This is a genomic window from Streptomyces sp. NBC_00846 (assembly GCF_045207325.1).
In the GTDB taxonomy this organism is placed as follows: Bacteria; Actinomycetota; Actinomycetes; order Streptomycetales; family Streptomycetaceae; genus Streptomyces.
Window position 1 is genome coordinate 6,204,889 of record NZ_CP108846.1, and the last position, 112,826, is coordinate 6,317,714.

The window sequence follows — 112,826 nt, forward strand, 5'->3', positions numbered from 1 at the left end:
TCGGCACCGACCAGGGGTGCGACCTCGAGTTCTGGACGGAACGGGACGGCCGGTACGAGTCCCCTCGCCCCAATCGCGTGGTCGATCTGGTCCCCGCGGACACGCCGCGACCGGCCGCTCCGCAGGCCCTGTTCGCCCTCGTGCCCGGCGCGTACACCACCGGCGTCACGCGTACCCTGCCGGAGTTCACCCAGCCGCTGCCGGACGACCACCTCTTCCCCATCGACGTCGTCTACACCTGGGTCGACGACTCCGACCCGGTGTGGGCGGCGGAACGGGACGCCGCCCGCGCGGGGCGCGCCGGCGCCCCCGCCCCGAGTCTGCACGCCCAGGCCGCCAACGACGCCCGCTTCACCAGCCGCGACGAGCTGCGCTACTCGCTGCGCTCCCTGCACCAGTACGCACCCTGGGTGCGCAACGTCTACCTGGTCACCGCAGGGCAGGTGCCCGCGTGGCTCGACAGCGACGTGCCGGGCCTGCAGGTCGTCGACCACCGCGAGATCTTCTCCGACCCCACCGCTCTGCCGACCTTCAACTCGCACGCCATCGAGAGTCAGCTGCACCGCATAGAGGGGCTGTCCGAACACTTCCTGTACCTCAACGACGACGTGTTCTTCGGCCGTCCACTCACCCCCGGATACTTCTTCCACGCCAACGGGCTGAGCAAGTTCTTCCAGTCCAAGGCGCTCGTGCCGACCGGCTCCCCGGACGACGACGACCTGCCGGTGAACGCCGCGGGCAAGAACAGCAGGGCTCTGATCGAGCGGTCCTTCGGTACCCGGATCGCGCAGAAGATGAAACACACCCCGCACGCGCTGCGCCGCAGCGTCCTCGCCGACATCGAGCTGGTGTACGGCGAGGAGCACCGCCGCACCCAGCACTCACGCTTCCGCTCGCCCCAGGACGTCCCGATCGCTTCGTCCCTGCACCACTACTACGGCTTCCACACCAGCCGCGCGACCGTCGGCAACCTGCGCTACGTCTATGTGGACCTCGCCGCCGACCAGGCCCGGCGCCGCCTGAACTCGCTGCTCGCTCGCCGCGACTTCGACACGTTCTGCCTCAACGACACGGTCGTGCACCCCGACCCCGAGGCACAGGACCGTATGGTCCGGTCGTTCCTCGAGAGCTACTTTCCCGTCCCCAGCCGATACGAGCTGCCCGACGGGACCACCGGCCCCACCCGGCTCACCGACCGCCAGACCGTGCGTCCGAGTCTGGACACGGTTCCCACCCACCAGGACCTCGCCGACGGAGTCGCCCGATGAAGCGCCCACGACCCCTGCGCGCACTGCGCCGCCGGATGCGCCGCCAGACCACTCGCGTCCGGTCGGTCCTGCTGCGCCGGTTCTTCCTGCCCCGGCGCAGGAGTCGGGCGGCCGTACTCCGCTATGCCGCCGTGCTCGACGGGCAGACCGTCAACCTGCACGCCCGGATGCCGCACTGGGTCCGGCCGGACGAGGGCGCCCGGATCGAACTGAGGCGCCGGGGCCGTCGGCTCGCCACAGCCGCCAAGGTCTACACCGACCACGACGGAGGCGTCGCGATGGATGCCGCGATCCTGCTCGGGCAGGACGTGAGCGGCCTGCCCCTGACCCCCGGCCGCTGGAAGATCCGGCTGCGCCTGTCACAGGGGCTGCGCCGCCGCACGCTTCCGCTGCTCCTCGTCGACCTTCCCGTGCCGTACGGCGGCCCGACGCGGCCCATGGAGGCGTCCGCGGCGACCGGGGCCCGTTACCGGCTGGGCCGCAGTGTCACCGGGAGCGCCCGGGTGACGTTCAGCCCCTCCCAGCCCTCGGCGGAGGTCGTGCGGGTCCACGTGACCCACAGCCAGGTCGAGGTCGCTTTCCGCGTGGCCGGAGGTGAACCCGAAGGCTCTTGGGCCGAGTTCGTCGCCTCCGGGCGCCGTCTGAAGGTCGACGTCGACCGGCTCGGCGGAGGGCTGTGGCAGGTGTCCGTACCGCTGCACCTCATGGCGCCGCGCCGCGACCACGCCGAGCAGTGGGACCTGGTCCTGTGCTCGGACAACCTGCGCGACATGCGCCTGGGGCGACGTCTGCACGACGTTCGCAACCCCGGGCGGGTCTTCGCCTTCCGGCAGGCCGCGGTGACGCCCGTCGGCGGGTACCCCATGCTCGTACTGCCCCGCTACACACCCGCGGGTAACTTCCGCATCCAGTGCAGCCCGATGACGGAAGCCGCGTAACCGCACCCAATGAAGATCACCTTCCTCCTGCTCACCGCGGACGCCGTCGGGGGCACCGAACGAGCAGTGTTCAACCAGGCCGCCGAACTCGTGGGCAACCACGACGTCCGCGTGCTGAGCATCCTCAAGACCCAGCCGCAGTTGTTCTTCCCGATCGACGAGCGCATCCGTGTCGACTATCTGATCGACCGGACCGGGCCCGCTCCGGTCCCGATCCGCCCCACCGGCCTGGCCGCCGAGGCATGGGCGCAGGTGGCCGACCGGCCGAGCACCCTGGTGGACCCCGCCTGGGAAGCGGCGTTCAGCAGGCTGACCGACCTGGAACTGGAGTACGCACTCCAGCACACCGACACCGATCTGCTGATCACCACCACACCGGCGCTCATGGCGCTCGCGGTGCAGCTGGCGCCCCCGCACGTGATGACGCTCCATCAGGAGCACCGTGTCTCCGAACTGCGGGGCCCCAGCGCCGAACCGCTGCTGCGCTACGCCTCCCGCCTGGACGCGCTCGCCGTGCTCAGCAACCGCACGCGCAACTGGTTCGCCGAGACCCTGGGCCACAGCGCGCCGCGCATCGATGTCGTCCCCAACGCCCTGCCGCGCGGGTTCCGGCCACGCTCCACCCTGGAGACCCGGACCGTCGTCATCGCGGGCCGTCTGGTCGGCGAGAAGCAGATCGACCACGCCATCACCATCTGGGACACCGTGGCCCGCCACCATCCCACCTGGACGCTGCGGATCTTCGGCGACGGCCCGCTCGCCGGTGCCCTGCGGCGACAGATCGACGTGCTCGGCCTGCAGGACAGCGTCCAGCTCAACGGCAACTCCCCCCACCTGGCCGAGGAGTGGGCCAAGGCCAGCATCGCTCTCATGACTTCCCGCAACGAGGCCTTCCCGCTGGTACTGACCGAGGCCCAGGCCGCCGGTGTCCCCGTGGTCTCCTACGACTGCCCCAACGGCCCGCGCGAAGTCGTCCTGGACGGGCGGACCGGCATCCTCGTGCCTGCGGGCGACACCGATGCCGCCGCCCAGGCGCTCATCCGGCTCATCGAGGACGCCCCTCTGCGCCATGGCATGGGACACGCGGCCGCCGATTCGGTCGCCCGGCTCGCTCCCCCCGTGGTGACCGCGATGTGGGAGAACATCTTCGCCGAGTTGGAAGCCGAGCGGGCATCCGGGGAACGTGAGGCCCGCAAGGCGGAGCGGCAGGCCCTGCACTCCTTGATGAGCGGCCAGGAAGGGATCCTCCGTCCGGCCGCCCCGGCCCCCGCCACCACCATCGACACCAAGGAGCAGCGGGCCCTGGAGGAACGGCTGCTCCGTTCCGACCGAGGCCTCGTGCGCGACGGCGGACAGCTGTGCCGCCGGATGGGGAGCGAATCCCCCTGGGATGTGGTCCAGCACAATCTGGCCTTGGTCGCCACGGCCCTGGAACAAGCGAAGATCCCGTACTTCGTCACTCGGGACACCAACGTCCGGCACGCGGTCGCCGTCCACGCCTCCAACCGGGAACTCGTGCTCAAGGCGCTCACCGCCGCGCACGGCGGCAGCGCGGTCTACGTGGCGCTGCTCAACGAACGCCAGAGCCCGACCGCCACAGTCCTCGCAGCCTTCGCCGAGCAGTACGCCCAGACCCTCTGCTCGGCCGTGCGTGTCTACCAGAACGCCGTCACACCCGCCCGCACCCTCCGTCTCGCCGGGGTCTACGGCTGCACCGTCAACTTCTGGGAGGAGGACCCGGAGGACCCGTACATGATGGTCTCCCCGGTCCGCACCGTGGTGGGCGACAGGGTGCACACACAGACCATGAGCCTGACCGAGACCGTGCTCGGCGGGCGCACCTATCCCACCATCGAGCCGTACGCCCATGCCGTCCACGGGGACGTCGACTTCCCCGTCGACGCCGTGTACACATGGGTCAATGGAGGCGACGTCTCCTGGCTGGAGCGGAAGAACGCGGTGATGCGCGCCCTCGGCATGCAGACCGAGGACTCCGCGAGCAGCGCCGCCCGCTTCCGCAACCGGGACGAACTGCGCTACTCGCTGCGCTCCATCGACATGTACGCTCCGTGGATCCGCACCATCTACCTGGTCACCGACCAGCAGGTGCCGGAATGGCTCGACCTGGACCATCCGCGGGTCCGCGTGGTCGACCACAAGGAGATGTTCGCTGACCCCTCGGTGCTGCCGACGTACAACTCGCATGCCATCGAAAGCCAGTTGCACCGCATAGACGGGCTGTCCGAGCACTTCCTCTACTTCAACGACGACGTGTTCATCGGCCGTGTCCTCCAGCCGGGCATGTTCTTCCACAGCAACGGCGTCGCCAAGCACTTCATGTCTCCGACGACTGTGCCCATGGGGCCGACCATGACCGGCGACGAGTTCAACATGAGCGCGGCCAAGAACAACCGCGGCCTGATAGCAGGCACCTTCGGTCAGGTTCTCGCCCACTCGTTCCTGCACGCGCCGCACCCGCTGCGCCGCAGCGTCCTCGCGGACATCGAGCGCTCCTACCCGGACGCCGTCGCGGCGACCGCAGCCAGCCGCTTCCGCAGTCACTCAGACCTTGCGATCGCGTCGTCGCTGCACCACTACTTCGGCTTCCACACACAGCGTTCGGCACCGGGCAGCATCAACTGCGGCTTCGTCAACGTGGGTCTGAGCGAGCACAAGCAGCGGCTCTCCCGCCTCCAGCTCAACCGTCCGCACGATGTCTTCTGCCTGAACGACTACCACGACGGTGATGTCACCGAGGACGAACAGGATGCCGTCCTGGCGGCATTCCTGCCGTCGTACTTCCCGGTGGCCAGCCAGTTCGAGGCAGGTTCACCGCGCAATCAGCGCTTCCACGCCGGGCATCTGCCGGGGTGGCCGCTGTGAGCGTGTCCCGCACCGCCTGCCGTTCGTCAGCCGCGCCCGATCGGAGCGTCCACCGACCATGACCCAGCCCGCCGAGGCGAACTCCACCTCGTTGTTCCAGGTGTTCGCCCACGCCGACGACGATCTCTACTTCGCCAATCCCGATCTGTACCGGCTGCTGGCCGCAGGCCACCGTGTCACCAGCGTCTACCTCACGGCCGGCGAGGCCGACGGGCGCAACGTGGACACCCGTGACCCGCTGCGCGAACAGGCCCCGGTCGACTTCGCCGGCTACATGGAGGCACGCCAGAACGGACTGCGCTCCGCCTACGCCACCATGGTCCTCGGCAAGAGGGAAGCCCCCTGGGTCCGGGAGCCGGTCGAACTCCTGCCGGGCGTGGCCGCGGAGCGGTGCTACCTGTCGGAGGCGCCGCACGTGCAGCTCTTCTTCCTGGGCCTGCGGATGGCGGACGCCGCACACGGCTTCCCCGCAGACCAGCCGCCGGTCCGGCTGACGAGCCTGTGGGACGGGCGTGCCGCCCGTCAGCCCACCCTCGTCGCCGCCGAGTCCGAGCTGCGCCGGCCGCAGGCCCTCGGCCGCGAGGACGTCGTCGCCGCCCTCGCGCAACTGCTCTCCTACACGCAGCCCACGCTGTTGTGGACCATGGACCCGGACCCGCTGCACGAGTCGTACGACGAGGCACGCGGCATCACCTCCAGCGACCACGCCGACCACACCGCCACAGCCCAGTTCGCCCGCGAGGCGCTCCGCCGTCACCTGCGGGCCGGAGGCCGTCCGCCGCTGACCGAGCACTTCACGGGCTACGGCAACAAGAACTGGCCGAACAATCTGAGCGAGCGCTCCCACGCGCTGAAGAAGTCCCTGGTCGATGTGTACGCGGGGGCCGACGGCCACGCTTGTGCGCACCGCTACTGCGGTGACCTCCAACTCGGTGACGGAGCCGACATCCGCCGTTACGGTTGGAGCACCCGAAGCCGCTACCCGCAGGGCACACAGTGGCTGCACCGGCAGACCGACGGCCGGCTCGCCGCCTACGCGGTCCTTGGCGACCAGGCCGCGGTGTGGACGGAGACCGAAGCCGGTGCCGGACGCTTCGAGGGGCCGCTCCTGCTGCCCGGCGGCGACCTCCTGCCGTGCCTCGCTGTCGCCCCCGACCGCACCGGCGGCGTCCACCTGGTGGGACTGCGCCGCGTCCCGGGCGCCGAGGGCCGGGTCGATGTCGAAGTGGTGCGCATGTGGCGCCAGGCGCACACCGGCTCCGTGCTGCCCTGGGAGTCCCTCGGCAACCCCGACGAGGCCACCCGCGACTGGCGGCGCTGCCGCGAGGTCGGTGTGCCCGCGGCAGTGGTGGACCCGGCCGGCCACCTCCACGTCTTCGCACGGAACTTCTCGGTGGGTGTCAGCCTGCGACGCGAGACGCCGGAGGGGCTCACCGGCTGGGAGGCGCTCGGCGGGCGCTGGATGCAGGACGCCCTGACCACTGTGCTGCGCTCCACGGGCCGTATCGACATGTACGCCACGAACCGCACCGGCGGGGTGCGGTGGCGGCAGGAGGCCGTATACGGACCGTTCAAGCTGGAGGACCAGCTGGTGACCGGCGTGCCGGAGAGCTGGCGGCCCGCCTCCGGCCTCACTCCCGTGCAGGTCGGCCGCAACCGCATGGCGTTGTTCTACAGGGAGGAGGACTCCGGAGCGGTGATGCGCCACCAGCAGCGCCCCAACGGTACGTGGGAGCAACGGGTGGAGCGGCTCAGCGACGACGGTGGCACCGGGGCGGTCGCCGCGGTCCGGCTGCTCGCCCCGGACCATGATCTTCTGGTTGTCGCCCGCAGGGACGAGCGGAGCAGGCCCGCGGTGACCACGCTGTCCGCGGACGACCACATCTCGGCGCGGCCCGACTGGGAGCGCCACGAGATCCAGATGGCCGGGGCACCGGCGATCGCCGCCGACGCACACGGCCGTGCGGTCGTCGCGGTGCTCGGTACGGACGGCCGGCTGCACTGGGCCCGGCAGGAAGAATCCCGGCCGGGCGTCGCCTTCGGCCCCTGGCAGGCGTGCTGACCCCCGACCTGGGCCACGTGACAACGGAGACGAGAAGAAGACATGCGAAGGATCTGCGTCATCGGCAACTCGGTTGCCGCCTCCCGCACCGCGGAGGAGGCGCCACTCGCGGGCTGGGGTCAGTACCTCAAGGAGTTCCTGGGACCCGACTGCGACGTACGCAACTACGCGCGCGACGCCATGACGCTGCGGGACTACTACACCGAGCGGTTCGCGGCGCTGCTCACGCTCGTCGGTCACGGTGACCTCGTGCTCATCGCCTTCGGCCATGTCGAGCAGCGTGTCAACCAGCTCAACCGGTACCACGGCCCGCGGGAGTACAAGGAGTATCTGCGGCTGTACGTCGAGGCGCTCCGGGCCGAGGGCGCCGTGCCGGTCCTCGTGACCCCGGCGGCCCGCTGTGTCTTCGACATCTCGGGGCGTCCGGTGGACACCCACGACGGATACCCGAGGCTGACTCTGGAGGCCGCTGCGGAACTCGGCTGTCCGGTCATCGACATGACCGCTTCCACCACCCAGCTCCTCGCCGAACTGAGTCCCACGCGGGCCCGGGGCCTCTTCCGGTGGCTGGACCCGGGAGAGCACCCGGCGCATCCGCAAGGCATCGTCGACGCCTCCCATTTCAACGACGCCGGGGCCCGGGAAGCGGCGCGGCTGGTGGCGAGCGGTCTGGCCGGCATGCCGGGACTGCCGCCCGGGTTGGTGGACATCCAGCGGCTGGTGCCGGGACAGATGCCGCCGGTGCAGACCGAGTTCACCGTGCAGCAGCCGCAGCTCGCACTGACTGCGCAGCCCGAGGTGGCCGTCGCCCCGGCCATCACGTCGCCGGCCTACGCCGAACTGGTCGGTGCCGGACGCAAGCTGACGGGAACAGCTCCCGAGGGCGCCGAATACGTGATCTTCTTCGAGGAGGGCGATTACCTCGGTGGGACCCGCACCGCCGAGGACGGGACATGGCAGTGGCGGCGCGCCGTGCAGTGGCCCGCCGGCCGGCACAAGGTGACCGCGATCGCCCTCGCGGGCAACGCGGTGTCCACGGCGGCGGAGACCACGTTCGAGGTTCTCGACCGGCTGGAGGCGCCCGAGACGATCGGGCCGCGCAGGGGGGCGTGGAGCGGACCCCGCCCCCGTTTCTCGGGCAAGGCCGGGCGCGGCGTCCAGAAGGTCATGGTGCTGGAGCAGGGCCGGCTGATAGCCGAGGCCCCGGTGCGGGACGACGGAAGCTGGCGGGTCACGCACCCCCACGACTGGCGACCGGGCACCTACACGGTGGAGTTCGTCGCGGTGTTCAGCGCCATCCACTCACCTCCGACGCGTCTGGAGGTGAAGGTGCACGGCGTTCCCGAGGACAGCTGGCTGCACACATCGATGTCCGCGCGCCTGCCCTGCGGCCCGGGCTGCGAGCACTATCCGGCCCTGCCCGCCTGGTGACGCGGTGCGGGGGCCGTCACGCGTACACGGTCCTCGGCCGTGTCGACTCGGGCCCCCGTACCTGGCACCCGCTTCCTCCACCCTGCGCCGTAGTTCACGGTCGGCGGTGACCACGGGCGTCCGAGCCGGCGCTCGGCGGCGCCCCGTCCGTGCCGTGTGGGCGACCAGCCGCACGGCACGCCCGAAAGGGGCGTGGGGCGGCTGCGCGACCGGACACAGCCGGTCGGCAGCCGCCCCACGCCCTTCGGACATCTAGGACGGAGCGAATCCGTTACGCCGGAACGCTCGCCACGCCCTGCGCGAGGAACTTCCTTCCGTTCACCCGCTCCGAGACGCCCTCACGGTCCAGGTACGGCGTGATGCCGCCCAGGTGGAAGGGCCAGCCCGCGCCGGTGATCAGGCAGAGGTCGATGTCCTGGGCCTCGGCGACGACGCCCTCGTCCAGCATCAGACCGATCTCCTGCGCCACCGCGTCCAGGACCCGGTCGCGGACCTGCTCCTCGGACAGGACGGCATCGCCCTGCTCGAGGAGCGCGGCGACCTCCGGGTCGAGCTCCGGCCTGCCGGAGTCGTAGACGTAGAAGCCGCGCTTGCCGGCCTTGACGACCGCGGCCAGGTTCTCGGAGACGGTGAACCGGTCCGGGAAGGCGCGGTTCAGGGTCTCCGACACATGCAGACCGATCGCCGGGCCGACCAGCTCCAGCAGCACCAGCGGGGACATCGGCAGCCCGAGCGGCTCGATGGCCTTCTCGGCGGTCTCGACCGGGGTGCCCTCGTCGATGACGTTCTGGATCTCGCCCATGAAGCGGGTGAGGATGCGGTTGACGACGAACGCCGGGGCGTCCTTCACCAGCACCGCGGTCTTCTTCAGCTTCTTCGCCACACCGAACGCGGTGGCCAGCGAGGCGTCGTCGGTCCGCTCGCCACGGACGATCTCCAGCAGCGGGAGGACCGCGACCGGGTTGAAGAAGTGGAAGCCGACGACCCGCTCGGGGTGCTGCAGCTTCGACGCCATCTCGGTGACTGAGAGGGACGAGGTGTTGGTGGCGAGGATCGCGTGCGCCGGGGCGACCGCCTCGACCTCCGCGAACACCTGCTGCTTGACGCCGATCTCCTCGAAGACCGCCTCGATGATGAAGTCGGCGTCGAAGAAGCCCTCCGCCTTGTCCAGCACACCGGAGACCAGGGCCTTGAGGCGGTTGGCCTTGTCCTGGTTGATGCGGCCCTTGCCGAGCAGCTTCTCGATCTCGGCGTGGACATAGCCCACACCCTTGTCGACGCGCTCCTGGTCGATGTCGGTCAGCACGACCGGCACCTCCAGACGGCGCAGGAACAGCAGCGCCAGCTGCGAGGCCATCAGCCCGGCACCGACGACGCCGACCTTGGTGACCGGGCGGGCCAGAGCCTTGTCCGGAGCGCCGGCCGGGCGCTTGGCGCGCTTCTGGACCAGGTTGAAGGCGTAGATCCCGGAACGCAGCTCGCCGCCCATGATCAGGTCCGCGAGGGCCTGGTCCTCGGCGTCGAAGCCGGCGCCCAGGTCGCCGTTCTTCGCCGCGGCGATGATGTCCAGCGCGCGGTACGCGGCCGGGGCCGCACCGTGCACCTTGGAGTCGGCGATGGCCCTGCCACGGGCGACGGCCTGGTCCCAGGCGTCACCGCGGTCGACGTCCGGGCGCTCCACCGTGATCGTGCCGTTCAGCACGGAAGCGGTCCAGATCAGCGACTGCTCCAGGAAGTCGGCGCCTTCGAAGAGGGCGTCGGCGATCCCGAGCTCGAAGACCTGCTTGCCCTTGAGCTGGCGGTTCTGGTTCAGCGAGTTCTCGATGATCACGGAGACCGCGCGGTCGGCGCCGATCAGGTTCGGCAGCAGGGCGCAGCCGCCCCACCCCGGAACCAGACCGAGGAAGACCTCGGGCAGCGAGAACGCGGGCAGCGCCTTGGAGACGGTGCGGTACGAGCAGTGCAGACCGACCTCGACACCGCCGCCCATCGCCGCGCCGTTGTAGTACGCGAACGTCGGGACGGCGAGGCCGGACAGACGCCGGAAGACGTCGTGACCGCCCTTGCCGATGGCCAGCGCGTCCTTGTGTTCCTTCAGCAGCTCGACGCCCTTGAGGTCGGCGCCGACCGCGAAGATGAACGGCTTGCCGGTGATGCCGACACCGACGATCGCGCCCTCGGCGGCCTCCTTCTCGACCTGGTCGATCGCGGCGTCCAGGTTCGCCAGCGACTGCGGTCCGAAGGTGGTCGGCTTGGTGTGGTCCAGGCCGTTGTCCAGCGTGATGAGGGCGAAGCGCCCCGCAGCCGCAGGAAGGTCGAGGTGGCGTACGTGCGCCCGGGTGACGACCTCGCCGGGGAACAGCTCGGCCGCACCCTTCAAAAGTTCAGTCGTGGAGCTCATGCCTGACCCTCGCTTCGCTCGGCCCAGCATTCGCTCAGGCTGCACCTCTTGTCTGTTCGCTCGCTGCGCTCGCTCACTTGTCGTCTCCGTCTGCCGTGTCGAAGTGCGGGTTCTCCCAGACGACCGTCGCGCCCATGCCGAAGCCGACGCACATGGTGGTCAGGCCGTAGCGGACCTCCGGCTGCTCCTCGAACTGGCGGGCCAGCTGCGTCATCAGACGCACACCGGAGGAGGCGAGCGGGTGGCCGTAGGCGATCGCGCCGCCGTACTGGTTGACGCGGGCGTCGTCGTCGGCGATGCCGTAGTGCTCGAGGAAGGCGAGCACCTGCACGGCGAACGCCTCGTTGATCTCGAACAGGCCGATGTCGTCGATGGTCAGCCCGGCCTTGGCGAGGGCCTTCTCGGTCGCCGGGATCGGGCCGTAGCCCATCACCTCGGGCTCGACACCCGCGAAGGCGTACGACACGAGGCGCATCTTGACCGGCAGGCCCAGCTCGCGGGCGACGTCCTCGGCGGCGAGCAGCGAGGCGGTGGCGCCGTCGTTGAGCCCTGCGGCGTTACCGGCGGTGACCCGGCCGTGCGGGCGGAACGGGGTCTTCAGACCCGCGAGGGACTCCAGGGTGGTGCCCGGACGCATCGGCTCGTCGGCGGTGACCAGGCCCCAACCGGTCTCACCGCCCTCGGAGTTGGTGCGACGCACCGAGATCGGTACCAGGTCCTGCTGGATCCTGCCGTCGGCGTACGCCTTGGCGGCCTTCTCCTGCGAGCGGACCGCGTACGCGTCGGCTCGGTCCTTGGTGATCTGCGGGTAACGGTCGTGCAGGTTCTCCGCGGTCATGCCCATGAACAGGGCGGACTCGTCGACCAGCTTCTCCGACACGAAGCGCGGGTTCGGGTCCACGCCTTCGCCCATCGGGTGGCGGCCCATGTGCTCGACACCGCCGGCGACGACGACGTCGTACGCGCCGAAGGCGATGGAGCCGGCCGTCGACGTGACGGCGGTCAGGGCGCCCGCACACATGCGGTCGATGGAGTAACCGGGCACGGACTGCGGCAGCCCGGCCAGAATTCCGGCGGTACGGCCCAGCGTCAGACCCTGGTCGCCGATCTGCGTGGTCGCGGCGATGGCGACCTCGTCGATCTTGGCGGGGTCGAGGTCCGGGTTGCGGCGCAGCAGCTCCCGGATGGCCTTCACGACGAGATCGTCGGCGCGGGTCTCGTGGTAGATGCCCTTGGGGCCCGCTTTGCCGAACGGGGTGCGGACGCCGTCGACGAAGACGACGTCCCGGATGGTACGAGGCACGGTGGCTCTCCTCCAGGGTGCGGGATGGCACTGCTGCGGGGCACGCCCACAGGCGCGCCGCTCCCCTCATGCTACTTGTGGGTAACCAGACTGCCCACCCCTTGCGCCGGGAGCGGCGAAGGTCACACGCGGACGGGCCCGGCCGCGAGGACTGTTTCGTCCTCAAACGCCGGATCGCCGGACGGGGCGGAGAAAACTGCCTGTCCGGCGATCGAGGACGCGGTGCGACCCGGGGCTCGCACAACCTGGCGTGAATACGACCCTCGGCCGAGCTCCGCCGAGAACCCTCTCAGGCCGCGGACTTCAGCGAACGGACCAGGAGCGGGGCCACCTGTTCGATCTGCCAGCGCCGTGCCCCGTACCCGACGAGCGCGGACTCGATCGCGTCCGGGGTCGGATTCTTGGGCGGCTCCCAGCAGATCCGGCGCACGGTGTCCGGCGTGATCAGGTTCTCCTGCGGCATGTGCAGCCGCTCGGCGAGCTCCGAGACCGCGGCGCGGGCGGCTACGAGCCGGGCCGCCGCCGCCGGGTCCTTGTCCGCCCAGGCGCGGGGCGGCGGCGGACCGGCGAGGGTCTGGCCGGGCTGCGGCAGCTCCGAGTCGGGCAGCGCCTTGGCCCGGTCGATGGCCGCCTGCCACTGCTCCAGCTGCCGTCGCCCCATGCGGTGGCCGAAGCCGGGCAGGGCGGTCAACGCGTGCGCGTTCGGCGGGAGGGCGAGCGCGGCCTCGACGATCGCGGCATCGCCCAGCACCTTGCCGGGTGAGATGTCCCGGCGTTGGGCCACCTGGTCACGGACGGCCCACAGCTCACGTACCACCGCCATCTGACGGCGGCGGCGGACCTTGTGCATGCCGGAGGTGCGGCGCCACGGGTCCTTGCGCGGGGGAGCGGGCGGCGCGGAGGCGATCGCGTCGAACTCCTCCCGTGCCCACTCCAGCTTGCCCTGCCGGTCGAGCTCGTCCTCCAGGGCGTTGCGCAGATCGATCAGCAGCTCGACGTCGAGCGCCGCGTAGCGCAGCCAGGGGTCGGGCAGCGGGCGGGTGGACCAGTCGACGGCGGAGTGGCCCTTCTCCAGCGAGTATCCGAGCACGCTCTCGACCATGGCGCCGAGGCCGACCCGCGGGAAGCCGGCCAGCCGTCCGGCCAGCTCCGTGTCGAAGAGCCCGGTGGGAGTCATCCCTATTTCGCGCAGACAGGGCAGGTCCTGAGTGGCGGCGTGCAGGATCCACTCGCTGCCGTGCAGCGCGTCCCCGAGTCCCGACAGGTCGGGGCAGCCGACCGGGTCGATCAGCGCGCTGCCCGCGCCGTCGCGGCGCAGCTGCACGAGGTAGGCGCGCTGGCCGTAGCGGTAGCCGGAGGCGCGCTCGGCGTCCACGGCGACCGGGCCGGAGCCCGAGGCGAAGGCGGCGACCACCCGGGCGAGGGCGTCGTCGGATGCCACCACCGGGGGAATTCCCTCGCGAGGTTCGAGCAAGGGGGTCGGCGCCGGGGCGACGTCGTCCGGGGGAGCGCCCCCGGTGGTTCGCAGTGAAGTGTCTGCTGCGGTCTCTTGGGCGTCGGTCACGTGTCAAGGGTATCTGTGTATGTACGGCGCCCGTCGACGGAACGTTCCGTCGACGGGCGCCGATGAATGTAAACCAGCCGGTCCGTATCGCTGCGAGGACCTGCCGGGGTACGGGGTCAGTGAATGATGCCCGTGCGCAGGGCGACGGCGACCATTCCTGCGCGGTCGCCGGTGCCGAGCTTGCGGGCGATTCGGGCGAGATGGCTCTTGACGGTCAGGGCGGACAGGCCCATCGAGACGCCGATGGCCTTGTTGGACTGGCCTTCGGCGACCAGCCGGAGGACCTCGACCTCGCGGCCGGACAGTTCGCGGTAGCCGCCCGGGTGGCTCGGGGTGCCGGGGGGCCGGCGGTGCATACGGGCGGCATTGGCGCCGATGGGGGCGACGCCGGGACGGGTGGGGTGGCCGATATTGGTTCGGGTGCCGGTGACGACGTAACCCTTCACGCCGCCCGCGAGGGCGTTGCGTACGGCGCCGATGTCATCGGCGGCGGAAAGGGCGAGGCCGTTCGGCCAGCCGGCGGCTCGGGTCTCGGACAACAGGGTCAGCCCGGAACCGTCGGGCAGGTGGACGTCGGCTACGCAGATGTCGCGTGGATTGCCGACGCGGGGACGGGCCTCCGCGATGGACGACGCCTCGATGACGTCACGTACTCCGAGTGCCCACAGATGGCGGGTGACGGTGGAACGGACGCGCGGGTCGGCCACGACGACCATGGCCGTCGGCTTGTTCGGGCGGTAGGCGACCAGGCTTGCGGGCTGCTCTAGGAGAACGGACACCAGGCCTCCTGGGAAGTGGCGGGACGGGCCGGCTCGGGGATGAAGCCGGGGCGAACCGTGCTTGAAGGGTCATTGACCTCTTCGGCAGCAGACCCGTCCTCCTTTAGAGGAAGATCACGATTTAGTGAGTAACAATTCGGGCAAATCAGACATGCGATCGATTGTACGAAAAAAATGCCGGTAATACTGCGACATTTGTGACGCAGTGTTACCGGCAGGGGGAGGGCTTCGTCGGGGAAGAGGGGGCGAAGGGTGTCAGGGGGCCTGGGGGCCGCGCCGCTGAGGGAGCGTCACCACCGCCGCGTCGGCGGGGTCCGACGGCGGCAGGCCGGCGATCTGGCACAGCAGATCGCCCCACGCCGTCAGGTGCGCCGCCGTGTCCGGTACCCCGCCACGGCCCTCGCGCGGCGTCCATGACGCCCGGATCTCGATCTGCGTCGCCGGGCGGCGCGTGGCCAGCGCACCGAAGTAGTGCGAGCCCGCCCGGGTCACCGTGCCGCCCGCCTCGCCGTACGACAGACCGCGCGCCTCCAGCGCACCGGTCAGCCACGACCAGCACACCTCCGGCAACAGCGGATCGGAAGCCATCTCCGGCTCCAGCTCGGCCCGCACCAGCGTCACCAGGCGGAAGGTCCCCTGCCAGGCCTCGTGCCCGGCCGGATCATGGAGCAGCACCAGACGGCCGTCGGCGAGATCCTCCTCGCCCTGGACGACCGCCGCTTCCAGCGCGTACGCGTACGGAGCGAGCCGCTTGGGCGGCCGTGTCGACTCCACCTCCAGCTCGGGGCGCAGCCGCGCCGCGTGCAACGCGTCCACCGCCGACCGGAACGCGGGCGGGACGGAATCACCCTCCGCGCTGTCCTTGCTGTCAGCGCCATCGGATTGATCGGAGAACTGTCCCTGAGCCGGAGCCATGCGGGGAAGAGTAGGCGGAACCGGAGCCTCGTGCAGGGAGGGACACCCGGGGCGGCCCCGGCTGCTTGCGGCTTCGTGCGAAGATTCTGTGTGTGAGTGCCAACGACCGCCCCACGGGCCAGCAGACAAAGACCTTCGCCACCCATGAGTCGGCGTTCCTGAAGGCATGCCGCCGCGAGCCCGTGCCGCACACGCCGGTCTGGTTCATGCGCCAGGCAGGGCGTTCGCTGCCCGAGTACCTGAAGGTCCGCGAAGGCATCCCGATGCTCGACTCCTGCATGATGCCGGAGCTGGTCGCCGAGATCACGATGCAGCCCGTACGGCGCCACAAGGTGGACGCCGCGATCTACTTCAGCGACATCGTCGTCCCGCTCAAGGCCATCGGGATCGATCTCGACATCAAGCCCGGCGTCGGCCCCGTCATCGCCGACCCGATCCGCACCCGCGCCGATCTGGCCCGGCTGCGCGACCTCACGCCCGAGGACGTCCACTACGTCACCGAGGCCATCGGCCTGCTCACCGCCGAACTGGGCGCCACCCCCCTCATCGGGTTCGCGGGCGCGCCCTTCACCCTCGCGAGCTACCTCGTGGAGGGCGGCCCGTCCCGCAACCACGAGCACACCAAGGCCCTGATGTACGGCGACCCGCAGCTCTGGGCCGACCTGCTCGACCGGCTCGCCGAGATCACCGGTGCCTTCCTCAAGGTCCAGATCGAGGCCGGCGCCTCGGCCGTCCAGCTCTTCGACTCCTGGGTGGGCGCGCTGGCCCCCGCCGACTATCGGCGTTCGGTGCTGCCCGCCTCGGCGAAGGTCTTCGAGGCCGTCGCCCCGTACGGGGTCCCGCGCATCCACTTCGGTGTCGGCACGGGCGAACTCCTCGGCCCGATGGGCGAGGCGGGCGCGGACATCGTCGGCGTCGACTGGCGGGTTCCGCTGGACGAGGCCGCGCGGCGGGTCGGCCCCGGCAAGGCACTCCAGGGCAACCTCGACCCCGCGGTGCTGTTCGCGCCGACGACGGTGGTCGAGGAGAAGGCCCAGGAGGTGCTGGACGCGGCCGCCGGCCTGGAGGGGCACATCTTCAACCTGGGCCACGGCGTGATGCCGTCGATGGACCCGGACGCCCTGACGCGGCTCGTGGAGTACGTGCACGAGCGGACCGAGCACTGAGCCGAGGGGACCGGGCACCGCGCACTCAGGCGGTGCCCGCCCGCCGCAGTGCCGTCACCGTCTTGCGGGCCGCCACCAGGACCGGGTCCCACACCGGTGAGAACGGCGGCGCGTAGCCGAGGTCCAGGGCGGTCATCTGGTCCGCGGTCATCCCGGCCGTGAGCGCCACGGCCGCGATGTCCACGCGCTTGGCCGCCCCCTCCCGGCCCACGATCTGCACGCCGAGCAGCCGCCCCGTGCGGTACTCCGCGAGCATCTTCACCGTCATGGGATGCGCCCCCGGGTAGTAGCCCGCCCGGCCCGTCGACTCGATCGTCGCCGTGACGAACCGCAGGCCCACCGCGCGGGCGTCCTTCTCGCGCAGCCCGGTGCGGGCGATCTCCAGATCGCACACCTTGCTCACCGCCGTGCCGACCACCCCCGGGAACGTCCCGTAGCCGCCCGCCACGTTGGACCCGATGACCTGGCCGTGCTTGTTGGCATGGGTACCCAGCGCGATGTGACGGGTGCGGCCCGCCACCAGGTCGAGGACCTCGACGCAGTCGCCGCCCGCCCAGATGGTGTCGTGCCCGACGACCCGCATCGACAGATCGGTGAGCAGCCCGCCGTGCGGGCCCAGCGGAAGGCCGACGGCCCGCGCCAGTGTCGTCTCGGGTTCCACACCGATGCCGAGCACCACCACGTCCGCCGGGTAGGAGGTGTCGCCCGTGGTGACCGCGCGGACCCGGCCGTCCGGGCCGGTGCGGATCGCGGTGACCTCGGCCCGGTTGACCGTGGTGATGCCCAGGCCGTCCATCGCGTTGTGGACCAGCCGCCCCATGTCGGGGTCGAGGGTCGCCATCGGCTGCTCGCCGCGGTTGAGCACGGTCACCTCGAAACCGTGCTTGAGCATCGCCTCCGCCATCTCGACGCCGATGTAGCCCGCCCCGACGACGACCGCCCGCCGGTGTCCCGGCGCCACCCGGTCCAGCGAATCCAGCAGGGCCTGCCCGTCGTCCAGCGTCTGCACCCCGTGCACCCCTGGCGCGTCCATGCCGGGCAGCGCCGGTCGTACCGGCCGGGCCCCCGTGGCGATCACCAGCTTGTCGAAGCCCGTCCAGTACATCTCACCGGTCTCCCGGTCCAGGGCCCGCACCCGCTGCCCGGCGACATCGACCTCGGTGACCTCGGTGCGCATCCGCAGCTCGATGTCGCGGGCCCGGTGCTCCTTCGGCGTACGGGCGATGAGATCGTCCCGCTCCGCGACGTCGCCGCCGACCCAGTACGGGATGCCGCAGGCGGAGTACGAGGTGAAATGGCCCCGCTCGAAGGCGACGATGCTCAGCTCGTCGGGGCCCTTGAGCCTGCGGGCCTGGGACGCGGCGGACATGCCTGCCGCGTCACCACCGATGACCACCAGTCGCTCCGCCGTCATGCCTGGTCCCTTCGACACCGAGTCCGAAGGGACCACGCTACGACGCCGGAGGCGTGGACGAGGAGCTCGACGGCTCGGGCGACGGCGACGCCTGCGGCGTACGGCGTCCGCGCAGCCGGCCCCGCAGCAGCCGCCCCAGCAGCAGAAGCACGGCGACCGCGGCCAGGAACGGGGCCGCCGCGCCCACCGCCATCGCGAGCCACCGCAGCACCGTGACGAACGCGTGCCAGCCGCCGCCCAGCGCGTCCAGGAATCCGGGGCCGTCGTCACCGTCCTGCTTCGCCGTCGCCTCCGGCTCGAAGAGGTCGAGGGTGATCGTGGCCAGCGTGGTGCGGTCCTTCAGCGACGCCTGCTGGGCGAGCAGTGACTCCAACGACGCCTGACGGCTGCTCAGTTCGCCTTCCAGCGTGACCACGTCGGCGAGTTTCTCGGCCTGGTCCATCAGCTTGCGCACCCGCGCCACACTCGCCCGCTGGGTGGCGATCCGGCTCTCCACGTCGACCACTTGGCCGGTGACGTCCTTCGCGGACGACGTGCGCGACTGCAGCTTCCCGGCGCCCGCGAGCTTCCGCAGCACCGCGTCGTACTCGGCTTGCGGAACGCGCAACACGATATGTGACATTTCATGCGTGTCGTCGACCCGCTCGGTCTCCTCGCCGGCCACCAGGCCACCCGCGCTCTCCGCGGCCGAGCGGGCGGCCGAGGCGGCCCTCGGCACGCTCTTCACCTCCACGGAGAGCGTGGCGGTACGGATGACATGGGTGCCCGCGGGCAGGGTGCCGGACTTCTTCGGGTCTGCCGTCGAGCCGCCCGCCTCCTGCGGCCCCTGCGCCGCCTTGGCGGCCCCGGAGTCCACGGCGCTCCGCTCGTCCGCCGAGACCGCCTTGTCGCTCTTCGTGCTCGAGTCGCTCGCGCCGCCGGAGGCGCCGCAGCCGCTCAGCGCGAGGAGGCCGGCCACGACTCCGGCGGCCAGGACCGTGCGCGAACGACGGACGGATGAACGGCCGAGATGCCGGTTGGTCTGCATAACTGCTCTCCCGAGGCGGGTGGTTGATGGTGCAGGTTCGACGTACGGGGCAGGGGAACGGGTTGCCCGATACCGGTTTCGAAGCGGTCACGTTCGGGACTCGGATGAGGTTTGAGAGAGTGGGGGCATGCAGCGTTCACTCAACCGCGCAGACACAGGCCCGGGTCACGTCGTCGTCATCGGCGGTGGCATCGCCGGTCTCGCCGCCGCCCACCGGCTCCTCGAGGCCGGGCTGCGGGTGACCCTCCTGGAGGCCACCGAGCGGCTCGGCGGCAAGCTCATGACCGGTGAGATCGCCGGCACCCGGGTCGATCTCGGCGCCGAGTCGATGCTCGCCCGGCGCCCCGAAGCGGTCGCCCTGGCACGCGCCGTCGGACTCGGCGACCGCCTCCAGCCACCCGCCACCGCCACCGCGTCGGTCTGGACGCGCGACGCCCTGCGCCCCATGCCCAAGGGCCATGTGATGGGCGTGCCGGGCGACCCGGCGGCGCTCAGCGGAGTGCTCTCCCCGGAGGGACTCGCCCGCATCGCGCAGGAGCGCGACCTCACCCCGACCGCCGTCGGCGACGATGTCGCGGTCGGCGCGTACGTCGCCGACCGGCTGGGCCGCGAGGTCGTCGACCGGCTCGTGGAACCGCTGCTCGGCGGCGTGTACGCGGGCGACGCCTACCGGATCTCGATGCGCGCCGCCGTACCGCAGCTCTTCGAGGTGGTGCGCGAGGGCGGCTCGCTGCTCGACGGTGTCCGGCGCATCCAGGAGCAAGCCGCGGCCCGGCAGCAGACCGGACCGGTCTTCCAGGGCATCGACGGCGGCATCGGCACCCTCCCGTACGCGGTCGCCGACGCCGTGCGCGCGGCGGGCGGGGAGATCCTGACCGCCACCCCCGTGCTGGGCCTGACCCGTACCACCGACGGCTGGGACGTCCGCACCGACGCCCGGGTGATCACCGCCGACGGCATCGTGCTGGCCGCCCCCGCCTGGTCCGCCGCCACCCTGCTCGCCGCCGAGTCCCCGGCCGCCTCCGCCGAGCTCTCCGGTGTCGAGTACGCGTCGATGGCCCTCGTCACCATGGCGTTCCGCCGCTCCGACGTGGCCGCGACCAGGGCACTCCAGGGGCGCTCCGGCTTCCTCGTACCGCCGGTGGACGGCCGCACCATCAAGGCCTCCACCTTCTCCACCCACAAGTGGAACTGGGTCGCCGACTCCGCCCCCGACCTGTTCTTCCTGCGCACCTCCGTCGGCCGGTACGGCGAGGAGGACCACCTGCACCGCGAGGACACCGAGCTGGTCGACGTATCGCTGCGCGACCTCGCGACGGCGACCGGACTCGCGGCCAGGCCCGTGGACACCGAAGTCACCCGGTGGATCGGCGGACTGCCCCAGTACCCCGTGGGACACATTGCCCGGGTCGCCCGGATCCGCGACGAGGTCGCCAAGCTGCCCGGCCTGCGGGTCTGCGGAGCGGTCTACGACGGCGTCGGAATCCCGGCGTGCGTCGCGAGCGCCCACCGGGCCGCGGACGAGATCGCCCGCGACCTCACGGGCGCGTCCGGGGAAGAGATCATCGCCACGTCGACCCTGGTTCAGGGCACACGGAGCGAGGCGGGACAATAGCCGTATGAGTGCGCCTGAGACTGTGAAATCAAGCAAGGGCCCCAACGCGGGTAAGAAGGCCAAGGACCTCAATGAGGTCATGCGCTACACGCTGTGGTCCGTCTTCAAGCTGCGCGATGTCCTGCCCGTGGACCGTGCCGGTTACGCCGACGAGGTCCAGGAGCTGTTCGACCAGCTCGCGGCGAAGGACATCACCGTTCGCGGCACCTACGACCTGTCCGGCCTGCGTGCCGACGCCGACATCATGATCTGGTGGCACGCCGAGACCGCGGACGAGCTGCAGGAGGCGTACAACCTCTTCCGGCGTACCAAGCTGGGCCTGGCACTGGAGCCCGTCTGGTCGAACATGGCGCTGCACCGCCCCGCCGAGTTCAACAAGTCGCACATCCCGGCGTTCCTGGCCGACGAGACGCCGCGCAACTACATCAGCGTCTACCCCTTCGTGCGCTCCTACGACTGGTACCTGCTGCCGGACGAGGACCGCCGCCGCATGCTCGCGGACCACGGCAAGATGGCCCGCGGCTACCCCGACGTCCGGGCCAACACCGTCGCCTCCTTCTCGCTCGGCGACTACGAGTGGATCCTCGCCTTCGAGGCCGACGAGCTCCACCGCATCGTCGACCTGATGCGCCACCTGCGGGCCTCCGAGGCGCGGATGCACGTCCGCGAGGAGGTCCCGTTCTACACGGGGCGCAGGAAGTCGCTCGCGGACCTGGTGGCCGGGCTCGCGTAGCGAGCGGGCTCCGACCACCCCAACCCGGAAGATCAGACGGCGGGCACCCGGCGCTATCTCGCGCTGCCCGTCGTTCCAGCGACACCGGGTTCGGCTCCCGGTGCGGCGTGCCCTGCGCGCGCCGCACCGGTGTTTTTTTCGGTACGCATTCCCCCAGGACAAGCGGACGGGGAGTGCTACCGGCCCGCGCCTCCCGGCCTGCCCCTGAGCGCGGCCCGCAGCGCCGGGTCGGTCACGGCGCGCACCCCCCGTACGGCGATCGCCGCCAGGATGTCGTGGTCCGCGTCCGCCGTCGGGACCTCGCGCGCGGCGAGCAGCCGCTGTCCGGCCGGTGAGGCCCAGGCACCGCTGTACGGATGGACCTCCATCCGGGCTATGGCCAGACAGCCCAGGGTCAGCGCGAGCGGCAGCCCGAACCAGACCAGCAGGGACGGCACCGCGCCGGGGCCGCTTTCCTGACCGGGTATCAGCAGCGTCGCGGCACCCGTCCCGGCCACCAGCAGGGCCGCGCCGCGCACTGTGCGGACCGCGGCGGCCACCCCGTCCCCGCCGCCGGGGACGGCGAGGCCCGCGGTGACGAGCCGGTCGGCGAGGGCGCGCACCGGATCGGCGGCGGCCGCGGCCGCCCGTACCGGCGGAATCGGGGACTGGCCCTGCGGACCGATCGCATGTATCACCGTGCGCTCCATCTCGTCCCGGCCCTCCGGGTCCACGACCGTCGCCCACCCGGTGTGCGCGAGCAGCAGGCGCCGCCGCAGATGCATGGTGACCAGCGCCAGATCGACCACCCGGTGCGGGCCGCCGGACAGGAAAGCGGTCTCGTACAGGGTCAGTTCATGACCGTCCGGCATCCTTTGTACGGCATCCGAGGACGCCTCGGACAGTAGCCCCGCACGGGCCGTGACGAGACAGAGCCGGACGCACGAGACGGCCGCCGCACCCCATGCGACCAGCAGCAACAGAACCCAGAGCATGACGGATTCCTATGCGGGGCGGGCCGGGTGACGCCATGGCCTGTTCACCATGTGGACGGTTCGGCGGCCCGGGCCGAGGCGCGGGACGCCGCCGTCGCTCAGGAACTGCTGCTGCCGCAACTGGACCCGCCCCCGCAACTGGAGCCGCTGCTGCTGGAGCAACTGGAGCCGCTCGACCCACCGCAGCCGGACCCCGAGCCGCAACTGGAGCCCGAGCCGCAGCTCGCCCCCGAGCTGCATCCGCCGCCGCCCCCTCCGCCACTGCTGCCGCCGTCATGGGAACTTCCCCAACTGCCGCTGCCGGGGCCCGTACCGGCGCACCACAACGCCGGTGCGAGGAGCAGGGCGGCGGAGTCCGGGGAAGAGCCGGAGAACCGGCTCGATGTGCGCCCGGCCGGACGCATCCGGGCCGCCGCGATCAACTGCGCCCGCAGTGCGGGATCGGGCAGGGCCCGCAGTCCGTGCGTCGCCACCAGATGGGCAGGCCGCGGGTCGTACGCGTTCGCGGTGCGGCATGCCTCGGCCGCCTTCCGCCCCGCCCTGGTGACGCGCCCCCGGGCCACACCACCGCAGATGAAGCCGGTCAGGAAGCCGATCACCAGGGCCGGGAGGACCTGGAGAGCGAACGGTACCGAGGAGAACAGGTCGGCCGAGTCGTCGGCCATGACCTGAATCACCGTCACCACGGCGGAGACCGGAACGGCCAGCAGGCAGCCCAGGCCCTGAATGATGCTCCAACGCCGCCACACACGGCTCGTGGCCGGTGAGCCCAGCAGGCCACGGGCCGCGAGCCCGTCGCCGATCTCCTGCACCGCGGGATGCCGCATCACCGCCTCACGCAAGCTGTGCAGCGCGCCGCTGGGGGCCATGGCGTGTTCCTGGAGCACCGCGCGTTCCACCGGGTCACGGGCGTCCGCGTGCTGAATGGCGACGATGCCGGGACCGCCGATGGCGAGCCGCCCATCCGTCTGCATCGCGGTGAGCGCGGTGTCCACCACCCTGCCCGGACCGCCGTTCAGGAAGGCGGCCTCGAAGAGGTCGTGGACGGAGCCCGCAGTGCCGCGGCGGGAGCGCACGAGCCCCACGACCAGGAGGACCGAGGAGACCACGACGCCGAGATCCACCAGCATCGCGAGGGTGTTCATGCCGTGCATCGTCCGGTCACCTTCCGATCAGGGCCACGCGGGCCGCTCGTACCAGCCGGGTGGAGCGGCGCGGCGGCCGGGTTGCCGCCCGGTCCTGCCACCAGTGGGTCAGCCGGCGCCGCGCCGCGTCGTCGGCGGGTTGGCCGGCGATCAGCAACCCCTCGGCGAAGTCCAGCGCGTCGCGCCGGTATCCGGCGGACATGGGGTGGTTCCTGGCGTACGCGAGGAAGGCGTCCCGGTAGCCGGCGCCGAGGATCTCCGGCAGTTCCGGCGCCACCTTGGCGACGACCCCGGCCCGTTTGGCCGCCAGGGCACGGCTCTGGATCCCGAGCCGACGGTGGTCGAAGCCGTGCGGAGTGGGGGCGCCCGCGACGAGGGCGGAGAGCAGCGCCGTCTGGGCGACGGCGACCCGGTCGCGCACGGAGCCTGGCGAGGAGGGGCTCGGCACCGGCCGGGGGTGCGGGGCGGGCTTCGCGCCGGGCACGGACGAGCCGGCGCCCGGGACGGGCCGGGCGGCCGGCGCCCGCGCGCCCGCGCCCAGGGCGGCCGCCCGGTCCAGCGTGGCGCGGATCGTGGTCAGTTCGCCCGCCAGTTCCCCGGCCGGCGGGAAGTCGTCGTCCCGTTCCAGGAGGATGCCGGGAGGGTCGACCCGGGAGCGGAGTTCGGCGAGGACGTCGAGCACGGGCTCGGTGACCGGGTGGGCATGGGTGTCGTGCCAGACACCGTCCTTCTCGACGCCGCCCGCCACATGCACGTAGGCGATGGCCTCGACCGGCAGCTCGTCGAGCGCGGTGGCCGGGTCCTCGCCCCGGTTGACGTGATTGGTGTGCAGATTGGCGACATCGATCAGCAGCCGGACCCCCGTGCGTGCGACGAGCTCCGCGAGGAACTGGCCCTCGGTCAGCTCCTCGTCGGGCCAGGAGATCAGCGCCGCGATGTTCTCCAGCGCCAGCGGCACCGGCAGTGCGTCCTGTGCGATCCGTACGTTCTCGCACAGCACGTCCAGCGCGTCCCACGTGCGGGGTACGGGCAGCAGATGACCCGCCTCCAGCCCCGGCGAAGCGGTACGCGGCCCCCCGGCCCGTACGAACGCGATGTGCTCGGTGACCAGCGGGGCGGCGAGCAGCTCGGCGCGGGCCGCGAGATCCGCGAGCCGACCCGCGTCGGGGCGCTCGGCCCCACCGAGACCGAGCGCGACGCCGTGCGGGACGACGGTGACACCGCGCTCCCTGAGCCGCACCAGCGAATCGGGCAGATGGCCGGCACAGAGGTTCTCCGCGACCACCTCCACCCAGTCGATCCCCGGCAGCGCCTCGACGGCGTCCGCGATCTCCGGCCGCCAGCCGATACCGATCCCCAGCTTCATTCCGCCCCCTGCTCCGCTCCGGTCCGTGCTGTGCAGGGCTCATGGCCCCGGCGAGTGGTGGTCAACCCGAAGACGGAGATGTTCAGAGGTTGATCTGAGGTTCCCGGTACGGGGAATCCGGAGCGCCGCCGTCGGCCGCCCGGCCCCCGCTCATCGCTCAGCCGCGCAGCGCGGGATGGTCGGCGACCACCGTGCAGGACCCCGGCGCGATCTCGGTGAACCCGGCGTCACGCACCACCGGAAGCCCGCTCACCGTGAGTTCCTGCCAGCGGCCCGCCTCCGGAGCGGTGACGGAAAGCGGGAAGCCCGCCTCGCGCCACGCCTTGCGCTCCGTGTCCGAGAGGTCCCACCAGGCGAGCTGCGCACCGTGCCCGGCCTGCGCCATCGCCTTGCCCGCCGACATGTCCAGTTCCGGGTTCAGCCACAGCACCGGGCCGGCGAGATCGGGCGCGGCCGGCGGCTCGGGGTCGTCCAGATCCGTCCCCGAGACCTGGAGCTTCGCCAGCTCCTTCGGCCAGCCGTCCAGCGGCACCGGCGGGAAGACCCGCACCTCGGCGCTCTCGCCCGTGACCGTGATGCCGGGCAGCGCGCACGCCTTGCGCCACTCCGCGCCACGCGCCCGGCGCACCACCTTGCGGATCCGGGCGTCCTGCCAGTCCCGCATCGCCCGGGCCCACTCGCCCTCGCCGGCCGAGCGCTCGTCGGAGAGCATCACGAGCACCGCACGGGCGGCGGTCCGCAGCGCGTCGGTACGGGCCGGGGGAGCAGCCTTCTCGATGTGCACGACCAGCGGCAGCACGTACTGCGGCGCCTCGTCGCGGCTCGTGCGCCCGGACCTGAACGGGCCGTCCGTCGCGGGGGCGCTGGACGTCGCCGGATGTCCGGACGGGGATACGGGGGTGTCGTTTTCGCTCACCCGTCCCAGTCTGCCAGCCGCCCCGGAAACCCTTCTTGGCGGAATGAATCGCTCCGGGTGAGGATGCACCGCATGAAGAGCGGTTGTGATACCCGTCACGCCCCATCAGCCGGTGTGCGTCGACACGGACGCGGTGGTCGGATGGAGCGCCGAACTGAACACGTCGCTGCACCGCTCGCAGAGCTTCGGCTCGATGATTCGCGGCGGGTCCGGAGAAGCCGTCCAACTGCGGCTGGACGGGGAAGGATTCGTGATCGTACGGCCCAGCGAGCTCAAGCCCGAGAAGGCGTCGGCCAACTGATCCTGCGCGGGTGGGCCGCCGGCACGGCCTCGGCGGACCCTGGGTGCTGCGCGGGGTCGACCTAGGAGGGTGTGCGGGTGCCCATGAGATCGGAGACCTTCACGAAGCGGTACCCGCGGCCGCGCAGCTCCGGTACCACCTTGCGTACCGCCTCGTCCGTGACGGGCGCCGCGCTGCGGGTGCAGTGCATGACGACCACCGAGCCCGGCTTCACCCCGTCCAGCACCTGCCGCGCCACCGCGTCCGCATCCGTGGCGAACGCGTCGCCGCTGACCACGTCCCACTGCACCGCCGTCACCCGCTCGGGCGCCAGCGCGCGCAGCGTCGCACCGTCGTAGCAGCCACCGGGGAAGCGGAAGTACGGCACCACGTGGCGCACACCGGCCTTCCGGAACGCGGCGAAGGCACGCTCCACCTCGGCGCGCATCCCGCCCTTCGCCACGGTCGGCAGCCCGTAGCAGGGGGTAGTGAAGGCGTAGTGGCTGTACGAGTGGTTGGCGATCTCGAAGAGCGGGTCGGCGCCCATGGACCGGGCCTGCGCCGGGTACTCCTCGGCCCACCGTCCCGTCATGAACACCGTCGCGGGAACCTTCAACCGGCGTAGCAGCGTGATCAGTTCGGGATTGTCGAAATGCTCCCCCGCCGCCGCGCGCGGCCCCTCGGCGGCCGTCATGTCGGCGTCGAAGGTGAGGGCGACGACCTTGTCGGTGCTGTTCTTCGGACCCCGCTCGAACACGGGCGTCCGCCCGCCCTGCCCGGGGGGCATGACGGGCGGCTCCGACGAGGCGGGAGCCGCCTTCACGGGCGGGGTGGGCGAGGCCGGTGCAGGTGAGTGCTCGGTCGCGTGGGCTCCGGCGTCCGGCCTGCCGTGCGCTGTCGCAGCGTTGTGCATGCCACAACCGGTCAGAACAGTGCCCAGTACGACACTCAGTGCCGCAGTTACCGTAAATCTTCGTACAGAGATGGTCACTTGCGGAATGTAGTCGATCGCCCAGGTGGTGGGGGGTGGTGGCGCTCCGGCCGGAGGTGGATAAACATACCGGTACCCCCGACCGGCTCGCCGCCCCCCGGCGCAACGACTCCGTCCGTGCGTCAGTGCCTCAGTGCCACGGACCCGTCACCGCGAAAGTCGTCCCCGGCGTATAGCAGTTGACGAACATCGTCCTGCCGTCCGGGGCGAACGTGACCCCGGCGAACTCGCCCCACGAGGGCTCCTCGGGCGTCCCGATGTTCTGCCGGCCCCGCGCCATCGCGTAGACCTCGCCGCCCCGGGTCAGGCCGAACACATGCTGCGCGCCGTCGCCGTCCTCGCACACCATCAGCCCCCCGTCGGAGGCCAGGCAGATGTTGTCGGGGGACTCGCCGGGCAGTTGGACGTCCGTACCGGGGCCGAAGACGATCACCAGCGTGAGGCGGCGCCGCTTCGGCTCGTACCGCCATACCTGGCCGTAGTGATCGGCCGCCGAACCCTGCGAGCTGTGCGCGAAGCTGGAGACGAAGTAGACCGACGACCCGCCCCAGTAGCAGCCCTCCAGCTTCTGCGCGTGGGTGATGCCCTTCGGGCCGAAGTCCTGGAACCTGATCGGGGTCCCGGCGGCCAGTGGATCCGGTACGGGGACCCACTCGACGCCCTCGAAGCTCGCGCCGGTCTCCTGGACCACGGAGAGGTCGGGGACGCCCGGCACCCGCATGGCCTCCAGATGACCGCCGGCCCGCAGCGAGCCCGTACCGCCGAGCGGCTTGTTCGGCAGGAAGCGGTAGAAGAGTCCGAACGGCTTGTCGAAGGCGTCCTCCGTCTCGTAGACGATCCCGTTCTTCGGGTCGATCGCGATCGCCTCGTGCTGGAAGCGGCCCATCGCGGTGAGCGGCACGGCCCCGGTGCGGTGCGGATCGGCGCCGTCCACTTCGAAGATGAAGCCGTGGTCCTTGGTGTAGCCGTTGGTGCCGGCCTTGTCCTCGGTCTCCTCGCAGGTCAGCCAGGTGTTCCAAGGAGTGCGGCCTCCTGCGCAGTTCACCGCCGTACCGGCGATGGCGACGCGTTCGCCGAGGACGTTGTTGCGGCCGTCCAGCTCAAGAGCCGTACAGCCGCCCTTGCCCATGGGGTCGTAGGTGAGGCCCTCGACGACCGGCACCGGAATCCTGGCGGTGACACGGTTCTCGTGGTTGCGGACGAGCCGGACGTGGCCGTGCCGGCCCGCGAAGGCGGCCATGCCGTCATGGTTGCCGGGGACCTGGCCCTCGCCGGAGCGGAGCGGATCGCCCTCCCGGGACAGGACCCGGTAGCGGAAGCCCTTCGGGAGGTCGAGCAGACCGTCGGGGTCGGGCACGAGCGGGCCGTAGCCGCTGTGTCCCCGGGCGTCGGCGGTACCCGCGAAGAGTTCGGAGAACGCCCCGGCGAAGGCGATCGAGGCAACGGCCGCGCCGCTGCCGGCCAGAACCTGTCGTCGTGTTGCGTGTTGTCGTGACAGTGCTGATGACATGAGGCAACTCCCTGCTGGCGGACAGGAGAAGTGACCCGCATGTGTCTACCACGCGCATTGTCGCGCGGAAACCATGCGAGTCACTGAACCTCATGCGTACCACGGGCCCGCAGGGGACCGGGAGGTACCGGTGAGGGCCCTGTGAGAGCCCCGTCGGAGTCAGGCCAGGGACGCGGTGAGCGTGATCGTCGTGCCCGTGAGCGCCTGGCTGACCGGGCAGTTCGCCTTGGCGTCCTCGGCGGCCTTGAGGAAGCCCGCCTCGTCGAGGCCCGGCACCTCGCCCTGGACGGTGAGGTGAATACCGGTGATGCCGGTGCCGGGCTGGAAGGTCACGTCGGCCTGGGTGTTCAGTCGGGTCGGCGGGGTACCGGCGGTGGCCAGGCCGTTGGACAGCGCCATCGAGAAGCAACTGGAGTGGGCCGCCGCGATGAGCTCCTCGGGACTGGTCTTGCCGTTCGCCTTCTCCGAGCGGGACGGCCAGGAGACGTCGTAGTCGCCGATGCCGGAGGAGTCGAAGGTGACGACGCCCTTGCCCTCGATCAGATTGCCTTCCCAGACCGTGTGCGCCTGACGCGTGGTAGCCATGCTGGATCCCTTCAAACGGTGTGCGCGGTTGATACGGGAGAAACGAGGCGCCGCGGGGCACCTCGGGTGGTACGCCCCCGAGGGGGTGGTACGTCCCCGAACCTACTGCGCCACCAGACCCTTCGCGTCGCGCGCCAGCGCCGTCAGCCGGGAGATTGCCCGGAAGTACTTCTTCCGGTACCCGCCGTTCAGCATCTCGTCGCTGAACAGCCTGTCGAACGGCACCCCGGAGGCGAGCACCGGTACCTCCCGGTCGTACAGCCGGTCGGCGAGGACGACGAGCCGCAGCGCGGTCGACTGGTCCGGCACCGGCTGCACGTCGGTGAGGCAGACCGCCCGCAGACCGTCCGTCAGCGCGCCGTAGCGGCTCGGATGGACGCGGGCGAGGTGGTCGAGGAGCGAGGGGAAGTCGTCCAGGCTCGCGCCCCCGGCGGCGTACGCGGCCTTGGTGACCTGCTCGTCCGAGTACGGCGCGGGGGCCTCGGGCAGCCCGCGGTGTCGGTAGTCCTCGCCGTCGATCCGCAGCGGACGGAAGTGCGCGGACAGCCCCTGGATCTCCCGCAGGAAGTCGGCGGCGGCGAACCGGCCCTCGCCCAGCTTGCCGGGCAGCGTGTTCGAGGTGGCGGCGAGCGCGACGCCCGCCTCGACCAGCCTGCTGAGCAGCGACGACACCAGGACCGTGTCGCCCGGGTCGTCCAGCTCGAACTCGTCGATGCACAGGAGCCGGTGCCCGCTCAGCGTCCGCACGGTCTGCTGGAAGCCCAGCGCGCCGACCAGGTTCGTCAGCTCGACGAAGGTGCCGAACGCCTTCAGCGAGGACGCGGCGGGCGTGGCGTGCCAGAGAGAGGCCAGCAGGTGCGTCTTGCCGACGCCGTAGCCGCCGTCGAGGTAGACCCCGAGGGGGCCCGCGGGCGCCGCCGGCTTCCTGCTGAACCACTTGCGCTTGCCCGAGCCGCTGGCGTGCGCCCCGCCGAGCCCGGCCGCGAATCCGCTCAGGACCTCGACCGCCTCGGTCTGGCTGGGCTGGTGGGGGTCCGGGACGTACGTACCGAAGCGCACGGAGTCGAAGCGCGGCGGCGGCACCATCTCGGCGACCAGCCGGTCGGCGGGGACGTGCGGCTCAAGGGCGCACAGGGACAGGGGGGCCGTTTCGGCTATGGGGCTCTGCCCAGGCACGGCGATGGTGGACGACACAACCATCAATCCTAAGCGCCGTGCCAGACTGCAGAACATGCGACGCCTGTTCCCTGTGACCGACCTGACACCGGCTGACGACGAGGGGGAGTGGAGCCTGGACGATCTGGCCGAGGCCTACGCGTACCCCGAGCAGGCCGGCCCGTGGCTGCGCGCCAACATGGTGTCGACGCTCGACGGCGCCGCCCAGCACGACGGCCGCTCGCAGCCGATCTCCTGCGCGAGCGACATGAGGATCTTCGGCACCCTGCGCGGGCTGGCCGACGCGGTGGTGGTGGGGGCAGAGACGGTACGGCTGGAGGGCTACCGTCCCGCCAGGGCGCGCGAGGCCTTCGCCGCCCGCCGGGCCGCGGCCGGGCAGGGGCCCGCGCCGGCGATCGCCGTGGTGAGCGGCAGCCTGGACCTGGACTTCTCGTTGCCGCTCTTCGTCTCGCCGCTCGTCCCGACCCTCGTGCTGACCGGCGCCGGTGCACCCCCCGACCGGATCGTGGCGGCGCGGCAGGCGGGCGCCGAGGTGGTGATCGCGGGGGAGGGCTCCCGGGTGGACCCCGCCAGGGCCGTACGGGAGCTGGCGGAGCGCGGGTTCAAGCGGCTGCTGACCGAGGGCGGGCCCAGAATGCTGGGCCAGTTCGTGGCGGCCGGGGTGCTGGACGAGCTCTGTCTGACCGTCTCGCCGATGCTGACCGCCGGCGACGCGCAGCGGATCGCCGGGGGGCCCTCGGTGGCCGTGCCGGAACGGTTCGGCCTGGCGTCGCTGCTGGAAGAGGCCGGGTTCCTCTTCACCCGATACCGTCGAATCTGACAATCGGCGGAATCTACCGTTCCGGTTAGCTTCCGGTGGGCACAATTACTCTCGCAGACCCCGTGCGAGCACGGGGAAGGATGGTTTCAGCAGAGGCCGGTGACGGCCACTGAAGCAGAAGGGCGCCCGTGGTGTTCACCAGCGTTTTGATGATCGAGAAGGCCCTCACTTCCGAGGACGTCGAGTTCGTCACCACCCTGCACGGGGAGGAGCGGACCTCCTTCGTCGTGCTCATGCAGCCGCGCGGTGACCAGGCCGATGTGCTGTTGCGGGCCATCGACGACCTGGCGATGGGCGAACTGAAGGAAGCCGCCCGCGAGACCGAGGAGCCGGAGGGCAAGGACGCCCGGCAATCCGCCGAACTGGCGCTCGAAGTGTCACTCGAAGCGCTGCGGCAGGCAGGCTCCGAAGCCGTCGGGCAGGTGATTGAGGAGCACCCGCTGGACAAGCTGAAGACCGTGATCGACGAGGCGGAGGCGGACGAGGTCATCGTGCTGACCGCGCCGCACTACGTGGAGGAGTTCTTCCACCGGGACTGGGCGTCCAGGGCCCGGCACAAGGTCGGCGTCCCGGTGCTCAAGCTCTTCGCGCACAGCGAATAGGCTGTGCGGGAATCGTTTCAACTTTTGGGGAGACACACGCATGGCACCCGGTATTCCTGCCGCCATGGAACGGCCGCACTTCATCGGCATCGGCGGCGCCGGAATGTCGGGCATCGCGAAGATCCTCACCCAGCGCGGCGCGAAGGTCGCGGGCAGTGACGCCAAGGAGTCGGGTACGGCCGAGGCACTGCGGGCGCTGGGGGCGACCGTCCACATCGGACACGCCGCCGCCCATCTGGCGGACGACGCCTCGTGCGTGGTCGTCTCCAGCGCCATCCGCCCCGACAACCCGGAGCTGGCGCGCGCCGCCGAGCTGGCGATCCCCGTCGTCCACCGCTCCGACGCGCTGGCCTCCCTGATGGAGGGCGCGCGCGCGATCGCGGTGGCCGGTACGCACGGCAAGACGACCACCACGTCGATGCTGGCCGTCGCCCTGTCCGAACTGAACCTCGCCCCCTCGTACGCCATCGGCGGCGACCTCGCGGGCCCCGGCACCAACGCCGCGCACGGCGAGGGCGCGATCTTCGTCGCCGAGGCGGACGAGAGCGACCGCAGCTTCCAGAAGTACGACCCCGAGGTCGCGATCGTCCTCAACGTCGAGCTGGACCACCACGCGAACTACGCCTCGATGGACGAGATCTACGAATCCTTCGAGACGTTCGCCGGCAAGATCGTCCCCGGTGGCACCCTGGTGATCGCCGCCGACCAGCCCGGCGCCGTCGAGCTGACCGAGCGGGTGCGTGCGCTCTCGTCGGTGAAGGTGGTCACCTACGGCGAGTCCGAGACCGCCGACGTACGCGTCCACAAGGTCACCCCGCGCGGCCTGACCAGCGAGGTCACGGTCATCCTGAACGGGAAGTACCTCACCTTCACCGTCTCCGTGCCCGGCCGCCACTACGCCCACAACGCGGTCGCCGCCCTCGCCGCCGGTGTCGCCCTCGGCATCCCGGCCCACAACCTCGCCTCGGCCCTCGGCAAGTACACCGGGGTCAAGCGCCGCCTCCAGCTCAAGGGCGAGGCGGCGGGCGTGCAGGTCATCGACTCGTACGCGCACCATCCCACCGAGATGACCGCGGACCTCGAAGCGATGCGCGGCGCCGCGTCCGACGCCCGCCTCCTGGTCGTCTTCCAGCCCCATCTCTTCTCCCGCACCCAGGAGCTCGGCACCGAGATGGGCCAGGCCCTCGCGCTGGCCGACGCCTCCGTGGTCCTGGACATCTACCCGGCCCGCGAGGACCCGATCCCCGGCATCACCAGCGACCTGATCATCGGCGCCGCCAGGACCGCGGGCGCCGACGTCACCGCCGTCCACGACAAGGCGGCGGTCCCCCGGACCATCGCGGGAATGGCGAAGCCCGGCGACCTCGTTCTCACCATGGGCGCGGGCGACGTCACGGACCTCGGCCCGCAGATCCTGGACCACCTGTCGAGCTGAGGGAGCGACGTGTCGTACGACATCGAGAAGCCGGACGAGCAGTGGCGGGCGGAGCTGACCCCCGCCGAGTACGCGGTCCTGCGCCAGGCCGGCACGGAACCCGCCTTCGTCGGCGAATACACCGACACCAAGACCACGGGCGTCTACTCCTGCCGCGCCTGCGGTGCGGAGCTGTTCCGCTCCGACACCAAATTCGAGTCGCACTGCGGCTGGCCGTCCTTCTACGACCCGAAGGACACGGACGCGGTCGAACTGATCCAGGACCGCAGCCACGGTATGGTCCGCACCGAGGTCCGCTGCGCCCGCTGCGGATCGCACCTCGGTCATGTGTTCGAGGGCGAGGGCTACCCGACCCCGACGGACCAGCGGTACTGCATCAACTCGATCTCGCTGCGGCTGACGCCCGACGACGGCTGACGCCCGACGACGGCTGACGGCTACGGCCTGATGGCCAGGACGTGACGGTGAGGACCTGAGCGAGGGCTGACGCCGGGCGTCAGCCCTCGTCCTCGCCCTCGGGGTTCTCCGGCCGCAGCAGCGGGTGGGCGACACCCGGGAAGACCCTGGCCCGCACGACCGGCTGCGCGGACCCGCCCTGGATGACCGTCTCGGCGACACCCCACCGCCGGCCGGGCAGCACGACCGTCAGGATGTACGAGGAAGCGCAGCCCGTGCAGTCGTAGCGGTCCGCCCAGGTCCCCACGTCCGTGACACTGCCGGGGTAGCGCGCCACATGCCGGTGCAGCGCGTGGCAGCGCTCGCATCGCTCGCCCGGCTCGCACGTACCACCGCAGGGGCACGGCACGTCGAGCGATTCGGCGGGACGCCAGCGCTGGGTGAGGACGGCCTCACGCGTGGCGCCCATGTCCTTCATCGCCTTCAGATTGCGGGCAGCGACGTTGTACGACTCGCCGGTCGCGGCCATCCGGTCCCGGATGACGTCCTTGCGTCCGCGGTTCGTCGTCATGGCTTCCTCATCTGTTCCTCTGGCGGTTCACGCAGCCCGTCAGAAGGCCCACGAGATTGTGCCTTCTACGGTACCCGTCGCTCCGAGGGAGCCGTGACGTATGGCCGGCCGGGTCCGGAAGCTCAGGACGGGGACGGTTCGGGAGCGAGCGTCTGCAGGCCGATCCGCGAGATCCGCACCGTCCCCGGAGGGAATGGCCTCGGCGATCCGCGCAGCGGTGCCGGCTGCCGCAGGGTTGGAGAGCGGCGCCGGCCCCGCCGCCACCATCACGGCCGGCGCGACGGCTCGCTCCGGCCCGCACCGACTTGATGCGGGGCCGAAGCGCCGCCGCCACTTCACCCAGTAAGCCGTGCGGGACACGATCCCGATCAGCGAGCGCGACGATCCGCCGGTGCGCCGCACCCTCACCGCCGACACCCGAACCCGCCCCGAGAATTCTTTCCAGTCACGCCACTATGAACTGATGCGCCCTCTCGCTACCCTCCGCGCATGATTTCCACGGTTGTCTGGGGTACTGGCAACGTCGGCCGCGCGGCGATCCGTGCCGTCGATGCCCATCCGGCGCTGACGCTCACTGCCGTGCTCGTCCACAACCCCGACAAGGTCGGCCGCGACGCGGGCGACCTCGGAGGGCTCGACCGCGGTCTGGGGGTTGCCGCGACCGACGACATCGACAGTGTGCTGGCCGCCGGTCCCCAGGCGGTGGTGTACGCGGCGTCCGGCGACATCCGCCCCGACGAGGCCCTCACCGACATCATCAGGGCGATCCGGGGCGGAGCCGTAGTCGTCACCCCTGCGGTGTACGCGCTCTACGACCAACTGGGCGCCCCGCCGGAGTTGCGGGATCCGGTGCTGGCCGCCATCGCTGAGGGCGGCGGCTCGCTGTTCGTCTCCGGTGTCGACCCCGGCTGGGGCAACGACGTGCTGCCGCTGCTGATCAGCGGACTCGGCACCACTGTGGACGTGATCCGCTGTCAGGAGATCTTCGACTACTCCACCTACGACCAGGAGGAATCCGTCCGGTACTTGGTCGGCATGGGACAGCCGATGGACTATGAGCCGCCGATGCTTGCGCCGACGGTCCCCACGATGGTCTGGGGCGGCCAAGTGCGGCTGATGGCCAAGGCCCTCGGCGTCGAACTCGACGACATCCGTGAGACGTTGGACCGGCGCCCTCTTGAGACCATGGTGAGTACCAGGACGATGGGCGAGTTCGAGGCGGGCACCCAGGGCGCTGTCCGGTTCGAGGTGCAGGGCATCGTTGAGGGCGAACCCCGCATCGTCATCGAGCACATCACGCGCATCCATCCGGCCTGCGCACCGGACTGGCCGACGCCGCCCGACGGCGACGGCGCACACCGGGTGGTCATCGAGGGCCGCCCGCGCATAGAGGTCACGGTCGAGGCCACCGACGAGGGCGAGAACCGGTCCGCGGGCGGGAACGCCACCGCGGTCGGCAGGCTCGTGAGCGCCATCGACTGGCTTGTGGGCGCGGAACCCGGACTTTACGACGCGCTCGACGTCCCACTGCGCCCCGCGGTTGGCAGGCTCGGAAGGAGACAACGATGAACATCGATATCCCCGAAGGCAAGGATGCGATCGAGTACGTGTGGGGGGAGATGATCCCCGGGATCGGGATCGCCGCCGCGAATTTCTCGATGTCGGTGTATGCCCACACGACCCTCGGACTACGCGAGTTCGAGGCCGCGCGGTTGCGGATCGCACAGATCAACGGGTGCATCTACTGCCTCGATTGGCGGACCGAACGGGACGGAGCGAAGGTCGAGGAGGAGTTCGCCGACGCGGTGGCCCACTGGCGGACCACCGACGTCTTCGACGACCGGACCCGGTTGGCCGCCGAGTACGCCGAGCGGTACGCCCTGGATCACCACGGCCTCGATGACGAGTTCTGGACCCGGATGACCGCGCACTACAGCCAGCCCGAGATCGTGGAACTGAGCATGAGTATCGGCTCGTGGCTGGCGTTCGGCCGGCTCAACCATGTGCTGGGCCTCGACACCGTGTGCGCCCTGCCCGGGCGCTGAAGGGTCCGGGGCCGCTCGGTGTGCCCGCCCGGCCCCGGACTTCGATCTCACCGTTACAGGTCGGCGGCGATGATCTCTTCGATGTTCCGTTCGGCGAGCGCGGTGATGGTGACGAACGGGTTGACACTGGTGTTGCCGGGGATCAGCGAGCCGTCGATGACGTACAGGCCGGAGTAGCCGTGGAGGCGGCCGTAGTTGTCGGTGGCCTTGTTCAGCACCGCGCCTCCGAGCGGGTGGTACGTGAGGTGATCGCCCCAGATCTTGTAGGTGCCGAAGAGGTCGGTGCGGTAGATCGTCCCTTCGGTCTTGTTGATCTTGTCGAAGATCGTCTTGGCCGCGTCGATGGACGGCTGCTTCCAGGAGGTCTGCCAGCTCAGATCGACCTTGCTCGTCGCGGCGTTCCAGGAGAACTCGGCTCGGTTCGGGTTCTTGGTGATCGCCAGATAGAACGAGGCGTACGTCTCGATCCCGGTGGGCAGCGGCGCGACCTCGGCGAACGCGCCACCGGTGGCCCAGTTGTCGATGCCGCCCGTGGGTATGGACGCCTGGACGCTGCCGGTCGGGTCCCACAGGTGGTTGGCGCGGCCGCACATGACGTTGCCGTTGTCGCCCCAGCCCTTGCCGATTTCGTCGTTCAGGTGAGGCAGCGCTCCGGTGGCCTTCAGCGTGACCAGCAGCTTGCTGGTGCCGACGCTGCCTGCCGCGAAGAACACCTTGTCCGCGGTCACGGACTTGGTGGCCGTGGTGTCCCCGTTGGTGTCGATCTGGTCGATGACGACGGTGTAGCCGCCACCGGCCGCCGGGGAGACCGAGGTGACTTTGTGCAGTGGAGAGATGGTGACCTTGCCGGTGGCCTTGATCTGGGCGATGTAGGTCTTCGGCAGCGACTTCTTACCGTAGTTGTTGCCGTAGAGGATCTCGCCGTCCAGCGCCGATCTGGGGACGGTACCGGCCGCCTCCTGCTTCATGTAGTCCCAGTCGTACACGGCGGGAACGAAGACGAACGGGAAGCCGGAACGCTGGGCTTGCTTACGGCCGACCCGGGCGTACTGGTAGCACTCGGCGGTCTCGAACCAGGCCGGGTCGATGGTGCCGACCCCGAGCCCGGCGTTGGCACGCGGGTAGTAGATCCCGTACATCTCGTCGGCGTTCACCGACGGGAGGATGGCGCCGAAGTTCTCGCGCTTGGGGGTGACCGCCATGCCGCCGTTGACCAACGAACCGCCTCCGACACCGCGCCCCTGATAGACCGTGATGCCGCCGAATTCCTCGGCGTCCAGGATCCCGGTGTAGCGGGAGATGGCCTTGTCGATGGGGAAGCCGAGGAAGTTGCTGAGGGGCTGTTTGGTTTTGGTACGGAGCCAGTAGGACCGGTTGTCCGGCTGGGTCGTGTTGGCGAAGATCTTGCCGTCCGGGCCGGGCGTGTCCCAGGCCATGCCCATCTCGATCATGTGTACGTCGACGCCGGCCTGGGCGAGACGCAGGGCGGCGACGGAGCCCCCGTATCCGGTGCCGATCACCAGGACCGGGACATGGGTCCCGGACTTGACCGGAGCCGCAGTGGAGACAGCTTTCGCCTGAACCGAGGTGGCGTGGCCGATGAGAGCCATGGCTCCCAGAACAGAACTGGTTCCTGCGATGAACCTTCGACGCGAGACACTCTTGGATCCAGCATCATGCATGGTGGTGTCACTCATGTGGCGTCCTTCACTCTCGACAGAGTGAAACAGGTTCTACTGTCGGTTGCGTGCAAAGTCACTACATACTTATAGGTAACTTCTGCCTGATCACGGACTCAGGGAAGCACGGTCCGGCACAACTGACGCCCGCGGGTTGCCCGAGGACTCGCGGCCTCTTGATGTGATGAGCTTGGCTACGATCGCCGCACCCGTGCTGCCAGCCTGCTGCCGAGCCGTCTGCCGAAGCCACCCGGCCGGTTCCACGCCCGGAACGCCTCCGCCGTGCGGCTGCTGCCCGTACGCTCGGCGGCCTCCTCCACGGCCGCCACCGCGTCGGCGGACAGGCCGCGCACCACGGGCCGCAGCACCTCCTCCAGCAGCGCCGCCCGCGTCTCCCCCCAGGCGCGGCCCGCATGCGGATGTGAGCTCCAGACGGTGAAGCAGTCGGCCACATAAGCCGGTTCGGAACGCAGCCGGGCGTGGACGGTGTCATGCCGGGCGGCCCTGCCGTAGGCCGCGATGAGGTCCGCGTCGTCGCTGTGGACGAACGCGTACAGCTCCGCCTCGGGCCGGTCCGGGGCGAGCAGTTGCCGGGCCAGGGCGCCGAACGCCTGGTCGCGTACGCCCGGCTCCACCGGTTCCGCCCCGGCGTACAGCTTCCGGGCCCGTGCCGCCCAGCCGGGCTCCGCGGTCCCCGACCGCAGCTCCCGCGCGAACTCCAGGAGCAGCAGGGCGCCGCGCGCCCGCGCATCGATGTCCTGCGGGAAGCCGCGCAACAGGTCATGGGCGAGTTCGGGGGCCTCCTCGTCGTCCGCGGGGGCGCCGAGCGCCGCCGCGACGAGAACGGACCACGTACCGGCCGTACGGTGCGCGTCGGAGGTGGTCTCGCTCAGCAGCAGCCGGGCCTCGCCCGGCGTGAGCAGATCCTCGCCCCACACCAGACCCACCCCGGTCCGCAGTACCAGCGGCTCGGTGAAAGGTGACATGCCACCGGCGCGGAGCACCGTGTGCAGCACCTTCATCCGGTCCCCGGCGCCCGCCCTGGCGTCCGGCGCCGCCGCGCACATCCGCAGATGCGGCAGCGCCTGCGCTCCGGTGAACGGCAGGGCGACCCCGGCCAGCAGCCGCTTCGTACCCGCCGGATCGTGCGGGGCGATCCGGTCCAGCTCGCCCAGCAACGCCGTACGGACATCGAACTGTTCGTCCAGGAGGTCGAGCAGTACCGGCGCGCAGCCGGCCGCCCCTTCGTCCAGCAGTGACCGGGCCACCCGGCGTACGACGTCGGGAATCAGGTCCGCGCAGTCCAGGTCCAGCAGCCGCGCGATCCGCAGCAGTTGCACAGTGCGCGCCACACCCCGGCCGGGTGCGGCCGACGACGCGGACGCGGTGGCCGCACCGGTGGCGAGTTCGGTACGCAGGTCGTCGCCCAGAGCCGCGACGAGCGCGGCGGCGGCCCGCTCCCCGGCCGGCCCGGCGAAGGACGAGCGCGCGGGTGGTTCGAGTGCGACATCACCGCCATGCACCGCCTCCGTCACCAGCAGAGCCGCGAGCGACGTGGTCGTGGCGGCCGGGGACCGGCCGTCGAGAGCCGTCAACAACCGTGACACGCAGGCGAGTTCAGTGGTCGTACGGTCGATGCCGGGGGCGGTCAGAGCATCGGTCAGCCGCCGTGTCCGTTCCTCGTCCAGCGCGTACGGCCGCTCGGCGGCCCAGGCCGCTGCCGCGGCCCGCCCGTCGGGGCCGAGCTCGACGCCCGTGCACAGGGCCGTCACGGCGAGCGGTCCTGCGGCGAAGGGCTCGCCGGGCAGCTCCGCCGCCATCCGGAACAGTTCCGGAGACCGGTGCCGCCAGATCCGGGCGCAGGTCTCGGCCCAGGCGTCGGCCACCGGCCCCTCCGGGCGCGGACCGGTGCAGTCGTGCACCCGCAGCCCGCTGTCGGGGCCGGCCGTTGCGGGCGCGTCGTCCGGCAGCACCCCGACGACCTGGTGCGGGGACTGCGCCGGGCGGCGGGTGTATGTCGTGAAGGTCAGCCGTTGCGCGGTCTCCGGCGGGAGCACGGCAGCGGCCAGGGCGATCCAGCGGGCCACATCGGCGCTCTGCCGTTCCACGAGCACCACGCGCGCCGACGACGGTTCCTCGCTCACCCTGCGCAGATCGGCGAAGACCGCCGCCAGCCAGGGGCTCCGGGAGACCGCGAAGTCGTTGAGCGCCTGCGGCCCGGAGGCGGCGGAGGCGGGCAGGTGGGTCATGCGGCCGGGCACCCCGCCGTCCGGCGGCGTGGACGCCCAGTTCGGCGACCGCCAGGCCGTGACCGGCAGCGCGTCGCCCGGCAGCCGGGTACCGGCCGGAAGATGCACCGCGTGCGCGTGGAAACGGCCCGCGCCGGGGCCGCCGAGCGCCACCGTACGGCTCAGCAGATGGCTGCCGTCGGACAGTGCGCTGAAGCTCAACGCCTCGGGAAACGAGCGGAGTTCATCAACGGTCGGGTGGTACGGGGCGGCAGCCGGTGGCTCGTAGCCCAGGAGCTGCTCGGCCTCGGCCAGTACCGGCGTGGGTATGCCCGCGCTGACCGCGGTGAACCGAGCACCGCCCTCGTGGCCGTCCCCGTCGTCCTCCGCAGAAGCAGAGGTGTAATGCAACTGCGCGAGGCTCATGCGTAGGCCCTTTTCGTCCTTGCCGCGAACGTCCCCGTAACGTCAGCACGCTCGCTCCGACGGCCGCCCGTCGAGGGCCGGCCGTCCGGGCGCAGCGACGACCCCGGCGGGGAGCAGTCCGCAATCGCGGGAGCGACGCTATCAAGGCGCGCCCCCCCCGCACGCACGCTGCCGGAAGGTCACGCGGGCGACCTCGACGGAGGTGTTCAGCGGATTCTCGCGAAGAACCCCGTGGCTTGGGTGTGTCAAGTTGAAAGCTGATCTTGGTTGTTGGTGTTGTCAGTGGTCGGTGGGGGTGAGACGGCCGTCGAAGTGGTCCTGGAGGCCGACAACGTCACCGAGCTGGCGCTGTCCTGACGCCTGACACGTGACGCGTGATACCCGCCGTTGCCGCGCACCGGAGTTGATCCGGTGCGCGGCACAGTGCCGTGTCCATCCGCGTCCGGTCAGCCGCTCACGGTGTAGGCGACGAAGCCGGTCCAGGCGGCGGGGGAGAGCGCGAGCTGCGGACCCTGCTCGACCTTCGAGTCCCGGACGTGGACGGTAGTGGGGCAGGTGGCGACCTCTACGCAGGAGTCGCCATCGCCTCCGCTGTAGGTGGACTTGTGCCAGGAGAGGGCGACTTCTACGCAGGAGTCGCCTGAGGGGCTGCTGTAGCTGCTCTTGAACCAGGCCAGGTCTGTGGTGCTCATACCGCTCCTCGCATCCGCTGCAACAGGCCCACGGAGTATTCGAGGGAGTGAGCCTGTGAACGCATCCTGGCATACCGCATCTGGAGCGTGCTGACGACCTTTGGGTCGGACATGAAGTGGCCATGCTCCTGCCCTTCGCCGTAGCCGAACCACTTGTTTTCCGGTGTTTCCAGCAGTTGCATGGGGCCGTGCAGTCCCGCATGGCGTTCGCGTACCTGCGGCATTACCTGGATCTCGATGTTTCGCAGCTGAGACAGGTCAAGTACATGGTCGATGAGCTCCAAGGTGACGGCTCGCCCACCTGTGTGTCGCAGGAAGAGATGGTGATGGCGTCGTCGCCAGTGGGACCGCCGCTTTCGTCACGCGCCGCATGCTCATCCGGCGCTCGACGAGCCGCTGTCGCTGGGACGGCCGTCCCACCACCCGACGCCTCACGTGATCCATTTGCCGGTCGGCCTAAATCGTAGCGGCGGCCTGGTCGGCAGTTGTGACAGCGGGCCTACCGCCGGGCTGCATGAAGAACAACAGCACGCCGGCAGCCGCGAAGATCACGCCGACGGCGATGTAGAGGGCGTGCGGTGTCCAGCCGGCATCCAGCAGCCACCCAGCGGCAGTGGGCGCGACGATGGCGCCGACGCGGCCGACACTGATGGCAGCACCGACTCCTGTAGCGCGCAGACGGGTGTCGTAGATGGCTGGGGTCAGTGCGTAGAGACCCGCGATGCACCCGTTGACGGCGACACCGACGACTGCACCGAAACTGAAGGCCAGGGCAAGATTCTCGGTCGAGGCCGCGAACGCCACCACGAGCAGACCGGAGGCGAACAGATAGCCACGGTTCACCTTCACCAGTGCGTAGCGGGCAGCCAGTACGCCAAGGAGCGCGGTGCCGAACATTCCGCCGAGATTGAGCAGGGTGCCGCCGGTGAGACTCTGGGTGGAGGACAGGCCGGCTTCGACGAGCAGGGTCGGCGTCCAACTGGTCACGAAGTAGAAAGCGGCCATCACCAGGAAGAACGCAGACCACAGCACGAGCGTGACGCGGCGCAGGCCCGGTGCCAGCAGGAGACGGAATCCAGCACTCAGCCGGTGAGCAGCGGCAGCGGGGGGAAGCGAGTCGAGTTCCGCGTGTCCCATGCGCCGGGCAAGGTTGTTGATTTTGGAGAGAGCCCCTGGCGGCCTCTGCGTGATGAGGAAGTCGAGAGACTCGGGCAGCAGGAACATCACCAGGGGAATGGCGACCACGGTGGCTATGCCGCCGGCGAGGAAGACCGAGTGCCATCCGAAGTGGTCGATGAGGGTGACGGACGCGAGGCCGCCGACTGTCGCGCCCACCGCGTAGCCGGTGGAGTTCAGGCTGACGGCCAGACCGCGCCAGCGGCGGGAGGCGAACTCGCCGGCGATGACGTTACTGGACGCAAGGACAGCGCCGATGCCGATGCCCGTGACAATGCGCAGCAATCCCAGCTGCTGCCAGTTCTGACTCGTCGCGGACAGCAGCATGCCCGCAGCCGCCAGCGCCAGACCGCCGAGTATGACGGGCTTTCGTCCGATCCGGTCCGCCCAGGGTGCCACGAGCAGTGCTCCCACGGCCATACCGATGAGGCCGCAGCTGAGGAGGAGCCCCAGTGTGCCGGAATTCAGATTCCATTCACTGGAGATGGTCTTCCCGGTGAAGGCCATGACCAGGACGTCGAACCCGTCGAGCGTATTCAGCAGGACACAAATACCGATCGCAGTCCACTGAAAACGGGTCATGGGCCCGTTATCCAGGGCCTCGCGCAGGGGCGCGCTCACCGGACGACTCGCTGGGTGGCATGGAACTCGAAACGCATGAACATGGGAGCACTCCGTTGTCGACTGCGATAGGGCCGACGCCTTTGAACCAGCTCACATCCAGCGGCTCGCTCCTGCAGTCGGCGCACACATGGTCCGAATCCGGCGCGGCTGTAACCAGCCGCTTTTCCGTATGCCGGGAAACCATTTACTTTGCGAGAGAGCCGGTCAGGAAACGGGCACGTGAAGTGCGCGGTTGATGGCACGGGCGCTGGTGAGGACGAGGTCGGCCAGGGCAGCCGGGGTGGCAGAGCCGCAATGCACGACAAGTGAAACGGCTGCGACGACCTCTCCTTGCGGGGACCGCACCGGCGCGGCCACCGAAAGCGTGTCGAGCGACAACTGCCGGTCGCTCACCGCGTAGCCGCGTGCACGAACCTGTGCCAGCAGCCCTCGTAGCCGGTTGGCATCGGTGATCGTATAAGGCGTGTTACGTACGATGGGCTGTTCCAGCACGTCGTTCTGGACGGAGGCCGGTGCGTGGGCGAGCAGGGCCAGCCCCGCGCCTGTCGCGGTGATGGCGAGTCGGCCGCCTACACGCGTGAGTGTCGGGACTGCGCAGCTTCCCCCGATCCGCTCGACGAACACTGCCTCCGTGCCTTCGCGCACGGCTAGCTGCACATTTTCGCGGGTGACCAGCGAGAGATCCTCGAGGTAGGGCAAGGCTCGCTCGCGCAACCCCTGACCGCGTGGTGCCAGCGAGCCGAGCTCCCACAGGCGCAGCCCGATGCGATAGCGTCCCTGGGCGTCACGCTCCAGTGCTCCCCAGGCAAGTAGTTCCCCCAGCATCCTGTGGACGGTCGAAACGGGCAGTTGCGCTTTTCGCGCCAGCTCGCTGAGTGACAGGTGAGGGGACTGGGCGCTGAAGGCGTCGAGGATCTGTAGGGCGCGGCTGATCACAGGTCCCGTACCGGAGGCGCCTTTGGCCTGTGCTTTTGGGCTGTGTTCCGGTCCGTCGTCCCCGGTTGCGCGAGAGTGGTCTTGCAGCAATGGATGACTCCTCGGACAGATAGAGAGTTTACAAGTCGTCCTGATCCGGCCGGTGGATGAGCCGCGGTGCAGGAGGCTGTCAACTGCCTATTGGCGACGTGACTTCCATGTCGGCGATGGTGCGCAGGACACTCACGGCCGAAGCGCGTTCACTGGCGGGCAGAGCCGACAGAAGCTGTTCGTTGACGCGTTGCGCGGGCGGGATGAGGGAGCTCAGAACGCGGTCGCCATCGTCGGTCAGACTCAGCAGAGTGCGTCTGCGGTCTGCCGCGTCCCGCACCTGAGTGACGTACTGCTGATCGGTGAAGCGGCGGACAATGAGATTGACGGTGGAGCGGTCCAGCGAGATGACGGAGGCGAGAGTGCGTTGATCGATACCGGGCTGCTGCCGCAGAGCGTTGAGAACGGCGAATTGCTGAGAGGTGACCTCTTGGGAAACCTGAGCAGCCCACATTGCGGTATGCACTTGCTCCGCGCGGCGGATCAGATGCCCGATGTAGTTCTCCAGGTTCAGTGCGCGTGCCACGGTGCTCCATCTTTCTTCCGCTGAGGTGGTGCCCTCCTCCCGGACGGCAGGCCCATCCGGGAGTCTACGAGCGAGCGGCATTGCCTCGGTGTGCGCTGTCCCGTCAGCGGGAGTGGTGCCCGGGACGTTGCGCGTAGGCAGTGGCCCCCGACCCGTCCACGCCGACTTCGAGGCGTCCGACGCGCTCGATCTCCAGCACCACGCGATCGCCGTGGCTGAGCGGGCCGACACCCGCTGGGGTTCCGGTTGCGATCACGTCACCGGGGTGCAGTGTCATGACGGAACTTGTGTAAGCGATGAGCTCTCGCACGCCGAAAATGAGATCTGCCGTATTGGTCCGCTGCCGTGTGGTCCCGGCGACGTCACAGCGAAGGTCCAGCGTGTCCGGATCCGGGATCTCGTCCGCGGTCACGATCCAGGGGCCGATGGGAGTGAACGTGTCGAAGGACTTGCGGGTGGAACGGTCTTCGCCGGAGCGGACGGTGATGTCCAGGACGCAGGTGTATCCGAAGACGTAATCGAGAGCGTCGTCACGTGAGACGTGGGAGGCGGTGCGTCCGATGACGACGCCCAGCTCGCCCTCCTGGTCGGTCCGCTTGTCGGTGTAGGGCAGGAGGATGTCCTGACCCGGCCCGATCACGGAGGAGTTCGCCTTGAGGAAGACGCCGAGGTCGGCGACCGAGGTGGTGTACTCCATCTCGGCCTTGTGGTCGAGGTAGTTGACGGGAGCGCCGATGATCTTCCCCGGGCGGGGAAGGGGCGCTTCGAGTGTTGCCCCGGCCAGGGGGGTGTGGGGGACGCCGGTGAGGTCCAGCGGGCCGGTGTGGCCGTCGGCCAGGCGCTCGATGTGGCGGTGCAGCGCGCCTTCGGGCCCGTAGGGGCCGGAGCCGGCGAGCTGTTCGGTCACGTCGATGATGTCGCTGCCGTCGACGAGCCCGAGCCGGCCCTGGTTGAAGAGAGTCAGACGCATGTCATGTTCCTTGCTGTGGTGAGCGGTTGGACGTCCGGGATGTCAGGCGCCGGGGTCAGATGCCTCGGTGCGGTACAGGCCGAGCGAGCGCATCACCGGTTCGTCACTGTAGGAGAAGAGGACGGCGTCCTGAGAGGCGGACGCGTTGAGGTGCCGGTACGAGGCCCAGCCGGGGACTGCGAAGGTGTCGTGTTCGGACCAGTCCAGCCGTACGCCGTCGACCACGGTGGCACCTTCGCCGCGGACCACGTTGAAGATCGTGGACGCTGTGTGCCGGCGGCCCGTTCCCTGGAACCCGGGGCGTAGACGCTGCACCCGGCAGCCGATCGTCGGCATCACCGGGCCACCGGTCCAGGGGTTGGTGTACTCCAGCACGATGCCGTCGATGTCGCTGCCCTCGGCGGTGTCCGCGACGGCGTCGAGGGCGCGTGCGGTCTCCTCCCAGGTGTAGCGGGTGATGGGTGAGTTGGGCCCGTCGGGGGTCAGCCAGGCCGGCGTGAGACGGCCGTGCAGAAACTGCCGACTGCCCGCGTCGTCGGGTCGGGTGACCGGCTGCAGACGCTGCGGGTACTTCTCGTAGAAGCCCGCCTCCAGTGCGTTGACCAGGGGGTAGTCCAGGGCGTCCAGCCAGATCATGGGCGCGTCACCCTGGTGGGTGTGGTCGTGCCAGTGCCAGCCGGGGGTCAGCAGCAGGTCGCCGGGGGCCATGTGGACGCGTTCCCCGTTGACGGTGGTCCAGGCGCCGGTGCCCTCCAGGATGAAACGGAACGCGTTGGAGGTGTGCCGGTGGGCCTGGGCGGTCTCGCCGGGGAGGATGATCTGCAGCCCGGCGTACAGGGTATTGACGGTGGCCGGCGGGTCGATGAGACCGGGATTGACCAGCATCAGTACCCGGCGCTCGGCCTCGTGGAGGGACAGTGTCCGCGAGAAGTGCAGCAGGTGAGGGCGCAGGTCCTGCCAGCTCCAGCGATGGGGGACCGCTCGGCTGCGGGGCTCGGCGGGGAAGAGGTTGCCGTAGAAGCGCCACAGCGGGGCGGCGCCCAGGTTCTCCAGGGCCTTGTAGGCGGCGTCGTCGGTCATGGTGGTCCTCCGTACGGTCGGTCAGACTGCGGAATCGGTGTCGGGGGCCGGTGTCCACACCCAGGAGATGTCGTCGAAGTCGTGCGAGGAACGGGTGGCGAGCAGGGCGTTGCGGACGGCGGCTCCCATGCCCTCCAGGTGGCACAGTTCCCCGAAGCTGCGGGCCGTGGTCTGGATCAGGGCCGCCCGTCCCTGGCGCCGTTTGGCATAGGAGGCGAAGGCGTCGGCCGCGTCTGCGGACTCGACCAGCGCACGGCCGAGGGCTACGGCGTCCTCCAGGGCCTGGCAGGCGCCCTGGGCCAGGTACTGGAGCATGGGGTGTGCCGCGTCGCCGAGCAGGGCGATGCGTCCGTATACCCAGGTGTCGACCGGTGCGCGGTCGAACAACGGCCAGCGACGGTCGCGGGAGACCAGCGGCAATGCGGCACGCACGGCCGGGCACGCGCCGGCGAACCGCTCCTCGAGTTCGGCCTCCGTGCCCCAGTCGTCCGACTCGGGCCGGTAGTGGTCGCTTTCGAAGACCGCGACCTGGTTGTACAGCTCGCCACGGCGCACGGGGTACTGCACGAGGTGCATACGGGGGCCGGCCCACACCATCACCGCCTCCGAGGCGGCAATCTCCGACATACGGCCCGTCATCCGGACGGTGGGCAGCGCGCCGCGGAAGGCGACGTAGCGGGAGCAGACCGGATCACCGTCGCCGACCAGTGCCTGGCGCAACACGGAGCGCAGCCCGTCGGCAGCCACCACTGCGTCGGCCTCCAGGACCTCTGTGGTCTCCGCAAAGTGCAGGCGGACGCCGGAGCCGTCCTGCTCGACGCGGGCGACGGTGCGCCCGGTGCGGAGGGTGATGGCGGGATGTGTCCGGCAAGCGGTCAGCAGGGCCGTATGCAGGTCCGTGCGGTGGGTGACCAGGTACGGGTGGCGAAAGCGTTCGCGGAACGCATCGCTGCGCAGGTCGAGTTCGGTGATCCGGTCACCGTTGAGGGCGTCCATCATGACCAGCCGGGGCGGCACGACGGCCGTCTGCCGCACCTCGGCCAGGACGCCGAGCTCTTCCAGTGCCAGGGAGGCGTTGGGGGCCAGCTGCAGGCCGGCTCCGATCTCGCCGAACTCGGCCGCTCGTTCCACGAGCGTCACCTGCCTCCCCGCGCGGGCGGCAGCCAGGGCGGCGGCCAGCCCGCCGATGCCTCCGCCGACCACGGCGAGTTGCGGGGATGTAAAGGACGACGGCATACGGCCTCCTCGTTGAGACGGGGGATGGGCGGCGAGCGGAACGCGGGACGGTGTCTGCAAGCCGGCCAGCAAGTAGTCAGTACACCAATCATTGGTGTACTGACGATGCTAAGTGCAGGTCGCAGGGGGGTCAACGGGTCGAGGAAGGTTTTCCGCAGCTTGCGCGGTGGTGGAGCGGTAGGGAGGCCGGACTTCGGGCTGGTGTCCAGGTCCGTCCCCGCGCTCACGTGCGTCGCTGGTAACGGCGGGGTGCGAAGCCGAGCGTTCAAATCCAAGAACGCCTCGACCATCGAGGCGACACAGACGAGGGGAACGCTGGACGGGCGCAGCGCGCCGTGATGGTTCTCCCGGGTGGTCATGGGGGCGGGATCACCCGGGGCGGGTAGTCAGGGATCTGTGCCACCTGTGCAGTCCCGTACCCGACCCTTCGAGGAGCCGTCGTGAAATTCGGGGTCTCGACCTTCATCACCGACCAGGGCATCAGCCCGACCTCGCTCGGAACCGCCCTTGAGGAGCGCGCCTTCGACTCGTTGTTCATCGCCGAGCACAGCCATGTCCCGGCGAGCCGCGAGACGCCCTATCCCGGCGGTGGTGAGCTGCCGGAGATCTACTACCGCACCCTCGACCCCTTCGTCGCTCTGACCGCGATCGGTGTGGTGACCGAGCGGCTGCTGCTGGGGACCGGCATCGCGCTGATCCCGCAGCGCGACCCGATCATCACGGCGAAGGAGGTGGCCTCGCTCGACCTGGTCTCCGGTGGCCGCGTGATTCTCGGCATCGGTGTCGGCTGGAACCGTGAGGAGATGAGGAACCACGGCACCGACCCCTCCACCCGAGGCCGGCTCACCGACGAGCGGCTGCGCGCCATGCGGGAGCTGTGGACCGAGGAGAAGGCCGAGTTCCACGGCGAGTTCGTGAACTTCGATCCGGTCTACGCCTGGCCCAAGCCCGTGCAGCGCCCCCATCCGCCGATCTACGTCGGCGGTGGCGAGGGCGCGTTCCGACGGGTGGCGCAGCTCGGAGACGCGTGGCTGGCCAACAGCACGTCGCCGCAGGAACTCGGTCCGCAGATCGAGCGGCTGCGCGCCCTCGCCGACCGCGAGGTGCCGGTGACGGTGTACGCGGCTCCCGACGACCCCGAGCAGGTCGAGGGCTATGCCGGTCTGGGGGTCGAGCGGCTGCTGTTCTACGTACCGACGATGCCGGAACGGGAGACGTTGGAGTACCTGGACCGACTGGCCGAAGTCGCTGCCCGGTACCGCTGAGGTGCCCGAGACCGCTGCGCCTCGGCAGTGGGACCGATCCGAAATCCCGAACCCGCCGTGACTGTTGGGAAGACGTGCGATGCCTGCTCTGACGAGTACTGAGGCACGGGAGCGGTTCGCCGCGGCGGGCATCGCCCAGCAAGATCGGGACCTGTCTGCGACATCGAGGCATCCAGCACGTGATCCCGGAGAAGATCAATCACAAGGCCGCCCGCGTGCGCCGGGGTTCACGCGGCGGACGGCCTCTCACCAGTTGCGCGCCGAGATTGACGATCAAGCCTTCGGCGTCTTGATCTCGGCTCCCTGGGGGGTGAGGGCGTGCCAGACACCCTTCAGTGCCTGGCCGTTGGTGTCACCGGCCGCCTGGTCGCCTGCGAAGAGGTAGACCGGGTGATCCTTGATGGTGAGCTGCTTGGTGCCGTCCTTGCGCGTGACCGAGCCGAGCAGGCTGGAGTCGATGCCCTTGACGTTGGTAGTGGCCGGGACCACCGGCCACTTGGCGGCACAGTCCGCGTAGCAGTTCGACACCGGAGGACTTGTGGTGTCCTTCTCGAACGCGTACAGGGTATGGCCCGCCTCGTTGACGATGATGGTGCCCAGCGTCGGCGACGACGACGTGCTCACCGCCCCGGCAGCGCCGGCGGCATCCGACGAAGCCGGTGCGGATGCTGCGGTGGTTGTGCTGCCGCCGCCGGAGGAGCAGGCGGTCGCCAGGGCGGCGACGGCGAGCGTGATGGCCGCGGCAGATGCGACGCGGGTGTGAATCTTCATCGGGGTAACCCCTTTTGGTAGGAAGTAGGAATTGCGGTGAGGTGGCTTGGGTGCGGCGCCACGCCCGGTTGCCCCGAGTCGCACGTGCTGGGGCAAACGCTTCGCAGGGGCAACGACGTCAGCTCAGTGGCGTGTGGTCCTGCATCAGGGCAGGCGGGACCATCCCGTGGGCCCGGCAGTGGAGCGGTCCGCAGGATGGTGGTCGAGGCAGGTCAGAGTGGTCGGGTCGTGGCGACCAGGCGTCCCGCGTGGTCCATCACGGAGATGGATCGGATGTCGGGAAGGCGCAGGGCACTCGCCCCCGTCACGGCGGCGCTGCCGTTGGGGGTGATCGCCCAGGTGGCCGCCTGTTCCTTGCGGCCGTCCACCGAGGAGACCTGGAGGACGAAGGGTCCTGGTGCTCCTGCGGGCAGGTCGGCCAGGGTGACGCTCACCGCCGTGCCCCAGGGCTTGGCCGTGAGCGTGGCACGGCCGGACACGGAGTACCCGGCGGCCGAGGTGAAGGCCGTGGCCGGGCCGGTCGAGTGCCGGAACGGCAGCATCGACCCCAGTCCGAGCCCGGCAACCACGATCAGGGCCGCAGCCAATGCCAGCCACTGCCGACGAGCCCGGCGCCTGCGTGCGACATCGGCGGCGCGGACCTGCTCCAGCAGACGGTCGAGCCAGGCCGACGAAGCCGGGGGCGCCGCATCGGTGTCGGCCTCGCGCGTGGCCTGGGGACGGGGCGCGGACATGCCCGGGGCACGGCGGAGGAGTCCCGCCAGCGGGGCCGAGTGTGCGAGCTCGTCACGGCATTCCTGGCACGTGGGCAGGTGGGATTCCAGGACGCGGCGGTCGGTCTCGCTGAGACCGCCCAGCACATACGCGCCGATCAGCATGCGCACGCCATCGTGGTCGGTGCTCACCGCAGAACTCCCATTTCTTCAAAGGCTGCGCGCAGGTTGCGTACGGCATAGTAGGCGCGGGACTTGACCGTTCCCTCCGGGATCGTGAGCCGTGACGCGGACTCGGCGACAGTCAGCCCCTCGAAGTACAGCGCCTGGATCACGTCACGATGCTCGCCGGACAAGCGTTCCAACGCTGCGGTAATCACGTGCCCCTCCAGCGCCGCCTCCACATCGTCGGCAGAAGGTACAGCCGCGAGTGCCTCGTTGTCGTGGAGCAGTTCCGGACGCCGCTGCTCAGCGCGCCAGCCGTCGGTGAGCACGTTGCGGGCGATCGTGAAGAGATAGGAGCGGATGGTGGCGTGGCGTGGCTCGATTTTGTTGATGCTGCGCCACGCCCGCAACAGCGTCTCCTGCACGACGTCCTCCGCCTGCTCAGAACTGTGCACGTACCTACGCACGAAGGAGAGCAGCACATCGTGGTGCTCGGTGTACAACGCAGTCATCAACTGCTCGTCCGGCGTCACGCTCGATGTCCTCGTCTCGCAGGCTGGGGTCGCTTGGAGCATCGCCGGGACCGGGCTGCAGGCGGTGGACAGTCCGCGCCCTGGGGAGGCGCGGTACCAGATCCGATCCATCCGACTCACTTCCATACCTGACCGCACCGGCCGGCGTTGTCTTCGAGGGCGGCTGCGACATGCGGTCTCTTACGTCCTGAGGCACTGATCGTGTGCCCTTGCGGCTACGTATACGACGAGCCGGCGGTTTGAGTTCACCCGCAGGCAGCGGACGAATTCGGGTTCTCGCCGTCCGTTGGAGCGAAGGCCCGTCGGGGCCCCAAGTAGCAGGGGTGTGCACAGGAGCGCCGACAAAGGGCCGGCATGGAGACCACGGGCGCGCTGGACGGCATCGCCCGGGGCGCCCTGCGGGACCGTCCGGCGTCACACGGACAAGGAACCACCGGGACGCGACCGTTACCAGCCCCGGCGCGCGCCACCCAACAAGGCATTACTGATCGGCCTGCGGGCTGAACCGAGTGGTGCAGGTGGTCGTACACATGGCTGCAAGCCTCTCAACACTCAGGAGAACAAGTCATGAGGAAGAAGAAGCTCGGCTGGGCCCTCGGCGCGGGTTCGGCCATGGTCCTCGGCCTGGGCGCCGCGGCCTCCGGGCTGTCCAGCGCGAACGCCTCGAGCCCGGACACGTCCGCCTCCACCGCAACGCACCCGGTCAAGGTGGAGGTCTTGGCACCCAAGCGCGGGGACAACGCGGGCGTGGAGGGCAAGGGCTGGATCGTGGACCTGAAGCTCTCCTTCCGGGGCAAGACCCTGGCCCAGACCGGCTTCAACGGGCTCCAGCTCACCGGCCCGGCCGCGCACAACAATATCGCCCCCTTCCCCGGCACGTTCTCCACCGGCCAGGACGACAAGATCCCTGGACTGGTCGTGCTGGACTCCACCACCAACAGCACCCTCCCCGGCTTCTCCGGGCCCGGCACCAACCTGGCCAACCTGTTCAACCTCTCCGGCGTCACCAACCGCACCCCGCACAAGACCGAACTGTGGGACACCTGGATCGTCGGCGCTCCCATCGCGGGCCAGAATGTCGACACCACCCTGACTGTGGCCGTAGTCGACGACCTGGACCACGACGGCAACTACAACGACGCACCCAGCGTCGTGAAGGACCTCAATGGCGATGGGAAGATCGATGCCAAGGACCTGAGCCTGATGGGCGTCGCCTCCAACATCGTCACCGTCCCCTTCCATATCGAGGCCGACTCCGCCTGAACCCCTCAGGTCAGGAGGGCGCCGCTACCAGGCCCGTGAACGCCTGCGCGTGTGCCGAGTGCGCGCCGGGGCTGATGAGACGGAGCGGCGGCGCTGCCGTCTCGCCCGTCATCTGGCATTGCACGTGCTGCACGACTGGGGCATCCCGTACCGCAGCTGCTCGCCGAGACGCGGCTGCGGCAGGCGCTGGACGGGGCCGGGCCGTCCACGACGACCGTCGTCACCCGGGTCGTCGCCGACCAGGCCGAGGCCGAGCGGTCCGGCTTCACCGGCTCTCCGACGGTCCTCATCGACGGCCGCGACCCGTTCGCCGAGCCCGGCGCCACGCCGTCGCTCTCCTGCCGAATCTACCGCACCCCTGGAGGCCCGGCCGGAGCGCCCGGTGTCGGTCAGCTCCGCCAGGCCCTTCTGGAAGCCGCCGGCACCGGAGCCTGACCCCGTACGCCGGGAGCCGTGCCCTGCTCACTGCTCCGCCCGGTCGTGACGCGATCCGACTTTTCACCCGTCGGAAGGGCAAGGTGTCCGATTCGGTGGCGGTCGATCCGCGCGCACCGTACAAATCTCCTGACCAATTCCATGATCCATCAGGAGAGCGACAAATGGTACGTGTGCGCATCACGACTGCGGTAACTGCGATGGCGGCGGTGGGGGCTCTGGTGGTGCCGTCCGTGCAGGCCCACGCGGCGCCGCGGTCCAAGACCGAAGTTCCGGCCCAGGCGCAGTCGTTGGCTGCCGCCGGATGCAAGGGGTCGTCCTGCACGGGGAAGAACCCGCACTCCACGAAGTGCGACCAGGGAGCGAAGACCCTCGACCGGGTCAAGTCGGCCGGTGGTGGTCCCGTGGTCCAGCTGCGGGTGTCGTCCAAGTGCAGTGCCGCCTGGGCGTACGTCCCCAAGGGCTTCGACGGGTTCCGGTTCAAGCTCCAGGTCCACAAGGGTGTGACGTACGTGGAGTCCGCTTCGTTCACCCGTGTCATGTATACCCCCATGGTGTGGTCGAGCTACCGGTACCGGGCGTGCGTAGAGCACTACGACGGTGTCGGCGGAGACTGGGCCTGCACCAAGTGGCACTGAATCGCGGGTAGTTGGCGCATTACCGGGAAAGGAGGGCGATGCCCGCCCTGACGAGTGCTGAGGCACGGGAGCGGTTCGCCGCGGCGCGCATCGCCCACCTTGCGACGGCCGACGAGGCGGCCCGCCCGCACCTGGTTCCGGTGGTGTTCGCCGTGGACGGCGACACGGTGCTGCTGGCCGTGGACGACAAACCGAAGCGGACGACGCGGCTGAAGCGCCTGGCCAACATCGCCGCCAACCCGTCGGTCTGCCTGCTCACCGATCACTACGAGGAGGAGTGGGGCCGACTGTGGTGGGCCAGGGCCGACGGTGAAGCCCGCGTGCTCCCGCCGCCGGACCGGTCCTCCGAGGCAGCCCGCGGCATCAGCCTGCTGAGGGCGAAATACGAGCAGTACGCCGACCGGCCGCCCGGCGGACCGGTGGTCAGGGTTTCGGTTCTGCGCTGGAGCGGCTGGCGCGCGTCGTGAGTTTCCCGGTAGCTGCCCTCGCCCCGTGATGTCCGTGCCGTGTTTGTCCGGGCTGCCTCGTCGCGCCGTTCCTGTTCGCGCTGGGGTTCAGGGCACAGCGCCCGCAGGTGACCGAGCAGCTGCGGGAGGTCGCCGCGCAGTGGGACGCGTCCACCGGATGGACCAAGCCGTACCCGGGCGACAGCCGCGTCCTCGCACCCAACGAGGTGCCGGGCCGCGACAACCCGCCGCAGGAGCTCGCCGACTGATCACGGCACGTTCGCGGGGGCCGGCCGCCCGTTTTCCCTGTTCGGGGGGTGGTCGGCCGCCGGGCCGTGCGGTGCGGGGCATGAAGCGGAGCTGCGGGCACGCTTAAGAAATCCTCGATGGACCTGTGGCGCGGGGTGCGGCAGATTTCTCCGTGACGGCAGAGGATGGAGCGCGGCAGCCGGTCGACGCGCGCTGCCATGCCGTCCCTCTCATTCTTCCCCGGGCCGCAGGCTTCCCCCATGCTGCCCCGGTCCGGGGTACTCAACGCCGTACAGCGCAGGGAGCCGCAGCCGTGAAGGCACTCGTGAAGCAGAAGGCCGAGCCGGGACTCTGGCTGATGGACGTGCCCGAGCCGGAGATCGGCCCCTCGGACGTACTGATCAAGGTGCTCCGCACCGGCATCTGCGGCACCGATCTGCACATCCGGAACTACGACGGCTGGGCCCAGCAGGCCGTACGCACCCCGCTCGTCCTCGGACACGAGTTCGTCGGCGAGGTCGCGGAGACCGGCGCCGATGTCGTCGACATCAACGTCGGCGACCTGGTCAGCGGCGAGGGCCACCTGGTCTGCGGGAAGTGCCGCAACTGCCTGGCCGGACGCCGTCACCTGTGCCGCTCCACGCTCGGGCTCGGCGTCGGCCGGGACGGGGCGTTCGCCGAGTACGTCGCCCTGCCCGCGTCCAACGTGTGGGTCCACCGGACCCCCGTCGACCTCGACGTCGCCGCGATCTTCGACCCGTTCGGCAACGCCGTGCACACCGCGCTGTCGTTCCCGCTGGTCGGCGAGGACGTACTGATCACCGGCGCCGGACCGATCGGCATCATGGCCGCGGCGGTCGCCCGGCACGCCGGGGCCCGCAACGTCGTCATCACCGACGTCAGCGAGGCCCGGCTGGAACTGGCCCGGAAGATCGGCGTCAGCCTCGCTCTCAACGTCAGCGAGGAGACCATCTTCGACGGGCAGAAGCGCCTCGGACTGCGCGAGGGCTTCGACATCGGCCTGGAGATGTCCGGACGGCCCGAGGCGATGCGCCACATGATCGAGAACATGACGCACGGCGGCCGGATCGCCATGCTCGGGCTCCCGTCCGAGGAGTTCCCCGTCGACTGGTCCCGCATCGTCACCTCGATGATCACCATCAAGGGCATCTACGGTCGCGAGATGTACGAGACCTGGTACGCCATGTCCGTACTGCTGGAGGGCGGCCTCGATCTCGCCCCTGTGATCACCGGCCGGTACGGCTACCGCGACTTCGAGGCGGCCTTCGACGACGCGGCGAGCGGCCGCGGCGGCAAGGTCATCCTCGACTGGACCTCCTGACCCGACGCCTTCGTAGACGACGCCACCGTAGACAGCTGGGAGACACCCCTCATGTTCGACTCCGTACGCGACGACATGCGTACCACCCTCGACGAGATCCGGGCCGCCGGACTGCACAAGCCCGAGCGCGTGATCGGCACCCCGCAGTCCGCGACCGTCGCCGTCACCGCGGGCGGCCGCCCCGGCGAGGTGCTCAACTTCTGCGCCAACAACTACCTGGGCCTCGCCGACCACCCCGAGGTGATCGCCGCCGCCCACGAGGCGCTCGACCGCTGGGGCTACGGCATGGCCTCGGTCCGCTTCATCTGCGGCACCCAGGAGGTCCACAAGGAGCTGGAGCAGCGGCTCTCCACCTTCCTCGGCCAGGAGGACACGATCCTCTACTCCTCCTGCTTCGACGCCAACGGCGGCGTCTTCGAAACCGTCCTCGGCCCGGACGACGCGGTCATCTCCGACGCCCTCAACCACGCCTCCATCATCGACGGCATCCGCCTCTCCAAGGCCAAGCGCTTCCGCTACGCCAACCGCGACATGGCCGACCTGGAGACGCAGCTCAAGGAGGCGTCCGGGGCCCGGCGCCGGCTCGTCGTCACCGACGGCGTCTTCTCCATGGACGGATACGTCGCCCCGCTGCGCGAGATCTGCGACCTGGCCGAGCGCTACGACGCGATGGTCATGGTCGACGACTCGCACGCCGTCGGCTTCGTCGGTCCCGGCGGCCGCGGCACGCCCGAGCTGCACGACGTGATGGACCGCGTCGACATCATCACCGGCACCCTCGGCAAGGCGCTCGGCGGCGCGTCCGGCGGCTACGTCGCGGCCCGCGCCGAGATCGTCGCGCTGCTGCGCCAGCGCTCCCGCCCGTACCTCTTCTCCAACACCCTCGCCCCGGTCATCGCGGCGGCCTCGCTCAAGGTCCTGGACCTGTTGGAGGCGGCCGGCGACCTGCGCGAGCGGCTCAATGCCAACACCACGCTCTTCCGTAGCCGGATGACCGAGGAAGGCTTCGACATCCTGCCCGGCGACCACGCCATCGCCCCCGTCATGATCGGGGACGCGGCGAAGGCAGGCCGGATGGCGGAGCTGCTCCTGGAGCGTGGTGTGTATGTGATCGGGTTCTCGTACCCGGTCGTCCCGCAGGGCGCGGCCCGCATCCGCGTCCAGCTCTCCGCCGCGCACTCCACTGCGGACGTGAACCGGGTCGTGGACGCGTTCGTCGACGCGCGGGCCGCGCTGGGGCAGTAGCGCCCGGATCCGCCACCCGGGCGCCGGGGTTGCCTCCGTGACCTGGGACAATGGGCACATGATCGATGCACGGCGGCTGCGCATTCTTCGTGCGGTGGCGGACCACCGTACGGTGACTGCCGCAGCCGCCGCGCTGTATCTCACGCCCTCCGCGGTCTCCCAGCAGCTCGCCGCGCTGGAGCAGGAGACCGGACACCGGCTGGTCGAACGCAACGCGCGCGGCGCCCGGCTCACCGCCGCCGGGGAGATCCTGCTCACCCACGCCAATGCCGTCCTGGCCCAGCTGGAACGGGCCGAGGCGGAGCTCGCCGCGTACGGCGCGGGGGACGCCGGTACGGTCACGGTCGCCGCGTTCGCCACCGGCATCGGCCTGGTCCTCGCCCCCGCGATCGCCGAGCTGACCCTCACCGCGCCCGGCATCCGGGTCCGCGTCCAGGACGCGGAGGGCGACGCGAGTGTGCCGATGGTGCTGGACCGGCAGGTGGATGTCGCGGTCGCCGTGGAGTACCGGGGCGCGCCGGGCGAGGACGACCGGCGGCTGACCCGGGTGCCGTTGTACTCGGAGCCGTTCGACGCGGTGCTGCCGGTCGGGCATCGGCTGGCCGGCCAGGAACAGGTGGCGATCGCCGACCTGGAGAAGGACCCGTGGATCGGCCCGTACCCCGGCAACCCCTGCCATGACGTGGTGGTCCTGGCCTGCGAGTTCGCCGGGTTCCAGCCGAGGCTGGAGCACTCCTCGGACGACTTCCGCGCGGTGGTCGCGCTGGCGGGTGCGGGCGCCGGGGTGGCGCTGGTGCCGCGGTCCGCGCTGCGCGGAATGGACCTCACGGAGGTGGTGGTCCGGCCGGTGGAGGGCAGCGCGCCGACCCGCCGGGTCTTCGCCGTGGTGCGGCACGGCGCGGAGGGGCATCCGCTGATCGCGCCGGTGCTCGACGCGCTGGCCGCGGCGGCGGCACGGGAGACGGCGCTGCCGCTGCCGGCTACGCCGTGACACCCGCCCGGGGGATGTCCGCAGTCCTGGCGCGCTCGCCCTGCGGCGGGTGTTGTCCTCAATCGCCGGACGGGTACCGAACTGGTCGTCACGGAACGGGCGGTGAGCAAGCGCATCGGCTCGATCTCCGCCGAACTCGGCCTTCAACCGGACGACGGCACGGTGCACCGGCGCGTGCTTGCGGTGCTGGGGTAGCTGGAGGGCAATGGGGCGGGCTGACGACAGCCGGTGCGCTATCCGGCGTCGACCACCGGGACTCCTGGGGCGAAGCGGTCGACGGCCGCAGCCAGTCGGGTCCGGTCGAGACGCCAGCCCGCGACCGTCCGCGAGGCCAGGACCACGTCCGCGGGGACGCCCGGCACGAATGCTTGCGCTGTGGCTTGCGCGAACCGCCCCTGCCCGGGCCCGGGCAGCGGGGCTGCTCCGGGGCGGCGGGCGACACCGACCCAGGGTATGTTCGCTGCGGACTGCTGCCGCCAGAGAACTATCGCGGTGATGTCCTGCCAGGGCACGTGCGCCGTGGTCGCCCGGTAGCGTGCGGGGGATCCGCCGAGGAGCACCCCGGTCTCGTCGACGCGGAACGCCGGCTTGCGGCTCATGGCGGTGAAGGCCATGAAGAGTCCGCCGCCGCCGAACAGCGCGAGGCCCAGTCCCCGCAGGACGGGCGAAGCGTCCGCCACCAGCAGGATCACGGTGAAGACAGCCGATGTGGCAACGACGCCCAGTGTCTTGCCGTCCCAGCCGTACCGCACCTCGTACACCGGAGACATTTTGTCTGTGGTCATGGGCGGATCATGACAATTCCCGGCGCCGTTGGGAAGAGTGGGAGTTCGTCCGGCAGCGCACCTCACGCCGACCCGGAGCGGGTCCGAGCGGTTGTCGTGCAGGTCCTCGAAGACCGCGACGGCAGGCTCAGCGGCGAACTCGCGGCCGGTCACTGACCGGTGACCCAGCACGCGCGGCCCGGAGGCCCCGGCCCGATGGCCCGGGCGGGATGGTCCGCACGCGCACACCGCCCGCGCCGCAGCGGCCGGCAGCCCGGCGACCGGGCCCGTCGCCACCAGATCCGCCCGGAGCGCGGCAGCGGCCTGCCGGTCGGCGGCCTGCTCCAGCGTCGAACCGGCCGTCAGCTGTACGCAGACGAACGCGACGACCAGCACGATCGGGGTGATCGCCGCACCGAGCCGCCGGTGGTGCGCGGTGGCGGACCTGGCGGCCAGGAAGCCGGAGACCCCGCCCAAACGCCGTACCGGCGTACCGAGTACCCGCATCGCCACCCGGGCGATCCGGGGACCGAGCAGCGCCACCGCGATGATCAGCGAGGTCGCCGCACCCGAGGCGGCCACCGCGGCGGCCTGTCCGCCCTGCGCCGTAGCCGCGCCCGCCGAACCGGCCCCCGCCACGGCCAGCACCACTCCAAAGACCGTACGCACCCGGCCCGGCTCGCCCGGCTCGGGCGCACGGGCCGCGTCCAGTGCCGCGGCGGGCCGCAGCCGGGTGATGGACCTGGCGGCGAGCATCGACACCGGACGCGCCGCGAGCGCGACGAGCACCGTGGCCGTGGCCCCCGCGGCGAACGGCAGCCACACCGGCACGGGCAGCGGCAGCGGGTCCGTGGTCAGCAGCGACCGCATCAGCAGACCCAGCGGCACGCCGCCGATTCCGCCCAGCACCGCCGCGACGCCGGTCACCCGGCTCACCTCACGTCCGACGGCCGACCTGAGCTGCCGGGGCGTCGCCCCGACCGCGCGCAGCAACGCCAGTTCGCCGGAGCGCTGGTGGACCGCCTGGGACAGGGTGGTCGCGATCACCAGGAGCGCCACCATGAGGACGGTCCCGGCGATGGAGGCGAGCAGGGGCAGCAGATCGCCGCGGGCGCCGAGCGCGCCGACGTACTCGGCCTGCCCGCGCTCCGAGCCGGTGAGGATCCGGATCCCGCGGTCGCCGTGCGCGCGGTCGGGCAGCGCCGCTGCCAGTGACGCCAGCAGCGTGCCGGCCGGGACGCCCTTCTCGGCGACGATGCCGATGGCGTCGACCGTGCCGGGGTGTCCGGCCAGGGCCGTCAGCCGCTGCTCGGTGAAGAAAACGGCGGGGGCGGCGCCCCGGTGCGCGGTGTCGGCGACGCCGCTCACGGTGTAGACGCGGGGTGCCCCGTCCAACTGCAATGTCACATGACTGCCGGGCTTGCTTCCGGCCGCTGCCGCCAGCGCGCGGTCGATGACCACCTCGGAGGACGTCGTCGGCGCGTGTCCGTCCGTCAGCCGGTACGGAGTGAGCACGGCGGACTCCCAGGACCGTCCGACAGCCGAAGCCGCGCCCGCCCCGCCGGGTGCGCCGGGCCCGGTGCTCCCGCCGCTCACGGTCACCGGCACCGAGTCGTCCACGACCGCCTTCGCGACCCCGTCGGCGGCGGCCGCCTTCCGCACCACCGAGCGGTCGAGGCGGACCCGTTCGGGCAGATACGTCGTGGCGGTCTTCGGCTCACTGCCCCACGGCTTCGCCGTGTACGTCACCTTCTGATCGGCCGCCACCACCGCGTCGGCCCCCGCATAGCGCTCCACCGGCGGCTGCGCCGGCAGCAGCGAACCCAGGACGAAGGCGAACGCGCCGATCAGCGCGGCGGCGGCCGTCGTCGCCGCGAACACCGCCGCCCACGCCAGGCGATGGGTCTTCAGCGAACGCCGGGCGAGGAATGCCGACGCCCGCCGCACCCCGTGCCGCACATCGGTGCGCGGCCTACGCGTGCCCGTGCCCGTGCCCGTGCCTGTGCCCGTGCCTGTGCCCGTACCCGTGCCTGTGCCCGTACCCGTGGACGTATCCGTACGCTTGCTCATCGCAGTCGGCCGCCGTCCATCGTCAGCACGGCGTCCGCCCAGCTCGCCGCCACCGGATCATGGGTGACCATGACGACCGTACGGCCGTCGATCCGTACCGCGTCCCGCAGCAGCCCGAGCACCAGCGTCGCCGACTCCGGGTCCAGGGACGCCGTCGGCTCGTCAGCGAAGATCACATCGGGCTCGGTCACCAGCGCCCGCGCCACCGCGACCCGCTGCTGCTGGCCGCCCGAGAGCGTCGCGGGGCCCTGCGCGCCGCGCCCCGCCAGGCCGACCCGGGCCAGCAGGTCCCGGCCGCGGGCCAGCACCCGCTCGGCCGCCGGATCGGCGCCCGCCAGTACCAGCGGCAGCACGACGTTCTCCTCGATGTTCAGCGAAGGCACCAGATTCAGGGCGTGCGACTGGAAGACGAAACCGATGCGGTCCCGGCGCAGCCGGGTCAGCGCGGCCTCGGACAGCGTGTCGAGATCCGTGCCCCCGACCCGTACCGTCCCCGAGGTCGGACGGTCCAGGCCCGCCGCGCATTGCAGGAACGTGCTCTTCCCCGATCCCGAGGGGCCCACCACCGCGGTGAAGCTTCCGGCCTGGACCGCGCAGCTCACCGCGTCGAGCGCGACCGTCTCCCGGTCGCCGCGGCGCCCGTAACGTCGGCTCACCGACTCCAGACTCAGTGCGGTCGCCCGCATCGCCGTGATCGTGTCCACCGTCGACTCCACCCGTTCCCTGTCCTGCTTCATGCTCGGCCTCGTCCCTTCTGACCTGGGTAGACGCTATGAGCGAGGGGGTGGCCGGACGAGAGTGCGCGCTCCCGGACCGGGGGTGTAGCCGACTCCACCAGGACCCGGGGGAGGTCTCCACTCCGGCGGCGGGTGAACCCCCGTAACGTGATGCGCATGAGCATCACTCCCGCCCCGCTGACGGTCGCCATCCGGCGTTCGTGGGACGCCTCGCGCTATCTGTTCGTCGGCGTCGGGATGGGGCTGATCGCGTATCTGAGCACCTTTCTGGTGGTGGCGGTCCTGATGTTCGCCGTCGTGGTCGTCGGGCTGCCCGCACTGCCCGAGGCCGCCAAAGTGCTGCGCCGCTTCGCGGAGTTCGAGCGGCGCAGGGCGGCCGCGCGGCTCGGCGTCCCGTTCACGCCGACGCCGTATCCGCCGCTGGACGGTGGTGAACTCTCCGAGCGGGTACGGCGCGTCCTCACCGATCCGACGGTCTGGCGCGACGCGCTCTGGCTACCGCTCCAGGCGCTCATGGGCAACGTCATCGGCTACTTCGCGATGGTGCTGTGGCCGGTCGGCCTCCTCGTCGACGGGGTCGTCCTGCCCGTGGTGCACCTGCTGGACAGACGCACCACCGACGAGTACGGGACGCCGCCGCCCGTGCGACAAGGACTGGTGCTGCGCTGGCATTCCGTCCTCGCCGATCTGTCGGCGAGCTGGACCCGTTCCCTGCTCACCGTCTCGCCGTCCACCGCACTCGCCGAGCGGATCGCCCAGCTGACCGAGAGCCGGGCCGGAGCGGTCGAGGCGCACGGCGCCGAACTACGGCGGATCGAACGGGATCTGCACGACGGCGCCCAGGCCAGGATCGTCGCGCTGTCCATGCGGATCGGCCTCGCCAAACAGCTCCTGGACCGTGACCCGGCCGCCGCGCGCATCCGCCTCGACGAGGCGCAGGACGGTGCGGAGGCGGCCCTCGCGGAACTGCGGCACGTGGTGCGCGGCATCCATCCGCCCGTCCTGACGGACCGCGGGCTGGCCGGAGCGGTACGGGCGTTGGCCGCCGATGTCGGCGTGCCCGTCGCCGCAGAGCTCGACGGGGTGGAGGACGGGCGCCGGCTGCCGGCCGCGATCGAGGCCGCCGCCTACTTCGTGATCGCCGAGGCCCTCACCAACATCAGCAAACACAGCGGCGCGACTGCCGCGAGGATAGGCATCGACCGCGGCCCCGGCATCCTTCGGGTGGTCATCGGCGACAATGGGCACGGCGGTGCGGACGAACGCGCCGGGAGCGGACTGGTCGGAATCAGGCGTCGGATCGCCGCCCTCGACGGCACCACCCGCATGAGCAGCCCCACCGGGGGGCCGACGGAAATCGAAGTGGAGCTGCCGTGCGGATCGTGATCGCCGAGGACAACGCCTTGCTGAGGGAGGGGCTCATCCTGCTCCTCACCGGCTCGGGCCACGAGGTGGTGGCCGACGCGGCGGTCGGTCCCGAGGTGCTCCCCGCGCTGCTGGAACACCGCCCGGACGCCGCCGTGCTCGACGTACGGCTCCCACCCACCTTCCGCGACGAGGGGCTGCGCGCCGCACTTGCCGCCCGCGCGGAGATGCCCGACCTGCCGATCCTGGTCCTTTCGCAGTACGTCGAGGAGACGTACGCCGCCGAGCTGCTCGCCCGGGGCGCCGAGGGCATCGGCTACCTGCTGAAGGACCGGGTGGGCCGGGTCGACCAGTTCCTCCAGGCGCTCGACCGGGTGGCGGCCGGCGGCACAGCGCTCGACCCCGAGGTCGTGACCCAGCTGCTGACCCGCAAGTCGTCGGCCGAACCCCTGCGGAGCCTCACTCCGCGCGAGCGGGAAGTCCTGGAGCAGATGGCACAGGGCAAGGCGAACGCCACCATCGCAGCCGAACTGGTGGTGACCGAACGGGCCGTGAGCAAGCACATCGGCTCGATCTTCGCCAAGCTCGGCCTGGAGCCGGACGACGGCACGGTGCACCGGCGGGTGCTTGCGGTGCTGGCGTACCTGGAGGGCAAGGGCACGCGCTGAGCGAGTCGCGGCCGTTTCCTCACTCGGGCTGGAGCAGATCCCAGCGGTTGCCGTACAGGTCCTCGAAGACCGCCACCGATCCGTACGCTTCGTGCCGCGGCTCCTCCAGGAACCGCACCCCGGCCGCCGGCAGGTGTCGGAGGCCCGCACGGTGGCCGAGCGGCGCGTGTACGCGGCGGTGGCCCGCGCGGCACACCGGGCCGACCCCTCGCTCGCGCCGGCGCTGGCCGCGCTGCTGGCGGTGCCGGAGGGCAAGCGGGTCTCGGAGCTGGAGCGCCTGCGCACACCGCCGGTGACGTCGACGGGCACCGCGATGGTGCGGGCCATGGAGCGGGTGGAGGAGATCTCCGCGTTCGCGCTGGGCCGGGTGAACCTGTCACGGGTGCCGGTGAACAGGCTGTCCACGCTCGCCCGGTACGGGCAGCTGAGCAAGGCGCAGACGATCGAGCGCGCGCCGGAGCCCCGGCGGACCGCGCTGTTGACGGCGGTGGTGCGCCAACTGGAGGCGCAGGCGGTCGATGACGCGCTGGGCCTGTTCGTGGTGCTGATGGCGAACCGGCTGATCAGCCCCGCCCGGCGGGCCTCGGAGCGGGAGCGGTTGGTGGTCAGTTGCAGCAGTCGCAGCCGGGGCGGCAGCCGCACGCATCCGCCTCGTCGCCGGCGGACAGCACGAGTGGGGCGGTGGGGGCGCAGCATCCCTTGCCCTGCCACGCCTCGCGGCCTTCCTTGACGGCGATGGCGGCGATGACCAGGGCGGCGATCGGGTCGGCCCAGGACCAGCCGAGGGTGGCGTTCAGGATCAGGCCGAGCAGCAGCACGGCGGACAGGTACGTACACAAAAGCGTCTGTTTGGAGTCCGCGACCGCGGAGGCGGAGCCCAGTTCCCGCCCGGCGCGGCGCTGGGCGGCGGACAGGAACGGCATGATCGCCAACGACAGGGCGGCGATGACGATGCCCGGGATCGACCGCTCTGCCTCCCCGGTGCCGGTGAGCGCCCGGACGGCGTCGAAGGAGACGTACGCGGCAAGCGCGAGGAAGGAGACCGCGATGATCCGCAGGGTGCGCTGCTCGCGGGCCTCGCGTACGGCGTGGTCACGGGCGGAGAACTGCCAGGCGACCGCGGCGGCCGAGGAGACCTCGATGACCGAGTCCAGCCCGAAGCCGATCAGCGCGGTGGAGGAGGCAAGGGTGCCGGCGGTGATGGCGACGATCGCCTCGATGACGTTGTAGGTGATGGTCGCCGCGACCAGCAGCCGTATTCGGCGGGCGAGGATGTCGCGACGGGCCGGGCTGGGCCCGAGCGATATCGCGGTCATCAGCAGCACCCCTTGTCGTCGGCGTCCACGCACGTGCGGTCGGTGGCGACGGCCACCACCGCATTTCGCAGGTCGTCCAGCGCGTGGCCGAGGCGGGGGTCGGCCAGTTCGTAGCGAGTACGGCGGCCGTCGGGGACGGTGACGACCAGGCCGCAGTCGCGCAGGCACGCCAGGTGGTTCGACAGCCGGGTGCGGGAGATCCCCAGCGTGTCGGCAAGGTCGGAGGGGTAGGCCGGGGCCTCGCGCAGCGCGAGCAGCAGGCGGCAGCGGATCGGATCGGCCAGCGCCCGGCCGAAGCGGGTCAGGGCGTCGAGGTCGGTGGCGCGGGTCAACATGGACAGGACGATACACGGATGCTTGAATCCAAGAAATCCTGAACTATTGGAGGTTGCCGTGCCTCGCCCCTCTCCCATGCCGCCCGCCCTGCTGGAGGCGTTCACCGCCGAGATGACCGCGGCCCGCACTCCGGGACCGGCGGCGCAACGGTGGCGCGCCGCCGAGCGGGCTCACATCCTGTCCCAGCCCTGGCCCTGGCCTCACACCCGAACCCATGGGGTGATGCTCCGCCTCGCCCTGCGTGACCGCGACGTGCGCGAGATCGTCGGCCAGCTGGTGCGCCTGGCCGTCGCTGCTCCCGGTTCGGCGGCCGGGAAATATCCGGACGGCAACACCGGCCGCACCCGGGCTGGGCTCACCACCCCGATGGCCATCCCGGACGACCTCGCTGCTCTGCTCCGCGGGGCCGGCGTCGCGGTCCCCCACCAGCTCGAAGCACCCGCGAAGTAGGCGCACCCCAGCAAGATCAATCTCACCGGGATTCCCTGTACCTCAACTACTCACACCCGGTGTAGAAGTCGCGGGCCTCGTCGTAGTCGCGGACGACCAGGGTGACCAGGGCGATGTGCGGCATGAGACTCCTCGGACAGGGGCGGGCAAGGGTGTCGTGAGCCCATTCGTTATTTACCCGCCCCTGCGGGCGCCGTGTCGACCGCACCCGATTTACCCGCCCCTGCGGGCGCCGTGTCGACCGCACCCGCCATGACACCCGCCATGACACCCGCCATGACACTCGTCCGGCGCGCGGCAGGACAATGCCCCGCATGGACATCAGTGACCTCACGGAGCCGACGGCCCGCGGCCTGCGCCTCGCCGTCTCCGGCCACCGCCGCATTCTCGGCATCGCGGGACCGCCCGGAGCTGGAAAGTCCACCCTGGCCGCACGGCTCGTCGACGCGCTCGACGGTCTCGCCGTCCTCGTTCCCATGGACGGCTTCCACCTCGCCCAGGCCGAGTTGGAACGGCTCGGCCGTGCCGGGCGCAAGGGCGCCCCCGACACCTTCGATGCCGCCGGGTACACGGCCCTGCTCCGGCGCCTGCGCCACCCGGAACCGGAAACCACCGTGTACGCCCCCGCCTTCGACCGTGCCCTGGAGGAGCCGATCGCCGGGGCCGTCCCCGTACCCCCGGATGTCCCGCTCGTTGTCACCGAGGGCAATTACCTCCTGCACGACGAAGGGGGCTGGGCGCCCGTGCGCGGGCTGCTGGACGAGGCGTGGTTCCTGGATCTCGAACCGGCCCTGCGGGTGCAGCGGCTCGTCGACCGGCATGTGCGCTTCGGCAGGCCGCGGCCATACGCGGAGCGTTGGGTGGCCGAGTCCGACGAATCCAACGCGCGCCTGGTCGAGCGGGGTCGTTCCCGCGCCGACCTCGTCGTACGACCGCACCCGGAAAACTGATTCCCGCTCGCGCGGAACGGAGCGCACGGGCAGGATGCTGTATGCCGTGTCGCGTCGCCAGGAGGTCCCGCATGTCCAGCCCGAACCAGCCCGTACCGTTCACCGCCGACGACTACCGGGCCCGGATGGCGCGCGCCGCCGAAACCGCTGCCGAGGCCGGGCTCGCGGGCGTGCTGGTCGCCCCCGGACCGGACCTGGTGTACCTCACCGGCTATCAGCCCGTGAACACCGAACGCCTCACCGTCCTCGTCCTCACCGCCGGCCAGGACCCGGTCCTCGTCGTCCCGACCCTGGAGGCCCCGGACGCCGAGAAGGCCGTCGGCGCACCGGCCTTGACCCTGCGGGACTGGACCGACGGCAAGGACCCGTACGCCGTCACCGCTCCGCTGCTCGACGACCGGGGCCGCTTCGGGGTCAGCGACAACGCGTGGGCGATGCATCTGCTCGCGCTGCAGCGAACGCTCCCGGGCACCTCGTACGTCGCCCTCACCGAGGCGCTGCCGATGCTGCGCGCGGTGAAGGACGCCCATGAGCTGGAGCGGATCGCGGCCGCCGGGGCCGCTGCGGACGCCACGTACGGCGAGATCCTCAAGGTGCGTTTCGCCGGGCGCAAGGAGACCGACATCGCCGCCGATCTGGCCGGTCTGCTCAAGCAGTTCGGGCACTCCCAGGTCGACTTCACCGTCGTCGGCTCCGGCCCGAACGGCGCCAATCCGCACCACGAGGCGGGCGACCGCACCATCGAGCGGGGCGACATGGTCGTGCTCGACTTCGGCGGCCTCAAGCACGGCTACGGCTCCGACACCTCCCGTACGGTCCATGTCGGCGAGCCAACCGCCGAGGAGCAGCGGGTCCACGACATCGTGCGCGTAGCGCAGGAGGCGGGCTGCGACGCGGTCCGGCCCGGCGTCGCCTGCCAGGAGATCGACCGGGCGGCCCGCGCCGTCATCACCGAGTTCGGTTACGGCGAGCGCTTCATCCACCGCACGGGCCACGGCATCGGCGTCACCACCCACGAACCGCCGTACATGATCGAGGGCGAGGAACAACCACTGGTGCCCGGGATGTGCTTCTCCGTGGAGCCGGGCATCTATCTGCCGGGCCGGTTCGGTGTCCGGATCGAGGACATCGTGACCGTGACCGAGGACGGCGGCCGTCGCCTCAACAGCACCGCGCGCGAACTGGCGATCGTCGAGTAACCGAGTAACCGAGTAACCGAGTAGCCGGGTAGCCGGGTAGCCGGGTAGCCGGGTAGCCGGACGCGGCGTCGCGGATCAGTCGTCGGCCAGCACCACGCAGGACTCCGGCGGCAGATGCAGCAGCCCGTCGCCGCCCGGGGTCTCCACCGGCTCCCACGCGGCCACCACCCGGCCCGCGCCGCCCCGGCGCCGGCCGCCGCCCAGGGGGATCGTGGCCGGTTTCTCGTCGAGGTTGACGGCGATCCGCAGATCGCCCCTCCGGTACGCCAGCCAGCGCGCCTGTTCGTCGTGGGCGGTGCGCACCGACGCCAGGTCCGGGTCGCAGAGGTCGGGCAGGGCGCGGCGCAGCGCGATCAGCTCGCGGTACCAGGCGTGCAGACGGGCGTGCGGCTCCCGGGCCGGTTCGCTCCAGTCCAGGCAGGAGCGGTCGCGGGTGGCCGGGTCCTGCGGGTCCGGAACGTCGTCCGCCGCCCAGCCGTGCGCCGCGAACTCCCGCCGTCTGCCGCTGCGTACGGCCTCGGCGAGCGCCGGGTCGGTGTGGTCGGTGAAGAACTGCCAGGGCGTACGGGCACCCCACTCCTCGCCCATGAACAGCATCGGGGTGAACGGCCCGGTCAGCACGAGGGCCGCGGCGCAGGCCAGCAGTCCGGGGGAGAGGGTGGCGGAGAGCCGGTCGCCCCGGGCCCGGTTGCCGATCTGGTCATGGGTCTGGGCATAGCCGACGAAGCTGTGGGCCGGGGTGCGGGCGATGTCGACGGGGCGGCCGTGGGTACGGCCGCGGAAGCTGGAGTACGTACCGTTGTGGAAGAACGCGTTCGTCACGGTCTTGGCGACGGCGGCCAGCGGGGCCGTGGCGAAGTCCGCGTAATAGCCCTGGGACTCGCCGGTCAGTGCGGTGTGCAGGGCGTGGTGGAAGTCGTCGTTCCACTGGGCGTGCAGACCGATGCCGCCCGATTCGCGCGGCGTCGTGGTCCGCGGATCACACCGGTCGGACTCGGCGATCAGCGAGAGCGGACGGCCGAGTTCGGCGGCGAGCGCGTCGGTCGCCGCGGCCAGCTCCTCCAGGAACGTCAGTGCCCGGTCGTCGGCCAGGGCGTGGACGGCGTCCAGCCGCAGCCCGTCGAGCCGGTAGTCCCGCAGCCAGGCGAGCGCGCTGCCCAGCAGATACGCCCGCACCTCGTCCGAACCGGGCGCGTCGAGGTTGACCGCCGCACCCCACGGCGTGTGGTGGGTGTCGGTGAAGTACGGGCCGAAGGCCGGGAGGTGGTTGCCGGACGGGCCGAGATGGTTGTGGACCACGTCCAGCACGACCGCGACCCCGAGGCCGTGCGCCGTGTCGACAAAGCGCTTCAGTCCTTCCGGGCCGCCGTACGGTTCGTGCACGGCCCAGAGCGACACCCCCTCGTACCCCCAGCCGTGAGTGCCGGGGAAGGGACAGACCGGCATCAGCGACACATGGGTGATGCCCAGTTCGGCGAGATGGCCGAGCCGGGCCGCCGCGGCGTCGAAGGTGCCCTCGTCCGTGTACGTACCGATGTGCAGCTCGTACAGGACGGCGCCCGGCAGCCCCCGGCCCGCCCAGTCGTTGCGCCAGGCGTACGCCGAGTGGTCGACGACGGCGCTCTCGCCGTCCGGCCCGTCCGGCTGACGGCGCGAACGCGGATCGGGCAGCACGGTCGCGCCGCCCGCGCCTTCGCCGTCCGCGCTGCCGCCTTCGCCGCCCCCGCCGGCCTCGCCCGCGTTCAGCACGAAGCCGTAGCGGTCCCCGTCCGCCGCCTCCGCCTCGACCGTCCACCAGCCGTCCCGCAGGGGATCACGCCCCATCGCGCGCGGCGACCCCGCCAGTCGCAGTTCCACCGAGTCCGCATCCGGTGCCCATACCTCGAACAGCATGTAACGCTCCTCGTCTCCTCGCCCCCGTGCTCCATGGCCGGCAGCAGCCGCGACGGCTGACTCACGACACTGGATCGAGCCCGTTACTGGCGATTAAGGTCTGGCTCTGATCATTGCCCCGTCAGGTTCTGCTCAATACGCGCTCCCTCTTACGGCTGTGGAGGCCGAGATGACTGTGCCGTCGTTCCCGCCCGGTTTCCTCTGGGGGGCCTCCGCCTCCGCGTTCCAGACCGAAGGCGCGTCCGAGACCGACGGCAAGGGCCCCTCCGGCTGGGACGCCTTCGCCGCACAGCCCGGACTCGTACGCCTGGTACCGGGAACTGATCCGCACACAGAAGTCCTCCGTGGTCCGGCACGGTGCCCCGGAGAGGCCCGGAGCCCGCTGACCGCCCCCCGCGTGATCAATGCTGTGCGTCACACGTCCTGACATGGCCCTCGGCACTCAAGACCTCCACTACCAGTGCTTCTGCCGCTAGCGCGAAGGTGACCTTCCCGAACGCCGTTCGGGATCAGCCGAAGCGCCTACGTTTCACCCATGAGCCGACGTCATGTGCCCCACGCCTTCACAGCGGTCGACACCCAGCCGCAGCCGACCGAACTCGTCGAAGTCCTGAAGTGCCTGGCCGCCGAGCCGTTCTATGGTGCATACAAACAGCGGCTGTGAGACCTCCTCCAGGCCCGTCCGGGCGGACGCTTCCTCGACGTGGGTGCCGGATCGGGGGACGGCGCACTGGCTCTGACCGCCGAATGCGGAGCGCGGGTAGTGGGCGCGGACAACTCCCTGACGATGGCTGCCGCGATGAAAGGCGCGGGCCTCGCGCACATCACTGTCGCGGACGGGCGGTGTCTGCCGTTCCAGGACTCGTGCTTCGACGGCGCATGGGCGGACCGCGTACTGCAGCATGTGGAAGACCCGGAACGGGTGCTCGACGAAATGTTCCGCGTAGTCCGCCCCGGCGGCCGGATCGTACTGGCCGACCCGGACTACGCCACCCAGGTCCTCGACATCGAGGACCAGAACCTCGCCGCTCAGGTTCTGCGCTTCCGCGCCGACGCCGCTCTCCGCAATGGCACGCTGGCACATCGGCACCCCGGCATGCCGGCCGCCCGCGCGCTCGAAGACGTCGCGGTGGAAGCCCGAACCCTTGTAGTCCGCGACCCGACGGCCGTGGACAACGTGATGGGGCTGCGGAGCTGGGCGCACACCGCTGCCGCCCGCGGATACCTCGGCGCTGCCGACGCCGACAGATTCGTGGTCCAGTTCGACCAAGCAGTCCGCGCCGGACGCTTCACCTACGCAGATACCTTCTTCCTGACCTCAGGGACGCTGCCGGCTCCCGGTACTGCCCCCACTCCTTGACGGGGACGTGAATCTGCAACGGACCCGACCGATAGATCAGGTGCGTTATGTTGCTGGGGTGTTGGGCATCACTCAACACTCCAGCACCACACGCTTGGCGCGGCCGATCCATCGTCACGAGCGTAGGAGGGGCCCTCATGCCCGAGTTGGAACTCTCGGCGGGAACCATCGACTACCAGGACTCCGGCGGTGACGGCCCCGTGGTCGTCCTGCTGCACGGCGTCGCCATGGACGGTTCGCTCTGGCGCCACGTCGTCGCCGGGCTCCAGGACGACTTCCGCTGCGTCGTCCCCACGCTCCCGCTCGGCGGCCACCGCCGGCCGATGCACCCGGACGCGGACCTGTCGATCCTCGGCGTCGCCCGGCTGGTGGACGAGTTCCTCGAACGGCTCGACCTGAGCGATGTCACGCTGGTGCTCAACGACTGGGGCGGCGCACAGAGCCTGGTCGCCGACGGCCGCGCGACCCGCATCGGCCGGCTCGTCATCACCTCCTGCGAGGCCTTCGACAACTACCCGCCCGGCCTGCCCGGCAGCAACCTGGTCACCTCCGCCAGGTTGCCCGGCGGCCTGGCCCTGGCCTTCAACCTGCTCCGCCTGAAGCCCATGCGCCGGCTTCCGGTGACCTGGGGCTGGATGACCAAGCGGCCCGTGCCGCCAGAGATCATGGATGCCTGGTTCCGGCCCGTGGTCAGCTCCGCCGGGGTGCGCCGCGACCTGCGCAAGTACGTCCTCAGCACCCCGCCGAAGGCCGAGTTGCTCGCCTGGTCCGAGGCGCTTCGCACCTTCGACCGCCCCACCCTTGTCGCCTGGGCCACCGAGGACCGCGTGATGCCCCTCTCCCATGGCCGCCGCCTGGCCGAACTGCTGCCGCAGGCCGAGCTCGTCGAGATCGCCGACAGCTACACGCTGATCCCCGAGGACCAGCCCGCCGTCCTCACCGCCCACCTGCGGAGCTTCCTCGCCGGCCGACCGTGAAGCACACTGACGAGCGCGCAACGCAGGCAGATCCGCCGCTCAGGACTTCTCGTCCCAGACCATGTCGAAGGCGCGCTCGAAGTTCATGTACCCGAGGCGTTCGAAGGACCTCGCCATCGGTACGTTGCCGAGATCGGTCGAGGCCCGGATCCGTTCCACGCCGTCCTGCGCCCCCAGCACCCTGGTCCCCTCGGCGAGGATGTCGTCGATGTACCCGTGGCCACGCCGGGCGGGCAGCACACCGATGTACGCGATGATCGGGTTGTAGCTGTTGCGCGCCGGAATGACGAACCCGACCGGCTCACCGTCCGGCAGTTCGGCGATGCGCCACCACTCCCGTGGTGTCGGGTACGCGACCAGCTCCTCGTCGTAGTGCTTCTCGGCCGCCTCGCGAGCGCTGAGCCCGGACTCCAGGTCGGCCCGTCCGTGCGCGTCGAGGGTGCCCTCCATCACCGGTGTCATCAGCGCGAGAAGATCCTCCCGTCCGTCGACCGGGCGGAACCGTAGCCGGCCGCTGTCGGCGGGAACCGGCGTACCGGCGCGCCACTCCAGGCGCAGCCGCTCGACCAGCATCCGCGCACCGGAACGCTCCATGACCCGGATCCGGGCTTCGACGGCATCGCGTGCCACCGGGTCCTCGCGCCAGTCCGGCGGGACGTAGCGACCGTACTCGGGCCGCGGGGCACCGGCCGGTACGACCGCCGCCGTCGCCGCCTCCAGCAGCCGCAGGCCCGCCTCGCCGCGTTCGGGCTCGGGCAGGGTGTCGTCGAGGTCGAAGACGTCGAGCAGCAGCGGCACGTCACCGTCCCGGCTCCACCAAGCGATCCGTGCCACCACCCGTTCGCCGCGCAGCGCCATCCACATCCACTCGGGCTGGCGACGCCCGCTCTCCAGATCCTCCGCGAGCTCGTGATCGAGAACGTACGAGAGTTGGCAAAAGAGCCCGAGCTCCTGCGGACCGGCGAGCGGTCGGACAGTCAATTCCCCCGGTGCAGAGGTCACATGATCTCCCTGAAATGCGTAAAGGCCGTGTGGCGATCGCCGGGCGGCCGGCGGCGCAGAGAGTACAACGCCTGCCCGGCAGCCGCCCCGGAATTTCCGTGCCGGTGTTCCGCGCAGGTCAGGAGGGCGGAAAGCCTGGGTTCTTCTGGACACTCCGGGGCGGTCGGCCGACAATTGACCGCGTGACGTCCCCCTTCGAGTTCCACACGTACCCCGCGCGGCTGTCCGATGCCCAGCGCGACCGTGTTCTCGGCGTGCTCAGAGACGGCGCGGCACAGGGCAAGCTGTCCCACGACACCTTCATGCGGCGCATGGAACTGGCCCTCGCCGCCCGGCGCTCGGAGGAGCTGGCGGCGCTCACCGCCGACCTGGAGAGCGAAGGCCGCTGGTCACGGCGGGTACTCCGGATCGTGAGCGGAGTGTCCGGCTTTCCCGGCCGGGTACGCCGGGTCTGGCAGACCGAACGGCTCCCGAAGCTCCTGCTCCCCGCCCCCAGCCCCTACCCCCTGCTGATCGGCCGCGACCCGGGCAACGGCCTGCGGCTCAACCACGAGACCGTCTCCCGGCTCCACGCGGAACTCACCGTGCAGGGCGGCCGTTGGCTGCTGCGCGACCTCGGCTCGACCAACGGCACCTGTGTCAACGGGCAACGGGTCACCGGCACGGTCCCGGTCCGTGAGGGGGACCAGGTGAGCTTCGGCCGCATGAGCTTCCGGCTCTCCGCGCCCGTCCTCGGACCCCCTCCCCGATAGCCGACCGGGCCCCAGGGCCCTTCGTCCGGATCAGGACTGCTGGTGGAGACCGCGCCCGGCGAGCGTGAGGAAGGCCTCGCCGACCGCCTCGGAGAGCGTCGGGTGGGCGTGGATGTGAAGCGCCACATCGGCGGGTTCGGCGTCCCATCCGACGATCAGCTGGCTCTCGGCGATCATCTCGGAGACATGCGGGCCGACGAGATGCACCCCGAGCACCCGGCCATTCCGCCCGGCGACGGCCTTCACCATGCCGCCCTGCCCGTGGACCATGCCCTTGGCCACGGCGGTGAGCGGCATGGTGTTGACCGCGACATCGTGCCCGGCGTCACGGGCCTGATCCTCGGTCAGGCCCACCGACGCGGTCTGCGGGGACGAGTACGTGACCCGGGGGACGGCTGCGTAGTCCACCGCCGGTGAGCGCAGACCGGCCAGCGTCTCGGCGGCCAGCAGCCCCTCGGCGAAGGACGCGTGAGCCAGCCCCGGGGACGGCGGCGGCAGTAGATCGCCCACCACGTGCAGGCCCGGCACGGACGTTTCGAGACGGGACCAGTCGGCGGGCACCACATGACCGCGGTCGTCGGCGGCCAGACCAGCCGCCGCAAGACCGAGTCCGTCCGTCACCGGGGCACGCCCCACCGCGACGAGCAGCCGCTCGGCCCGCACCGTGCGGGTTTCGCCGCGCGAGGTGCGTACGGTCGCCACGACCTCGTCGTCCCCCACGACCGCGTCCAACAGCCTTGCTCCGGCCAGCACATCGATGCCTCGCCTCTTCAGGCCGCGGGTCAGATGGCGCGACACATCGACATCCTCCAGCGGTACGAGCCGGTCGGCGGCCTCGACCAGGGTGACGTCCGCGCCCATCGACCGGTGGAACGAGGCGTACTCGACCCCGATAGCCCCGCCGCCCAGCACCAGGACGGACCGCGGCAGCCCCGGCGCGAACAACGCGTCGTCACTGGTGACCACGCGGCGCCCGTCGGCGGTCAGACCCGGCAGCATGCGCGGCCGGGATCCGGTCGCGAGAACGATGCCACGGCGTGCGACAACCTCCCCGTAACCGTTGATCCGCGCACTGCGAGGGCCGATCAACTCTGCGCTCCCGTAAGCCACTTCGACTGAGGCGTGCGCGAGGTGGCCCGCCACGCCGCGGTGATTGCGCGCCACGATGTCGTCCCTCGCCGCGGCCAGCGCGGGCCAGTCCACCGATTCCACGGCCGCCCTCACACCCCAACGCTCCCGGGCCTCCGCGATGCCGTCCACGAGTTCGGCGGCGTGCAGCATCGCCTTGCTGGGGATGCAGCCGCGATGCAGGCAGGTGCCGCCGACCTTGTCCCGCTCCGCGAGCACCACCTTCAGACCCAGGGAAGCGGCCCGCAGGGCGGTGGAGTACCCGCCGGTGCCACCGCCGATCACCAACACGTCGGTCTCGTTCTCATTCAATTCCCTGGCCCGAGTCATGGCCACAGCCTCTGCCTGCGCCTTGCCATGAGTCCAAGACAATGTTTCTTTGGACCCGATGCACAGCCTTTATGGGTCGAGGTACGGGTACGGGCCGCCGGACACGGTCCACCAGGAAGACGGGGAGCGCGCGGTGAGCCTGCGACAGATGGAGTACTTCCTCACGGTCGTCGAGGCGGCGTCGTTCACCCGGGCCGCCGAACTCCTCCATGTCACCCAGCCCGCGCTCTCCCACCAGATCAAGGCCCTGGAGAAGACCGTCGGCGGTGCCCTGCTGGAACGGCTGCCGCGGGGCGTGCGGCTGACGCCGATGGGCCGTGCCTTTCTGCCGCACGCCGAGCGCTCCGTACGCAGCGCCGCGCAGGCCCGGCGCGCGGCCAGGGCGGCGGCGGGGGCGGAGGGCGGCGAACTGCACATCGCGACGGTGCACGCGGTGGCCGTCGGCATCCTCCCGGACGTCTTCGCCCGCTGGCGCCGGGCGCACCCCGGGGTCGCTCTCGTGCTCCACGAGTACGCCACCACGGAGGCCCTTGAGGAACAGATCGAACGCGGCACCGCCGACCTGGCCGTCGGCCCGCCGCCCGCGCATTGGCCGGGACCCGTCGTCCCGGTCGGCGAGGAGGAGATCGTCCTGGTCGTTCCGTTCGACGACCGGCTCGCCGGACGCACGTCGGTCCGCCTCCAGGAGCTGGCCGACCGTCCTTGGGTGCGCTGCGCGATGGAGCCCGTAGTGCAGGGCCGGGCATTCCTGGACTGGGCCTGCGGCCGGGCCGGCTTCACGCCCCGTACGGCGGTGCGCACCGAACACACCTCGACAGCGGTACGGATGGCCGCGGCCGGAGTCGGAGTCACCGCGGCCCCCGTACACGTGGTCGGCGGAGCGGTCGGCGAGGACTGCGCGGTGCTCGCCGTCGACCCGCCGTGGCGACGTCGACTGGCGGTCTTCTCCCGAGTCGAGCTCACCGGTGCCGCCGCCGCGTTCACGGAGCTGCTCGGCGCCTCCGGGCCGTTCTGCCTCCGGTCGCCCGCAGACTGAGTTACGGCCCGTCCGGGCGCGCCGCCATCACCAGGACGGCCGTACACCGAATGCGCGACGCCGCCGGCGGTGCTCCCCTGCTGAGGAACCGGGCCGCCGCCGACCTCTTCGACCCCTTCCGCCGTGACCAGGGCCGTTCCCTCACCGGACCGCCCGGCTGCCCCGCCGTGGTGCTCGGCCGGCTCCAGGCCCGGCAGGGAGTGCGCGCCCTGCCGGGCGCGATGCCCCGGCTCCGCCGGCCGGACGGCTTCCGCCCGGCCGGCACCGGGCTGCTCACCCGCGGCCCGCGGGTCCTTCTCGTCCGACCCGGCTGAGCAGCGCCACCGGCCGTTCGGCGAACAGGTCGGCCGCCGCGACCGTGGCCCCGGTGAACTTCCGGCCCGCTGCCAGCAGATCGGTCCACGGCCCGTCGTCCGGCAGCGTCAGCTCCGTCCCGCGCCAGCCGCCCGACTCCGCCAGCCGCAACGACAGCCTGGTCACCGCCGTGACCACCTCGCCCGAACGGCAGAAGGCCAGACAGTGTGCGGCCGCCGGACCCCGCGCGCTCAGCGGGGTGTACGTTCCCGACTCGCCGAACAGCTCAGGCCGTTCGCGCCGCAGCCGCAGCGCGACCGCCGTGAGCTCGCCCTTCTCGCCGGACGGCCCGCCCTCGGGCGGGTGGCGGAACGGCCGCCGGTTGTCCGGGTCGACCAGCGCCACGTACTCCCGTTCCGTGCCCTGATACAGGTCCGGCACACCCGGCATCGTCAGCTGCACCAGCGCCGCGCCGAGCACATTGGCCCGTACGTACGCGTCGAGCGTGTCCGTGAACCGCTCCAGCGCCTCCCGCACCGGACCGTTGCCCGCGGCCGGCCCCGCCGCCACGAAGTCCGTCACCGCCCGCTCGTACGCCGGATCCGGCTCCGTCCAACTGGTGAAGAGCCCGGCCTCACGGACCGCCTTCAGCAGTGCGGGCTCCAGCCGCCCCGCCATCTCGCGGGCCGGCAGCTTCGCGCAGCCGTACGCCGTCTGCCAGGCCTGCCAGGCCAGTTGTGCGTCGGGCGCGGCCGCGGGAGTCACCCGGCCCAGCTCCACCAGCAGCCAGGACCACTGTTCAGGGCACTCCGTCAGCACCGCGAGTCGAGCCCGTACATCGGCGCTCCGCTTGGTGTCGTGGGTGGTCAGCGCCGTGCCCGTGGTCGGCCAGTCGCGCGCCAGCCGGGCGCAGAACGCGTGGAACTCCTCCGGCGTCACCGCCGGATGCCCGGGATCGCCGCCCACCTCGTTCGCCGAGATCAGCGGCACGTACCGGTAGAACGCCGTGTCCTCGACCGACTTCGCGCGGAGCGCCGAAGCGGTCTGGGCGAACCGGGCGCAGAATGCGGCCCGGTCGGGCCCCTCGCCCAGCCGCCCCAGCGCCAGCTCCCGCACCACATCGACGGCCGAAGCCTCCTCGGGAACGGAGAACACCGCCTTCGCGTCCGCCACGACCCCGTCCGGGAGCGTCGCCCGGGCCGTCTCCGTGCAGGGGCCACCGGCCGTCACGTAGGGGCGGTAGACGGGTACGCGTACGAGCAGTTCGCGCACGGCGGTGTGCAGCGCCCACGGGGCATGGTCCCGCAGCGCGGGGTCCTCGGCGCAGACGCGTACCGCGAGCCGGGTCAGCAGTGCGGTCTCGGCGGCCAGTTCATGGGTCACCACCCGGTACGCGGCCCGCCGCACGGTCGCCGTCCAGTGACCGCCGCGGTCCCCGGCCGGTCCCGAGTACTCCCGGTAGCGGCCGATCAGTTCCGCCGCACCCATCGGATCGACGAAGAGGCCGTCGATCCGGTGCAGCGCGTCGTACCCCGTCGTCCCGGCGACCGCCCAGTCCGCGGGCAGCGGTTCGGCCCCCGTGAGGATCTTCTCCACCACCGTCCACCGCCCGCCGGTCGCCTCCGAGAGCCGCTCCAGGTAGGCCGCGGGATCGGCGAGCCCGTCGGGGTGGTCGATGCGCAGACCGTCGACGACCCCGTCCCGGACCAGTTCGAGGATCTTGCCGTGGGTGGCGGCGAAGACCTCGGGATCCTCCACCCGCACTCCGATGAGGTCCGAGATGGTGAAGAACCGGCGGTAGTTCAGCTCCGTACGGGCCAGCCGCCACCAGCCGAGCCGGTAGTGCTGGGCATCCAGCAGTTCGGACATCGGCAGCCGGGCGGTGCCGGTCCGGAGCGGGAACGCCTGCTCGCCGTGGCGCAGCACCTCCCCGTCGACCTGGAGCCTGTCGAGCTCGACGCCGATCGGCCCGGCGAGCACCGGCAGCAGCACCTTGCCACCGCCCGCCGCCCAGTCGATGTCGAACCAGCGGGCGTACGGGGACGCGGCGCCCTCGCGCAGCACCTCCCACAGCGCGTGGTTGAGGCGGGGCATGGCGGCCATGTGGTTCGGCACGAGGTCCACGATCAGCCCGAGCCCGTGCTCACGCGCCGTACGGGCCAGCTCCCGCAGCCCCTCCTCCCCGCCGAGTTCGGCGCGCACCCGGCCGTGGTCGACGACGTCGTACCCGTGTCTGGAGCCGGGCACGGCTTCGAGGACCGGGGACAGATGCAGATGGGAGACGCCGAGCGCGGCGAGATACGGCACGGCCTGTCCGGCGGCCGAGAACGGGAAGTCCGGCTGGAGCTGGAGCCGGTAGGTGGCGGTGGGCGTCATGCGCCGTTACGTACCCAGACTGCGGCCTTCTGTGTCACGGAACGCGGCAAAGGGCTCGACCGGCGGTGTCGCCGGCCGCCGGCCGGGACCTACGCGGGCCGCTGCAGCACCGCCAGGCTCCGCCCGGCCAGCGTCACCCGTTCGCCCGCCGCCACCTTCGGCCCCGAGCGGGGAAGAACCCCCGCGGGACGTGCCGTGTCGACCACCACCAGCCACTGCCGGCCGTGATTCACCGGAACGGAGAAGTCCAGCGTCTCGGCGCTCGCGTTGAACATCAGCAGGAACGAGTCGTCGGAGATCCGTTCGCCGCGCGGGCCCGGTTCCGAGATCGCGTGGCCGTTGAGAAAGACCGTCAGCGCCTTGGCGTGCGCGGCCTGCCAGTCCCGCTGCGTCATCTCGCGGCCCTCGGGCGTGAACCACGCGATGTCCGAGAGCTCGTCGTGCGTGCCCTCGACCGGCCGCCCGTGGAAGAACCGGCGGCGCCGGAAGACCGGATGGTCGCGGCGGAGCCAGACCATCGCCCGGGTGAACTCCAGCAGGCTGCTGCCCAGGCCGTCCCCCTCGGCGGAAGCATCCCCGTCCGCGTCGTCCGTGTCGTCAGCCGCGGCCTCGGCCGGGTCGGGCCAGTGCACCCACGACAACTCGTTGTCCTGGCAGTACGCGTTGTTGTTGCCCCGCTGCGTGCGCGCGAACTCGTCGCCGTGGCTCAGCATCGGCACGCCCTGCGACAGCATCAGCGTGGCGATGAAGTTCCGCATCTGCCGCATCCGCAGCTCCAGCACCTCCGGCTGGTCCGTATCGCCCTCCGCGCCGCAGTTCCACGACCGGTTGTGGTTCTCGCCGTCCCGGTTGCCCTCGCCGTTCGCCTCGTTGTGCTTGTCGTTGTACGAGACCAGGTCGTGCAGGGTGAACCCGTCGTGGCAGGTGGTGAAGTTGATCGAGGCGAGCGGCCGCCGCCCGTCGTCCTGGTAGAGGTCCGACGACCCGGTCAGCCGCCCGGCGAACTCGGCGAGGGTCCTTGGCTCGCCCCGCCACAGGTCCCGCACGGTGTCCCGGTATTTGCCGTTCCACTCCGTCCACAGCGGCGGGAAGTTCCCCACCTGATAGCCGCCCTCGCCCACGTCCCACGGTTCGGCGATCAGTTTCACCTGGCTGACCACCGGGTCCTGCTGCACCAGATCGAAGAACGACGACAGCCGGTCCACCTCGTGGAACTGCCGGGCCAGGGTGGCCGCCAGATCGAAGCGGAACCCGTCCACGTGCATGTCCGTGACCCAGTACCGCAAGGAGTCCATGATCAGCTGGAGCACGTGCGGCGACCGCATCAGCAGGGAGTTCCCGGTCCCCGTGGTGTCCATGTAGTACCGCTGGTCGTCCGCGAGCCGGTAGTACGAGGCGTTGTCCAGGCCCCGGAAGGAGAGCGTCGGACCCAGGTGGTTGCCCTCCGCGGTGTGGTTGTAGACCACGTCGAGGATCACTTCGATGCCCGCCTGATGCAGCGCCCGTACGGCCTGCTTGAACTCCAGCACCTGCTCACCGCGGTCGCCCCAGGAGGCGTACGCGTTGTGCGGGGCGAAGAAGCCGATGGTGTTGTAACCCCAGTAATTGGCCAGCCCCGCGTCCGCCAGCCGGTGGTCCTGGACGAACTGGTGCACCGGCATCAATTCGATCGCCGTGACACCCAGTTCCGTCAGGTGGGCGATCACCTCCGGATGGGCCAGCCCCGCGTACGTACCGCGCAGCTCCTTCGGCAGCGCCGGATGGAGCATCGTCAGGCCCTTCACATGGGCCTCGTAGATCACGGTGCGGTGGTAGTCCGTACGGGGCCGCCGGTCGTCGCCCCAGTCGAAGTACGGGTTGACCACGACCGAGGTCATGGTGTGGGGCGCCGAGTCGAGATCGTTGCGCGCGTCGGGCCGGCCGAACGGATAGCCGTACACCGCCTCGCCCCACCGGATCTGCCCCGCGACGGCCCTGGCATACGGGTCGAGCAGCAGTTTGGCCGAATTGCAGCGGACGCCGCGCTCCGGTTCGTACGGGCCATGGACCCTGAATCCGTACCGCTGACCGGGCATCACCCCGGGCAGATAGGCATGGCGGACAAATGCGTCGGTCTCCCTGAGTTCCACCGCCGTCTCGGAACCGTCGTCGTGCAGCAGGCACAACTCGATTCGGTGGGAGGCCTCCGAGAAGACCGCGAAGTTGGTCCCGGCGCCGTCGTACGTGGCACCGAGCGGATACGCCTGTCCCGGCCAGACCTGCATAGGTTCGACTCTTCCACTTCTGATCCGGGTGTCTGGGGCTTTCGGGCTGCTTGTGCCAGATCTTCCCCGAAAGTGGTGCGGCTGCCTAGGACGTCGCGCGGTCCGGTCAACATCGGGCCTCTCCGTGTCGCCCGGAACGGGAATCCGGGGTGCTGAGCCGGGCGTGGGCCGGGTGCGGAGCCCCGGACGGGGTGCCCAATCACTATGAATCCGCTCACTACGGCAGATCTCGCACCCGAGAACGTGCCTATGTCACAGGGGAGTTGACGAAGCAGCCTGCGCATCCTGCTGCACCGGATCCCGCTCGCGGAGTACCCTTCCTTGATCGTTGGTGGGGGAGTGGAAGGCGGTGCGCGGGTGAGCTCGGGAGGGTTCGAGCTGCCTCCAGGTGACGCAGGTCACGAGGGGGAATCCACCGATGCCCCGCCCGGGGCGGTCTCACTTGCGCGGCCCATGGAGATCGGCGCGGAACTGGACTGGGGCGCGGACGCCTGGAGCGAGGTGCGTACGCGCGCCCAGCGGGCAGGACGTGCCTACATCTGGCTGAATCTCGTGGAGCAGCGGCTGCGCGCCGTGGTCGCCGCGGTGCTCCGGCCCATCTACGAGCCGGTCCACGGCGAGGACTGGGTGGTGGCCGCCGCCGGGCCCGCCGGGCAGGAGTGGGTGCAGCGCGCCGTCGCCGTACGCGAGGTCTCCCGCCGCAAGGGCTATCTGCTGGACCCGGCCGACGACAACGTGCTGAGCTTCCTCACGCTGCCGCAGCTGCGCGAGCTGATGGTCCAGCACTGGCCGTGTTTCGAGCCGTACTTCGACGACCGGCGCGAGGTCGAGCTGGCGTTCGACGAGCTGGAGGTCGCCCGCAATGTGGTCTCCCGCAACCGGGCTCTGAACGAGGCGGTCCTCGCCCAAGCCGAGCGCGCCTCGGCCCGGCTCCTGGAGATTTTGGGCAGCGGGGCGGCGGTCCCCTCGTCCGACCGGCTCCCGGTCGACGCCGTCGAGGAGCTGGTCGGTGACCGGTACGCGGATGTGGTCTCCGTCCACTCCGACCGGGTGCGGCTCCAGCGCCAGCTGCCCGCCGAGGACCTCTTCGGCGGTTCGCGCCGCCTCGACGCGATCGGCATCGGACTCAATCTGCTGGTGCAGAACTTCTCCGGCCGCCGGCTGATCCGGCTCGCCGAGTCGGGCTGCCGGGTCAGGCTCCTCTTCATCAACCCGGCGAGCAGCGCCGTCAAGCGCCGTGAGCGGGAGCTGGGCCTGAAGAAGGGCGAGCTGAGCCGGTCGGTGGAGATGAACATCCTCCATATGCGCCGGGTCCGCTCCAAGCTCCGTGATCCGGGCGCCTTCGAGATCCATGTCTTCGACGAGACGCCGCGCTTCACGGCCTATCTGGTGGACGGCGACGGCACGGACGCGGTCGGGGTCGTCCAGACGTATCTGCGGCACGCACGCGGCATGGAGGCGCCCGTGCTGGTGCTGCGCGGCGGTGGGCGCGCGGTGGTCCGGGCGGGACAGGAGAACGAGCACGGGCTGTTCGAGACGTACCGCGAGGAGTTCGAGTCCGTGTGGGCGGACTCCCGGCCGGTCTCTTGAGGGGTCGTTTCCTGCGGAGTCGTTCCTCGGCCGTTGCTCCTTGGCGCTGTTCCTGAGGGGCTGTCCGTCCGTTGTCAGTGGTGCATGCGAGGGTGGTCATCACCTGGGGGAGAGCACCACGAAGGAGGTACGGGATGAGCTGGCACCGGGAGGCGCTGGTCGGCTTCGACCTGGAGACGACGGGCACGGAACCGCTGGAGGCCAGGATCGTGACAGCCGCGGTCGTCGGCGTCGGCGGCAGGGACGGGGAGCCGGTGCGGCAGGACACCTGGCTGGCGGATCCGGGCATCCGGATTCCGGCACAGGCCTCGGCGATCCACGGCATCAGCAGTGAGCGGGCGGCGGCGGAGGGCCGGCCGGTGCGCGAGGTGGCCGACGAGATCGCCGAGACACTCACCGGCTACTGGCGCCAGGGGGTGCCGGTCGTCGCGTACAACGCGGCCTTCGATCTGACGCTGCTGACGGCGGAGTTGCGGCGGCACGGGCTGCCGTCGCTGAGCGACCGGCTCGACGGGGCCGGGATCGGGCCGGTCATCGACCCGTACACCATCGACCGGGCCGTCGACCGCTACCGCAAGGGCAAGCGCACCCTCGAAGCGGTCTGCGTCGAGTACGGCGTGGTGCACGGCGGCGCCCATGACGCGGGGGCGGATGCGCTGGCCGCGGTCCGGGTGGCGTACGCGATAGCCGAGCGGCACGGCTCGGTGGCCGAGCTGACCGCCGCCGAGCTCCATGAGCGCCAAGTGGAGTGGTACGCGCAATGGGCGGCCGACTTCCAGCAGTTCCTGCGCCGCAAGGGCACGGCGGACGCGGTGATCGACGGCCGCTGGCCCCTGCGCGAGCCGGCCCCGGTGACCGGCTGAGGACGCAGCGGCCCCGAGCCGGTCCGTGCTTGCGGGCGGTGCGGGCGGTCGGCGGACGGCCCCGGTCACTCGCGCTTCGGACCTGGGTGCCCGCGTCCTAGAACGGATACCACCGCACCGTCGCGTCGCCGTCGCGCAGTGATGCCACCCGGCGGCGGAACTCTTCGAGTGCCTTCGGGTTGGCCGGCGCGTGCTGGGACACCCACGCGCAGCTGGCCGTCTCCCGCGCCCCGCGCAGCACCGCACAGCCGTCCCATTCGCGGACGTCCCAGCCGTACGTGGTGGTGAAGGCGTCGTACGCCTCGGCCGCCAGCCCGTACCGGTCCCGGGACAGCGCGAGCACCACCAGATCGTGCTCGCGCAGATCGGCGGAGAAGGTCTCCAGATCGACCAGCACCGGCCCGTCCGGGCCGACGTGGACATTACGGGGGAGGGCATCGCCATGGATCGGACCGGGCGGCAGATGCGGGACCAGTGCGGCCGCGGCCGTCGCGAAGCCGTCGCGGCGCTCACGCAGATACTCGGCGTCGGCCGGGTCGATCGCATCGCCCGCGAGCCGTAGCCAGCGCTCGACCCCGCCCAGCAGCTCACGGCGCGGAAGGGCGAACCCGTCCGGCGCGGGCAGTGCGTGGACCAGGGTGAGCAGCCGCGCCAGATCCTGCGGCTCCGCCGGGCGCACGGCGTCGGGCAGCCGGTGCCAGAGCGTCACCGGGTGGCCCTCCACCAGCCGCGCCCGGGGCTCGGCGGCCCGCACGGCGGGGACCCCCGAGGCGGCCAGCCACTCGGCGACGGCCACCTCGCGCTCGGCCCGGTCCCGCAGTTCCGGGTTCCGCACGGCGTCCCGGCCGACCTTGACCACCAGGTCGCCCGCGGCGAACACCGCGTTCTCACCCAGCGCGAGCAGCTCCGCACCGCCGGACAGCCCGGCAGCGGTCAGCACTTCGCGCGCACACTTCTCGTTCATGGCTCCGATTTTCGCATCCGTGCAGGCCCGCTTGACGAACCGATGGCCCGTCAGCACGATGACGAGAACCACCTGAGCGGCCAGAACGGTATGAAGCCTATCGAATGACGCAAGGGGGCAAATTCGTGACATTAGCGAGTGCGACCGTAAAATCCGGGACACACGGCCCGCCCGGCAGTCCACACGACAGGCAGCACCGGCCGGTCAACCGGAGCGCCGGCTCCTGGTTCCTGGTGCTGCCCACGCTGATCCCGATCCTCATCCTCAGCGTCGGCCCGCTCCTCTACGGCATCGCGCTGGCTTTCACCGACGCGCAGTCCGGCCGCACCCGCTCCACCCAGTGGGTGGGCGGGCTGAACTTCCAGGACCTGCTCCACGACACCCTCTTCTGGGAGTCCTTCCGGATCGGTCTCCTGTGGGCGGTCGGCGTCACGGTCCCGCAGTTCGTGCTGGCGCTCGGCCTCGCCCTGCTGCTCAACCAGAATCTGCGGATGCGCTGGCTGGCCCGGGCGCTGGCGATCATTCCGTGGGCGATGCCCGAGGTGGTCGTCGGCATCATGTGGCGGCTCGTCTACAACCCGGACGCGGGGGTGCTCAACGAGACCATCCGCGATCTCGGCCTCGGCGACGGCCGGGCCTGGCTCACCGGACTCGCCACCGCCCTGCCCGCCGTGATCGTCGTGGGCGTCTGGGCCGGCATGCCGCAGACCACCGTCGCCCTGCTGGCCGGGCTGCAGAACACCCCGCACGAACTCCACGAGGCCGCCGCGCTGGACGGGGCGGGCGCCTGGCGCCGCTTCCGTACCGTCACCTGGCCCGCGCTCAGACCCGTCGCGCTCTCCATCACCGCGCTCAACTTCATCTGGAACTTCAACTCCTTCGCCCTGGTCTACGTACTGACCAGCGGCGGACCCGGCGGCCGTACCCGGCTGCCGATGCTCTTCGCCTACGAAGAGGCATTCCGCTACGGACAGTTCGGCTACGCCGCGGCGATGGGCTGCGTGATGGTCGCGGTGATCTCCGTGATCCTCGCCGGGTATCTCGTCGGCCGGCTCAGGGGAGGCGAGGACCGGTGAGCGCGCGTACCCGCAGATCCGCACGTGCCGGACAGTACGTCGCACTGCTCGGCTATCTCGTCTTCCTGGCGTTCCCGTTCCTGTGGCTGATCTCCACCGCCTTCAAACCGGCGCGCGAACTGGGCTCCCTGCACCCGACCTGGATCCCCGAACATCCGACGCTCGACAACTTCCGCGCGGCGTTCGACGAGCAGCCGCTGCTCCAGGCCGCCACCAATTCGCTGACCGTCGCCCTCTGCGCCGCCGTCGTCGCGGTCCTCGTCGCCACGCCCATGGCGTATGTGACGGCCCGCCACCGCTCCAGGCTCTCGACGGCCACCACGGGCTGGGTCGTGGTCAGCCAGGCGTTCCCGTTCGTCCTGCTGATCATTCCACTCTTCCTGGTCCTGAAGAACCTCCATCTGATCAACACCCTGTGGGGGCTGGCCATGGTGTACGTGGTCTGGGCGCTGCCGTTCGCGCTGTGGATGCTGACCGGATACGTACGGGCCGTGCCCGCCGAGCTCGAAGAGGCCGCCGCGGTCGACGGCGCGGGCCGGCTGCGTACGCTCGTCTCGGTCACCGCGCCGCTGCTGGCCCCCGGCATCGTCGCCACGGCGCTCTTCGCGTTCATCACCGCGTGGAACGAGTTCTTCTTCGCGCTCGTCCTGCTCAAGACACCGGAGAAGCAGACCTTGCCGGTCGTACTGACCCACTTCCTCGGCGCGGAGGGCGCGGCCGATCTCGGGCCGCTCGCCGCCGCCGCGTTCCTCGCGACCCTTCCCTCGCTGGTCGTCTTCGCGCTCATCCAGCGGCGGATCACCGGTTCCATGCTGGCCGGGGCGGTGAAGAGCTGATGCGCGCACGGGTACGGACGACCGCCGCCGCCGCGGCCACCGCGCTGGCTCTGCTGCTCACCGGCTGCGCTGGGACGGGCGACGGCAGGGGCGACGACGGGCGGACCGAGCTCAGCTTCCAGTCACTGGCCTGGCAGAAGGAGTCCGTCGACGCCAACAAGCAACTGGTGAAGGAGTGGAACGCGACCCACCCCGACATCCACGTCACCTACGTCCAGGGCAGCTGGGACACCGTCCACGACCAGCTGCTCACCTCCTTCGAGGGCGACGAGGCCCCGGACGTCATCCATGACGCCTCCGACGACCTCGCCGACTTCGCGTACGGCGGCTACCTCGCGGATCTGCGCACGCTCCTCCCGGACCGGCTGACCGCCGACATCCCGCAGCAGAGCTGGCAGACCACCACCTTCGGCGACGGCGTCTACGGAGTGCCGTTCCTCCAGGAACCCCGCGTACTGATCGCCAACACCAGGATCCTCAAGGAGTCGGGGGTCCGTATCCCCACCCCTGCCACCCCTTGGAGCTGGACCGAATTCCGGGAGGTCACCAAGGAGCTGACCGGCAAGGGGAGATACGGCGTCGCCTGGCCGCTGAAGGAGCCGGTCTCCGTCACCCTCAACCTCGGGCTCTCCGCCGGCGGCCGGCTCTTCCACCGCGACGCCGACGGCAAGGTGACCATCCGCGCGGACGAGGGCGACCAGGTCGTCCCCGGCACCATTCACGACCAGGTGAACACCGACCACAGCGCCGCACGCACCACGCTCGGCATGGGCGGCTCCGACACCCTGCCGGGATTCTTCGGCGGCAAGTACGCGATGGTTCCGCTCGGCTTCTCGTACCGCCAGCAGGTCGTCGAGCAGGCCCCCGAGGGCTTCGAGTGGACGGTGCTGCCCGCCCCCGTCGGCAGCGGGGGACTCGCCCAGGGGGTGAGCCCGCAGACCCTCTCCGTCTCGGAGGCCAGCCCGCACAAGAAGGAGGCCGCGCAGTTCATCGACTTCCTGCTGCGACCGCCGAACATGGTGCGCCTCGCCAAGGGGGACTGGATGCTCCCGACCGGCACGGCGGCCCTGGCGGACCCGGCCCTGCACACCGACAAGGACGGCTGGTCGACCGGTGTCGAGGTCGCGAAGGGACTCCGGCCGGCGCCCGCCCAGGCGGTCCGCGGCTACCCGGAATGGAAGGACAAGGTCGCCACGCCCGCCCTCCAGGAGTACTACAGCGGGGCGATCGGGGCGGCGGAGCTGAGGAAGCGTCTGGTGGACGACGGGAACCGGGTGCTGGCCCGCTATCAGCGCTGAGACGGCCCCGAAGGGCGAGCACCGCCCGCCACCCGGGGCCGAACCGTGCGGGTGACGGGCGGGGGTGGAATCAAGCCGAGTCCGCGCCCGCCCGGGGGCGCCGCCCCGTTGCCTCTTCCCGCCTGCGAAGAGTGCCGGTCGTCGACGCGGGAGCGGCAAGCTCCTTACCCGGGACGGGTGTTGCGACGGTCGTGTCCGACGTGGGCGAGGCTGGCCGGTTTCTTATTACGAAGCCTTGTTGAATAAGTCACAGCCGCGTGAGGGTCTTGATCTGAGCGCGTCAATCGGCGAGGGTTTCGAGCCAACCCCCGGAGATATTCCGACCGGGGGTCAATCCCCCCACAAAGAATGACGAGGAGACCCCTCTTCATGGCAATTCACAAGCGCGCACGCCGGATCAAGCTGACCGCGGCGATAACCGCCGTGGCCGCGGCCGTCGGAGTCACCCTGATGGGCAGCTCCCTCGCCGGAGCCGCTCCGGCTCCCGCGACGGGCATCGTCTACGGTGCGGACGCGGCGAACGCCGTATCGGGCAGCTACATCGTGATGCTGGACCACAAGGCCGATAAGGCGAAGCTCGCCAAGGAGTACGGCGGCAAGCTCGAGCGGAACTACAGCTCCGCCATCAACGGCTTCTCCGCCAGCGGCCTCACGCTGACCGAGGCCGAGCGCCTGGCCGCCGACCCGGCCGTCTCCAAGGTCGTCCAGAACAAGAAGTTCCACATCGACGCCACCCAGCAGAACCCGCCGTCCTGGGGGCTGGACCGGATCGACCAGACCGAGACGGCCGGCGACGACGCGTACACCTACCCGGACAGCGCGGGCGAGGGCGTCACCGCGTACGTCATCGACACCGGTGTCCGCACCACGCACAACGAGTTCGAGGGCCGGGCCGGCTCGGGTTACGACGCCGTCGACGACGACGACAGCGCCGACGACGGCAACGGCCACGGCACGCATGTGGCGGGCACCATCGCCGGTGCGACCTACGGGGTCGCCAAGAAGGCGAAGATCGTCGCGGTCCGGGTCCTCGACGACTCCGGCTCGGGCACCACCGAGCAGGTCGTCGCCGGCATCGACTGGGTCACCGAGCACCACGAGGGACCCTCCGTCGCCAACATGAGCCTCGGCGGCAGCGCGGACGAGGCGCTCGACGCCGCGGTCCAGAAGTCCATCGCCTCCGGAGTCACCTTCGCGGTGGCCGCCGGAAACGACTCCGCCGACGCGAGCGACAGCTCCCCGGCCCGCGTCCCGGAGGCCATCACGGTCGCCTCGTCCACAGTGGACGACGAGCAGTCGTCGTTCTCCAACTACGGCTCGATCGTGGACATCTACGCCCCCGGATCGGGCATCACCTCGTCCTGGAACGACAGCGACGACGGCTCCAACACCATCTCCGGTACGTCCATGGCGACCCCGCACGTCGTCGGTGCCGCCGCCGTCTACCTCTCCGGCCACCCGGACGCCACCCCGGAAGAGGTCGCCACGGCCCTGACCGACGGTGCCACCCCCGACGCGATCTCCCACGCGACCGAGGGCACACCGAACAAGCTGCTGAGGGTCGTCGAGTAACCGCCCCCGCAGCCGTGACCGGGCAGCAAACGCCCGGCGCGACGGAATCGGCGGCCGCCGCGCCCTCCCCCACGGGGCGCGGCGGCCGCACCGCGCGAAGCGATCGTCCTATGGTGTGCCCATGACGATGTACGCGGCGCTGCTGCGCGGAATCAACGTGAGCGGCCACAAGAAGGTTCCGATGGCCGAACTCCGCACACTGCTCACCGAACTGGGCCACCGCGACGTCCGCACCCACCTGCAGAGCGGCAACGCCGTGTTCAGCAGTCCGTCGGACGACGAGAACGCACTCGCCGCCGAACTGGAACGGGCCATCGAGAAACGGTTCGGCTTCCCCGTCCCCTGCCTGGTCCGGGACGGCGCCTACCTCGCGGCAGTTGCGGCGGCCTGCCCCTTCCCGGCCGCCGAACTCGAAGGCAGACAACTGCACATCACCTACTTCGGACAGCCCGTCGACGCCGAACGCTTCGCCCGGATCGATCCGGCGGCCTACCTCCCCGAGGAGTTCCGGCTCGGCGACCGCGCGCTCTACCTCTACGCCCCCGAGGGACTGGGCCGCTCCAAACTCGCCGACGCACTGTCCCGGCCCGCCCTAACCAAGGGCCTCACGGCCACCTCGCGCAACTGGAACACCGTGGTCAAGCTCGTGGAAATGACCGCACACGACGGAGCCCGCACATGAGCGAACCGTCCCCCGCGGTGGCCGCGGCCGTCGAGGGCGAGCTCCGCCTCCTGGACCCGGCGGTACGAGCCTCCGCCGAACTCCTCTCCCGGGTACTGCACCCCGAGTACCGCGAGATCGACTCCACCGGCCGGGTCTGGGACCGCGACATGATGATCGCCTCGCTCACCGGGGACGACGCCCCGCACCCCGGCCCGCTCACCGCGTCCCGGATGCGCGGAGTCCAGCTGGACGGCCAACTCGTCCACGTCACCTACGACACCGAGGTGAAGGGGCTCTTCGCCCACCGCAGTTCGCTGTGGCGGCTGAACGGCGTGGGCTGGTTGCTCTACCTCTGATCTTGGCCAGTGCTCCGCCCTTCAGGTCGGGGGTGAAGGCCATCTTTGGCTCGGAGGCGCGGAGTGCCGGAGTGCTCTTCGTCTCCGGGGTGACGGTCAGACGGGGCGCTGCTGGTTTTCGATGTACTGCTTGACGACGGTCAGGGGTGCCCCGCCGCATGATCCTGCGAAGTATCCGGGGCCGGTCAGCTGGGCGGTGCCGTATCCGAGACGGCGTACGGGCAGCTCGCCACCGAGCAGGAACACATCGCCGTGCGGCTGTGACGTGGAAGACATGATGGGAACACTAGTCCCCCTCGATGATCCGATCTTCCGTCCTATGCTGAGGTGTCGTCGGCCCTTCGGGGGACCGTTGTGCCGACCTGTGCGGCCGTGGACGGGAGTGGGGATGCGCTACATCATCATCGGGGCGGGCGCCGTCGGCGGCGTCCTCGGGGGACGGCTGTCCGAGGCCGGCCACGACGTCGTGCTCGTCGCACGCGGTGCGCAGTACGAGGCGTTGCGCGCCGGCGGGCTGCGGCTCGTCACGCCCGATGGGTCGTCCACCCGTCCGATCCCCGTCATCGACCGCCCCGAGGCGCTCGAACTGACCGCGGACGACGTTCTCGTGCTCGCCGTGAAGACGCAGGACAGCACGGCCGCCCTCGATGCCTGGAGCGTCCGGCCCGTCGCGGGCGGCTCCACGGCGGGCGAGCGGCTGCCGCTGATCTGCGCGCAGAACGGGGTGGAGAGCGAACGCCTCGCACTGCGGCGCTTCCGGCGCGTGTACGGCATGTGCGTCTGGCTGCCCGCCACCTTCGTCGAACCCGGCGAGGTCTTGGCCGCCGGAACGCCCCTGACCGGCGTTCTGCACCTGGGCCGCTACCCGGCGGGGACCGACGAGACGGCCCGCCTGATCGCCGCCGACCTGGAGAAGTCGAAGCTGCTGGCCCCGGTCGTGCATGACGTGATGCGCTGGAAGTACGGCAAGCTGCTCTCCAACCTCGCCAACGCGATCGAGGCCGTCACTGGCCCGCTCACCGGACAGGACGCGTCCGCGCTGCTGGAGCGGGCACTCGCCGAGGGGCGGGCCGTGCTCGCGGCCGCCGGCATCGATCCGGTCAGCCGGGAGGACCAGGCCGCGGCGCGGGCCGGTCTCCGCCTCGAACCGTTCGACGGCTCCCCTCGCGGCGGCTCGTCCTGGCAGAGCCTCAGCCGGGGCACAGGCACGATCGAGGCCGACTACCTCAACGGCGAGATCGTGCTGCTCGGCCGCCTCCACGGCGTACCCACGCCGGTCAACGACGTACTTCGCCGCACCGCGAACACGTTCGCGCGCGAGCGCCGGGAGCCCGGCTCGATGCCCGTGGCCGAACTGGTCGCCTTCGTCGACGCCGCCACCTGAAGCGGCGGGCCCGGCCGTCGTCGCCTTTCTTCAATGCCGTTGTCAGTGGCCCGTCCTAGTCTGGGACGCATGAAGATCGAGCATGCTCACATGACCGAAGTCGCCGGCGAGGCGGTCCGCATCGCGCGTTCCATCACCACCGATCAGCTCGGACTGCCCACTCCCTGTGGCGACTGGGACCTGCGTGAACTCATCAACCACTGGGTGCTCTACACCTCCCACGGCCTGGAGCACCGCGCCCTGGACAAGGATCTCCCCGACGAGCTCACCACCCGCGACTTCACCGCCGACGCCGACTGGGCGCAGCAGTACGCGGCACAACTGGACCGGGCCCTCGCCGCCTGGTCGGACCCGGTGGTCTGGGAGGGCGAGGTCGACCTCGGGAATTCCACGACGCCCGCTGCCGAGACAGCCGCGATGCTCATCGAGGAGATGGCCCTGCACACCTGGGACGTGGCCCGCGCCGTCGGCGAGGAGCTCCGGCTCTCCGACGCCGCGGCCGCCTATGTCCTCGATGCCGTCGACGGCAACGCCGCGCTCTACCGGCAGTACGACGGCTTCGCCGACGAGGTGACGGTGCCCGGATCGGCGTCGCTGCTCCAACGGGCGCTGGCCCACAGCGGACGCGACCCGCACTGGACCGCGGCCTGAGAGCGGTTCGTCCCCAGTTGGTCCTCGGCGCGGAAGCGGCCCGGAAGCGGTCCGGCGGACGGGCGCCGGGCTACGCGGTGAGCGTGACCGCCCGGGCGCGCGGGACGCGGGCCTCGTCGTACCGGGTCAGCAGCAGCCGTGCCAGCTCCGGTGACGCGCCGAGGACATCGGCCAGCACGTCCGCCCCGGCCGCGCCCGCGGCGATGCGGTCCGGGAGCCGGCCGGGTGCGATGACATAGGGAGCCACCGCCACCCGCCGTACGCCCTCGGCACGTAGGGTCCGTACGGCTTCCTCGGTGCGGGGGAGGGATGCGGAGGCGAACGCAGGCCGCACGGCGCACCAACCGGTGTGCCGCAGCTCCCGCGCGATTTCAGCGATCACTGCGATCGCCTCCGGGTCTGTGGAGCCCGCCGAGGCCAGGACGAGCCCGGTCGAGCCGCGGTCACCGGGACGGATCCCGGCTTCGTGCAGCCGTCGTTCCAGTGCCGAGTTCAGCAGGGGTGACGGGCCGAGCACCTCGGCCTGCCGGATGCGCATCCGAGGCAGCCTGGTCCGGGCCTCGTGCAGCACCGTCGGGATGTCGGACTTGGCGTGGAAGGCCCGGGTGAGCAGGAGGGGGAGCGCGATGACGGCCCCCGCCCCCTGTGCGGCCAGCCGCTCCAACACCCTCGGCACCGACGGTGCGTTGAAGTCCAGGAAGCCGGTCTCCACGCGCAGCCCCGGCCGCAGCGACCGCACCCGCGCGGTGAGCGCGTGCACGGTCGCCGCGTGCCGCGGGTCGCGGCTGCCGTGGGCGATGACGAGGAGGACCGGGGCGGACATGGCGTGGCTCAGTTCTTGACGAGGAGACCGCGGCTGCGCAGCACCCACCGCTCCAGCGGACTGAAGATCAGCAGGTCGATCGCGATGCCGACGAACAGGATCAGGATGATGGCCAGGAAGATGCCGGGCATGTCGGCGTTGTTGCGGCCGTTCTCCAGCAACTGCCCGAGCCCGAGCCCGAGGTCGGGGGAGGACGCGATGATCTCGGCGGCCATCAGCGAGCGCCAGGAGAACGCCCAGCCCTGCTTCAGACCGGCCAGATAGCCGGGCAACGCGGCCGGCAGCACGATGTGCCAGGTTCCGCGCAGCCCGGTCGCACCGAGCGTGCGGCCCGCCCTGAGGAACAGCGGCGGCACCTGGTCGACGCCGGATACCAGCCCGTTGGCGACCGAGGGGACGGCGCCCAGCAGGATCACCGCGTACATCATCTTGTCGTTCAGCCCGAGCCAGATCACGGCGGGCGCCACCCAGGCCACCGACGGCAGGGACTGCAGCCCGGACAGGATCGGGCCGATCGCCGCCCGTACGAATTTCACCCGGGCGACCAGCAGACCCAGCGGCGTACCGATGGCCACGGCCAGCAGGAAGCCGAGCAGACCGCGCGAGATGCTGGTCCAGACGACGCCCAGGAGCGTCCCCTGCAGCCACATGTCGGCCACGCTGTTCCACACCGCACCCGGTGAGGGCAGCTTGTAGTCGTCGGTGACCCTGGCCTCGACGAGCAACTGCCAGACGACGACCACCAGCGCCACGGCGAGCACCGGCGGCAGCACCTTGCGGAGCAGCACCTCGCGCACCGGGGTGCGGCGCACCTGCACGGCGTCCAGCGCGTCGAGCCCGGCCTCCAGCCCGGCCAGATCGTCGGGCTTGGTGTCAGTGCCGGCCATGACGGCGGATCTCCCCACGCAGTTGTTCGGTGATCTCAAGGGACAGTTCCGCCACAGCGGTGTCCTCGATACGGCGCGGCTGATCGATGTCGACCGGCCACTGGCGGGCGATCCGGCCGGGCCGGGACGACAGCAGGACGACGCGCCCGGCGAGCCGTACCGCCTCGCGCACGTTGTGCGTGACGAAGAGGACCGAGACCTTCGTCTCGCGCCAGATCCGGGTCAGCTCGTCATGCAGCACGTCCCGGGTGATGGCATCGAGCGCGGCGAACGGCTCGTCCATCAGCAGCAGTTGACTGTCCTGGGCGAGCGCCCGGGCCATGGCCACCCGCTGCCGCATGCCGCCCGAGAGCTCATGCACCCGTTTCCCGTACGACCCGCCCAGCCGTACGAGTTCCAGCAGCCGCTCCGCCTCCGTGCGGCGCTCCGACTTGGGTACGCCGCGCAGCCGCAGCGCGAGTTCGATGTTCTTGCCCGCGGTCAGCCACGGGAACAGGGCGTGCTCCTGGAACATCAGGGCCGGGCGCCCGCCGGGGGTCTCGATGGATCCCGCGGTCGGGCGGTCGAGCCCGGCCACCAGGTTCAGCAGCGTCGACTTTCCGCACCCGGAGGCTCCCAGGAGGGTGACGAACTCGCCTGGTGCGACATCGAGCGTGATGTCGTCCAGGACGAGCTGCTGCCCCGTCGGTCCGCCGAAGGACTTGGAGACATGTGCGATACGAGCGGCGTGCCCGACCGAGACACGGTCCCCGGCCTCGGTGAGAGTGGTCGCCATGGTCGTCACCTCCTGGGAGTCTGTGAGCGGGTGCTTACTTGACGCCGAGACCGGCGTCGGCCACCTCGGGCCTGCCCGCGGCCTTGAGGATCTTGTTCAGCGGCTTCAGGTCGTAGATGCCGTTGAGGTCCGGCTTCTCCAGAAGGCCCGCCTTCACCGCGTGCTGGGCCTGCGCGTCGAGCGTGGCCGCCAGCGGGTCGTCGGTGATCTGGATCGACTTCCACGCCGGGTCGATGATCTCGGCGGGCAGCGCCTTGCCGGTCAGCTTCTTCAGTGCCGCATTGGCGGAGGCCTTCGCCTTGTCCGGGTCGGCGTTGATCCACGCGTTGGTCTTCACCGAGCCCCGCAGCACCGCCTCGACGACGTCCGGGTGTTCCTTGAGGAACTTCTGCGACACGATGATGTTCGTGATCACGAACTTGTCGCCCGGCCACAGCGTCGACTCGTCGAGCAGTTCCTCGGCCCCCTCGGCGACCAGCTTGGACGCGGTGGGCTCGGGGACCCAGGCGCCGTCGATGGAGCCGGACTTGTAGGCGTCCGGCGTCACCTTGTTGTCCGTACGGACCACGGAGACGTCGCCCTTGCCGCTCTGGGCGTCGACCTTCCAGCCCTTCTCGGAGATCCAGTTGAGGAAGGCCACGTCCTGGGTGTTGCCGAGCTGCGGGGTGGCGATCTTCTTGCCCTTGAGGTCGTCGAGGGTCTTGATCTTCTTCGGGTCGACGACCAGCTTCACACCGCCGGAGGCCGAACCGCCGATGATCCGCAGGTTTTTGCCCTTGGACTTCGTGTAGCCGTTGATGGAGGGCGACGGGCCGATGAAGCCGATGTCGATCGAGTCGGCGTTCAGCGCCTCGATCTCTGACGGCCCCGCGTTGAACTGCGAGGTCTTCAGCTGCGTGCCGCCGAGCTCCTTCTGGAAGAGGCCCTCCTGGTCACCGACCAGGGCGGTGGCGTGCGTGAGGTTCGGGAAGTACCCGATCCGTACGGTGTCCGCGGAGAGCTTCTTCGCGTCGGCGGCGACGTTCGCCTTCTTGGCGTCGTCGTCCTTCGCCTCGGAGCCGTAGCCGCAGGCGGTGAGCGCGACGGCGAGCAGCGGCAGGGCGGCGGCAGCGGCGAGGCCGCGGCGCAGCGTGGTACGGGGGGCAGGCACGGGAGGCTTTCCTCTCGTCGGCCCGGTGCTCGCGTCCCTCGGAACTTACGGGGACGCGGCCGGGAATTCGGCAGGTCTTCGTCTGAACGGGCGTTGCGGGTGGTACGGGTGGGCGCGCAGGCAGTGCGCGTACGTCATCGCGCACATCGCGCGACTCCGCCCTGGCCGCTGCCGAGGACGCCGCTGCCGACGCGGCCGCCCTCCTTCGCGAACGTGGAGTAGATGTCGATGGTCATCAGAAGTCCCACTCGGCGTCGTCGGCCGTGTCGGCCGCGGTCTCGGTCACGGCGGCGAACGAGGCGCCCGCCATGCCCGCCGTCAGCGTGGTGCCGTCCGCCGGGTCGATCAGCAGGAAGGAGCCGGTGCGCCGGGAGTCCGCGTACGCGTCGAGGGCGAGCGGCTCCGCGGTGCGGACGACGACCCGGCCGATGTCATTGGCGACGAGCCGGCCGGGGGCCGGGTGCTGGGAGAGGTCGTCCAGCGTGAGGCGCGAGGGGATGTCCTTGACGATCGCCTTGACCGTGCGGGTGGTGTGCTTGAGCAGCACCCGCTGGCCGATGGTGAGTGGCTGGTCGGAGACGTGGCATACGGTCGCCTCGACGTCCTGGGTGACAGCGGGCGCGTCGTCGGCCGGCGCGATCAGGTCGCCGCGCGAGATGTCGATGTCGTCGGCCAGCCGGATCGTCACCGACTGGGGCGCCCAGGCGATGTCCACGCTCTCGCCGAGCGCGTCGATCGCGGTGACCGTCGAGGTGCGGCCCGAGGGCAGGACGGTGACGGTCTCACCGACGCGGAACGCGCCGGCCGCGATCTGGCCCGCGTAGCCGCGGTAGTCCGGGTGCTCGGCGGTCTGCGGCCGGATGACGTACTGGACGGGGAAGCGGGCGTGGCAGGCGGTGAGGTCATGGCTGACCGGTACCGTCTCCAGGTGTTCCAGGACCGTCGGGCCGCCGTACCAGTCCATGTTGGCGGACGGCTCCACGACGTTGTCACCGGCCAGCGCGGAGATCGGGATCGCGGTACACCAGTTTTCCTGGGGGTCGCCCCCAGACCTCCAGCCGGGGACACCCAGGGACGCCGCGTACGCGGTGAACTCCTCGGCGATGGCGGCGAAGACGGGCTCCGCGTAGTCGACCAGGTCCATCTTGTTGACGGCCAGCACCACGTGCGGCACCCGCAGCAGTGCGGCGACCGCGGCATGGCGGCGGGTCTGCTCGACGACACCGTTGCGGGCGTCGACCAGGACGACGGCCAGCTCGGCCGTCGAGGCGCCCGTCACCATGTTCCGGGTGTACTGCACATGCCCCGGGGTGTCGGCCAGGATGAACCGGCGGCGCGGCGTCGCGAAGTAGCGGTAGGCGACATCGATGGTGATGCCCTGCTCACGTTCGGCCCGCAGCCCGTCGGTCAGCAGCGCCAGATCGGGCGCCTCCTGGCCCCGGCTGCGCGAGGCGCGCTCGACGGCCTCCAGCTGGTCGGTGAGGACCGACTTGGAGTCGTGCAGCAGACGTCCCACGAGGGTGGACTTGCCGTCGTCGACGGACCCCGCGGTGGCGAACCGCAGCAGGGTGGTGGTCGACAACTGCTCTGCGTGCTGGGTGAGTGTGGTCATCCTAGAAGTACCCCTCGCGCTTGCGGTCTTCCATCGCGGCCTCGGACATCTTGTCGTCGGCACGCGTCGCGCCCCGCTCGGTGAGCCGGGAGGCGGCGATCTCGTCGATCACGGCGTCCAGCGTCGTCGCGTCCGAGTCGACGGCGCCGGTGCACGACATGTCACCGACCGTGCGGTAGCGGACCTGCCGGGTCTCGACCCGCTCGCCCTCCTTGGGGCCGCCCCAGTCGCCCGCGGTCAGCCACATGCCGGAGCGGTTGAAGACCTCGCGCTCATGGGCGAAGTAGATCTCCGGGAGCTCGATGCCCTCGCGGTCGATGTACTGCCAGACGTCCAGCTCGGTCCAGTTGGAGATCGGGAAGACCCGGACGTGCTCACCGGGGGCGTGCCGGCCGTTGTAGAGCTGCCACAGCTCGGGGCGCTGGCGGCGCGGGTCCCACTGGGAGAACTCGTCGCGCAGCGAGAAGACCCGCTCCTTGGCGCGCGCCTTCTCCTCGTCGCGGCGCCCGCCGCCGAACACGGCGTCGAAGCGGTGCTGCTGGATCGTCTCGGTCAGCGGCACGGTCTGGAGCGGGTTGCGGGTGCCGTCCGGGCGCTCGCGGAGCTTCCCGGCATCGATGTACTCCTGCACGGAGGCGACATGGAGCCGCAGCCCGTGCCGGGCCACCGTGCGGTCGCGGTACTCCAGCACCTCGGGGAAGTTGTGCCCGGTGTCGACGTGCAGCAGTGCGAACGGCACCGGCGCGGGCGCGAACGCCTTGAGCGCCAGGTGCAGCATCACGATCGAGTCCTTGCCGCCGGAGAACAGGATCACCGGCCGCTCGAACTCACCCGCCACCTCACGGAAGATGTGCACGGCCTCGGACTCCAGGGAGGCCAGGTGGCTGAGTGCGTACGGATTGCCGGTGCCTTCCGACACAGTCGCGACGGTCGTCACGCCGCACCCCTCTCGCTCAGCAGCGCGTACAGCTCCGCCGCGGACTCCTGCACGGTCTGTCGGTGCGACTCGATCCGCAGATCCGGCGACTCGGGCGCCTCGTACGGGTCGTCGACCCCGGTGAGCCCGCTGATCTCGCCCGCCGCCTGCTTGGCGTAGAGCCCCTTCACATCGCGTACGGAGCACACCTCGACCGGGGTCGCGACGTGCACCTCCAGATACGCGGTCCCCTCGGCCTGGTGCCGCCCCCGCACCGCGTCGCGGCTGTCCGCGTACGGGGCGATGACGGGGACCAGCACCTTCACGCCGTTGGCCGCCAGCAGCTCGGCGACGAAGCCGATCCGCTGGACGTTGGTGTGGCGGTCCTCGCGGGAGAAGCCCAGACCCGCGGAGAGGAACTCCCGGATCTCGTCGCCGTCGAGGACCTCCACGCGGTGGCCCTCGCCGCGCAGCCGCCCGGCGAGTTCGTACGCGATGGTGGTCTTGCCCGCGCTCGGCAGACCGGTCAGCCAGATGGTGGCACCCGTCTCCGTCACGCTCATCGAAGTCTCCTGATCAGTCGTCATCAGTCGTGCAGCCCGCACTCGGTCTTGCCCCGGCCGGCCCAGCGTCCGGCGCGTGCGTCCTCGCCCTCCAGCACGCGTCGGGTACAGGGCGCGCAGCCGACGGAGGCGTATCCGTCCATCAGCAGCGGGTTGGTGAGGACGCCGTGCTCCGCGACGTACGCATCGACGTCGTCCTGGGTCCAGCGGGCGATCGGCGAGACCTTGACCTTCTGCCGCTTCTCGTCCCAGCCGACGACCGGGGTGTTCGCCCGGGTCGGGGACTCGTCGCGGCGCAGCCCGGTCGCCCAGGCCGCGTACGAAGTCAGGCCCTCCTCAAGGGGCTTGACCTTCCGCAGCTTGCAGCACAGGTCGGGGTCGCGGTCGTGCAGTTTCGGCCCGTACGCGGCGTCCTGCTCGGCCACGGTCTGCCGCGGGGTGAGCGTGATGACGTGGACGTCCATCACGGCTTCGACCGCGTCGCGGGTCCCGATCGTCTCGGGGAAGTGGTATCCGGTGTCGAGGAAGACCACGTCGACGCCGGGAAAGGCGCGCGAGGCGAGGTGGGCGACGACCGCGTCCTCCATGGACGAGGTGACGCAGAACCGCTTGCCGAAGGTGTCGGAGGCCCACTTCAGGATGTCCAGCGGGGAGGCGTTCTCCAGCTCCCGGCCCGCGCGTTCGGCCAGGCTCTTGAGGTCATCGGGCTGCTGGGTATCCGTCATATCCCCTCCCGTTCAACGTCGTTGCGCTGCAGTCCTCGGGTCAGCAGACCCAGGAACTTGAGCTGGAACGCGCGGTTGCAGGAAGCACATTCCCAGGCGCCGTGGCCGGTCTCGTGCGGGCGCAGGTCCTCGTCGCCGCAGTAGGGGCAGTGGAACGGTGCGGCGCGCTCGCTCATGACAGCGACTCCGCACTGGCCCGCGCCGCCCACGTCGCGAACCGCTCGCCGTCCTCGCGCTCCTCCTGGAAGCGGCCCAGGACCCGCTCGACGTAGTCGGGCAGCTCGGTCGAAGTGACCTTCAGGCCACGGACCTTGCGGCCGAACCCGGCCTCAAGACCCAGGGCGCCGCCCAGGTGGACCTGGTAGCCCTCGACCTGATTGCCGTCGTCGTCCAGCACGAGCTGGCCCTTGAGGCCGATGTCGGCGGTCTGGATGCGGGCGCAGGCGTTGGGGCAGCCGTTGAGGTTGATGGTGAGCGGTTCGTCGAAGTCCGGCAGCCGGCGCTCCAGTTCGTCGATGAGCGAGGCGCCGCGCGCCTTCGTCTCGACGATCGCCAGCTTGCAGAACTCGATGCCGGTGCAGGCCATCGTGCCGCGGCGGAACGGTGACGGCCGCACCTGGAAGTCGAGCGCCTCCAGTCCGGCGACCAGGGAGTCCACCTGGTCCGACGCCACGTCGAGGATGAGCATCTTCTGCTCGACGGTGGTACGCAGCCGGTCCGAGCCGTGCGCGGCGGCCAGCGCGGCGATCTTGGCGAGTGTGGAGCCGTCCACGCGGCCGACCCTGGGGGCGAAACCGACGTAGAAACGGCCGTCCTGCTGCTGGTGCACACCCACGTGGTCGCGCCAGCGGCTGCTGGGCTGCCCGGGCGCGGGCCCGTCGATCAGCGGACGCTTCAGGTACTCGTCCTCCAGTACCTGGCGGAACTTGGCGGGGCCCCAGTCGGCCATCAGGAACTTCAGCCGGGCGCGGGTGCGCAGCCGCCGGTACCCGTAGTCGCGGAAGATGCCGACGACTGCGGCCCAGACGTCCGGAACCTCGTCGAGCGGCACCCAGGCGCCGAGGCGCTCGGCGAGCCGCGGATTGGTGGAGAGCCCGCCACCGACCCAGACGTCGAAACCCGGACCGTGCTCGGGGTGGACCACACCGACGAACGCGATGTCGTTGATCTCGTGCACCACGTCCTGCACCGGCGAACCCGAGATCGCGGTCTTGAACTTGCGCGGCAGGTTGGAGAATTCCCTGTTGCCGATGTAGCGGTCGTGGATCTCGTCGACGGCGGGTGTGCCGTCGATGATCTCATCGGCGGCTATCCCCGCCACGGGGGAGCCGATGATCACGCGGGGGCAGTCGCCGCAGGCTTCGGTGGTGGAGAGCCCGACGGCCTCCAGCTTCTCCCAGATCGCCGGGACGTCCTCGATGCGGATCCAGTGCAGCTGGATGTTCTGCCGGTCGGTGATGTCCGCGGTGCCGCGTGCGTACTCCTGCGAGATCTCGCCGATGACCCGCAGCTGCGCGGTGGTCAGCCGGCCGCCGTCGATCCGGACCCGCAGCATGAAGTACTTGTCGTCGAGCTCCTCCGGCTCCAGGACCGCGGTCTTGCCGCCGTCGATGCCGGGCTTGCGCTGGGTGTACAGACCCCACCAACGCATGCGCCCACGAAGGTCGTTGGGGTCGATCGAGTCGAAACCGCGCTTGGCATAGATCGTCTCAATGCGTGTCCGCACATTGAGACCGTCGTCATCCTTCTTGAACTGCTCATTGCCGTTGAGCGGAGTGTGGTGCCCCACGGCCCACTGGCCTTCGCCACGGTGGCGACCGGCCTTGCGGCGGGGCGTGACGGGCGCAGGCTGTTCCGGGGTAGCGGCCATGACGGTACGTCCTTCGGGACTGCAGGAGGGCGGCTCTGAACTGCACACTCGCGCTGAGGCGCGGCGGTGCGCAGGATGGGCGGAGAAAAAAGGATCGCGGCGGTGCTGGGACTCTCAGCTCGCCGGACAGGTGGCGCTGGACACGCGGCCGAGGTCGACGTGGCGTCGACTCACCAAGGCAATTCCAGTTCCAGACATGACGGAAGCGTGTCACGCGAATCTCCGGGCAGTCCACCACGATCCATGATGTGGACGAGAGTGTCCCGTCATGCGAGATGATGTGGTGCCCGTCACCCGACCCGCGCGGGCCGGACCGCCCGTAATAGCCGCAATCACCCCATCTGTCGCCGGAAGTTGCCGCCCCGTTGCCCGCGTGCTACCGCTTCGCCCCCGGCCACGGCCCGGGCGTCGCCACCTCCGGCTCCAGCTCGATCTTCGTGTCGAAGAGCCGGAAGCCCCGCCGCAGATAGTTGTCCATGGCGTGCGGGCCGTCCTTGGAGCACGTGTGCAGCCACACCCGCTTCGTCGGCGTCCGCTCTGGCTGGCGCTCCGCCAGGTCCCAGGCACGGGCGACCCCGTACGAGAGCAGATGGCCGCCGATCCGGCGCCCCCGGAAGGCGGGTATCAGTCCGAAGTACATGACCTCGACCACGCCGTCGTCCTGCGGATCCAGCTCGATGTATCCGGCCGGCGTCCCGTTCGCGTACGCCACCCAGGTCTCCGCCCCGGGCCGGTCCAGCGCCTCCTGCCACTGCGCGTACGTCATCGTGAGCCGGTCGGTCCACTGGATGTCGCCGCCGACCGCGGTGTACAGGAACCGGCTGAACTCGGGCAGCGGCACCTCGGACCGGACGATCCGTACATCGCCCTCCGGGACGGCGGCGGGGCGCAGATCGTCGGGGGAGGTCTGTTCCAGGGACCAGATGGTCACCTCGGCGGGGGTGTCGGCGGTGCGCGCGGGGTTGCTCATGACTGCCAGGGAACCATGCCGTGCGGCCCGGACCCAAGCCGGTCCCACGGCCCGGACGACGGCACCGGCCACACGCCCGCGATAGGGAGGCTCTACGAGGCCCTACGAGGCCGTACGCGCCCCGATCACCACCGGAGCCGTCGAACGCGGCAGCAGATCGGCCGGGTGATCCCCGCCGCTCTACGGGCGGCCCTGGCGTTCGACGGGCCGCGCCCGTTCGACCACCGATGCCAGAGCGAGGCTGTGCGGCAGCGTCCCGAACGCCGTGCCCCAGTCCCCGCCCAGCCGTGACGCGCAGAACGCGTCAGCGACCTCCGGCGGCGCCCAGCGCACCAGCAGCGAACCCTGCAGCACGAGCGCCATCCGCTCGACCAGCCTGCGGGCCCGCGCCTCGAGCCCGGTCAGATCCGCGAATTCCGTCAGCATGTCCTTGACCGCCCTGTCCAGCCGGTGATCGGCGCCGCGCGCTCTGCCGATCTCCTGGAGGAACGCGTTCAGCGCCATCGGCTCGCGCTGCAGCGCCCGCAGCACATCCAGCGCCTGTACGTTGCCCGAGCCCTCCCAGATCGAGTTGAGCGGCGCCTCCCGCAGCAGCCGCGGCATCCCGGACTCCTCGACGTAGCCGTTGCCGCCGAGACACTCCAGCGCCTCGCCCACCAGCGGCGCGCACCGCTTCGTCACCCAGTACTTCGCCGTCGGCACCGCGATCCGCAGGAAGGCCCGCTCGCTCTCCGTGTCCGCGTCGTACGCAGCGGCCAGCCGCAGCGCCAGCACCGTCGCCGCCTCCGACTCCAGCGCCAGATCGGCCAGCACATTGCGCATCAGCGGCTTCTCCACCAGCACCCCGCCGAACGCGCTGCGGTAGGTGCAGTGGTGGATCGCCTGCGCCACCGCCTGCCGCATCAGCGCCGCCGAAGCGACCACACAGTCCAGCCGCGTCGCCGCCACCATCTCGATGATGGTGCGCACCCCGTGCCCCTCGTCGCCGACCCGGCGCGCCCACGTCCCGTCGAACTCGACCTCGCTCGACGCGTTGGACCGGTTGCCCAGCTTGTCCTTCAGCCGCTGGATCGCGAACGCGTTGCGGGTGCCGTCGGGCAGCACCCGCGGCAGCAGAAGACACGTCAGGCCGCCGGGCGCCTGCGCCAGCACCAGGAAGGCGTCGGACATCGGTGCCGAACAGAACCACTTGTGCCCGGTGAGCAGATACTCGCCTGCCGCGGCCAGTGGCTCGGCCCGCGTCGTGTTCGACCGTACGTCGCTGCCGCCCTGCTTCTCCGTCATGCCCATCCCGAAGAGCACGCCGGCTTTCTGCGCGGCGGGCCGCAGCCCCTGCTCGTACACCGTCGAGGTCAGCAGCGGCTCCCACTCGGCGGCCAGCGCCGGATCGGTCCGCAGCGCGGGCACCGCCGCGTGCGTCATCGACAGCGGGCAGCCGTGCCCCGCCTCGGCCTGCGTCCACACCAGGAAGCCCGCCGCCCGCCTCACATGACCGCCGGGCCTGCCCCAGGCGTCGGTGAGACCCGCACCGACCGCATGCCCCAGCAGCCGGTGCCAGGCCGGGTGGAACTCCACCTCGTCGATGCGATTCCCGTACCGGTCGTGGGTGCGCAGTACCGGCGGATTCTCGTTCGCCTGCGCCCCCCACGCCTGTACCTGCGCGGAGCCCGCGGCCCTGCCCAGCTCACCGAGCCCGCCTTGGGCCTCGGCGAACAGTTCGGGTGACATGTGACGTCGTACCGCCTCGGTGAGCGCGAGGTCGGCGCCGAAGACGTCGTAGCCGGCCAGCGGCGGTACCTGGTTGAACACGGTGTGGGTGGTGGCTGCCATGCCGATACGGTAAGGATGTGCAGGCAGCAAATGAAACACCCGAGTGGCCGCCGGGGCGGCTCCACCGGGCCAGGGTCCTCTACCGCAACGTATCCAAGCGGCAGATGGTCTGGCAGTTGCTCAAGGACACCGTCAATTCGTGCATGGAGTACCGCATTCTGGGACTCGCGGCCGAGGCGGCGTTCTTCACGCTGCTGTCCCTGCCCCCGTTGCTGCTCGGCCTGATCGGGCTGCTCGGATACGTCGACGCGTGGACCGACACGACCACGGTCGCCTCCATCGAGCGCAACATCCTCAACGCCTCCCAGACGGTGCTCAGCCAGCGGGGCGTGAACGACTTCGCGAAGCCGCTCCTCGCGGACGTCACCACCGGCGCCCGGCCCGATGTCATCTCCATCGGCTTCGCGATCGCGCTCTGGTCGGGCTCCCGCGCGGTCAACGTCTTCATCGACACGATCACGGTGATGTACGGCCTCGACGGCCACCGCGGCATCGTCAAGACGCGGCTGCTCTCCTTCCTGCTGTACGTGATCGCGCTGCTGCTCGGCGCCGTGGTGCTGCCGCTGCTCGTGGTCGGTCCGGACCGGGTCGTGGAGTTCATCCCGTGGGGGACCGAGCTCATAAGCGTTCTGTACTGGCCGCTGGTGATCCTGCTGTCGATCGCGTTCCTGACGACGCTCTACCACGTGTCCGTACCGGTCCGTTCGCCGTGGATAGAGGACGTTCCCGGTGCGCTGGTGGCGCTCGCGATGTGGGTGCTCGGCAGCTTCCTGCTGCGGATCTACCTGACCAGTACGGTCGAGGGGCCGACGATCTACGGCTCGTTGGCGGCCCCGATCGCCGTCCTGCTGTGGATCGGCGTCTCCGCGTTCGCGGTGCTCGTGGGCGCGGCGGTCAATGCCGCCATCGACCGGGTGTGGCCCTCGCTGGCGACGGCCGCGGCGCGTGCGGCGAATGAGCGGGTACGGGCGGCCCAGGCCGCGGAGCTCGTCGCGCGGGCGCAGGCGGAGAGCCGGGAGAGGGCTGCGAACGGGGACTACGGCGATGACGACGACGATGACGAAGACGAGGATGACGATCTCGGCGAGAGCCCGTACATGCCGTCCGAGTTCCCGGAGCGGTGGTCGAGGTTCCTGCCGCCGGACGACGTGAAGTCCAGGCTGCAGCCGAGCCGCGACAAGGAGTCGGACAAGCCGGACCCGGACAGGCCGGACCCGGATAAGCCGGACAACCCGTCCGAGGGCTGAGAGCGGCCGTCCGCTATCCGGCGGGTGGCACGGGAGGGGCCGCTGCGGGTGGGGTCGTGGGCGGCGGTACGACGGCGGCCGTCGGCGTCGCGGGAGTCGTCGGAGGTGCCGGCGTCGCCGGTGTCGCGCCGGGGGACCAGGACAGCTTGACCACCAAGTGGCCCTCGACCGCGCTCTTGGCGATCACGGCCCCGGCCTCCGCCGTGATCTTCACGCCGAACTCCAGCTCCACACCGTCCGGTTTGAGAGCGCCGTCCCGGAACACGGCGAGCGCGGACTCCGCGGCCGAACGGATTCCCGTGAGTGCGCTGTCGAACGTACGCCCCGCCCTGGCCAGGGTGTTGTCGTCGCCCAACGCGACCAGGTGCGCACCCGGTGTATGACGGTCGACCTCGACCGTCACCGTCGCACCGCTGTCGGTGGTGAACTCCATCAGTGCTGTCATGGCCCGCCCCCGGGAAGCTGATTCCGTTCTCCGACGAGAAGTTCTCCGACGAGATGGGGACGAGGTTAGCGTGTGCGGCATGGGCGACACGTACGAAGAGCGGGCGTCGCGGTTCGACGGCGCGACCCTGTGGACCCTGCGCGTGCCGGAAGGATCGGTCCACGCGGTACTGCCCGACGGCTGCATGGACCTGCTCTGGATCGACGGACGACTGCTCGTCGCGGGCCCCGACACCCGTGCCGGGACGCCGGTGGCAGGGACCGGCGGGCAGTACGCCGGGATTCGTTTCGCGCCCGGTACGGCCCCCGCGCTCCTCGGCGTACCCGCGCACGAACTGCGCGACCGCCGGGTCGCCCTCGCGGAACTGTGGCCGGGCGCGCGGGTCCGCGTACTCACCGAGCGGATCGCCGAAGCCGCCGATCCCGCTGCCGCACTGGAGACCATCGCCCTGCGGCGGGCGGCCGGCACCGCACCGCCGGACCCTGTGATGCGGTCCGTCGCCGCGCATCTCGGTCACGGCCGGTCCGTCGCGGACACCGCGCGGACGGTCGGCCTCGGCGAGCGTCAGCTGCACCGCCGTTCACTCGCGGCATTCGGCTACGGGCCCAAGACGCTTGCCCGGGTCCTGCGGCTCCAGCGCGCGCTCACCCTCGCCCGGTCCGGAACGCCGTACGCCGAGGCGGCGGTCGAAGCGGGCTGCACCGACCAGGCCCATCTCGCACGGGAGATGCGCGACCTGGCCGGGACCACCCTGACCGCCTACCTGGCGTCCGGGTGACGGCCCGGCCCGGGTCTCAGCCGTTGCCCGCGAACAACGACACCGCACAGCCGTCCGGGTCGAGGACCGTCGCGTAACGCTGCCCCCACACCGCGTCCCACGGCTTCAGATGTCCCCGGTAACCGGCGCCCGTCAGGTCCTCGTACACCGCGTCCACTTCCGCCGGGCTGTCACAGAGAAAGGCGAGCCCGAGGCGTTCCCCGCCGGGCCGCGCGGTCCATTGCGGGTCGAACGACCGGATGACCTCCTCGGTGTCCCAGAGCAGACGCTGCCCGCCCGGGAGCGTCACTTCGACGTGGGGTGCGGAATCCGCGCCGGCGGGGATGTCGAGACCGAGTCGGCGGTAGAAGGCGAGCGATGCGGCCAGGTCCGCGGTGATGATGCTGATCGCGTCCATGCGTGGAGTCATGCTCCGACCGTAGGCCGGTCGTCTCTGCGGGTCTTGTAGGAAACGGACATGAGCGGTGGTCCGCGAGTGGCCGGGGGGCCTCCACGGACCTGCGGGGGGCCTGCACGGACCTGCGGGGGGCCATGGCTCCGGCAGGCCCCCCGCAGGTCCCGGCCGGCTGCTACGAGAGCGCGCTACCGGTCGCGCAGTCGGCGGGTGAGGTCCCCGGGTCCGTCAGCGCGAGGCCGAGTTGGGCGCGTTCGGTGACCCAGCGGCTCGGGCGGTGGCGGGGGTCGCCCGTTGTGCGGTGCAGCGCCCGGTGCAGGTCCAGCATCCGCTCGGCGCCGATCCGGTCGCCCCAGGTCAATGGGCCGACGGGGTAGCCGAGCCCGGCCGTGACGGCCAGGTCGATATCGGCGGGGGAGGCGATCGAGCGCTCCGCGATCCCCGCCGCGACCGACACGATCGAGGCCAGCAGCCGCTGAGCGACCGAGCCCGCCGTGTCCCGTACCACCGTGACCGCGTACGGCTCGTCGCCGTCCGCCGCCCGGGCCAGTACCGCGCGGGCGTCGTGCGCGGCGGCCGGATCCACCGCCGGGGTCACGGCCAGCACCCGGCGCCGGCCGGCCGGCGGCAGCGGGTCGATGCCGAGGGTGCGCCCCGCGGGCAGCCGGTGCGCGGCGACCGCGGCGGCCACCGTGGTGCCCCAGACCGGAACCAGGACCAGGGCCTCGGCGGACGGCTCCGTGCCCGTCTCGACGGCGGCGCCCGCAGCGGCCAGCGCCTCGCGCAGCGCGGTCGCGTCCCGGTCCTGCGGCGCGGCGCCGTGGACGAACACCGGGCGGTCGGCGTCACCCGTGACCGGCGGTTCCGGGACCGGGGCGGGCGCCTCGGGGCCGTACGCGAACCAGCCCTGCCCGGTCTTGCGGCCGTGCAGCCCGGCGGCGACCCGGTTCGGAGTGAGGTAGGAGGGACGGAGCCGGTCCGCGTACCGGAAGCCCTGCCAGATCGAGTCGATCACCGCGGCCGTCACATCCAGACCGGTGAGGTCCATCAGCTCGAACGGGCCCATCCGCAGGCCGAGGACGTCACGGGCGATCCGGTCGATGTCCGCCGGGTCGGCGACCGTCTCCTCCAGCAGGGCGAGGGCCTCGGTCACCAGGCCGCGCCCGGCGTGATTGACCAGGAAGCCGGGGGTGTCGGCGACGGTGACCGCGCGGTGTCCGCAACTTTCGACGAGTGCGGTGAGGGCCGGCGGGATCTCCGGGCGGGTGGCCGCGCCCGGCACGATCTCGACGATCTTCATCAGCGGTACCGGGTTGAAGAAGTGCAGCCCGGCCAGGCGCGTCGGATCCTTCAGTGCCGCCGCGATCCGGGTGACCGACAAGGACGAGGTGTTGGTCGCGAAGACGGCCGTCGCGGGCAGCGCCTGCTCCAGCCGGCCGAAGACCTCCGTCTTGGTGCCGAGGTCCTCCCGCACGGCCTCGACGACCAGTTCGACGTCCGGTCCCTGTGCCCACGGGTCGTCCAGCGGGATCAGCCGCTTCAGGGCGGCGGCACGGTCCTCGGCGGACATCCGGCCCTTCTGCACGGCCCGTTCGAGCATGGATCGTACGAAGTCCACGGCGGCCGTCACCGCCTCCGTACGTACGTCGCACAGCTCGACGGTGTGTCCGGCGGTCGCCGCCCACTGGGCGATGCCGCGGCCCATGGCCCCGGCGCCGACGATCCTGATACGCATGGCAGTTGCGGTCCTCTCAGGGTGTGACCAGTGATCGGGGTGTGACATGTGATCGGGTGCGTGGTCATGGTGGGTGTGACATGTGATCGGGTGCGTGGTCATGGTGGGTGTGACATGTGATGCGTCTCAGTGAAGATAGACGTGGTCCAGGTCCACGTCCTCACGCAGCAGCCGCAGTTCGGCCGCGGTCGGCGGGGGTACGGTCCCGAGCTGCACCGCCGCGAGGCCCGGTACGGCCTGGAGATCATGTGCATCGGTGGTGGACAGGGCCTCGCCGCGATCTTCGAGCGCATCGAGGCCTGAGCCGAGGCGCGGTGCGGTGAGACGCGCCCGGGTCGAGGGCGTGGGCCCGTAGGGCGGCCGGGAACGCGGGGCGGGCAGGACGGTGTTCGCCGCCCCGCCCCGCGCTCGCGTTGTGTCAGCCGACGGCCGTCGTGGGTGCGGCCTCGCTCCGTTCCGTCGCCGGTGGCACCGCGAGGTGGTCCCGTTCCGCGTCCGGATCGGTCAGCCGGTTCAGCCTGGCCGGTATGTCGAACCCGACCAGCAGCACCACGATCACCGTGCCCGCGAAGGTCAGCACCGCCAATGCCCGGCCCAGGTCCATCCCGGACGCCAGATGCGCTCCCAGGACCGGGGCCACGGCGCCGCCGAGCGCTCCCACGTTGTACGTGAAGCCCAGCGCGGCGCCACGGCTCTCGGTCGGGAAGTGCCCGCCGATGTAGCGGGGCAGCAGCCCGGAGATACCGAAGCTGGTCGCCTGCAGCAGGAAGAGCAGAATCCCGAGCAGCAGCAGATTGTTGTGCACGGCGAAGACCGGGTACACGAAGGCCAACGAGGCGAGCAGCGTCAGTGCGTACGCCTTCTTCGCGCCGATCCGGTCACCGAGGAATCCCGCGGTCCAGCAGCCGGCCATGGTGCCGAAGCCCGCGAAGTACAGGACGTCGGTGACCTGGCCGGTGGTGTAGCCGAGTTCGGTCTTCAGATACGTGGGCAGCAGCGCCTGGATCGGCCACGAGTACAGGAACGCGAAGAACAGCGTCACGATCATCGACAGGTACAGCACCCAGCTCCGCTTCCCGCCGAGCTGCACCGCGAACGCGACGAGCGCGAGTCCGGCGACCACCGAGAGGACCGGAACCATTCCGGCACCGCCCGGCGTGAAGACCAGGAAGAGCGAGACGGTGGCGAGGACGACCAGGACCGCGTTGACGACGGTCCTGCCGTGCGTCACGAACAGCGGCCGGAACGGGTTGGGCTCGGCTCCCTTGTCCGCGACCGTCTCCGTCCACTCCTCGGCCTCCGGCAGCGCGCGCCGCATCCACAGTGCGATGGCGATCGGGATCAGGCCGATGTAGAACATCCACCGCCAGCCGAGCGACGGCACCACCCAGTTGTAGACCTGTGCCGCGAGCACCGAGCCGACCGAGAAACCGGAGATCAGGAAGCCGCTGGCCCGGCTGCGGAGCTTCGCGGGCCAGCTCTCCATGACGTACGTGGCGCTGGCGCTGTACTCACCGGCCATGCCCATGCCGATGGCGAGCCGCGCGGCGAACAGGCTCTGGTAGTTCCAGGCGAATCCGCAGGCGAAGGTGCCGAGGGAGTACAGCAGGATGCTCAGGATCATGGAGAACTTGCGGCCGTACCGGTCGCCGAGGGCGCCGAGTACCGCCCCGCCGAGCCAGCGGGTGATGAACGCACCGGAGATCAGGCTGGCGGCCTGCACCGTGCTCAGGCCGAAGTCGTCACTGATCTCGGTGAGGACGAGCGTGATCAGCACGAAGTCGAAGCCGTCGAGGACATAGCCGATCCAGGCGGCCAGGAACGACTTCCACTGGGTACCGCTCACCTCGCGGTACCAGGGGAGCGTGGGGGGTGTGGTGCTGTGCACAGTGACTCCAGGATGCGGGACGGCACTCGCCTTTGAGTGGCCGGCCCGCGCGGTGGGGAGGGATCAGGGCCGGGTCATGCCTGCGACGAAGCGGGTGGTCAGGGCGGTGGGGGCGGTGATGGCCGTGCCGACGACGACGCTGTGGGCGCCGCGGGCCAGGGCTTCGGCGGCGTCCTCGGGGGTGTTGATACGGCCTTCGGCGACCACGGGGACATCGATCGCGGTGGAGAGCGCGGCGACGAGGTCGAGATCGGGGCCGGTCTGCTTCGGTGTGCCGGGCACGTAGCCGGAGAGGGTGGTGGAGACGAAGTCCGCGCCCTGCCCGGCCGCGGTGACGCCCTCGGCGAGCGTGGAGACATCGGCCATGACCAGGGCGCCCGCCGCGTGGACCGCCACGACCAGCTCGGCGAAGGTGGAGCCGTCGGGGCGCGGCCGGTCGGTGGCGTCCGCGGCGACGACGGCGGCACCGGCCTCGGCGACGGCCAGGGCGTGCCGGACGGTCGGGGTGATGTAGACGCCGACGTCGCCGTCCTTCCACAGACCGATGACCGGCAGATCCACGGCCTCGACGATCGCGGCGACGACCTCCGGCTCATTGGCGCGGATCGCGGCGCCGCCACCGGCGACGGCCGACCGGGCGAGCCGGACGAGGGTGCCGGTCTCCCGCATCGGGTCGCCGGGAGGTGCCTGACAGGACACGATCAGCTTGCCCTGGAGGGAATCGGCCAGTTCCTGTGCGGTCATCGAGGGGCTCCCGGGTGGTGGAGGGGAAGGGTGGTGGTCAGGGCGGCGGCGCCCAGTACGGCCGCGTCGGCGCCGAACAGCGGTGGCTCGGGTACGAGCCCGCGCAGCGGCGGCATCAGCTCCGCGACGAAGGCCGCGGCCAGGGCGTCCCCGTACAGCGGGCCGATCCGCGGCACTCCGCCGCCGACGACGACCCGGTCCGGTCCCAGGGCGTTGGCGAGCCCGCCGAGCACATGGCCGGTGGCGGCCGCGCCGGTGGTGATGGCGCGGACGGCGGCCGCGTCGCCCCGCGCGGCACGGGCGGCGACGGTTTCGAGCCGGTCCACGGGGGAGCCGGTCAGCCGCTCGTAGTGGGCGGCGATGCCGGGTCCGGAGGCGATGACCTCCAGATGCCCGGTGGCGCCGCAGGTACAGGGCAGTCCGGCCGCCTCGGGGCTGGGCAGATGGCCGAGGTGCCCGGCGATACCGGCGGCGCCGTGCAGCATCCGCCCGTCGACGGCGATGGCGCCGCCCACCCCCGTACCGATGGCCGCGAACAGCAACGAGCCGTGTCCCGTCGACCCGCGACCGGGCTCCGGGGCGTTCAGCGCCGCCAGTTCCGGTCCGGCCGTGGCCCGTACGTCGTTGTCGCAGGCCACCGGGGACCCGGTACGCTCCGCGAGGCCGGTGCCCAGCGCGGTGCCCGCCCAGTCGCGGATGGCATCGGTGGCACTGGTGACCATGCCGGTACGGGGATCGACGACCCCGGCGGCGGCGACGCCGATCGCCGTGGCCTGCCGTCCCGGATCGACGGTGCCGGCGGCCTCGGCCAGCGCGTCCAGCACGGCCGGCGCGCCGTCCCGGGCCGGGGTGGGCCGGGTGTGCCTGGCCAGGACCGCGCCGTCCGCGCCGAAGAGCGCGGCGGCGATCTTCGTACCGCCGAG

At 70.8% G+C, this 112,826-nt stretch carries 102 protein-coding genes and 9 pseudogenes (2 of these 111 only partly in view); 50 read left to right on the plus strand and 61 right to left on the minus strand.

The window, feature by feature from the left end:
- The 5 genes in view from OG936_RS28520 to OG936_RS28540 are tightly spaced (at most 58 nt apart) and all read left to right on the plus strand, a layout consistent with a single transcriptional unit that may run on beyond the window.
- Window positions 1–1,268, plus strand: partial view of a stealth family protein gene (locus tag OG936_RS28520; RefSeq protein ID WP_406500645.1) — the 3' portion only. It extends 535 nt beyond the left edge of the window; 1,268 of the gene's 1,803 nt are visible here — the last part of the coding sequence; its start codon lies off the left edge, out of view; the stop codon is at window positions 1,266–1,268.
- Complete coding sequence (locus tag OG936_RS28525; RefSeq protein ID WP_406498528.1) at window positions 1,265–2,206, plus strand: hypothetical protein; 942 nt, start codon at window positions 1,265–1,267, stop codon at window positions 2,204–2,206. The genes OG936_RS28520 and OG936_RS28525 overlap by 4 nt, the downstream gene beginning before the upstream one ends.
- A gap of 9 nt (window positions 2,207–2,215) precedes the next feature.
- On the plus strand, window positions 2,216–5,089 hold the full coding sequence (locus OG936_RS28530; RefSeq protein ID WP_406498530.1) for a stealth conserved region 3 domain-containing protein: 2,874 nt from the start codon (window positions 2,216–2,218) through the stop codon (window positions 5,087–5,089).
- 58 nt (window positions 5,090–5,147) lie between these two features.
- A complete protein-coding gene (locus OG936_RS28535) occupies window positions 5,148–7,151 on the plus strand; it encodes a PIG-L family deacetylase (protein WP_406498531.1) in 2,004 nt (667 codons plus the stop codon).
- Window positions 7,152–7,193: 42 nt separating this feature from the next.
- Window positions 7,194–8,582, plus strand: a complete 1,389-nt coding sequence (locus tag OG936_RS28540) for a GDSL-type esterase/lipase family protein (protein WP_406498533.1) — start codon at window positions 7,194–7,196, stop codon at window positions 8,580–8,582.
- 271 nt (window positions 8,583–8,853) lie between these two features.
- Here OG936_RS28540 and OG936_RS28545 read toward each other — a convergent pair whose 3' ends face one another.
- From OG936_RS28545 to OG936_RS28565, 5 genes are all read right to left on the minus strand, one after another.
- Window positions 8,854–10,983, minus strand: a complete 2,130-nt coding sequence (locus OG936_RS28545; protein ID WP_406498535.1) for a 3-hydroxyacyl-CoA dehydrogenase NAD-binding domain-containing protein — start codon at window positions 10,981–10,983, stop codon at window positions 8,854–8,856.
- Window positions 10,984–11,056: 73 nt separating this feature from the next.
- Complete coding sequence (locus OG936_RS28550; protein WP_406498537.1) at window positions 11,057–12,286, minus strand: thiolase family protein; 1,230 nt, start codon at window positions 12,284–12,286, stop codon at window positions 11,057–11,059.
- A 289-nt stretch (window positions 12,287–12,575) separates the two neighbouring features.
- Window positions 12,576–13,850 (minus strand): HRDC domain-containing protein, encoded by a 1,275-nt coding sequence (locus OG936_RS28555; RefSeq protein ID WP_406498538.1) that lies wholly within the window; start codon window positions 13,848–13,850, stop codon window positions 12,576–12,578.
- Between the two features lie 116 nt (window positions 13,851–13,966).
- Window positions 13,967–14,629 (minus strand): response regulator transcription factor, encoded by a 663-nt coding sequence (locus OG936_RS28560; protein WP_024488613.1) that lies wholly within the window; start codon window positions 14,627–14,629, stop codon window positions 13,967–13,969.
- A gap of 255 nt (window positions 14,630–14,884) precedes the next feature.
- Window positions 14,885–15,544, minus strand: a complete 660-nt coding sequence (locus OG936_RS28565) for a DUF3000 domain-containing protein (RefSeq protein WP_406498540.1) — start codon at window positions 15,542–15,544, stop codon at window positions 14,885–14,887.
- 92 nt (window positions 15,545–15,636) lie between these two features.
- Here OG936_RS28565 and hemE point away from each other — a divergent pair, with 92 nt between their 5' ends.
- Window positions 15,637–16,710 carry a uroporphyrinogen decarboxylase gene (gene hemE / locus OG936_RS28570; RefSeq protein ID WP_406498542.1) on the plus strand — a complete coding sequence of 358 codons (1,074 nt, stop codon included), beginning with the start codon at window positions 15,637–15,639 and terminating at the stop codon, window positions 16,708–16,710.
- A gap of 25 nt (window positions 16,711–16,735) precedes the next feature.
- On the opposite strand, the gene OG936_RS28575 is transcribed toward hemE, so the two are convergent.
- Both OG936_RS28575 and OG936_RS28580 read right to left on the minus strand, forming a co-directional pair.
- A complete protein-coding gene (locus OG936_RS28575; protein ID WP_406498544.1) occupies window positions 16,736–18,124 on the minus strand; it encodes an FAD-dependent oxidoreductase in 1,389 nt (462 codons plus the stop codon).
- A 37-nt stretch (window positions 18,125–18,161) separates the two neighbouring features.
- Window positions 18,162–19,151, minus strand: a complete 990-nt coding sequence (locus OG936_RS28580; protein ID WP_406498546.1) for a DUF4349 domain-containing protein — start codon at window positions 19,149–19,151, stop codon at window positions 18,162–18,164.
- Between the two features lie 127 nt (window positions 19,152–19,278).
- On the opposite strand from OG936_RS28580, the gene hemG reads away from it, so the two are divergent.
- Both hemG and hemQ read left to right on the plus strand, forming a co-directional pair.
- On the plus strand, window positions 19,279–20,766 hold the full coding sequence (gene hemG, locus OG936_RS28585) for a protoporphyrinogen oxidase (RefSeq protein WP_406498548.1): 1,488 nt from the start codon (window positions 19,279–19,281) through the stop codon (window positions 20,764–20,766).
- 4 nt (window positions 20,767–20,770) lie between these two features.
- On the plus strand, window positions 20,771–21,499 hold the full coding sequence (gene hemQ, locus OG936_RS28590) for a hydrogen peroxide-dependent heme synthase (protein WP_406498550.1): 729 nt from the start codon (window positions 20,771–20,773) through the stop codon (window positions 21,497–21,499).
- Window positions 21,500–21,675: 176 nt separating this feature from the next.
- Here hemQ and OG936_RS28595 read toward each other — a convergent pair whose 3' ends face one another.
- From OG936_RS28595 to OG936_RS28610, 4 genes are all read right to left on the minus strand, one after another.
- Complete coding sequence (locus tag OG936_RS28595; RefSeq protein WP_406498552.1) at window positions 21,676–22,473, minus strand: TIGR04222 domain-containing membrane protein; 798 nt, start codon at window positions 22,471–22,473, stop codon at window positions 21,676–21,678.
- A 98-nt stretch (window positions 22,474–22,571) separates the two neighbouring features.
- On the minus strand, window positions 22,572–23,618 hold the full coding sequence (locus OG936_RS28600; RefSeq protein ID WP_406498554.1) for a TIGR04222 domain-containing membrane protein: 1,047 nt from the start codon (window positions 23,616–23,618) through the stop codon (window positions 22,572–22,574).
- A 16-nt stretch (window positions 23,619–23,634) separates the two neighbouring features.
- A complete protein-coding gene (locus tag OG936_RS28605) occupies window positions 23,635–24,984 on the minus strand; it encodes a DUF692 domain-containing protein (RefSeq protein WP_406498556.1) in 1,350 nt (449 codons plus the stop codon).
- 157 nt (window positions 24,985–25,141) lie between these two features.
- Entirely contained in the window at window positions 25,142–25,900 is a 759-nt protein-coding gene (locus tag OG936_RS28610; protein WP_406498558.1) for a peptidyl-tRNA hydrolase, read from the minus strand.
- Between the two features lie 82 nt (window positions 25,901–25,982).
- Here OG936_RS28610 and OG936_RS28615 point away from each other — a divergent pair.
- Window positions 25,983–26,201, plus strand: a pseudogene (locus OG936_RS28615) (AIM24 family protein); the annotation flags it as partial.
- A 61-nt stretch (window positions 26,202–26,262) separates the two neighbouring features.
- Here the strand turns inward: OG936_RS28615 and OG936_RS28620 are convergent.
- From OG936_RS28620 to zapE, 4 genes are all read right to left on the minus strand, one after another.
- The gene (locus OG936_RS28620; RefSeq protein WP_406498560.1) at window positions 26,263–27,093 is read right to left on the minus strand and encodes a polysaccharide deacetylase family protein; all 831 of its coding nucleotides are present in this window, start codon (window positions 27,091–27,093) and stop codon (window positions 26,263–26,265) included.
- Between the two features lie 208 nt (window positions 27,094–27,301).
- A complete protein-coding gene (locus OG936_RS28625; protein WP_406498562.1) occupies window positions 27,302–28,681 on the minus strand; it encodes an alkaline phosphatase PhoX in 1,380 nt (459 codons plus the stop codon).
- A gap of 159 nt (window positions 28,682–28,840) precedes the next feature.
- The gene (locus OG936_RS28630; protein ID WP_266749398.1) at window positions 28,841–29,266 is read right to left on the minus strand and encodes an OsmC family protein; all 426 of its coding nucleotides are present in this window, start codon (window positions 29,264–29,266) and stop codon (window positions 28,841–28,843) included.
- 102 nt (window positions 29,267–29,368) lie between these two features.
- Window positions 29,369–30,460: a cell division protein ZapE gene (gene zapE, locus OG936_RS28635; RefSeq protein ID WP_406498564.1), complete on the minus strand. Its 1,092-nt coding sequence runs from the start codon at window positions 30,458–30,460 to the stop codon at window positions 29,369–29,371.
- 37 nt (window positions 30,461–30,497) lie between these two features.
- Between zapE and OG936_RS28640 the strand changes: the two genes are divergently transcribed.
- From OG936_RS28640 to msrB, 4 genes are all read left to right on the plus strand, one after another.
- On the plus strand, window positions 30,498–31,262 hold the full coding sequence (locus OG936_RS28640) for a pyrimidine reductase family protein (RefSeq protein WP_406498566.1): 765 nt from the start codon (window positions 30,498–30,500) through the stop codon (window positions 31,260–31,262).
- Between the two features lie 149 nt (window positions 31,263–31,411).
- Window positions 31,412–31,864 carry an indole-3-glycerol phosphate synthase gene (locus tag OG936_RS28645; RefSeq protein ID WP_406500647.1) on the plus strand — a complete coding sequence of 151 codons (453 nt, stop codon included), beginning with the start codon at window positions 31,412–31,414 and terminating at the stop codon, window positions 31,862–31,864.
- 40 nt (window positions 31,865–31,904) lie between these two features.
- On the plus strand, window positions 31,905–33,299 hold the full coding sequence (murC, locus tag OG936_RS28650) for a UDP-N-acetylmuramate--L-alanine ligase (RefSeq protein WP_406498568.1): 1,395 nt from the start codon (window positions 31,905–31,907) through the stop codon (window positions 33,297–33,299).
- A 9-nt stretch (window positions 33,300–33,308) separates the two neighbouring features.
- Window positions 33,309–33,716, plus strand: a complete 408-nt coding sequence (gene msrB / locus OG936_RS28655; RefSeq protein ID WP_406498573.1) for a peptide-methionine (R)-S-oxide reductase MsrB — start codon at window positions 33,309–33,311, stop codon at window positions 33,714–33,716.
- 79 nt (window positions 33,717–33,795) lie between these two features.
- Here the strand turns inward: msrB and OG936_RS28660 are convergent, their stop codons facing one another.
- Window positions 33,796–34,266: a hypothetical protein gene (locus tag OG936_RS28660; RefSeq protein ID WP_406498574.1), complete on the minus strand. Its 471-nt coding sequence runs from the start codon at window positions 34,264–34,266 to the stop codon at window positions 33,796–33,798.
- A 489-nt stretch (window positions 34,267–34,755) separates the two neighbouring features.
- Between OG936_RS28660 and OG936_RS28665 the strand changes: the two genes are divergently transcribed.
- Both OG936_RS28665 and OG936_RS28670 read left to right on the plus strand, forming a co-directional pair.
- Entirely contained in the window at window positions 34,756–35,835 is a 1,080-nt protein-coding gene (locus OG936_RS28665) for a dihydrodipicolinate reductase (RefSeq protein ID WP_406498576.1), read from the plus strand.
- Window positions 35,832–36,311, plus strand: coding sequence for a carboxymuconolactone decarboxylase family protein (locus tag OG936_RS28670; RefSeq protein ID WP_406498578.1), 480 nt, complete (start codon window positions 35,832–35,834; stop codon window positions 36,309–36,311). The genes OG936_RS28665 and OG936_RS28670 overlap by 4 nt, the downstream gene beginning before the upstream one ends.
- Window positions 36,312–36,364: 53 nt before the next feature.
- Here OG936_RS28670 and OG936_RS28675 read toward each other — a convergent pair whose 3' ends face one another.
- From OG936_RS28675 to OG936_RS28690, 4 genes and pseudogenes are all read right to left on the minus strand, one after another.
- Complete coding sequence (locus OG936_RS28675; RefSeq protein ID WP_383754164.1) at window positions 36,365–38,008, minus strand: GMC oxidoreductase; 1,644 nt, start codon at window positions 38,006–38,008, stop codon at window positions 36,365–36,367.
- A gap of 176 nt (window positions 38,009–38,184) precedes the next feature.
- A complete protein-coding gene (locus tag OG936_RS28680; protein ID WP_406498580.1) occupies window positions 38,185–40,644 on the minus strand; it encodes a GTPase-associated protein 1-related protein in 2,460 nt (819 codons plus the stop codon).
- 446 nt (window positions 40,645–41,090) lie between these two features.
- The gene (locus OG936_RS28685) at window positions 41,091–41,336 is read right to left on the minus strand and encodes a DUF397 domain-containing protein (protein ID WP_406498582.1); all 246 of its coding nucleotides are present in this window, start codon (window positions 41,334–41,336) and stop codon (window positions 41,091–41,093) included.
- Window positions 41,333–41,659, minus strand: a pseudogene (locus OG936_RS28690) (Scr1 family TA system antitoxin-like transcriptional regulator); the annotation flags it as partial. The gene OG936_RS28685 and the pseudogene OG936_RS28690, both read right to left, overlap by 4 nt.
- Window positions 41,660–41,682: 23 nt before the next feature.
- Between OG936_RS28690 and OG936_RS28695 the strand changes: the two are divergent.
- A pseudogene (locus tag OG936_RS28695) lies at window positions 41,683–41,775 on the plus strand (IS5/IS1182 family transposase); the annotation flags it as partial.
- Window positions 41,776–41,792: 17 nt separating this feature from the next.
- On the opposite strand, the gene OG936_RS28700 reads toward OG936_RS28695, so the two are convergent.
- From OG936_RS28700 to OG936_RS28725, 6 genes are all read right to left on the minus strand, one after another.
- Window positions 41,793–43,133 (minus strand): MFS transporter, encoded by a 1,341-nt coding sequence (locus tag OG936_RS28700; RefSeq protein WP_406498584.1) that lies wholly within the window; start codon window positions 43,131–43,133, stop codon window positions 41,793–41,795.
- A gap of 207 nt (window positions 43,134–43,340) precedes the next feature.
- On the minus strand, window positions 43,341–44,072 hold the full coding sequence (locus tag OG936_RS28705) for an IclR family transcriptional regulator (protein ID WP_406498585.1): 732 nt from the start codon (window positions 44,070–44,072) through the stop codon (window positions 43,341–43,343).
- Window positions 44,073–44,241: 169 nt separating this feature from the next.
- Complete coding sequence (locus OG936_RS28710) at window positions 44,242–44,688, minus strand: MarR family winged helix-turn-helix transcriptional regulator (RefSeq protein ID WP_406498587.1); 447 nt, start codon at window positions 44,686–44,688, stop codon at window positions 44,242–44,244.
- Between the two features lie 103 nt (window positions 44,689–44,791).
- Entirely contained in the window at window positions 44,792–45,658 is an 867-nt protein-coding gene (locus tag OG936_RS28715) for a fumarylacetoacetate hydrolase family protein (RefSeq protein WP_406498589.1), read from the minus strand.
- Window positions 45,659–45,700: 42 nt separating this feature from the next.
- Window positions 45,701–46,738 carry a cupin domain-containing protein gene (locus OG936_RS28720; RefSeq protein WP_406498591.1) on the minus strand — a complete coding sequence of 346 codons (1,038 nt, stop codon included), beginning with the start codon at window positions 46,736–46,738 and terminating at the stop codon, window positions 45,701–45,703.
- Window positions 46,739–46,759: 21 nt separating this feature from the next.
- Window positions 46,760–47,974, minus strand: a complete 1,215-nt coding sequence (locus OG936_RS28725; RefSeq protein WP_406384688.1) for an FAD-dependent monooxygenase — start codon at window positions 47,972–47,974, stop codon at window positions 46,760–46,762.
- Window positions 47,975–48,414: 440 nt separating this feature from the next.
- Here OG936_RS28725 and OG936_RS28730 point away from each other — a divergent pair, with 440 nt between their 5' ends.
- Entirely contained in the window at window positions 48,415–49,239 is an 825-nt protein-coding gene (locus tag OG936_RS28730; protein ID WP_406498593.1) for an LLM class F420-dependent oxidoreductase, read from the plus strand.
- A 273-nt stretch (window positions 49,240–49,512) separates the two neighbouring features.
- On the opposite strand, the gene OG936_RS28735 is transcribed toward OG936_RS28730, so the two are convergent.
- The 3 genes from OG936_RS28735 to OG936_RS28745 all read right to left on the minus strand — a co-directional run bounded on the left by OG936_RS28735 (window position 49,513) and on the right by OG936_RS28745 (window position 51,421).
- A complete protein-coding gene (locus tag OG936_RS28735; RefSeq protein WP_406498595.1) occupies window positions 49,513–50,010 on the minus strand; it encodes a hypothetical protein in 498 nt (165 codons plus the stop codon).
- A gap of 212 nt (window positions 50,011–50,222) precedes the next feature.
- Complete coding sequence (locus OG936_RS28740; protein WP_406498596.1) at window positions 50,223–50,915, minus strand: anti-sigma factor family protein; 693 nt, start codon at window positions 50,913–50,915, stop codon at window positions 50,223–50,225.
- Window positions 50,912–51,421 (minus strand): sigma-70 family RNA polymerase sigma factor, encoded by a 510-nt coding sequence (locus OG936_RS28745; RefSeq protein WP_406498598.1) that lies wholly within the window; start codon window positions 51,419–51,421, stop codon window positions 50,912–50,914. The genes OG936_RS28740 and OG936_RS28745 overlap by 4 nt, the downstream gene beginning before the upstream one ends.
- Before the next feature lie 567 nt (window positions 51,422–51,988).
- Here OG936_RS28745 and OG936_RS28750 point away from each other — a divergent pair.
- The 7 genes from OG936_RS28750 to OG936_RS28780 all read left to right on the plus strand — a co-directional run bounded on the left by OG936_RS28750 (window position 51,989) and on the right by OG936_RS28780 (window position 58,030).
- The gene (locus OG936_RS28750; protein WP_406498600.1) at window positions 51,989–52,684 is read left to right on the plus strand and encodes a hypothetical protein; all 696 of its coding nucleotides are present in this window, start codon (window positions 51,989–51,991) and stop codon (window positions 52,682–52,684) included.
- A gap of 599 nt (window positions 52,685–53,283) precedes the next feature.
- Window positions 53,284–53,757: a DUF2690 domain-containing protein gene (locus tag OG936_RS28755; RefSeq protein ID WP_406498602.1), complete on the plus strand. Its 474-nt coding sequence runs from the start codon at window positions 53,284–53,286 to the stop codon at window positions 53,755–53,757.
- Between the two features lie 38 nt (window positions 53,758–53,795).
- On the plus strand, window positions 53,796–54,224 hold the full coding sequence (locus tag OG936_RS28760) for a TIGR03668 family PPOX class F420-dependent oxidoreductase (RefSeq protein WP_406498604.1): 429 nt from the start codon (window positions 53,796–53,798) through the stop codon (window positions 54,222–54,224).
- 107 nt (window positions 54,225–54,331) lie between these two features.
- Complete coding sequence (locus OG936_RS28765; protein WP_406498605.1) at window positions 54,332–54,472, plus strand: hypothetical protein; 141 nt, start codon at window positions 54,332–54,334, stop codon at window positions 54,470–54,472.
- Window positions 54,473–54,765: 293 nt separating this feature from the next.
- Window positions 54,766–55,794 carry an L-threonine 3-dehydrogenase gene (gene tdh / locus OG936_RS28770; RefSeq protein ID WP_406498607.1) on the plus strand — a complete coding sequence of 343 codons (1,029 nt, stop codon included), beginning with the start codon at window positions 54,766–54,768 and terminating at the stop codon, window positions 55,792–55,794.
- 51 nt (window positions 55,795–55,845) lie between these two features.
- Window positions 55,846–57,039 (plus strand): glycine C-acetyltransferase, encoded by a 1,194-nt coding sequence (locus OG936_RS28775; protein WP_266749419.1) that lies wholly within the window; start codon window positions 55,846–55,848, stop codon window positions 57,037–57,039.
- Window positions 57,040–57,097: 58 nt separating this feature from the next.
- Window positions 57,098–58,030 carry a LysR family transcriptional regulator gene (locus OG936_RS28780; RefSeq protein ID WP_406498609.1) on the plus strand — a complete coding sequence of 311 codons (933 nt, stop codon included), beginning with the start codon at window positions 57,098–57,100 and terminating at the stop codon, window positions 58,028–58,030.
- Between the two features lie 233 nt (window positions 58,031–58,263).
- Here the strand turns inward: OG936_RS28780 and OG936_RS28785 are convergent, their stop codons facing one another.
- Window positions 58,264–60,864, minus strand: a complete 2,601-nt coding sequence (locus OG936_RS28785) for an ABC transporter permease (protein ID WP_406498611.1) — start codon at window positions 60,862–60,864, stop codon at window positions 58,264–58,266.
- Window positions 60,861–61,550 (minus strand): ABC transporter ATP-binding protein, encoded by a 690-nt coding sequence (locus OG936_RS28790; RefSeq protein WP_406500649.1) that lies wholly within the window; start codon window positions 61,548–61,550, stop codon window positions 60,861–60,863. The genes OG936_RS28785 and OG936_RS28790 overlap by 4 nt, the downstream gene beginning before the upstream one ends.
- 207 nt (window positions 61,551–61,757) lie before the next feature.
- Here OG936_RS28790 and OG936_RS28795 point away from each other — a divergent pair, with 207 nt between their 5' ends.
- Window positions 61,758–62,987, plus strand: coding sequence for a sensor histidine kinase (locus OG936_RS28795; RefSeq protein WP_383754195.1), 1,230 nt, complete (start codon window positions 61,758–61,760; stop codon window positions 62,985–62,987).
- Window positions 62,975–63,634, plus strand: coding sequence for a LuxR C-terminal-related transcriptional regulator (locus OG936_RS28800; protein ID WP_406498612.1), 660 nt, complete (start codon window positions 62,975–62,977; stop codon window positions 63,632–63,634). The genes OG936_RS28795 and OG936_RS28800 overlap by 13 nt, the downstream gene beginning before the upstream one ends.
- A 19-nt stretch (window positions 63,635–63,653) precedes the next feature.
- On the opposite strand, the pseudogene OG936_RS28805 reads toward OG936_RS28800, so the two are convergent.
- Window positions 63,654–63,767, minus strand: a pseudogene (locus OG936_RS28805) (VOC family protein); the annotation flags it as partial.
- Here OG936_RS28805 and OG936_RS28810 point away from each other — a divergent pair.
- Window positions 63,762–64,235, plus strand: a pseudogene (locus OG936_RS28810) (Tn3 family transposase); the annotation flags it as partial. The pseudogenes OG936_RS28805 and OG936_RS28810 sit on opposite strands and share 6 nt — an antisense overlap.
- A 4-nt stretch (window positions 64,236–64,239) precedes the next feature.
- Here the strand turns inward: OG936_RS28810 and OG936_RS28815 are convergent.
- A complete protein-coding gene (locus OG936_RS28815) occupies window positions 64,240–64,950 on the minus strand; it encodes a cation transporter (RefSeq protein WP_406498613.1) in 711 nt (236 codons plus the stop codon).
- Complete coding sequence (locus tag OG936_RS28820; protein ID WP_406498615.1) at window positions 64,950–65,285, minus strand: ArsR/SmtB family transcription factor; 336 nt, start codon at window positions 65,283–65,285, stop codon at window positions 64,950–64,952. Before OG936_RS28820 ends, OG936_RS28815 begins: the two co-directional genes overlap by 1 nt.
- 58 nt (window positions 65,286–65,343) lie before the next feature.
- Here OG936_RS28820 and OG936_RS28825 point away from each other — a divergent pair, with 58 nt between their 5' ends.
- Window positions 65,344–65,736: a DUF3703 domain-containing protein gene (locus tag OG936_RS28825; protein ID WP_406498616.1), complete on the plus strand. Its 393-nt coding sequence runs from the start codon at window positions 65,344–65,346 to the stop codon at window positions 65,734–65,736.
- A gap of 46 nt (window positions 65,737–65,782) precedes the next feature.
- On the opposite strand, the gene OG936_RS28830 is transcribed toward OG936_RS28825, so the two are convergent.
- Window positions 65,783–65,944, minus strand: a complete 162-nt coding sequence (locus OG936_RS28830) for a hypothetical protein (protein ID WP_406498617.1) — start codon at window positions 65,942–65,944, stop codon at window positions 65,783–65,785.
- A 106-nt stretch (window positions 65,945–66,050) separates the two neighbouring features.
- Here OG936_RS28830 and OG936_RS28835 point away from each other — a divergent pair, with 106 nt between their 5' ends.
- A complete protein-coding gene (locus OG936_RS28835) occupies window positions 66,051–66,686 on the plus strand; it encodes a nucleoside/nucleotide kinase family protein (protein ID WP_406498619.1) in 636 nt (211 codons plus the stop codon).
- A gap of 71 nt (window positions 66,687–66,757) precedes the next feature.
- Window positions 66,758–67,885 (plus strand): M24 family metallopeptidase, encoded by a 1,128-nt coding sequence (locus tag OG936_RS28840; RefSeq protein WP_406498621.1) that lies wholly within the window; start codon window positions 66,758–66,760, stop codon window positions 67,883–67,885.
- Window positions 67,886–67,960: 75 nt separating this feature from the next.
- Here OG936_RS28840 and treZ read toward each other — a convergent pair whose 3' ends face one another.
- Window positions 67,961–69,778, minus strand: a complete 1,818-nt coding sequence (gene treZ, locus OG936_RS28845; RefSeq protein ID WP_406498623.1) for a malto-oligosyltrehalose trehalohydrolase — start codon at window positions 69,776–69,778, stop codon at window positions 67,961–67,963.
- Between the two features lie 169 nt (window positions 69,779–69,947).
- Here treZ and OG936_RS28850 point away from each other — a divergent pair.
- From OG936_RS28850 to OG936_RS28865, 4 genes and pseudogenes are all read left to right on the plus strand, one after another.
- A pseudogene (locus OG936_RS28850) lies at window positions 69,948–70,103 on the plus strand (family 1 glycosylhydrolase); the annotation flags it as partial.
- A gap of 210 nt (window positions 70,104–70,313) precedes the next feature.
- On the plus strand, window positions 70,314–70,442 hold the full coding sequence (locus OG936_RS28855; RefSeq protein ID WP_406498625.1) for a hypothetical protein: 129 nt from the start codon (window positions 70,314–70,316) through the stop codon (window positions 70,440–70,442).
- Between the two features lie 21 nt (window positions 70,443–70,463).
- Window positions 70,464–71,138, plus strand: a pseudogene (locus OG936_RS28860) (methyltransferase domain-containing protein); the annotation flags it as partial.
- 137 nt (window positions 71,139–71,275) lie between these two features.
- Window positions 71,276–72,115 carry an alpha/beta fold hydrolase gene (locus OG936_RS28865; protein ID WP_406498627.1) on the plus strand — a complete coding sequence of 280 codons (840 nt, stop codon included), beginning with the start codon at window positions 71,276–71,278 and terminating at the stop codon, window positions 72,113–72,115.
- A 39-nt stretch (window positions 72,116–72,154) separates the two neighbouring features.
- Here OG936_RS28865 and OG936_RS28870 read toward each other — a convergent pair whose 3' ends face one another.
- Entirely contained in the window at window positions 72,155–73,096 is a 942-nt protein-coding gene (locus OG936_RS28870; protein ID WP_406498629.1) for a GNAT family N-acetyltransferase, read from the minus strand.
- A 203-nt stretch (window positions 73,097–73,299) separates the two neighbouring features.
- Here OG936_RS28870 and OG936_RS28875 point away from each other — a divergent pair, with 203 nt between their 5' ends.
- Complete coding sequence (locus OG936_RS28875; RefSeq protein ID WP_406498631.1) at window positions 73,300–73,869, plus strand: FHA domain-containing protein; 570 nt, start codon at window positions 73,300–73,302, stop codon at window positions 73,867–73,869.
- A 30-nt stretch (window positions 73,870–73,899) separates the two neighbouring features.
- Here the strand turns inward: OG936_RS28875 and lpdA are convergent, their stop codons facing one another.
- Entirely contained in the window at window positions 73,900–75,327 is a 1,428-nt protein-coding gene (gene lpdA, locus OG936_RS28880; protein ID WP_406498633.1) for a dihydrolipoyl dehydrogenase, read from the minus strand.
- Between the two features lie 133 nt (window positions 75,328–75,460).
- Between lpdA and OG936_RS28885 the strand changes: the two genes are divergently transcribed.
- Both OG936_RS28885 and OG936_RS28890 read left to right on the plus strand, forming a co-directional pair.
- Window positions 75,461–76,363, plus strand: coding sequence for a LysR substrate-binding domain-containing protein (locus OG936_RS28885; RefSeq protein WP_406498635.1), 903 nt, complete (start codon window positions 75,461–75,463; stop codon window positions 76,361–76,363).
- Between the two features lie 92 nt (window positions 76,364–76,455).
- Window positions 76,456–76,677 (plus strand): annotated as a pseudogene (locus tag OG936_RS28890) (cytochrome); the annotation flags it as partial.
- Here the strand turns inward: OG936_RS28890 and treY are convergent.
- Both treY and glgX read right to left on the minus strand, forming a co-directional pair.
- Window positions 76,637–79,033 carry a malto-oligosyltrehalose synthase gene (treY, locus tag OG936_RS28895; protein ID WP_406498637.1) on the minus strand — a complete coding sequence of 799 codons (2,397 nt, stop codon included), beginning with the start codon at window positions 79,031–79,033 and terminating at the stop codon, window positions 76,637–76,639. The pseudogene OG936_RS28890 and the gene treY overlap by 41 nt on opposite strands.
- 89 nt (window positions 79,034–79,122) lie before the next feature.
- Window positions 79,123–81,297, minus strand: a complete 2,175-nt coding sequence (glgX, locus tag OG936_RS28900; RefSeq protein ID WP_406498639.1) for a glycogen debranching protein GlgX — start codon at window positions 81,295–81,297, stop codon at window positions 79,123–79,125.
- Between the two features lie 357 nt (window positions 81,298–81,654).
- Here glgX and OG936_RS28905 point away from each other — a divergent pair, with 357 nt between their 5' ends.
- Window positions 81,655–82,887 (plus strand): SAV2148 family HEPN domain-containing protein, encoded by a 1,233-nt coding sequence (locus OG936_RS28905; RefSeq protein WP_383754257.1) that lies wholly within the window; start codon window positions 81,655–81,657, stop codon window positions 82,885–82,887.
- 134 nt (window positions 82,888–83,021) lie between these two features.
- Entirely contained in the window at window positions 83,022–83,750 is a 729-nt protein-coding gene (locus tag OG936_RS28910; protein WP_406498641.1) for a 3'-5' exonuclease, read from the plus strand.
- A 97-nt stretch (window positions 83,751–83,847) separates the two neighbouring features.
- On the opposite strand, the gene OG936_RS28915 is transcribed toward OG936_RS28910, so the two are convergent.
- Window positions 83,848–84,714 carry a phosphotransferase enzyme family protein gene (locus OG936_RS28915; RefSeq protein WP_406498643.1) on the minus strand — a complete coding sequence of 289 codons (867 nt, stop codon included), beginning with the start codon at window positions 84,712–84,714 and terminating at the stop codon, window positions 83,848–83,850.
- Between the two features lie 125 nt (window positions 84,715–84,839).
- Between OG936_RS28915 and OG936_RS28920 the strand changes: the two genes are divergently transcribed.
- From OG936_RS28920 to OG936_RS28945, 6 genes are all read left to right on the plus strand, one after another.
- The gene (locus OG936_RS28920) at window positions 84,840–85,790 is read left to right on the plus strand and encodes a carbohydrate ABC transporter permease (protein WP_406498644.1); all 951 of its coding nucleotides are present in this window, start codon (window positions 84,840–84,842) and stop codon (window positions 85,788–85,790) included.
- A complete protein-coding gene (locus OG936_RS28925; protein ID WP_406498646.1) occupies window positions 85,787–86,626 on the plus strand; it encodes a carbohydrate ABC transporter permease in 840 nt (279 codons plus the stop codon). The genes OG936_RS28920 and OG936_RS28925 overlap by 4 nt, the downstream gene beginning before the upstream one ends.
- Window positions 86,626–87,924 carry an ABC transporter substrate-binding protein gene (locus tag OG936_RS28930; RefSeq protein ID WP_406498648.1) on the plus strand — a complete coding sequence of 433 codons (1,299 nt, stop codon included), beginning with the start codon at window positions 86,626–86,628 and terminating at the stop codon, window positions 87,922–87,924. Before OG936_RS28925 ends, OG936_RS28930 begins: the two co-directional genes overlap by 1 nt.
- A 369-nt stretch (window positions 87,925–88,293) precedes the next feature.
- Window positions 88,294–89,496, plus strand: coding sequence for a S8 family serine peptidase (locus tag OG936_RS28935; protein WP_406498650.1), 1,203 nt, complete (start codon window positions 88,294–88,296; stop codon window positions 89,494–89,496).
- Between the two features lie 121 nt (window positions 89,497–89,617).
- Window positions 89,618–90,178 carry a DUF1697 domain-containing protein gene (locus OG936_RS28940; RefSeq protein WP_406498652.1) on the plus strand — a complete coding sequence of 187 codons (561 nt, stop codon included), beginning with the start codon at window positions 89,618–89,620 and terminating at the stop codon, window positions 90,176–90,178.
- A complete protein-coding gene (locus tag OG936_RS28945) occupies window positions 90,175–90,516 on the plus strand; it encodes a DUF4440 domain-containing protein (RefSeq protein WP_406498654.1) in 342 nt (113 codons plus the stop codon). The genes OG936_RS28940 and OG936_RS28945 overlap by 4 nt, the downstream gene beginning before the upstream one ends.
- A 96-nt stretch (window positions 90,517–90,612) precedes the next feature.
- Here OG936_RS28945 and OG936_RS28950 read toward each other — a convergent pair.
- Window positions 90,613–90,729: pseudogene (locus OG936_RS28950) on the minus strand (transposase); the annotation flags it as partial.
- Between the two features lie 175 nt (window positions 90,730–90,904).
- On the opposite strand from OG936_RS28950, the gene OG936_RS28955 reads away from it, so the two are divergent.
- Complete coding sequence (locus tag OG936_RS28955) at window positions 90,905–91,900, plus strand: ketopantoate reductase family protein (protein ID WP_406498655.1); 996 nt, start codon at window positions 90,905–90,907, stop codon at window positions 91,898–91,900.
- 69 nt (window positions 91,901–91,969) lie between these two features.
- Complete coding sequence (locus tag OG936_RS28960) at window positions 91,970–92,551, plus strand: TIGR03086 family metal-binding protein (protein WP_406498657.1); 582 nt, start codon at window positions 91,970–91,972, stop codon at window positions 92,549–92,551.
- A 70-nt stretch (window positions 92,552–92,621) separates the two neighbouring features.
- Here the strand turns inward: OG936_RS28960 and OG936_RS28965 are convergent, their stop codons facing one another.
- The 13 genes from OG936_RS28965 to OG936_RS29025 all read right to left on the minus strand — a co-directional run bounded on the left by OG936_RS28965 (window position 92,622) and on the right by OG936_RS29025 (window position 104,672).
- Window positions 92,622–93,374: a sirohydrochlorin chelatase gene (locus OG936_RS28965; protein WP_406498659.1), complete on the minus strand. Its 753-nt coding sequence runs from the start codon at window positions 93,372–93,374 to the stop codon at window positions 92,622–92,624.
- An 8-nt stretch (window positions 93,375–93,382) separates the two neighbouring features.
- A complete protein-coding gene (locus OG936_RS28970; protein ID WP_406498661.1) occupies window positions 93,383–94,261 on the minus strand; it encodes an ABC transporter permease in 879 nt (292 codons plus the stop codon).
- Window positions 94,248–95,036, minus strand: a complete 789-nt coding sequence (locus tag OG936_RS28975) for an ABC transporter ATP-binding protein (RefSeq protein ID WP_406498663.1) — start codon at window positions 95,034–95,036, stop codon at window positions 94,248–94,250. Before OG936_RS28975 ends, OG936_RS28970 begins: the two co-directional genes overlap by 14 nt.
- Window positions 95,037–95,070: 34 nt before the next feature.
- Entirely contained in the window at window positions 95,071–96,186 is a 1,116-nt protein-coding gene (locus tag OG936_RS28980; protein ID WP_406498665.1) for an aliphatic sulfonate ABC transporter substrate-binding protein, read from the minus strand.
- Window positions 96,187–96,421: 235 nt separating this feature from the next.
- A complete protein-coding gene (locus OG936_RS28985; RefSeq protein ID WP_406498666.1) occupies window positions 96,422–97,798 on the minus strand; it encodes a sulfate adenylyltransferase subunit 1 in 1,377 nt (458 codons plus the stop codon).
- A 1-nt stretch (window position 97,799) separates the two neighbouring features.
- Window positions 97,800–98,735 carry a sulfate adenylyltransferase subunit CysD gene (gene cysD / locus OG936_RS28990; RefSeq protein WP_406498668.1) on the minus strand — a complete coding sequence of 312 codons (936 nt, stop codon included), beginning with the start codon at window positions 98,733–98,735 and terminating at the stop codon, window positions 97,800–97,802.
- A complete protein-coding gene (gene cysC / locus OG936_RS28995; RefSeq protein ID WP_406498670.1) occupies window positions 98,732–99,301 on the minus strand; it encodes an adenylyl-sulfate kinase in 570 nt (189 codons plus the stop codon). The genes cysD and cysC overlap by 4 nt, the downstream gene beginning before the upstream one ends.
- The gene (locus OG936_RS29000; protein ID WP_406498672.1) at window positions 99,301–100,002 is read right to left on the minus strand and encodes a phosphoadenylyl-sulfate reductase; all 702 of its coding nucleotides are present in this window, start codon (window positions 100,000–100,002) and stop codon (window positions 99,301–99,303) included. The genes cysC and OG936_RS29000 overlap by 1 nt, the downstream gene beginning before the upstream one ends.
- Entirely contained in the window at window positions 99,999–100,178 is a 180-nt protein-coding gene (locus OG936_RS29005) for a hypothetical protein (RefSeq protein ID WP_406498674.1), read from the minus strand. Before OG936_RS29005 ends, OG936_RS29000 begins: the two co-directional genes overlap by 4 nt.
- Window positions 100,175–101,872 (minus strand): nitrite/sulfite reductase, encoded by a 1,698-nt coding sequence (locus OG936_RS29010; protein ID WP_406498676.1) that lies wholly within the window; start codon window positions 101,870–101,872, stop codon window positions 100,175–100,177. The genes OG936_RS29005 and OG936_RS29010 overlap by 4 nt, the downstream gene beginning before the upstream one ends.
- A 114-nt stretch (window positions 101,873–101,986) precedes the next feature.
- Window positions 101,987–102,070 carry a putative leader peptide gene (locus OG936_RS29015; protein WP_406500650.1) on the minus strand — a complete coding sequence of 28 codons (84 nt, stop codon included), beginning with the start codon at window positions 102,068–102,070 and terminating at the stop codon, window positions 101,987–101,989.
- Window positions 102,071–102,248: 178 nt separating this feature from the next.
- On the minus strand, window positions 102,249–102,842 hold the full coding sequence (locus OG936_RS29020; RefSeq protein WP_266749483.1) for a GNAT family N-acetyltransferase: 594 nt from the start codon (window positions 102,840–102,842) through the stop codon (window positions 102,249–102,251).
- A gap of 180 nt (window positions 102,843–103,022) precedes the next feature.
- On the minus strand, window positions 103,023–104,672 hold the full coding sequence (locus tag OG936_RS29025; protein ID WP_406498678.1) for an acyl-CoA dehydrogenase family protein: 1,650 nt from the start codon (window positions 104,670–104,672) through the stop codon (window positions 103,023–103,025).
- A gap of 17 nt (window positions 104,673–104,689) precedes the next feature.
- Between OG936_RS29025 and OG936_RS29030 the strand changes: the two genes are divergently transcribed.
- Complete coding sequence (locus tag OG936_RS29030; protein WP_406498680.1) at window positions 104,690–105,919, plus strand: YihY/virulence factor BrkB family protein; 1,230 nt, start codon at window positions 104,690–104,692, stop codon at window positions 105,917–105,919.
- Between the two features lie 13 nt (window positions 105,920–105,932).
- On the opposite strand, the gene OG936_RS29035 is transcribed toward OG936_RS29030, so the two are convergent.
- On the minus strand, window positions 105,933–106,364 hold the full coding sequence (locus tag OG936_RS29035) for a CU044_2847 family protein (RefSeq protein ID WP_406498682.1): 432 nt from the start codon (window positions 106,362–106,364) through the stop codon (window positions 105,933–105,935).
- A 79-nt stretch (window positions 106,365–106,443) separates the two neighbouring features.
- On the opposite strand from OG936_RS29035, the gene OG936_RS29040 reads away from it, so the two are divergent.
- The gene (locus OG936_RS29040; protein ID WP_406498684.1) at window positions 106,444–107,142 is read left to right on the plus strand and encodes a DUF6597 domain-containing transcriptional factor; all 699 of its coding nucleotides are present in this window, start codon (window positions 106,444–106,446) and stop codon (window positions 107,140–107,142) included.
- A gap of 16 nt (window positions 107,143–107,158) precedes the next feature.
- Here OG936_RS29040 and OG936_RS29045 read toward each other — a convergent pair whose 3' ends face one another.
- Complete coding sequence (locus tag OG936_RS29045; RefSeq protein ID WP_406498686.1) at window positions 107,159–107,551, minus strand: VOC family protein; 393 nt, start codon at window positions 107,549–107,551, stop codon at window positions 107,159–107,161.
- Window positions 107,552–107,711: 160 nt separating this feature from the next.
- On the minus strand, window positions 107,712–109,271 hold the full coding sequence (locus tag OG936_RS29050) for a 3-hydroxyacyl-CoA dehydrogenase (protein WP_406498688.1): 1,560 nt from the start codon (window positions 109,269–109,271) through the stop codon (window positions 107,712–107,714).
- Window positions 109,272–109,400: 129 nt separating this feature from the next.
- On the opposite strand from OG936_RS29050, the gene OG936_RS29055 reads away from it, so the two are divergent.
- On the plus strand, window positions 109,401–109,574 hold the full coding sequence (locus OG936_RS29055) for a hypothetical protein (protein WP_406500788.1): 174 nt from the start codon (window positions 109,401–109,403) through the stop codon (window positions 109,572–109,574).
- Between the two features lie 115 nt (window positions 109,575–109,689).
- Here OG936_RS29055 and OG936_RS29060 read toward each other — a convergent pair whose 3' ends face one another.
- From OG936_RS29060 to OG936_RS29070, 3 genes are all read right to left on the minus strand, one after another.
- Window positions 109,690–111,159: a sialate:H+ symport family MFS transporter gene (locus OG936_RS29060; protein ID WP_406498689.1), complete on the minus strand. Its 1,470-nt coding sequence runs from the start codon at window positions 111,157–111,159 to the stop codon at window positions 109,690–109,692.
- A gap of 63 nt (window positions 111,160–111,222) precedes the next feature.
- Window positions 111,223–111,903: an N-acetylmannosamine-6-phosphate 2-epimerase gene (locus OG936_RS29065; RefSeq protein WP_383754334.1), complete on the minus strand. Its 681-nt coding sequence runs from the start codon at window positions 111,901–111,903 to the stop codon at window positions 111,223–111,225.
- Window positions 111,900–112,826: the 3' portion of an ROK family protein gene (locus tag OG936_RS29070; RefSeq protein WP_406498692.1), read on the minus strand. 54 nt of this gene lie beyond the right edge of the window; the window shows 927 of its 981 coding nt (coding positions 55–981); its start codon lies off the right edge, out of view — the gene reads right to left on this strand; the stop codon is at window positions 111,900–111,902. Before OG936_RS29070 ends, OG936_RS29065 begins: the two co-directional genes overlap by 4 nt.

What these genes read in the sequence shown, in the direction of transcription:
- OG936_RS28525 (WP_406498528.1), top strand. Translation starts at nt 1,265, where the DNA reads ATGAAGCGCCCACGACCCCTGCGCGCACTGCGCCGCCGGATGCGCCGC.
- OG936_RS28530 (WP_406498530.1), top strand. Translation starts at nt 2,216, where the DNA reads ATGAAGATCACCTTCCTCCTGCTCACCGCGGACGCCGTCGGGGGCACC.
- OG936_RS28535 (WP_406498531.1), top strand. Translation starts at nt 5,148, where the DNA reads ATGACCCAGCCCGCCGAGGCGAACTCCACCTCGTTGTTCCAGGTGTTC.
- OG936_RS28540 (WP_406498533.1), top strand. Translation starts at nt 7,194, where the DNA reads ATGCGAAGGATCTGCGTCATCGGCAACTCGGTTGCCGCCTCCCGCACC.
- OG936_RS28545 (WP_406498535.1), bottom strand. Translation starts at nt 10,983, where the DNA reads ATGAGCTCCACGACTGAACTTTTGAAGGGTGCGGCCGAGCTGTTCCCC.
- OG936_RS28565 (WP_406498540.1), bottom strand. Translation starts at nt 15,544, where the DNA reads ATGGCTCCGGCTCAGGGACAGTTCTCCGATCAATCCGATGGCGCTGAC.
- OG936_RS28575 (WP_406498544.1), bottom strand. Translation starts at nt 18,124, where the DNA reads ATGACGGCGGAGCGACTGGTGGTCATCGGTGGTGACGCGGCAGGCATG.
- OG936_RS28580 (WP_406498546.1), bottom strand. Translation starts at nt 19,151, where the DNA reads ATGCAGACCAACCGGCATCTCGGCCGTTCATCCGTCCGTCGTTCGCGC.
- hemG (WP_406498548.1), top strand. Translation starts at nt 19,279, where the DNA reads ATGCAGCGTTCACTCAACCGCGCAGACACAGGCCCGGGTCACGTCGTC.
- hemQ (WP_406498550.1), top strand. Translation starts at nt 20,771, where the DNA reads ATGAGTGCGCCTGAGACTGTGAAATCAAGCAAGGGCCCCAACGCGGGT.
- OG936_RS28595 (WP_406498552.1), bottom strand. Translation starts at nt 22,473, where the DNA reads ATGCTCTGGGTTCTGTTGCTGCTGGTCGCATGGGGTGCGGCGGCCGTC.
- OG936_RS28600 (WP_406498554.1), bottom strand. Translation starts at nt 23,618, where the DNA reads ATGAACACCCTCGCGATGCTGGTGGATCTCGGCGTCGTGGTCTCCTCG.
- OG936_RS28605 (WP_406498556.1), bottom strand. Translation starts at nt 24,984, where the DNA reads ATGAAGCTGGGGATCGGTATCGGCTGGCGGCCGGAGATCGCGGACGCC.
- OG936_RS28620 (WP_406498560.1), bottom strand. Translation starts at nt 27,093, where the DNA reads ATGCACAACGCTGCGACAGCGCACGGCAGGCCGGACGCCGGAGCCCAC.
- OG936_RS28625 (WP_406498562.1), bottom strand. Translation starts at nt 28,681, where the DNA reads ATGTCATCAGCACTGTCACGACAACACGCAACACGACGACAGGTTCTG.
- OG936_RS28630 (WP_266749398.1), bottom strand. Translation starts at nt 29,266, where the DNA reads ATGGCTACCACGCGTCAGGCGCACACGGTCTGGGAAGGCAATCTGATC.
- OG936_RS28640 (WP_406498566.1), top strand. Translation starts at nt 30,498, where the DNA reads ATGCGACGCCTGTTCCCTGTGACCGACCTGACACCGGCTGACGACGAG.
- OG936_RS28645 (WP_406500647.1), top strand. Translation starts at nt 31,412, where the DNA reads ATGATCGAGAAGGCCCTCACTTCCGAGGACGTCGAGTTCGTCACCACC.
- murC (WP_406498568.1), top strand. Translation starts at nt 31,905, where the DNA reads ATGGCACCCGGTATTCCTGCCGCCATGGAACGGCCGCACTTCATCGGC.
- OG936_RS28660 (WP_406498574.1), bottom strand. Translation starts at nt 34,266, where the DNA reads ATGACGACGAACCGCGGACGCAAGGACGTCATCCGGGACCGGATGGCC.
- OG936_RS28665 (WP_406498576.1), top strand. Translation starts at nt 34,756, where the DNA reads ATGATTTCCACGGTTGTCTGGGGTACTGGCAACGTCGGCCGCGCGGCG.
- OG936_RS28670 (WP_406498578.1), top strand. Translation starts at nt 35,832, where the DNA reads ATGAACATCGATATCCCCGAAGGCAAGGATGCGATCGAGTACGTGTGG.
- OG936_RS28675 (WP_383754164.1), bottom strand. Translation starts at nt 38,008, where the DNA reads ATGAGTGACACCACCATGCATGATGCTGGATCCAAGAGTGTCTCGCGT.
- OG936_RS28680 (WP_406498580.1), bottom strand. Translation starts at nt 40,644, where the DNA reads ATGAGCCTCGCGCAGTTGCATTACACCTCTGCTTCTGCGGAGGACGAC.
- OG936_RS28685 (WP_406498582.1), bottom strand. Translation starts at nt 41,336, where the DNA reads ATGAGCACCACAGACCTGGCCTGGTTCAAGAGCAGCTACAGCAGCCCC.
- OG936_RS28715 (WP_406498589.1), bottom strand. Translation starts at nt 45,658, where the DNA reads ATGCGTCTGACTCTCTTCAACCAGGGCCGGCTCGGGCTCGTCGACGGC.
- OG936_RS28720 (WP_406498591.1), bottom strand. Translation starts at nt 46,738, where the DNA reads ATGACCGACGACGCCGCCTACAAGGCCCTGGAGAACCTGGGCGCCGCC.
- OG936_RS28725 (WP_406384688.1), bottom strand. Translation starts at nt 47,974, where the DNA reads ATGCCGTCGTCCTTTACATCCCCGCAACTCGCCGTGGTCGGCGGAGGC.
- OG936_RS28735 (WP_406498595.1), bottom strand. Translation starts at nt 50,010, where the DNA reads ATGAAGATTCACACCCGCGTCGCATCTGCCGCGGCCATCACGCTCGCC.
- OG936_RS28750 (WP_406498600.1), top strand. Translation starts at nt 51,989, where the DNA reads ATGAGGAAGAAGAAGCTCGGCTGGGCCCTCGGCGCGGGTTCGGCCATG.
- OG936_RS28755 (WP_406498602.1), top strand. Translation starts at nt 53,284, where the DNA reads ATGGTACGTGTGCGCATCACGACTGCGGTAACTGCGATGGCGGCGGTG.
- OG936_RS28760 (WP_406498604.1), top strand. Translation starts at nt 53,796, where the DNA reads ATGCCCGCCCTGACGAGTGCTGAGGCACGGGAGCGGTTCGCCGCGGCG.
- OG936_RS28775 (WP_266749419.1), top strand. Translation starts at nt 55,846, where the DNA reads ATGTTCGACTCCGTACGCGACGACATGCGTACCACCCTCGACGAGATC.
- OG936_RS28780 (WP_406498609.1), top strand. Translation starts at nt 57,098, where the DNA reads ATGATCGATGCACGGCGGCTGCGCATTCTTCGTGCGGTGGCGGACCAC.
- OG936_RS28785 (WP_406498611.1), bottom strand. Translation starts at nt 60,864, where the DNA reads ATGAGCAAGCGTACGGATACGTCCACGGGTACGGGCACAGGCACGGGT.
- OG936_RS28790 (WP_406500649.1), bottom strand. Translation starts at nt 61,550, where the DNA reads ATGCGGGCGACCGCACTGAGTCTGGAGTCGGTGAGCCGACGTTACGGG.
- OG936_RS28795 (WP_383754195.1), top strand. Translation starts at nt 61,758, where the DNA reads ATGAGCATCACTCCCGCCCCGCTGACGGTCGCCATCCGGCGTTCGTGG.
- OG936_RS28815 (WP_406498613.1), bottom strand. Translation starts at nt 64,950, where the DNA reads ATGACCGCGATATCGCTCGGGCCCAGCCCGGCCCGTCGCGACATCCTC.
- OG936_RS28820 (WP_406498615.1), bottom strand. Translation starts at nt 65,285, where the DNA reads ATGTTGACCCGCGCCACCGACCTCGACGCCCTGACCCGCTTCGGCCGG.
- OG936_RS28835 (WP_406498619.1), top strand. Translation starts at nt 66,051, where the DNA reads ATGGACATCAGTGACCTCACGGAGCCGACGGCCCGCGGCCTGCGCCTC.
- OG936_RS28840 (WP_406498621.1), top strand. Translation starts at nt 66,758, where the DNA reads ATGTCCAGCCCGAACCAGCCCGTACCGTTCACCGCCGACGACTACCGG.
- treZ (WP_406498623.1), bottom strand. Translation starts at nt 69,778, where the DNA reads ATGCTGTTCGAGGTATGGGCACCGGATGCGGACTCGGTGGAACTGCGA.
- OG936_RS28855 (WP_406498625.1), top strand. Translation starts at nt 70,314, where the DNA reads ATGAGCCGACGTCATGTGCCCCACGCCTTCACAGCGGTCGACACCCAG.
- OG936_RS28865 (WP_406498627.1), top strand. Translation starts at nt 71,276, where the DNA reads ATGCCCGAGTTGGAACTCTCGGCGGGAACCATCGACTACCAGGACTCC.
- lpdA (WP_406498633.1), bottom strand. Translation starts at nt 75,327, where the DNA reads ATGACTCGGGCCAGGGAATTGAATGAGAACGAGACCGACGTGTTGGTG.
- treY (WP_406498637.1), bottom strand. Translation starts at nt 79,033, where the DNA reads ATGACGCCCACCGCCACCTACCGGCTCCAGCTCCAGCCGGACTTCCCG.
- glgX (WP_406498639.1), bottom strand. Translation starts at nt 81,297, where the DNA reads ATGCAGGTCTGGCCGGGACAGGCGTATCCGCTCGGTGCCACGTACGAC.
- OG936_RS28910 (WP_406498641.1), top strand. Translation starts at nt 83,022, where the DNA reads ATGAGCTGGCACCGGGAGGCGCTGGTCGGCTTCGACCTGGAGACGACG.
- OG936_RS28915 (WP_406498643.1), bottom strand. Translation starts at nt 84,714, where the DNA reads ATGAACGAGAAGTGTGCGCGCGAAGTGCTGACCGCTGCCGGGCTGTCC.
- OG936_RS28930 (WP_406498648.1), top strand. Translation starts at nt 86,626, where the DNA reads ATGCGCGCACGGGTACGGACGACCGCCGCCGCCGCGGCCACCGCGCTG.
- OG936_RS28935 (WP_406498650.1), top strand. Translation starts at nt 88,294, where the DNA reads ATGGCAATTCACAAGCGCGCACGCCGGATCAAGCTGACCGCGGCGATA.
- OG936_RS28940 (WP_406498652.1), top strand. Translation starts at nt 89,618, where the DNA reads ATGACGATGTACGCGGCGCTGCTGCGCGGAATCAACGTGAGCGGCCAC.
- OG936_RS28945 (WP_406498654.1), top strand. Translation starts at nt 90,175, where the DNA reads ATGAGCGAACCGTCCCCCGCGGTGGCCGCGGCCGTCGAGGGCGAGCTC.
- OG936_RS28955 (WP_406498655.1), top strand. Translation starts at nt 90,905, where the DNA reads ATGCGCTACATCATCATCGGGGCGGGCGCCGTCGGCGGCGTCCTCGGG.
- OG936_RS28960 (WP_406498657.1), top strand. Translation starts at nt 91,970, where the DNA reads ATGAAGATCGAGCATGCTCACATGACCGAAGTCGCCGGCGAGGCGGTC.
- OG936_RS28965 (WP_406498659.1), bottom strand. Translation starts at nt 93,374, where the DNA reads ATGTCCGCCCCGGTCCTCCTCGTCATCGCCCACGGCAGCCGCGACCCG.
- OG936_RS28970 (WP_406498661.1), bottom strand. Translation starts at nt 94,261, where the DNA reads ATGGCCGGCACTGACACCAAGCCCGACGATCTGGCCGGGCTGGAGGCC.
- OG936_RS28975 (WP_406498663.1), bottom strand. Translation starts at nt 95,036, where the DNA reads ATGGCGACCACTCTCACCGAGGCCGGGGACCGTGTCTCGGTCGGGCAC.
- OG936_RS28985 (WP_406498666.1), bottom strand. Translation starts at nt 97,798, where the DNA reads ATGACCACACTCACCCAGCACGCAGAGCAGTTGTCGACCACCACCCTG.
- cysC (WP_406498670.1), bottom strand. Translation starts at nt 99,301, where the DNA reads ATGACGACTGATCAGGAGACTTCGATGAGCGTGACGGAGACGGGTGCC.
- OG936_RS29000 (WP_406498672.1), bottom strand. Translation starts at nt 100,002, where the DNA reads ATGACGGATACCCAGCAGCCCGATGACCTCAAGAGCCTGGCCGAACGC.
- OG936_RS29005 (WP_406498674.1), bottom strand. Translation starts at nt 100,178, where the DNA reads ATGAGCGAGCGCGCCGCACCGTTCCACTGCCCCTACTGCGGCGACGAG.
- OG936_RS29010 (WP_406498676.1), bottom strand. Translation starts at nt 101,872, where the DNA reads ATGGCCGCTACCCCGGAACAGCCTGCGCCCGTCACGCCCCGCCGCAAG.
- OG936_RS29015 (WP_406500650.1), bottom strand. Translation starts at nt 102,070, where the DNA reads ATGTCTGGAACTGGAATTGCCTTGGTGAGTCGACGCCACGTCGACCTC.
- OG936_RS29020 (WP_266749483.1), bottom strand. Translation starts at nt 102,842, where the DNA reads ATGAGCAACCCCGCGCGCACCGCCGACACCCCCGCCGAGGTGACCATC.
- OG936_RS29025 (WP_406498678.1), bottom strand. Translation starts at nt 104,672, where the DNA reads ATGGCAGCCACCACCCACACCGTGTTCAACCAGGTACCGCCGCTGGCC.
- OG936_RS29035 (WP_406498682.1), bottom strand. Translation starts at nt 106,364, where the DNA reads ATGACAGCACTGATGGAGTTCACCACCGACAGCGGTGCGACGGTGACG.
- OG936_RS29040 (WP_406498684.1), top strand. Translation starts at nt 106,444, where the DNA reads ATGGGCGACACGTACGAAGAGCGGGCGTCGCGGTTCGACGGCGCGACC.
- OG936_RS29045 (WP_406498686.1), bottom strand. Translation starts at nt 107,551, where the DNA reads ATGACTCCACGCATGGACGCGATCAGCATCATCACCGCGGACCTGGCC.
- OG936_RS29050 (WP_406498688.1), bottom strand. Translation starts at nt 109,271, where the DNA reads ATGCGTATCAGGATCGTCGGCGCCGGGGCCATGGGCCGCGGCATCGCC.
- OG936_RS29065 (WP_383754334.1), bottom strand. Translation starts at nt 111,903, where the DNA reads ATGACCGCACAGGAACTGGCCGATTCCCTCCAGGGCAAGCTGATCGTG.